General features: G+C 60.2%; 98 protein-coding genes and 1 pseudogene (1 of these 99 running past the window's edge). 35 read left to right on the top strand and 64 right to left on the bottom strand.

The genetic code is table 11. The annotated features are described in order from the left end of the window. Window positions 1–146: 146 nt before the first annotated feature. Entirely contained in the window at window positions 147–1,178 is a 1,032-nt protein-coding gene (locus AC0L18_RS08610) for a substrate-binding domain-containing protein (RefSeq protein WP_473491617.1), read from the bottom strand. 426 nt (window positions 1,179–1,604) lie between these two features. Beyond that, window positions 1,605–2,123, bottom strand: coding sequence for a hypothetical protein (locus AC0L18_RS08615; protein ID WP_473491859.1), 519 nt, complete (start codon window positions 2,121–2,123; stop codon window positions 1,605–1,607). A gap of 24 nt (window positions 2,124–2,147) precedes the next feature. Between AC0L18_RS08615 and AC0L18_RS08620 the strand changes: the two genes are divergently transcribed. From AC0L18_RS08620 to AC0L18_RS08650, 7 genes are all read left to right on the top strand, one after another. After that, window positions 2,148–3,440 carry an IucA/IucC family protein gene (locus tag AC0L18_RS08620; protein WP_473491834.1) on the top strand — a complete coding sequence of 431 codons (1,293 nt, stop codon included), beginning with the start codon at window positions 2,148–2,150 and terminating at the stop codon, window positions 3,438–3,440. Then, on the top strand, window positions 3,424–5,133 hold the full coding sequence (locus AC0L18_RS08625) for an IucA/IucC family protein (protein ID WP_473491619.1): 1,710 nt from the start codon (window positions 3,424–3,426) through the stop codon (window positions 5,131–5,133). Before AC0L18_RS08620 ends, AC0L18_RS08625 begins: the two co-directional genes overlap by 17 nt. Window positions 5,134–5,145: 12 nt before the next feature. Beyond that, on the top strand, window positions 5,146–6,375 hold the full coding sequence (locus AC0L18_RS08630; RefSeq protein WP_473491620.1) for an AMP-binding protein: 1,230 nt from the start codon (window positions 5,146–5,148) through the stop codon (window positions 6,373–6,375). Between the two features lie 42 nt (window positions 6,376–6,417). Beyond that, window positions 6,418–7,761 (top strand): DUF6005 family protein, encoded by a 1,344-nt coding sequence (locus AC0L18_RS08635; RefSeq protein WP_473491621.1) that lies wholly within the window; start codon window positions 6,418–6,420, stop codon window positions 7,759–7,761. After that, a complete protein-coding gene (locus tag AC0L18_RS08640) occupies window positions 7,758–8,603 on the top strand; it encodes a sugar phosphate isomerase/epimerase family protein (protein WP_473491623.1) in 846 nt (281 codons plus the stop codon). The genes AC0L18_RS08635 and AC0L18_RS08640 overlap by 4 nt, the downstream gene beginning before the upstream one ends. A gap of 159 nt (window positions 8,604–8,762) precedes the next feature. Continuing rightward, the gene (locus AC0L18_RS08645) at window positions 8,763–9,032 is read left to right on the top strand and encodes a type II toxin-antitoxin system prevent-host-death family antitoxin (protein WP_473491624.1); all 270 of its coding nucleotides are present in this window, start codon (window positions 8,763–8,765) and stop codon (window positions 9,030–9,032) included. Then, on the top strand, window positions 9,029–9,442 hold the full coding sequence (locus AC0L18_RS08650; RefSeq protein WP_473491626.1) for a hypothetical protein: 414 nt from the start codon (window positions 9,029–9,031) through the stop codon (window positions 9,440–9,442). The genes AC0L18_RS08645 and AC0L18_RS08650 overlap by 4 nt, the downstream gene beginning before the upstream one ends. A gap of 99 nt (window positions 9,443–9,541) precedes the next feature. On the opposite strand, the gene AC0L18_RS08655 is transcribed toward AC0L18_RS08650, so the two are convergent. From AC0L18_RS08655 to AC0L18_RS08680, 6 genes are all read right to left on the bottom strand, one after another. After that, window positions 9,542–11,623: a TonB-dependent receptor domain-containing protein gene (locus AC0L18_RS08655; protein ID WP_473491627.1), complete on the bottom strand. Its 2,082-nt coding sequence runs from the start codon at window positions 11,621–11,623 to the stop codon at window positions 9,542–9,544. Between the two features lie 168 nt (window positions 11,624–11,791). Beyond that, window positions 11,792–12,550 carry an iron ABC transporter ATP-binding protein gene (locus AC0L18_RS08660; protein ID WP_473491628.1) on the bottom strand — a complete coding sequence of 253 codons (759 nt, stop codon included), beginning with the start codon at window positions 12,548–12,550 and terminating at the stop codon, window positions 11,792–11,794. Then, window positions 12,547–13,521 carry an iron chelate uptake ABC transporter family permease subunit gene (locus tag AC0L18_RS08665; protein WP_473491630.1) on the bottom strand — a complete coding sequence of 325 codons (975 nt, stop codon included), beginning with the start codon at window positions 13,519–13,521 and terminating at the stop codon, window positions 12,547–12,549. Before AC0L18_RS08665 ends, AC0L18_RS08660 begins: the two co-directional genes overlap by 4 nt. Further along, complete coding sequence (locus AC0L18_RS08670) at window positions 13,514–14,494, bottom strand: ABC transporter permease (protein ID WP_473491631.1); 981 nt, start codon at window positions 14,492–14,494, stop codon at window positions 13,514–13,516. The genes AC0L18_RS08665 and AC0L18_RS08670 overlap by 8 nt, the downstream gene beginning before the upstream one ends. Beyond that, the gene (locus AC0L18_RS08675; RefSeq protein WP_473491632.1) at window positions 14,491–15,393 is read right to left on the bottom strand and encodes a siderophore ABC transporter substrate-binding protein; all 903 of its coding nucleotides are present in this window, start codon (window positions 15,391–15,393) and stop codon (window positions 14,491–14,493) included. The genes AC0L18_RS08670 and AC0L18_RS08675 overlap by 4 nt, the downstream gene beginning before the upstream one ends. A 28-nt stretch (window positions 15,394–15,421) precedes the next feature. Next, window positions 15,422–15,706 carry a DUF2218 domain-containing protein gene (locus AC0L18_RS08680; RefSeq protein WP_091589882.1) on the bottom strand — a complete coding sequence of 95 codons (285 nt, stop codon included), beginning with the start codon at window positions 15,704–15,706 and terminating at the stop codon, window positions 15,422–15,424. A gap of 160 nt (window positions 15,707–15,866) precedes the next feature. Here AC0L18_RS08680 and AC0L18_RS08685 point away from each other — a divergent pair, with 160 nt between their 5' ends. Beyond that, complete coding sequence (locus tag AC0L18_RS08685) at window positions 15,867–17,576, top strand: ABC transporter ATP-binding protein (RefSeq protein ID WP_473491634.1); 1,710 nt, start codon at window positions 15,867–15,869, stop codon at window positions 17,574–17,576. Between the two features lie 82 nt (window positions 17,577–17,658). On the opposite strand, the gene AC0L18_RS08690 is transcribed toward AC0L18_RS08685, so the two are convergent. The 3 genes and pseudogenes from AC0L18_RS08690 to AC0L18_RS08700 form a co-directional block, all read right to left on the bottom strand. Beyond that, window positions 17,659–17,928, bottom strand: coding sequence for a hypothetical protein (locus AC0L18_RS08690; protein ID WP_473491635.1), 270 nt, complete (start codon window positions 17,926–17,928; stop codon window positions 17,659–17,661). Window positions 17,929–18,639: 711 nt separating this feature from the next. After that, window positions 18,640–19,299: an FAD-binding oxidoreductase gene (locus tag AC0L18_RS08695; RefSeq protein WP_473491835.1), complete on the bottom strand. Its 660-nt coding sequence runs from the start codon at window positions 19,297–19,299 to the stop codon at window positions 18,640–18,642. A gap of 210 nt (window positions 19,300–19,509) precedes the next feature. Next, window positions 19,510–20,022: pseudogene (locus AC0L18_RS08700) on the bottom strand (FAD-binding oxidoreductase); the annotation flags it as partial. A 360-nt stretch (window positions 20,023–20,382) separates the two neighbouring features. Here AC0L18_RS08700 and AC0L18_RS08705 point away from each other — a divergent pair. Together AC0L18_RS08705 and AC0L18_RS08710 are read left to right on the top strand one after the other, a co-directional pair. After that, on the top strand, window positions 20,383–24,054 hold the full coding sequence (locus AC0L18_RS08705; protein ID WP_473491636.1) for a PAS-domain containing protein: 3,672 nt from the start codon (window positions 20,383–20,385) through the stop codon (window positions 24,052–24,054). A gap of 69 nt (window positions 24,055–24,123) precedes the next feature. Further along, on the top strand, window positions 24,124–24,834 hold the full coding sequence (locus AC0L18_RS08710) for a response regulator (RefSeq protein WP_473491637.1): 711 nt from the start codon (window positions 24,124–24,126) through the stop codon (window positions 24,832–24,834). Window positions 24,835–24,946: 112 nt separating this feature from the next. On the opposite strand, the gene AC0L18_RS08715 is transcribed toward AC0L18_RS08710, so the two are convergent. Beyond that, on the bottom strand, window positions 24,947–25,123 hold the full coding sequence (locus AC0L18_RS08715; RefSeq protein ID WP_084833736.1) for a DUF1127 domain-containing protein: 177 nt from the start codon (window positions 25,121–25,123) through the stop codon (window positions 24,947–24,949). 316 nt (window positions 25,124–25,439) lie between these two features. Between AC0L18_RS08715 and AC0L18_RS08720 the strand changes: the two genes are divergently transcribed. After that, window positions 25,440–25,868 carry a diacylglycerol kinase gene (locus AC0L18_RS08720; RefSeq protein WP_473491639.1) on the top strand — a complete coding sequence of 143 codons (429 nt, stop codon included), beginning with the start codon at window positions 25,440–25,442 and terminating at the stop codon, window positions 25,866–25,868. 65 nt (window positions 25,869–25,933) lie between these two features. Here the strand turns inward: AC0L18_RS08720 and AC0L18_RS08725 are convergent, their stop codons facing one another. Together AC0L18_RS08725 and AC0L18_RS08730 are read right to left on the bottom strand one after the other, a co-directional pair. Continuing rightward, window positions 25,934–27,304, bottom strand: a complete 1,371-nt coding sequence (locus AC0L18_RS08725; protein ID WP_473491641.1) for a DUF6600 domain-containing protein — start codon at window positions 27,302–27,304, stop codon at window positions 25,934–25,936. Between the two features lie 311 nt (window positions 27,305–27,615). Next, complete coding sequence (locus AC0L18_RS08730) at window positions 27,616–27,861, bottom strand: type II toxin-antitoxin system Phd/YefM family antitoxin (RefSeq protein ID WP_473491643.1); 246 nt, start codon at window positions 27,859–27,861, stop codon at window positions 27,616–27,618. Window positions 27,862–28,234: 373 nt separating this feature from the next. Between AC0L18_RS08730 and rnk the strand changes: the two genes are divergently transcribed. The 4 genes from rnk (at window position 28,235) to AC0L18_RS08750 (ending at window position 30,640) form a co-directional block, all read left to right on the top strand. Next, window positions 28,235–28,696, top strand: coding sequence for a nucleoside diphosphate kinase regulator (rnk, locus tag AC0L18_RS08735; RefSeq protein WP_473491644.1), 462 nt, complete (start codon window positions 28,235–28,237; stop codon window positions 28,694–28,696). Window positions 28,697–29,174: 478 nt separating this feature from the next. Then, entirely contained in the window at window positions 29,175–29,654 is a 480-nt protein-coding gene (locus AC0L18_RS08740) for a VOC family protein (protein ID WP_473491646.1), read from the top strand. Between the two features lie 50 nt (window positions 29,655–29,704). Beyond that, window positions 29,705–30,148, top strand: coding sequence for an SRPBCC family protein (locus tag AC0L18_RS08745; protein ID WP_287191723.1), 444 nt, complete (start codon window positions 29,705–29,707; stop codon window positions 30,146–30,148). Window positions 30,149–30,193: 45 nt separating this feature from the next. After that, the gene (locus AC0L18_RS08750; protein WP_473491647.1) at window positions 30,194–30,640 is read left to right on the top strand and encodes an SRPBCC family protein; all 447 of its coding nucleotides are present in this window, start codon (window positions 30,194–30,196) and stop codon (window positions 30,638–30,640) included. Between the two features lie 178 nt (window positions 30,641–30,818). Here AC0L18_RS08750 and AC0L18_RS08755 read toward each other — a convergent pair whose 3' ends face one another. From AC0L18_RS08755 to AC0L18_RS08770, 4 genes are all read right to left on the bottom strand, one after another. Next, window positions 30,819–32,438: an ABC transporter ATP-binding protein gene (locus tag AC0L18_RS08755; protein WP_287244921.1), complete on the bottom strand. Its 1,620-nt coding sequence runs from the start codon at window positions 32,436–32,438 to the stop codon at window positions 30,819–30,821. A gap of 1 nt (window position 32,439) precedes the next feature. Further along, window positions 32,440–33,561: an ABC transporter permease gene (locus AC0L18_RS08760; protein WP_027156356.1), complete on the bottom strand. Its 1,122-nt coding sequence runs from the start codon at window positions 33,559–33,561 to the stop codon at window positions 32,440–32,442. Further along, complete coding sequence (locus AC0L18_RS08765) at window positions 33,554–34,477, bottom strand: ABC transporter permease subunit (RefSeq protein ID WP_023799733.1); 924 nt, start codon at window positions 34,475–34,477, stop codon at window positions 33,554–33,556. Before AC0L18_RS08765 ends, AC0L18_RS08760 begins: the two co-directional genes overlap by 8 nt. Before the next feature lie 162 nt (window positions 34,478–34,639). Then, complete coding sequence (locus AC0L18_RS08770) at window positions 34,640–36,232, bottom strand: peptide ABC transporter substrate-binding protein (RefSeq protein WP_473491649.1); 1,593 nt, start codon at window positions 36,230–36,232, stop codon at window positions 34,640–34,642. Window positions 36,233–36,876: 644 nt separating this feature from the next. Between AC0L18_RS08770 and AC0L18_RS08775 the strand changes: the two genes are divergently transcribed. Further along, complete coding sequence (locus AC0L18_RS08775; protein ID WP_473491650.1) at window positions 36,877–37,356, top strand: TadE family protein; 480 nt, start codon at window positions 36,877–36,879, stop codon at window positions 37,354–37,356. After that, the gene (locus tag AC0L18_RS08780; protein WP_473491652.1) at window positions 37,357–39,141 is read left to right on the top strand and encodes a pilus assembly protein TadG-related protein; all 1,785 of its coding nucleotides are present in this window, start codon (window positions 37,357–37,359) and stop codon (window positions 39,139–39,141) included. Window positions 39,142–39,151: 10 nt separating this feature from the next. Here the strand turns inward: AC0L18_RS08780 and bglA are convergent, their stop codons facing one another. From bglA to AC0L18_RS08830, 10 genes are all read right to left on the bottom strand, one after another. Continuing rightward, window positions 39,152–40,777, bottom strand: a complete 1,626-nt coding sequence (bglA, locus tag AC0L18_RS08785) for a beta-galactosidase BglA (RefSeq protein ID WP_473491654.1) — start codon at window positions 40,775–40,777, stop codon at window positions 39,152–39,154. Continuing rightward, window positions 40,767–42,779 carry a glycogen debranching protein GlgX gene (gene glgX, locus AC0L18_RS08790; protein ID WP_473491655.1) on the bottom strand — a complete coding sequence of 671 codons (2,013 nt, stop codon included), beginning with the start codon at window positions 42,777–42,779 and terminating at the stop codon, window positions 40,767–40,769. Before glgX ends, bglA begins: the two co-directional genes overlap by 11 nt. Before the next feature lie 226 nt (window positions 42,780–43,005). Further along, the gene (locus tag AC0L18_RS08795; protein ID WP_473491656.1) at window positions 43,006–44,634 is read right to left on the bottom strand and encodes an alpha-D-glucose phosphate-specific phosphoglucomutase; all 1,629 of its coding nucleotides are present in this window, start codon (window positions 44,632–44,634) and stop codon (window positions 43,006–43,008) included. Between the two features lie 3 nt (window positions 44,635–44,637). Further along, window positions 44,638–46,080 (bottom strand): glycogen synthase GlgA, encoded by a 1,443-nt coding sequence (glgA, locus tag AC0L18_RS08800; RefSeq protein ID WP_473491658.1) that lies wholly within the window; start codon window positions 46,078–46,080, stop codon window positions 44,638–44,640. Continuing rightward, window positions 46,081–47,349 carry a glucose-1-phosphate adenylyltransferase gene (glgC, locus tag AC0L18_RS08805; protein ID WP_077381220.1) on the bottom strand — a complete coding sequence of 423 codons (1,269 nt, stop codon included), beginning with the start codon at window positions 47,347–47,349 and terminating at the stop codon, window positions 46,081–46,083. Between the two features lie 36 nt (window positions 47,350–47,385). Further along, window positions 47,386–49,599 carry a 1,4-alpha-glucan branching protein GlgB gene (glgB, locus tag AC0L18_RS08810; RefSeq protein WP_473491660.1) on the bottom strand — a complete coding sequence of 738 codons (2,214 nt, stop codon included), beginning with the start codon at window positions 49,597–49,599 and terminating at the stop codon, window positions 47,386–47,388. Between the two features lie 58 nt (window positions 49,600–49,657). Then, window positions 49,658–52,120 (bottom strand): glycogen/starch/alpha-glucan phosphorylase, encoded by a 2,463-nt coding sequence (locus AC0L18_RS08815; RefSeq protein ID WP_473491662.1) that lies wholly within the window; start codon window positions 52,118–52,120, stop codon window positions 49,658–49,660. A 258-nt stretch (window positions 52,121–52,378) separates the two neighbouring features. Continuing rightward, window positions 52,379–53,161 (bottom strand): ATP-binding cassette domain-containing protein, encoded by a 783-nt coding sequence (locus AC0L18_RS08820; RefSeq protein WP_023802796.1) that lies wholly within the window; start codon window positions 53,159–53,161, stop codon window positions 52,379–52,381. A gap of 2 nt (window positions 53,162–53,163) precedes the next feature. Next, window positions 53,164–54,228, bottom strand: a complete 1,065-nt coding sequence (locus AC0L18_RS08825; RefSeq protein WP_236388051.1) for an ABC transporter permease — start codon at window positions 54,226–54,228, stop codon at window positions 53,164–53,166. 158 nt (window positions 54,229–54,386) lie between these two features. Then, window positions 54,387–55,364 (bottom strand): substrate-binding domain-containing protein, encoded by a 978-nt coding sequence (locus AC0L18_RS08830; RefSeq protein WP_473491837.1) that lies wholly within the window; start codon window positions 55,362–55,364, stop codon window positions 54,387–54,389. Window positions 55,365–55,632: 268 nt separating this feature from the next. Here AC0L18_RS08830 and AC0L18_RS08835 point away from each other — a divergent pair, with 268 nt between their 5' ends. The 4 genes from AC0L18_RS08835 to AC0L18_RS08850 all read left to right on the top strand — a co-directional run bounded on the left by AC0L18_RS08835 (window position 55,633) and on the right by AC0L18_RS08850 (window position 59,624). Then, a complete protein-coding gene (locus AC0L18_RS08835) occupies window positions 55,633–56,859 on the top strand; it encodes an ROK family transcriptional regulator (protein ID WP_473491663.1) in 1,227 nt (408 codons plus the stop codon). Then, complete coding sequence (locus AC0L18_RS08840; protein WP_287061407.1) at window positions 56,860–57,306, top strand: RbsD/FucU family protein; 447 nt, start codon at window positions 56,860–56,862, stop codon at window positions 57,304–57,306. It abuts the gene before it with no gap. Next, a complete protein-coding gene (locus AC0L18_RS08845) occupies window positions 57,303–58,226 on the top strand; it encodes a carbohydrate kinase family protein (protein ID WP_091589850.1) in 924 nt (307 codons plus the stop codon). Before AC0L18_RS08840 ends, AC0L18_RS08845 begins: the two co-directional genes overlap by 4 nt. Before the next feature lie 255 nt (window positions 58,227–58,481). Then, on the top strand, window positions 58,482–59,624 hold the full coding sequence (locus AC0L18_RS08850) for a DegT/DnrJ/EryC1/StrS family aminotransferase (RefSeq protein WP_473491665.1): 1,143 nt from the start codon (window positions 58,482–58,484) through the stop codon (window positions 59,622–59,624). Between the two features lie 50 nt (window positions 59,625–59,674). Here the strand turns inward: AC0L18_RS08850 and AC0L18_RS08855 are convergent, their stop codons facing one another. From AC0L18_RS08855 to AC0L18_RS08905, 11 genes are all read right to left on the bottom strand, one after another. Next, complete coding sequence (locus AC0L18_RS08855; protein WP_473491667.1) at window positions 59,675–60,103, bottom strand: type II toxin-antitoxin system VapC family toxin; 429 nt, start codon at window positions 60,101–60,103, stop codon at window positions 59,675–59,677. After that, on the bottom strand, window positions 60,103–60,342 hold the full coding sequence (locus tag AC0L18_RS08860) for a type II toxin-antitoxin system VapB family antitoxin (protein WP_473491668.1): 240 nt from the start codon (window positions 60,340–60,342) through the stop codon (window positions 60,103–60,105). The genes AC0L18_RS08855 and AC0L18_RS08860 overlap by 1 nt, the downstream gene beginning before the upstream one ends. 96 nt (window positions 60,343–60,438) lie before the next feature. After that, window positions 60,439–61,254, bottom strand: a complete 816-nt coding sequence (cysQ, locus tag AC0L18_RS08865; protein ID WP_473491839.1) for a 3'(2'),5'-bisphosphate nucleotidase CysQ — start codon at window positions 61,252–61,254, stop codon at window positions 60,439–60,441. A 10-nt stretch (window positions 61,255–61,264) separates the two neighbouring features. Then, complete coding sequence (gene cysN, locus AC0L18_RS08870; protein WP_473491670.1) at window positions 61,265–63,202, bottom strand: sulfate adenylyltransferase subunit CysN; 1,938 nt, start codon at window positions 63,200–63,202, stop codon at window positions 61,265–61,267. 2 nt (window positions 63,203–63,204) lie between these two features. Next, the gene (gene cysD / locus AC0L18_RS08875) at window positions 63,205–64,110 is read right to left on the bottom strand and encodes a sulfate adenylyltransferase subunit CysD (RefSeq protein WP_473491840.1); all 906 of its coding nucleotides are present in this window, start codon (window positions 64,108–64,110) and stop codon (window positions 63,205–63,207) included. A 245-nt stretch (window positions 64,111–64,355) separates the two neighbouring features. Next, window positions 64,356–65,675, bottom strand: a complete 1,320-nt coding sequence (locus AC0L18_RS08880; RefSeq protein ID WP_473491672.1) for an O-antigen ligase family protein — start codon at window positions 65,673–65,675, stop codon at window positions 64,356–64,358. Further along, window positions 65,672–66,931 (bottom strand): tetratricopeptide repeat protein, encoded by a 1,260-nt coding sequence (locus AC0L18_RS08885; protein ID WP_473491673.1) that lies wholly within the window; start codon window positions 66,929–66,931, stop codon window positions 65,672–65,674. The genes AC0L18_RS08880 and AC0L18_RS08885 overlap by 4 nt, the downstream gene beginning before the upstream one ends. Continuing rightward, a complete protein-coding gene (locus AC0L18_RS08890) occupies window positions 66,819–69,197 on the bottom strand; it encodes a GumC family protein (RefSeq protein WP_473491675.1) in 2,379 nt (792 codons plus the stop codon). The genes AC0L18_RS08885 and AC0L18_RS08890 overlap by 113 nt, the downstream gene beginning before the upstream one ends. A gap of 52 nt (window positions 69,198–69,249) precedes the next feature. Further along, window positions 69,250–70,041, bottom strand: coding sequence for a polysaccharide biosynthesis/export family protein (locus AC0L18_RS08895; RefSeq protein WP_473491676.1), 792 nt, complete (start codon window positions 70,039–70,041; stop codon window positions 69,250–69,252). Further along, window positions 70,042–70,851 carry a tyrosine-protein phosphatase gene (locus tag AC0L18_RS08900; protein ID WP_473491678.1) on the bottom strand — a complete coding sequence of 270 codons (810 nt, stop codon included), beginning with the start codon at window positions 70,849–70,851 and terminating at the stop codon, window positions 70,042–70,044. Between the two features lie 263 nt (window positions 70,852–71,114). Then, a complete protein-coding gene (locus AC0L18_RS08905) occupies window positions 71,115–71,768 on the bottom strand; it encodes a hypothetical protein (RefSeq protein WP_473491680.1) in 654 nt (217 codons plus the stop codon). 146 nt (window positions 71,769–71,914) lie between these two features. Here AC0L18_RS08905 and AC0L18_RS08910 point away from each other — a divergent pair, with 146 nt between their 5' ends. From AC0L18_RS08910 to AC0L18_RS08920, 3 genes are all read left to right on the top strand, one after another. Further along, on the top strand, window positions 71,915–72,064 hold the full coding sequence (locus AC0L18_RS08910; protein ID WP_473491681.1) for a hypothetical protein: 150 nt from the start codon (window positions 71,915–71,917) through the stop codon (window positions 72,062–72,064). A 28-nt stretch (window positions 72,065–72,092) separates the two neighbouring features. Then, the gene (locus tag AC0L18_RS08915) at window positions 72,093–72,380 is read left to right on the top strand and encodes a hypothetical protein (protein WP_473491682.1); all 288 of its coding nucleotides are present in this window, start codon (window positions 72,093–72,095) and stop codon (window positions 72,378–72,380) included. Window positions 72,381–72,667: 287 nt separating this feature from the next. Then, entirely contained in the window at window positions 72,668–73,516 is an 849-nt protein-coding gene (locus AC0L18_RS08920; protein WP_473491683.1) for an FkbM family methyltransferase, read from the top strand. Between the two features lie 748 nt (window positions 73,517–74,264). Here the strand turns inward: AC0L18_RS08920 and AC0L18_RS08925 are convergent. From AC0L18_RS08925 to AC0L18_RS09015, 19 genes are all read right to left on the bottom strand, one after another. After that, window positions 74,265–76,541, bottom strand: a complete 2,277-nt coding sequence (locus AC0L18_RS08925; RefSeq protein WP_473491685.1) for a hypothetical protein — start codon at window positions 76,539–76,541, stop codon at window positions 74,265–74,267. 147 nt (window positions 76,542–76,688) lie between these two features. After that, window positions 76,689–77,048 (bottom strand): LbetaH domain-containing protein, encoded by a 360-nt coding sequence (locus AC0L18_RS08930; RefSeq protein ID WP_473491687.1) that lies wholly within the window; start codon window positions 77,046–77,048, stop codon window positions 76,689–76,691. A gap of 275 nt (window positions 77,049–77,323) precedes the next feature. Next, window positions 77,324–77,851: an acyltransferase gene (locus AC0L18_RS08935; RefSeq protein ID WP_473491688.1), complete on the bottom strand. Its 528-nt coding sequence runs from the start codon at window positions 77,849–77,851 to the stop codon at window positions 77,324–77,326. A 163-nt stretch (window positions 77,852–78,014) separates the two neighbouring features. Next, window positions 78,015–78,569, bottom strand: a complete 555-nt coding sequence (locus AC0L18_RS08940) for an acyltransferase (protein WP_473491689.1) — start codon at window positions 78,567–78,569, stop codon at window positions 78,015–78,017. Continuing rightward, window positions 78,566–79,822, bottom strand: coding sequence for a glycosyltransferase family 4 protein (locus tag AC0L18_RS08945; protein WP_473491691.1), 1,257 nt, complete (start codon window positions 79,820–79,822; stop codon window positions 78,566–78,568). Before AC0L18_RS08945 ends, AC0L18_RS08940 begins: the two co-directional genes overlap by 4 nt. After that, window positions 79,819–81,174, bottom strand: a complete 1,356-nt coding sequence (locus AC0L18_RS08950) for an O-antigen polymerase (protein ID WP_473491693.1) — start codon at window positions 81,172–81,174, stop codon at window positions 79,819–79,821. The genes AC0L18_RS08945 and AC0L18_RS08950 overlap by 4 nt, the downstream gene beginning before the upstream one ends. Continuing rightward, entirely contained in the window at window positions 81,168–82,235 is a 1,068-nt protein-coding gene (locus AC0L18_RS08955; RefSeq protein WP_473491841.1) for a glycosyltransferase family 4 protein, read from the bottom strand. Before AC0L18_RS08955 ends, AC0L18_RS08950 begins: the two co-directional genes overlap by 7 nt. After that, entirely contained in the window at window positions 82,235–83,224 is a 990-nt protein-coding gene (locus AC0L18_RS08960) for a glycosyltransferase family 2 protein (RefSeq protein WP_473491695.1), read from the bottom strand. The genes AC0L18_RS08955 and AC0L18_RS08960 overlap by 1 nt, the downstream gene beginning before the upstream one ends. Before the next feature lie 125 nt (window positions 83,225–83,349). Continuing rightward, window positions 83,350–84,321, bottom strand: coding sequence for a phosphoribosyltransferase (locus AC0L18_RS08965; protein ID WP_473491697.1), 972 nt, complete (start codon window positions 84,319–84,321; stop codon window positions 83,350–83,352). Next, a complete protein-coding gene (locus AC0L18_RS08970) occupies window positions 84,308–84,994 on the bottom strand; it encodes a class I SAM-dependent methyltransferase (protein ID WP_473491699.1) in 687 nt (228 codons plus the stop codon). Before AC0L18_RS08970 ends, AC0L18_RS08965 begins: the two co-directional genes overlap by 14 nt. A 3-nt stretch (window positions 84,995–84,997) precedes the next feature. Then, the gene (locus AC0L18_RS08975) at window positions 84,998–86,518 is read right to left on the bottom strand and encodes a lipopolysaccharide biosynthesis protein (RefSeq protein ID WP_473491701.1); all 1,521 of its coding nucleotides are present in this window, start codon (window positions 86,516–86,518) and stop codon (window positions 84,998–85,000) included. After that, complete coding sequence (locus AC0L18_RS08980; protein WP_473491702.1) at window positions 86,515–87,702, bottom strand: glycosyltransferase; 1,188 nt, start codon at window positions 87,700–87,702, stop codon at window positions 86,515–86,517. The genes AC0L18_RS08975 and AC0L18_RS08980 overlap by 4 nt, the downstream gene beginning before the upstream one ends. Before the next feature lie 243 nt (window positions 87,703–87,945). Beyond that, on the bottom strand, window positions 87,946–88,365 hold the full coding sequence (locus tag AC0L18_RS08985) for a hypothetical protein (RefSeq protein WP_473491703.1): 420 nt from the start codon (window positions 88,363–88,365) through the stop codon (window positions 87,946–87,948). After that, on the bottom strand, window positions 88,362–89,789 hold the full coding sequence (locus AC0L18_RS08990) for a GMC oxidoreductase (RefSeq protein ID WP_473491705.1): 1,428 nt from the start codon (window positions 89,787–89,789) through the stop codon (window positions 88,362–88,364). Before AC0L18_RS08990 ends, AC0L18_RS08985 begins: the two co-directional genes overlap by 4 nt. Before the next feature lie 466 nt (window positions 89,790–90,255). Then, on the bottom strand, window positions 90,256–90,816 hold the full coding sequence (gene nusG / locus AC0L18_RS08995; protein ID WP_473491706.1) for a transcription termination/antitermination protein NusG: 561 nt from the start codon (window positions 90,814–90,816) through the stop codon (window positions 90,256–90,258). A gap of 421 nt (window positions 90,817–91,237) precedes the next feature. Further along, window positions 91,238–91,702: a hypothetical protein gene (locus AC0L18_RS09000; protein WP_473491708.1), complete on the bottom strand. Its 465-nt coding sequence runs from the start codon at window positions 91,700–91,702 to the stop codon at window positions 91,238–91,240. Between the two features lie 115 nt (window positions 91,703–91,817). After that, entirely contained in the window at window positions 91,818–94,082 is a 2,265-nt protein-coding gene (locus tag AC0L18_RS09005; RefSeq protein ID WP_473491709.1) for a mannose-1-phosphate guanylyltransferase/mannose-6-phosphate isomerase, read from the bottom strand. Window positions 94,083–94,121: 39 nt separating this feature from the next. Then, window positions 94,122–95,441, bottom strand: a complete 1,320-nt coding sequence (locus AC0L18_RS09010) for a UDP-glucose dehydrogenase family protein (protein WP_473491843.1) — start codon at window positions 95,439–95,441, stop codon at window positions 94,122–94,124. A 125-nt stretch (window positions 95,442–95,566) separates the two neighbouring features. After that, entirely contained in the window at window positions 95,567–96,592 is a 1,026-nt protein-coding gene (locus tag AC0L18_RS09015; protein WP_473491711.1) for an NAD-dependent epimerase, read from the bottom strand. Between the two features lie 882 nt (window positions 96,593–97,474). Between AC0L18_RS09015 and AC0L18_RS09020 the strand changes: the two genes are divergently transcribed. From AC0L18_RS09020 to AC0L18_RS09055, 8 genes are all read left to right on the top strand, one after another. Then, window positions 97,475–98,086, top strand: coding sequence for a cupin domain-containing protein (locus AC0L18_RS09020; RefSeq protein WP_127205516.1), 612 nt, complete (start codon window positions 97,475–97,477; stop codon window positions 98,084–98,086). A 118-nt stretch (window positions 98,087–98,204) separates the two neighbouring features. Then, window positions 98,205–99,143, top strand: coding sequence for an ABC transporter substrate-binding protein (locus AC0L18_RS09025; protein ID WP_473491712.1), 939 nt, complete (start codon window positions 98,205–98,207; stop codon window positions 99,141–99,143). 74 nt (window positions 99,144–99,217) lie between these two features. Further along, a complete protein-coding gene (locus AC0L18_RS09030; RefSeq protein WP_473491713.1) occupies window positions 99,218–100,015 on the top strand; it encodes an ATP-binding cassette domain-containing protein in 798 nt (265 codons plus the stop codon). Continuing rightward, the gene (locus tag AC0L18_RS09035) at window positions 100,012–101,022 is read left to right on the top strand and encodes an ABC transporter permease (protein WP_473491714.1); all 1,011 of its coding nucleotides are present in this window, start codon (window positions 100,012–100,014) and stop codon (window positions 101,020–101,022) included. Before AC0L18_RS09030 ends, AC0L18_RS09035 begins: the two co-directional genes overlap by 4 nt. A gap of 20 nt (window positions 101,023–101,042) precedes the next feature. Beyond that, window positions 101,043–102,134: a phosphotriesterase family protein gene (locus AC0L18_RS09040; RefSeq protein ID WP_473491716.1), complete on the top strand. Its 1,092-nt coding sequence runs from the start codon at window positions 101,043–101,045 to the stop codon at window positions 102,132–102,134. Window positions 102,135–102,186: 52 nt separating this feature from the next. Continuing rightward, the gene (locus AC0L18_RS09045; RefSeq protein WP_473491718.1) at window positions 102,187–102,957 is read left to right on the top strand and encodes a glutamine amidotransferase; all 771 of its coding nucleotides are present in this window, start codon (window positions 102,187–102,189) and stop codon (window positions 102,955–102,957) included. A 3-nt stretch (window positions 102,958–102,960) separates the two neighbouring features. Beyond that, window positions 102,961–103,869, top strand: coding sequence for a PfkB family carbohydrate kinase (locus AC0L18_RS09050; protein ID WP_473491720.1), 909 nt, complete (start codon window positions 102,961–102,963; stop codon window positions 103,867–103,869). Continuing rightward, complete coding sequence (locus AC0L18_RS09055) at window positions 103,866–104,696, top strand: BtpA/SgcQ family protein (protein ID WP_473491721.1); 831 nt, start codon at window positions 103,866–103,868, stop codon at window positions 104,694–104,696. The genes AC0L18_RS09050 and AC0L18_RS09055 overlap by 4 nt, the downstream gene beginning before the upstream one ends. Before the next feature lie 78 nt (window positions 104,697–104,774). Here AC0L18_RS09055 and AC0L18_RS09060 read toward each other — a convergent pair whose 3' ends face one another. The 4 genes from AC0L18_RS09060 to AC0L18_RS09075 all read right to left on the bottom strand — a co-directional run bounded on the left by AC0L18_RS09060 (window position 104,775) and on the right by AC0L18_RS09075 (window position 110,863). Beyond that, window positions 104,775–105,761 carry an NAD-dependent epimerase/dehydratase family protein gene (locus AC0L18_RS09060; RefSeq protein WP_473491723.1) on the bottom strand — a complete coding sequence of 329 codons (987 nt, stop codon included), beginning with the start codon at window positions 105,759–105,761 and terminating at the stop codon, window positions 104,775–104,777. A 157-nt stretch (window positions 105,762–105,918) separates the two neighbouring features. Further along, window positions 105,919–109,377 carry a chromosome segregation protein SMC gene (gene smc / locus AC0L18_RS09065; protein ID WP_473491725.1) on the bottom strand — a complete coding sequence of 1,153 codons (3,459 nt, stop codon included), beginning with the start codon at window positions 109,375–109,377 and terminating at the stop codon, window positions 105,919–105,921. Window positions 109,378–109,494: 117 nt separating this feature from the next. After that, window positions 109,495–110,232 (bottom strand): DsbA family protein, encoded by a 738-nt coding sequence (locus tag AC0L18_RS09070; protein WP_473491727.1) that lies wholly within the window; start codon window positions 110,230–110,232, stop codon window positions 109,495–109,497. A gap of 130 nt (window positions 110,233–110,362) precedes the next feature. Next, window positions 110,363–110,863: a DUF721 domain-containing protein gene (locus AC0L18_RS09075; protein WP_023802726.1), complete on the bottom strand. Its 501-nt coding sequence runs from the start codon at window positions 110,861–110,863 to the stop codon at window positions 110,363–110,365. 55 nt (window positions 110,864–110,918) lie between these two features. On the opposite strand from AC0L18_RS09075, the gene mutY reads away from it, so the two are divergent. Both mutY and AC0L18_RS09085 read left to right on the top strand, forming a co-directional pair. Further along, window positions 110,919–112,055 (top strand): A/G-specific adenine glycosylase, encoded by a 1,137-nt coding sequence (gene mutY, locus AC0L18_RS09080; protein WP_473491729.1) that lies wholly within the window; start codon window positions 110,919–110,921, stop codon window positions 112,053–112,055. 45 nt (window positions 112,056–112,100) lie between these two features. Continuing rightward, entirely contained in the window at window positions 112,101–112,712 is a 612-nt protein-coding gene (locus AC0L18_RS09085) for an HAD family hydrolase (RefSeq protein WP_473491731.1), read from the top strand. Between the two features lie 73 nt (window positions 112,713–112,785). Here the strand turns inward: AC0L18_RS09085 and AC0L18_RS09090 are convergent, their stop codons facing one another. Beyond that, complete coding sequence (locus AC0L18_RS09090; protein ID WP_473491732.1) at window positions 112,786–113,577, bottom strand: transporter substrate-binding domain-containing protein; 792 nt, start codon at window positions 113,575–113,577, stop codon at window positions 112,786–112,788. Window positions 113,578–113,759: 182 nt separating this feature from the next. Here AC0L18_RS09090 and AC0L18_RS09095 point away from each other — a divergent pair, with 182 nt between their 5' ends. Further along, window positions 113,760–113,972, top strand: coding sequence for a type II toxin-antitoxin system VapB family antitoxin (locus AC0L18_RS09095; RefSeq protein ID WP_287217479.1), 213 nt, complete (start codon window positions 113,760–113,762; stop codon window positions 113,970–113,972). Window positions 113,973–114,210: 238 nt separating this feature from the next. On the opposite strand, the gene AC0L18_RS09100 is transcribed toward AC0L18_RS09095, so the two are convergent. Then, window positions 114,211–115,343, bottom strand: the 3' portion of a protein-coding gene (locus AC0L18_RS09100; RefSeq protein WP_023799298.1) for a site-specific DNA-methyltransferase. Its footprint extends 1 nt past the window's final position; only the last 1,133 of its 1,134 coding nucleotides appear in the window; its start codon straddles the right edge of the window (only 2 of its three bases are visible, at window positions 115,342–115,343); it ends in the stop codon at window positions 114,211–114,213.

The following is a 115,343-nucleotide window of genomic DNA, read 5'->3' on the forward strand; positions in this document are numbered from 1 at the left end:
CCCATTCGATTGCGCCGGCAACAGCGCGTGAAACATCAGCGGCAAACCAGGCTTGGATCGCCGGTTGAGCTGGGCGGGGGGGGGGGGGGGCCCCCCCCCCCCCCGTCCGGTCGAGCATTCCGAAGGAGCTCCGAGAGCGGCGGGCCTTATTCCTCGATGCCCTTGGTGCCGCGCCGCTTGAGGTAGGCGTCCCAATAGAAATCGTCGGCATTTTCCGCGGTGACGATGGAAAAGCCGTTGTCGACGAAGGGCACGCTCATGCCGTTGAAGCCCGACCGCCGGGCGTCGTTCATCGGATCGATCAGTTCAGGATGCTTGGCCAGCCACAGCAGCATGAACCCCATATAGCCCTGCATGCCCTGGTTCGGGTTGACAGAGCCAAAGATTTCGCCGGCCTTGATCATGTCGAGGATCTTGGCGTTGACGTCGGCCAGCATGACCCGGATCTTGCCGCCGCCTTCCTTGGCGGCCTGAGCTGCGCCGATTGCCGAGTTGGCTTCCGGCATGAACACCGCGCCCAGATCGGGATGCGCCTGAGCAAGGCTGAGCACGGCCTGATAGGCCTTCGTCGCATCCTGGTTCGACGCAGCGCGGCCGACGAGCTTCATATCCGGCCATTTGGCTTCCATGCGGGCGATGAACGCGGCAATGCGCTTGTCGTGATTGTCCTGTCCGGGGTTTTCGAGGATCGCGTATTCGCCCTTGCCATCCATCGCCTTGGCGACTGCATCGGCAGCATAGGTGCCTTCGGCGACGTTGTCGGAGGTGATGTAGGATACTCGTTTGGAGTTGGGCGAGTCTGCGGCGAATGTGACGACTGCCGTTCCCTGCTCAATGGCCCGATTGATTGGCTCGATGAAGGGATCGGAGTTCATCGGATGGACCAGGATGCCAGCCGGCTTCTGAGCCAGCGCCTGGTCGAACGTCGCTATCTGCTTGTTCACATCGTATTCGGGGGTCCCGGTATATTCGGTCTCGCAGCCGAACTGTTTTCCAGCCTGCTTGAACATCTCGTAGACCGGGAACCAATATTCGACGCCGGAAACCATGACGTTCATGACGTATTTTTCACCCGGCTCGCACTTGAACGGGTTAGCGGCCTGGGCAGCGGCGTGGCTTGCCCCCAACACTGTGGTGGCGGCTGCCGAAATGGCGAGCATGCTCAAAAATTTGCGCAAGAGTCCTCCCTCGGCCGAAGCCTGGTCAATTGGGCGGTCGGACACTTGCGTGCCGCCGCTTGTGGTTGATGAGGCCGAACCTCCTCCCGAGGCCCAGCGGTTGATCATTCGCAGCAGTTGGCCCGAGTGTCAATAAAATTCACATACAGAAATATATTTCACAACCCATCGCCACCGGCAGCTTCGCGCCCATTGCCGATCTTCGCGGCGCTTCTCCAAAGCCGCCCTTCGCTACGGCGCAAAGGATATATGCGACCAGTTCCTTGCGGCAGTGCCTGCTCGAACGGGCGTAGAGCATCCATTGCGGGCATTGCCCAGATGACCGCCTTCGGAGGTTGATCCGCGCAGCTGACTAGGATAACATGACAATCGTAGTTTAGTTTTAGCCGCGGCCGCAGCAAGGCTGGCCCTTCACGCGCGGCGCCATCAAAACCTTTGAAACTCAGCACAGAGCGCCTGCCCGGCGTCTGTGCGACATGGCGTCCGCAACGAATGATCGACAAGAATCAGATTGCAGCAGAACAGGCAATTTTTCGAGCCTTCGCAAACAGCTATTTGCGTGAGCTGAATTCCGGGATTCCGGTGTTCCACCGCATCGGAGAACGGAACTTCGATTGCGTGGAGATTTCCCTGCCGTCGCGGCATGCCGTGCTGCGCATCGAAATGAAATCCCGATCGCTTTGCGGAATGCACCTGTTTGGACAGATCTGGATTCGTCAGGATGCAGGTCCGAACTGGCACGAGATAGAACCGATCCTGGCCGTGCATCTGCTTGTGCTGGGAGCCAGAGAAGCCGGATCGGCCACGCACCGACAAGCCTATGTGGAGCTCCTCGAACGGATTCTTCAGAGCTGTCAGGCGACGAAGCGTTACCTCGACGCCGCCGATCGGGCGCCGCCATCGGTCGGCTTCATAGCCGCGGAGCAATCCCTGTATTTCGGACATCCGCTGCATCCGACGCCCAAGAGCCTGCAAGGCATGTCGAACTGGCAGCAGGAGGTCTATGCCCCCGAATTGCGCGGCGGTTTCCAGCTGGCCTATTTCGCCGCCGCTGCCCACCTTGTCCGCGAGGATTCCGCCGGCACCGCGGTGACCGCGATCGTCAGTTCACTGCTGGGGAATGACGCCGGCAACGTAGCCGCAGGTAACGGCGAGATGCTCTTGCCCATGCACCCGCTTCAGGCGCAAGCATTGATGCTCGACCCGGCAGTGCGCGCGCTCATGGACTCCGGGCAGATCCGGTATCTCGGTCCGGCAGGGCCGGTGTTCACGGCGACTTCTTCGGTGCGCACGGTTTACAGCGATGACGCCGCCTGGATGCCGAAATTCTCGCTGCCCGTCCGCATCACCAACTCCAGGCGCGTCAACAGGCGGCACGAGCTGGAAGCAGGCGTTGCGGTGGCGCGCCTGTTCGAACGCGCCGGGATCGACATGTTCGAGCCGCGCCTCGGCTTTCTCCATGACAGCGCATATGTGACGCTGGAGTTTTCCGGACAGGCCGAGAGCGGTTTCGAAGTCATCTTCCGCGAAAACCCGTTCCGGGGCCGCGCCGACGATCCCGTGATCACCGTTTCGGCACTGACGGCCGAACCACGTCCCGGACACAGCTCATTGTTCGAAACCATCGTCCGGCGCGTCGCGCAGGATCAGGATATCTCGGTGCGGAAGGCGTGCCGTCGCTGGTTCGAATGCTATCTCGACTGTGCGCTCGATCCGCTGGTCAAACTCTATGACCGGTTCGGCGTCGCGCTGGAAGCGCATCAGCAAAACAGCTTGCTTGACCTGTCGCAGCAGGGGCTGCCCAGCCGATATTTTTATCGCGACAGCCAGGGATTCTACCTCTCGAACAATTTCAGGGCCCGGTGGTATGGCCTGGTCCCCGAAGTTGTCCAGATCCGCAGTCTTTTCTTCGACGACCGCGAGATTCGCGAGCGGCTCTCCTACTATCTAATCGTCAACCAGATCTTCTCGGTCGTCGCGCGCGCCGGGCATGACGGCCTGGCAAGCGAGGCCGAACTGCTCGCCATACTGCGCGCGCGGCTCAAGAAGCTGGCGCAAGAGCTCACTGGCGCCGGCGGGGAATTCGCGACCAGCCTGCTGGACAAGCCGCACATCACCGCGAAGGCCAACCTGGCAATCCGACTCGGGGATGTCGATGAGCTGGCCGAGGGCGGCAGCGCCGTCTACACGCATTTTCCCAATCCACTCAGCCGTGTCGGGCTATTTGTTGCCGCGGAGCAGGCACATGCCATTGCCTCTTGATCTCCACGGCATCCCCGAGCTGCGTGTGATGCGCCAGCTCGCGGAAGCCCTGGTCTATGAGGGCCTGGTCGATTGCGCGGTGTCGCGAGACGGCGGGAAAGCCCGCTTTGAATGGCGCTGCGGCGGCACCTCGATACGCTGCGAGGGATCGATCGGCGCCTTCGGCCGGGTCAGGGTTGTCGCCGAGACGATCGAGCGGGGCTGCGCCGACCAATGGCGCCCGGCGACGCTCGGCGATCTGCTTGCGAGCATAGACACCTGCCCCGAACGGCGCGCGCAACTCACGTCCGAACTGGATCGGACGCTCGATTTCAGCGCCTGGAACCAGCTCAATCTCCGGCCCAGACCGCGCCGCGATCTGCCATTTGCGCAACTCGATAGCGCGATCGATGAGGGTCATCCCTATCATCCGTGTTTCAAGGCGCGCACCGGCTTCGACTACGCCGACCACGCGGCGTACGGCCCGGAAGCAGGCAACGCCTTCCAACTGCCCTGGCTGGCGGTCGCGCCCGAACGTCTGCACTCGGCGTTTCCCACGGACGAGCAGGCTTTCTGGATGCACGAACTCGGCACCGAAACCTACGCGCTGCTGGACGAGCGCCGTGCCCGGCTCGGCGACAATGCAAGGCGGTTCGGCCTGATGCCGCTGCATCCCTGGCAATGGAAAGCGTTACAGAACTCGGAGCTGTCGCGCTGGCTGGCGGAGGGCTCCGCCGGTTTCCTCGGCCATGCCGGCGATCGCTATTGCGCCAGCCAATCCGTGCGGACGCTGTTCAATCGCGATCACCCGCGACGCGCCAATCTCAAACTGCCGATGAATCTCGTCAACTCGTCGGCCAGGCGCATCATCGAGCCGCATTCGGTGTGCAGCGCGCCGTCGATCAGCCGCTGGCTCAAGGACATTGTCGCCAGCGATACGCTGTTCGAGGCGCGCTATCCGCTCACGATCCTCGCCGAATATGCCGGCACGATCGCAGATCGGGAAGGACCGCTGGCAGGACAGATCGCCGCGATCTGGCGGGAGGACATTACGAGCAGCCTCCAGCCCGGCGAAACCGCGGTGCCGCTCAACGCGCTGATGGTTTTGGAGAGCGACGGCCAGCCGTTCGTCGCGGACTGGGTCGAGCAGTACGGACTGGACGCCTGGCTCGACAGGCTTGTGGCTACGGTGGTGATGCCGGTGTTTCACCTGCTCGTCGGCCATGGCATCGCGACGGAAGCGCATGGCCAGAACCTGATCCTGATCCATCGCGATGGCTGGCCCGTCAGACTGGCGATGCGCGACTTCCACGACAGCGTCGAATATGTGCCGGGCTTCCTGCGCGATCCCTCCACTGTTCCCGACTTCCTCGCCTTGAACCCCGCCTATCGTGACGCCGCGCCCAACCAGTACTACTGGATGGAGAGCGCCGATTTGCTCGGCGAGCTCTGCCTGGACGCGCTGTTCGTCTACAACCTCGCCGAGATCTCGCATCTGCTGCGGCATTGTTACGGTCTCGACGAAGACAGCTTCTGGTCAGGCGTCGGCAGGCGGTTGCAGGACCATTGCCGGCAGTTCGGACTGACACACCGGCAGGCCGCGCTTGGCCTGTTCCAGCCACGCATCCGCACGGAATCGCTGCTGCGACGCAAGCTCGCGCCACCGCGCACCGAATGCGCTCACGAAATCCCAAACAGCCTTGCAGTCGCGTAAGGAGACAGAAAAATGATCACCATCAACGACACGGTCTTTGATCGAACCTATTTCCGCGACGCGGCGGATCGCATTGCGGCCGCGGTGCAACTCGACAAGCGCGCAGGCGACCGTTTTGCGGTCTGTTTCTCCGAGGCGCAGGATTGGCTGGCGTTCTTCTTTGCCGCGCGCGCAGCCGGCGCCAGCGTGCTGCCGCTGCATCCCTCGACGCCATATGCCGCGGCGCGCCGGCAGGCGGAGACGGCGAAGTGCAACTGGCTTTTCTACAACCGGCTGGATGGCGAGCCGATCTGCGAGGAGCGCGCCAGCGAAGCTGGACAGCTGCTGCAGATGAGTTCTGGCACGACCGGCGAGCCGAAATGCATCGCGCGCGCCTGGAGCGACATAGACGACGAGATCGAAAGCTACACCTCGGCGTTTGTCGAACCACAGGACATGACGCCGTTGATCGCCGGTCCAACCACCCATTCCTATGGCTTGATCTGCGGCGTAATGGTGGCGCTGAAGCGCGGCCAGTCGCCCGCCATACTGGACACCGGGAACCCCAAATTCCTGCTGCGCAAGCTGCGCGAAACGGAGCGCCCCTATCTGATCTCGTCGCCGGCCATCCTTCACACGCTCGCGAGGCTCTTGCCGGCCGGCGAGCAGATCCACGCAACGATGACATCCGGTACCCTCTTGCCCGACCCCTGGTTCGGGCGGATCAGGGCCAAGTCCAGGCACATGTTCCAGCAGTACGGGTGCTCGGAAGCCGGCTGCATCGCGATCAACCCTGATGTGCAGTCGGCTAATGAAATCGGCTCTGTGCTGCCGCGCTTCGCGTTGCGCGACGCCGGCACGGCCAGTGAGCCGAAGGAAATTGCCGTCGAGCGCAAAGGCGTGGTCGTCGAGACGCGCGACCTGGGCTACCGCCGCGACGACGGCATGCTGGTCTTCCTGTCGCGTCTCGACGACCTGATCAACGTCTCGGGCCTCAACGTCTATCCGAAGGAAGTCGAGGACGTGGTCATGACGTTCGCCGGCATTGGCGACGCGGTCGTGTTCCGCAAGCAGGATGCATTCGCGGGCGAGCGCGTCGCGCTTCTGTTCAGCGCCGAACATGCGGTCGACCGGGCGCAGCTTCGGCAATGGTGCGCCGAGCGGCTTGCAGCACACCAGATGCCGACCGAGATCGTTCAGGTGGAGCGGATCCCGCGTCAAGCGAACGGCAAGATCAGCAGGCGCGACGTGGCTGCGCGCTAACGGCACGGGCGAATTCGCGCCGGCACGGACGGAGGCAGCCTGATGACCTACGATCAGATAGTCGACGCGATCGGGACGGTCCTGCGCGACAGGCTCGACAACCAGCACATGGATGGCTTCGCGCCGCAAGCCAGGCTGAACGAGGATCTGTATCTCGATTCCGTGCTCATTCTCGAACTCATGCTGGCGCTTGAACTCGACCACGGTGTCGCGCTTCCCGAGGAGGTGGTCAGCCGTCAGGATCTGGACACGGTGGACGATCTGGCGCGGCTGTTCGTCAACGCCTCGGTGCCGAATGGAACACTGATTAAGCCGGCTAAGGAACTTGTTATCGCTCGCGCGGAACAAGAAGCGGCTGAGCGGATCGGCGTGCATGGCGAGGACTTCGTCGACATCAAGGTTCATTGCTTCGTCAGCAATGTCTGCCACGCGGTGAAGCAAAGGCAGCTTGATCATCGACCTTTCTTCTTCGGCGTCTGGGATGCGGGTTTCGCCGTCGATAAAAGCTGGCGGCTGGCGTATCACGCGCCTGAAATCAACCACGACTTCTTCCGCGATTGGTTCGAGCGCCTGTACGGCGCCAAGGTCCGCCAATGGTATCGGCCGGACGCAGCCAAGGGAGAGAACCTGGCGACGATGCTGGAGCTCCTGGAGCGCAAGAAGCAGAGCGAGTACCTGATGGTCATGCTCGATCTCTTCCACCTGCCGGAGCGCGAGAACAAGTTCAACCAGAATCCGTTCCCGCACTATCTGATGTTGGAACACACCGAGGATCCGACGGTGTGGATGGTTCTGGACCCCGATTTCCGCTGGGAAGGCAGGATCGAGAAGCAGAAAGTCATCAATGCGATCATGCAGCCGACCGTTGCCGGCGGCTTCATCTTCGACGCTGCCGACATCAGGAAACCGTCCGCCGTCGATCTGCGCGACTATTTCCTTGCCTGTTTCCATGAAGACGACAATCTGCTGACGCGCGCAGCGCGCGAAGTCGTTCGGGCGCATCTGGAAGGCCGCGACGGCGTGAAACTGCCCGAGTTGTCGATGGCGCTCCGCGAGCTGCCGGTCCTCTCGATCCGCAAATACGCGCTGGAGCACGGCTTCGCCTTTTTCTGGCGATCGCTGCAGCTTTCCAACGCCGGGTTCGACACGATCTGCGACGACATCGAATCTCTGATCCAGGAATTCAAGGCGCTTCACTACGCCGTCATGAAACTCAGCCAGACAGGCGACGAAGCCCTGGCGTCGCCGGTGTTCGAGAAACTCGATATGCTGGACGCGATGGAGCGCTCGCTGAAGCGCCGTCTTGCCCAGACCTATCGGGTATGGTGCGACACGCGCGGCCTCCTGCACGCGCCGCGCCACGATGTCGAGGATGCCGTCGCATGAGGCTGTCGCTCTGCACGATCACCTTCCGCCATCACCTGCTGTCGCTGGAGGACATCGCGCGATGGGCGGCGGCGAACGATTTCCAGGGTATCGAGCTCTGGGGCGCACACGCGCGCAACATGCAGCATATGACCGACCGCAACGCCGACTGGATGGCGGCGGTCGGGCTTTCGGTGCCGATGCTCAGCGACTATCTGCCTCTCGATGACGATCTGGCGTCGCTGCGCCACGCCACGTCGAACCTCTGCCGTCTGGCCGGCCGCTGGGGCGCCCGCAAGGTGCGCACGTTCGCCGGCAAGTCGGCAAGCCGGGACACCTCGCCCGAAGCGCGCTGGCGACTGTCGGCGCGGCTCAAGGACGCCTGCATGATGGCGCAGGACCAGGGCTGCGAGATCCTGGTGGAGACACATCCGGGAACGCTTGCCGATACGCTGTCGTCGACGCAGCGCCTGCTCGAGGAGGTCGACCATCCGGCGCTGGGCATCAATTTCGACACCTTGCACGTCTGGGAAGGCGGCGCCGATCCGGTCGCCGCGCATCGCGCCCTGTTGCCGCATATCCGGCACTATCATCTGAAGAATGTCCGCTCGCGTGCCGACCTCGCCGTGTTCGAGCCGGCAAACGTCTATGCCGCGTCCGGAAAGCGGACGGGCATGACCGCGCTTTTCGACGGCGCGGTGGATTATTTGCAATTCCTCGACGAGTTGTTCGAGCGCGAGCAGGTGGATGCCTCGCTGGAATGGTTCGGCGGCGACTGCTTCAACATACTCGCCAACGACGCCCGCAACATGCGTCTGCTGCGGGCGGACCGCGAAGCACCGGTTCGCGCCGGCGTAGCGTAAGCGACCGCGAACAATGAGATGACAGGCGCAAGGCGGTATCGCCCGAAGCTCCATCGCTCAAACCCGGTATTGCTGCAAGGCGGGGGGACATTCAGCTCCTTGAGATTCTACCGCAGTGCTGTATTATACAGCAATGTCAGCAAATGCAGGAGACGGGTGATGCCGAAATCCAGTGGCACGTACTCGACCAGCGACCTGTCACGCAAATCCGGCGATATCATCGCTGAGGCCATGCGCCATCCCGTCACCATAACGCAGCGCAACAAGCCGCGCCTGGTGCTTCTCAACATCGAAGACTATCGACGCCTGCGCGACAGCGCGGACAAGCGCGCTGTCGGCACAATCGATACCATGCCCGATAGCCTGCTGGGGGAATTCGAGGACGCCATCGAAGCCTACGCAGATTCAGATGAGACAGTTCAGCGTTGAGCTTCGAAGACATTCAGACAGCCAGCGTTATCCGCTATCCCTATCTTTGGGCTCGGGAAGCCGTGAGCGGTGAAACAGAGGGCCGCAAAAGTCGTCCGGTTGTCGTTGGTGTCCGCCTCGTCCGCGCCGGTGGCGATCTGATCCTGTTTTTCCCGATCACCGCCAAACAACCCGAACCGGGCCGCTTTGCTGTGGAGGTGCCTGATATCGAGAAGCGACGGGGCGGCCTTGATGCCGCGCTGCGACTGTGGATCATTTTCGACGAGTACAACACCGACATCGTCGGCCAATCGTTCTATCTTGAACCCGATCCGCCGATCGGGCGATTCAGCAAGGCATTCTTCCTGCCCTTGGCTCGCGAGTTCGTGGCCCGCCGGAAATCCCTCAAGGCAGTAAACCGAACACGGTAGCCATGTTCGGCGCTATCGGCCTCACAGCCGTTGAGTACGTCCGCTCCGTTGCCGGCGCGCCGGTCGGCTTTCGAGGCCGCGATCTTGATGGACCAGCCTTCAGAAGCGCGCGGTGGCGCTCAGCCGGAACGAGCGGCCAGGATCGTAGTGCGGCGCCACCCCGACGAAATCCTGCCCGTAGGCCGCGCGATCGGTGTAGGCTTCGTCAAAAATGTTGAGGGCGTCGGCGCGCAGCGTGAAGTTCGGCTTCGAAGGCGGCGTCCACTCGACATAGGCATTCACCACCTCATAGCCCGGCAGTTCCTTCTTCTCGCTTGTCGGATCGGTTGGATGCCGCACCAGCGTCCTGTCGGTCTTCAAGGCGATTTCGATATCGCCACCGACTTTGACGCCCCAATCGTCGAATGTGTAGCCGGCGCCGATCATCACGATCTGGCCGAGAGGCGTCGTCAAATAGCGGCCGATCTCCGTATCGGCCGGCACGCCGTCGACGTCGGCATTGATATCGGCGTATTTCAGGCTGACGAAGCCGGCGTCCCAATCATAGCGGCCGCCGATTTCCCAGCCCTTGGAAACGAGATCGAGCGTTCGAATCGAGGTCAGCTCCGGGACCGGCGCGCCACGTCCGAACACCGGCAGGCGCGCGTCATCGATGTCGGTGCGAAACACGTTCGCCTCGAAGGTGAAGCCGTTGTAGCGTGCCTCCAGCCCGGCCGTATAGTTGTTCGACGTCACCGGCTCGGGGCCGTCGCCATACGTCCACAGCGGGTTCTGCAGATAGTTTTCCGCCAGCGGAACGCCGCCCCAGACATGCGAGGTCCCGGCCTTTACGGTCAGGAACTCCGGCATAAGGTCATACTCGCCGGAAATGTTGCCGCTGATACCGGCGTTGTTCCAGTCTGAGTCGTCGACGCCGGTGAACCATTGGTGATCGGCGCGCCCGCCGAACGAAATCCTGGCGCGGTCGAATGGCTCCAGCCGCGCCTGGGCATAGGCGCCGATATTGGTGGCGCGCTCGTCTGTAAAGAACGGCTCCGTCGGGTTGAGATAATCCAGGTCCGCCCTATCGTTGTAGAAGTCGAAGCCGGCAGTGACGCTGCCGATGTCGAGCGCGAATCGGTTCTCCACTTTGCCGTTGAAGCTGCTGGTTGCGCCTTCCGTCGGCGAAACAACGTCGCCGAAATATTCTGGCGCCGCGATCTGTGTCTTGCTATAGGCGAGCACGATCTTGGGGTCCCACCAGCCTTCCGGCGATGTATCCGTATAGGTAAAGACCGTGTTCTGGCGGCGCAGATCGTAGTTCCGCAATTCGGGCTCCCGGCCCGGCCGATTGATATAGACATTGGCGCGATAGGGGCGCCGTTCGTCGTCGCGGACCTGCTCGTGGCTGAGCTCGAAACGATGGCCCTCGACGCTCTCGTAGGCGATCTTGGCCAGCCCGCTGATCAGATCGGTGCCGGTCCCCGGCATCTCCTGGCCGTTGCCGGCGGTGAAGTTGCCGCCACGGCCGTAGTTGATGTAGGCGAGATACTCGAAGCCGTCCTGCTGGCCGAAGCCGCTCACCCCGGAGGTGAACGTCTCGCTGTTGGTGTCCCATATGCCGGTGACGAAACCGCCAAAATTGCGGCCGGGTTCGAGCAGATCGGCGGCATCCTTGGTCTCGAATCCAAGCGAGCCCGCAAGCGCGCCAGGACCGGCGTCGGCCGGCGCGACGCCAGCCTGCACCGACGCGGCCTTTAGAAGTGCCGGGTCGAGCAGATAGGTGCCATTGTGGTGGAACACCTTGTTGTTCTGTCGCGACCCGTCGACGGTCACGGCCAGATTGTTCTCATCGACGCCGTTGACGTAGATCTTCTGCGTGCTGGGGATCGCGCCGCCAACGGCGATCTGCGGTTCACCGGAGAACACCTCCCGCAAATCCTGCGGTTTCTTGCGGTCGATCTCCTGCTGGTCGATGGTGATCAGGTTGGCGCCGGCCGTCGCGTCAGCGCCCGCGCCCACGTCGACGACGAGAATGGTGTCGAGTTGCGTGCCTCCGGCGGGAGCCTGGGCTTCTTCATTTTCTTCGGTGGTCCCGGCTTCCGTTTCCGGAGCGGGAGCAGACTGCGCCAGCGCTTCGGGACAGAAGAAAATGGACATCGCGGTGCTGACGGTCAGCGCTCGCAACAGTTCTGGCGACATCGGCTAAATCCCCTCGAATGCGGTAGCCCCGGGCTGGCGCGAACCGCGCCTGTTGGGACTGCCTTAGCCCATCGGTTGCGCTGCGGCAATAAACTTGATAATAAAAATCCAGTTATACAAGCCGTTGTAACTGCTGCGCTCTTCGAGCGCTGCAGCCGCGGAGCTTACTCAGGGGTGGTGCAGGACGGTCAGCCGACCGGCGATGTTTTCGACCTGCATCGAGAAGCCAAAAATGCTCTCCAGTATATCCGGCCGGATGATGTCGCCGGTTTCGCCCGATGCGATAACGGCGCCGTCCTTCATCGCGACGATGCGGTCGGCGTACGAGGCTGCATGATTGATGTCGTGGAGCACGATGAGCACCGTCTTGCCGTGCTCGTCGGCGATGCGTCTCAGCGTCCGCATCAGGTTTCTTGCATGAAACATGTCGAGGTTATTCAGCGGCTCGTCGAGAAGGATGTAATCCGTCCCCTGGCAGAAGGTCATGGCGACGAGGGCGCGCTGCCGTTGCCCGCCTGACAAGGTGTCGATGAAGCGCAGCGCCAGGTCGCTGAGATCGAACTGTTCGAGCGATGCCGCGATGATTTCGCGGTCTTTCGCGGTCAGCCGCCCGCGGTTGTGCGGGAAACGACCGAACCCTACCAGTTCGGCGACACGCAGGCGGCTTGCGACGCCGGGATCCTGTCGCAGGATGGCCATGATCGTGGCCAACTGCCGGCTCGGCGTCGTATCGACCGGCAGCCCGTCGACGGTGATGCGGCCGCCTTGCAGGGGTCGCAGGCGGGCGATCAACGACAACAGGCTGGACTTGCCGGCGCCATTCGGTCCGACAAGCGCCGTGACGCCGCCCTTCGGCAAGGTCAGGCTGACATTATCCAGAATGCGGCTGCCGCCAAGAGCCAGGGAGACGCCTGCAATCTCGATCATCGCCGGCCCCCGGCAAACAGAATGACGAGGAACACGATGCCGCCGACGAATTCCACGACGATGCCGAGGCTGCCTTCCCCGCCCAGAGCATGCTGGAGGATTGTCTGGCCGCCGACGAGCACGATTATCGCCGTGAGCGCGGCTGCCGGCAGAAGGATGGCGTGCCGGTTGGTGCCGACGATGCGCTCAGCGAGCGAAACCACCAGCAGCCCCAGAAACGCCATCGGTCCAACCAGCGCCGTCGACGCCGACACCAACGCGGCGACAACAACCAGCAGCCCGGCAGCCGTGCCGCGCCACGCCACGCCGAGCCCAATGGCTGTGTCGGTGCCCAGCGCGAGCACATCGAGAACATGTCGCGCCCGCCAGGCGATGGCGACACCCGCCACGGTGATCGCGCCGGCCAACAGCAGGAGATCGGGTTCCACCGCATTGAAGCTGGCGAAGACCGTACCCTGCAGTACGGCGAAATCGTTCGGATCCAGCAGCCGCGCCAGCAACGTCGTCAGCGATCGGAACAGCACGCCCAGCACGACGCCGGTCAGCAGCATCAGCGTCAGGTCGAAACGCTGGCGAAGCATCGGCAGGAACAGCGCCAGTGCGAGGCTGGTCATTGCCGTGAAATTGCCGAGGAAGTGCAGGCGCGGATCGATGCCGGCAACGCCGAAACCACTCAGCGCAAATACCAGCGCCGTCTGGCAGAAGACGTAAAGCGCATCCAGGCCCATGATCGATGGCGTGATGATGCGGTTGGCGCAAACGGTCTGGAACACGACCGTCGAAACCGCCACCGCCACGCCGACCAGAACCATCGCAGCCAGCCGCGCTGCGCGCAGTTCGACCACGAAGGCGAGATCGCCGCGCAGGCCGATCGTCATGAAGGCTACGCCGACCAGCACTGCGATCGCCGCCATTATCACGAGGCGGCCCTCGTGCCGCACCAGGCCGCGTTGCATCAAAACTTCAGTCATTGCTGCTTCGGCCAAGCAGCAGGACCAGGAAAAGCACCGCCCCGACGACGCCGAGGATCGTGCCGACCGGAACCTCGTAAGGGAAACGGATGAGCCTGCCCATGATATCGCAGGCAAGCACCAGCGCCGCGCCACCGCCGGCGACCCACGGCAAGGTGTGGCGCAGGTTTTCGCCGGCGAAGCGCGATACGATGTTGGGCGCGACAAGGCCGACGAACGGGATCGTACCGACGACGACCACGGTCAGCGCGGTGATGGCCGAGACGATGACAAGGCCGAGCCGAAGCATAGCGGCATAATTCAGGCCGAGCCCTACGCTGACGTCCCTGCCCAGCGAAAGCATCGTCAGGCGGTCGGCCGTCCACCAGGCCAATACGACCAGTGCGCCCGCAACCCACAACAGTTCATAGCGCCCGCGCAGAATGCCGGAAAACTCGCCCGTCATCCACACTTCGAGATACTGCAGGAGGTCCAGGTGCCAAGCGGCAAAGATCGCGGCGGCGCCAATGACGCCGCCATAGACCAATCCGAACAGCGGAACGAGAAAAGGTTGTGTCGGCGGCAACCTATGCGCGAGCATGAGGAAAACGGATGTCCCGGCGAGAGCGGTCACCGCCGCGCCGGCTGCCTTCCATCCAAGCGATGCATCGGGCCAAACCAGCGTCACCACCAGTATGCCGAGTGCCGCCGATTGCGCGGTTCCAGCCGTCGAAGGCTCGACGAAACGGTTGCGGGCAAGCGTCTGCATCACAAGCCCTGCGATGGCCAGGGCGCTGCCGGCCAGAAGTGCCGCCAACGTCCTCGGCAAGCGGCTGATCATGATCAGCCGCAAGGCTTCCGGGTCGGAGGCCAGACTGCCTATGGCGAGTTCGCTGACGCCGACGAACAGACTGGCCACAAACAGCGCCAGCAGGGTTGCGGCGCCGATTGCCTGATAGGCGAAGCCTTGAGAGCCAAGCGATCCGGCGGTCATTGGGTCCGCGAGAAAGCGTCTCGAATTGTCTCAAGCACGCGCTTCGTCGACTGGACGCCGCCTGCAGCGATGTAGAAATCGGCAGCCGGGATGTAGACCACCTGCCCTTTCTTCCAGGCCGTGGTTTCGGCCACCAGTTCATTGTCGAGCGTCGCTTTGGCGTTCTGCTCCCCCGAGCCGATCGCCGCGGCGCGATCGAGCACGATGAGCCAGTCCGGATTGGCGTCGCGGAGGAACTCGAAGGAGATCGCTTCGCCGTGGGTGGCGGCCTCGACATCCTCAACCGCCGGCGTGAGTTGGAGCGCCGAATGCAGCCAACCGAAGCGGGACTCCTTGCCGTAGGCGGTCACCTTCGGGCCGCTGGTCATCAGGATCAGCGCCGTGCCCTTGCCCTTGACGGCGGCACGCGTCGACGAAAGCGCGTCATCGAGTTCCGAAGCAAGCGCCGCCGCCTCGGCCGGCTTGCCGACGAGAGCGCCGTAGGCCGTCAGGCGCTGCTTCGCCTGCGCGAACAGATCATCGCCATTCATCGTCATATCGATGCTCTGCGCAATCCGGCCGGTCGCCGCCAGTTGCGGCGAGGAGCGCCCGCCGACAATGATGAGGTCCGGCGCCAGCGCGCTCAGCGCCTCCAGATCGGGCTCGAAGATGGTACCGACGATTTCCGCGCCGTCCTTCAACTCGGCGAGTTCGGGCACGTAAAGCTTATCGGGCAAGCCGGCGATCCTCACGCCCAGGCTGTTCAATGTATCGACCGCCGCAATGTCGAACACCGCGAGCGTTTGCGGCGTCTTTCCGACCGTTACCGGGCCCTTCGCGGTTTCGATCTCGGTTGCGAACGCCTGAACGAGGAAAAGCACCAATGCCGGCAAGGCCAGGACCGACTTGAGCCATCTCATGAGCATGCTCCGTGTCGCAAACGACGCTTCAATCGCGCCAGGCCAGCGGCTGGAGATTTTCGCGGAAGGCGAACCGGACGAGATGCGACTCGATGACCTGCTTGGTCTCGGTCAACGCCTTGGTGTCGGCCGCTTCCACCACTATGTCCAGCCGTTCGAGACCGGCATTCATGGTAGCCGTGCCGCAGGAGAACCGGCACTGCCCATGCCCATCGCCATAGGCGACCTCGACCTTGTGCGCGAAATGCTTGCAAAGCTGCTGGAGATATTTGCCCGCATTCGGCGTTTCGCAGCGCGTGATCGCAGTCAGCATGGAGACCTCATAATATGATGTTTACACTCCACTTATCGTAAGCTATCCGTTCGGACAAGTCGGCGGCGCTGAGCAGTCGCCGCAAGAAATGCCTGTAGCGACAGCCCTCGCATAGCCATGCTCCTGGCAGGCCAGACCTTCGAACAGAAAAAGCGTCCCCATGCTGCGCAGATTTTTCGCCTACTACCGCCCCTGGAGAGGTCTGTTCATCCTGGATTTCTGCTGCGCGGTTATGTCTGGCCTGCTGGAACTCGGGTTTCCGATGGCCGTCAAGCTGTTTGTCGACGAGCTGTTGCCGACTCAGCAGTGGCTGCTGATCCTTGCTGCGTCGGCCGGCCTGCTTGCCATATACGTGGTGAACACCGGACTGATGGCGGTCGTGGTCTACTGGGGCCATATGCTCGGTATCAACATCGAGACCGAGATGCGCCGGAAGAGCTTCGATCACCTGCAGAAGCTCTCGTTCCGCTTCTATGACAATCACAAGACCGGCCACCTCATCGCCCGGGTCACCAAGGACCTGGAGGAAATCGGCGAGGTTGCCCATCATGGCCCGGAAGACCTGTTCATCGCGATCATGACGTTCATCGGCGCCTTCGCGCTGATGTTCCTGGTCAATCCGCAGCTTGCGCTGATTACGGCGGCAATTGTGCCGCTGGTCGCCTGGGTGACAAGCCGCTATGGCGCGCGCATGACGCGCAACTGGCAGGCGCTTTACGGGCGGGTCGGCGATTTCAACGTTCGCATCGAGGAGAATGTCGGCGGTATGCGGGTGGTGCAGGCTTTCGCCAATGAAGACCACGAGCGCAACCTGTTCGCGCGCGACAACGCCAGCTACCGCAAAACCAAGCTCGATGCCTATCGCATCATGGCCGCAAGCACGTCGCTGAGCTACATGAGCATGCGGTTGATCCAACTGGTGGTGATGATCGCCGGAAGCTATCTCGTGCTGCGTGGCGAACTTTCCAGTGGCGGCTTCGTTGGCTTCCTGCTCCTGGTCAATGTGTTCTTCCGGCCGATCGACAAGATCAATTCGGTGATTGAAACCTATCCGAAAGGCATCGCCGGATTTCGCCGCTATGCAGCCCTCCTCGACACTGAGCCGGACATCGCAGATCTGCCCGGTGCATTTGACGCACCGATGCTCCGGGGTGACATCAGCTACCGGGACGTCAGCTTCGGCTATAGCGGCGAACGGCCGGTTTTGAAGAGCATCAATCTCGACATCGCAGCAGGACAGACCATCGCCTTCGTCGGGCCATCCGGCGCCGGCAAGACGACCCTGTGCTCGCTGCTGCCGCGTTTTTACGAGGTCGACAGCGGCGCCATCACCATCGACGGTCTGGATATCCGCGATATGACGCTGGCCTCGTTGCGCGGGCAGATCGGTATCGTGCAGCAGGACGTGTTCCTGTTCGGCGGCACGATCCGCGAGAACATCGCCTATGGCCGGCTGGACGCGGTCGAGAGCGAGATCGTCGAGGCCGCGCGCCGCGCGCGCCTCGACGAACTCATCGCCTCGCTGCCGGAAGGGCTCGATACGATCATCGGCGAGCGCGGCGTAAAGCTTTCGGGCGGTCAGAAGCAGCGCCTGGCAATCGCGCGCATGTTCCTGAAGAACCCGACCATCCTCATCCTGGACGAGGCGACTTCGGCACTCGACACGCAGACCGAGCGGGAGATCCAGCAGTCGCTGGCAGACCTTGCGCAGGGCCGAACGACGCTGGTGATCGCGCACCGGCTGGCGACGATCCGCAATGCCGATCGCATCGTGGTGGTCGCCGATACAGGCATCGTCGAACAAGGCCCGCATGATGAATTGGTGGCGCGCGGCGGCGCTTACTCACGACTGGGCGCGGCTTCAGATTAAATCCGCCGGGCGTGAGGTGAATCCAGGCGGCGGGCGAACCCGCCGCCTGGAAGTCTAACTTCGACCGTGTGGCCGAACGCTGTTATCGGCTCCCCCAAATCCCCTGTCCGTAACCCGGTGCGGGCTTATCGAAGGTCGAATTTCCAGCCGAGGTCGGTACGCTGTCGCCCGTGTCGACACTCGCTGTGCCGCTCGGGTCGAGCGCGTAGCCGTTGTCGGACGCCATCGAATGGTCACCGGTCTTCGGATAGAAGGAGCCATGGCTGTAGTCGGAGCCATAGTGGTCGCTGCCGGCAAAAGCCATGCCGGAGGCAAACAGCAAGGTGGCAGTGGCAAGAACGATCTTGAGCATTTCAATTCTCCATTTTTGAGGGTTAGCGTTTGGCCTCGACGCGCCGTGCCCCGCACCGCATCGATGAGGCCGTCTTTTCATGCCCTTTGGGCAAACCGACCAACCGCTATCCTTAGGGATGTGCGGCGGCAGGTTGTTCAGCGCACGGTCTCTTGTTGCGTTCGTGCGCTGTTCGGTGGGCTGCCCAATGGCAGCCGAGATCATCACCAATCGGCAGTGTCAGCGCGGCCGTACGAATGGCGGCTGTTCCCGATCAGCCGTCGCGTAGCGGGGTTGACGTCTGCCCCTTGTCGATCATGGCGTTGCAAGAGCCGGCGAGCCCCTTCATGGGCCGGGTGGTTCTCGCCAACAAGGCTCGCGCGGAGCCGGTCGGGGAAATCGTATGAAGCAACTGGCCTGTGCATTTTGAACCTCAGGTTTCGGAGCAAAAATGTCGACCCTCGCTAAGACTAGATTTTCTGTCTTAGGCTCTATATATTTTCGTTTCGTTCGTTTATTCTTCCACGTCTTCGGATCTTACTGTCATACACCGCTTTCGTTTCAGGCGTTTTTCTGCATCGCGGTGGGAGTGTTTCGTTTGTTTCAGAGGCACGCGCGACGGGGCGGGACGCATTTTGTGGATGGTCGTCCTCGATGGCGCGACACCGGCTTGCGCATGCCACAGGCCTGTCCGCCTCGCTCGACCCAAGGACGGACAGGCTCAGCCTCGGCTTACGGCCGGATGTTGTGGTTGACGCGGAAGAGGTTCGCCGGATCGTATTTGCGCTTGACCGTGACGAGCCGCTCATAGTTGGCGCCGTAGGCGGCGCGTACACGCGCCTCGCCTTCATCATCCATCATGAAGTTGATATAGGCGCCACCGTGCGGGTTGTGCTTGTGCACCGCAGCCCAATACTCGCTCGCCCAGCGCCTCAGCTCCAGCGCCTTCGTCGGGTCGGGGTCGATGCCGGCGATAACCATGGACCAACGCGCTCGCCGCGCTCCCCAGGCGGTAGCGTCCGGAGCCACTTCCTGGGCCGCTCCGTCGATGGGGTAGAGATGCATCAGCGACAGTTCGCTCGGCGTCTTCGAGCCGTGCTCGGCATGGGCTGCGATGGCCGCATCGGACAGCTCGTCGACATAATCGCCCTTCCAGTACCATTGCAAGCCCTTCGGCAGCAGCGGATCAAACAGCGCCTGCAGATCGACGAAGGGCATCTGCATCATACCGTCCATCAGTGGCCCGGGAAGCGCGTCGCGCACGGGCTGCATCGCCCGGATGCCGTCCTCCTCCGCGCCGTTGTAGCAGCTGATCAGCGCGCAGACGCGCCTTCCCCAGATCTCGCGCGGGAAAGGGTCGCAGGAGGGCACCGTCTTGATGCCGAAGAACATCCCGAGCTCTCGCGGCGCTCCGGGCAGGAAGTCGCGGTACCAGCGCATGATCTCTGCGGCATGTGCGATGTCGAAGAAGATCGGCCCGGCATAGACATCCTTCGCCGGATGCGCCTGAAATGTGAAGCGCGTCACGACGCCGAAGTTGCCGCCGCCGCCGCGCAGCGCCCAGAACAGCTCCGGGTGTTCGTTCTCACTTGCCGTCACGACGCTGCCGTCGGCCAGCACGACCTCGGCCGCAAGCAGATTGTCGATGGTGAGGCCGTGTTTGCGCGTTAGATGGCCAGTGCCGCCGCCCAGCGTCAGTCCGGCGATGCCTGTGGACGAGACGAGGCCAGCCGGCACCGCCATCCCATGAGCGCTGGTGGCGCGGTCGACATCGCCTTGGGTGCAGCCGGCCTCGACGCGGACCGTGCTGGTCCCGAGATCAATATCGACCCGATTCATCGGCGACATGTCGATGACAATTCCGCCGTCGCAACTGCCGAAGCCCGGACCGCTGTGGCCGCCGCCGCGAATGGCAAGAAGCAACTGCTTCTCCCGGGCATGATTGACTGCCGCGACGACATCGGCGACCTCGGCGCAGGGGATGATCCAGCGCGGCCGCTTGTCGATCATGGCGTTGTAGAGCCCGCGAGCCTCTTCATAGGCCGGATGGTTTTGGTCAATAAGGCTCGCGAGGAGCCGGTCGGGGAGATCGTGGGAAGTAACTGGCTTATCCATATTGAACCCTCAGGTTTCAGAGCAAGACGCGTCGACACTCGCCAAGACTAGATTGTTCATCCTGGGCGCTGGACATTTGCGCTTCGCCGGTTGAATCTGCCGCATCTGCGGCTCTTCTTGTCCTACACCGCCTTCGTTTCAGGCGTTTTTCTGTGGTGTGGTGGGAGTGTTTCGTTTGTTTCAGCGCGCGCCCCACGGGGATGACAGGCGACACGTCAGCGCCGGCGATGTCTCCCACGCGCCGAAACAGTTGAAACAAATCACGCGTCGCCCGAACGCGTGCTGAAACAAAGAGGGGCTATTATCCGCCCTCGCGGGATCACGCGAACAAAGGGAACGACCATGCGGCCTGAAAATCCGGTGCCATCCACACACACAGGCTATGCCCTTTTTGACGCCAACCATGTTCTCGTCGACAGCAATCCGCAGATATTTGGAAGCCGGCGGCTCGACCGCGGCGAGATGCAGCCGACGGACGCCATTGCCGCAGTCGCCGAAGCCCTCTCACGTCTAAAGAGTTTCGACGGCCGCCCCATCGAGCCGGGCAACGCATTTGTTGAAAGCGCCGCGGCGCGATGGACGCAAATCGACGACGCTCCAGTTGAAGCCGAGACATTGGATGGCCGGTGGAAGTTGCTCACCGCACATCCTCGGCCGGATGGCGGCATGGCCCTGGTAAGCGTCGACATTACCGAGATGAAGCGAGCGCAGATCGCGCACCAGGAGAACGCCGAGATATTCCGCTGCATCACGGACAGTCACCCGCTGCCGGTTTGGGTGGTGGACGCCGAAAGCGGGCAGATCCTCTACGAAAGCCTCGATGCTTCTAACCTGCTTGGCCGAAAATGGACGCCGAACGAGCCGCAATTCCTGACGGATCATTTCGTGAATACTGGCGAATTCGATGAAATCAGTTCCCTTGCCAGCAACAGCGAGATCGTCCGGGATCACGAAATCCAGCTCAGAAACACAAACGGATCGGCCGTCTGGTGCTCGACCAACTGCCGTCGCGGCGTTTACGGCGGGCGTCCCTCGCTCATCATCGGGGTATTGGACATCACGGAACGCAAGCAGCGCGAGGATCTGTTCGGTTTCCTGATCAAGCATCACCCGTTGCCGGTATGGATGAACGACGCAAGTTCGGGGGAACTCATCTACCAGAGCAATGCTGCCGAACGGCTGCTTGGATGGAGCAGAAAGGCGCAACGCGAGACGGTGCGGCTCGGCGATTACTTTGTCGATCCCGAGAAGCACCGGGAAATCAATCGCGAGCTCATGCAAAAGGGCGTCGTCGAAAATTGCGAGGTGCTGCTTAAAAGACCCGACGGCCAGGAGTTCTGGGCCACGGGCAATCTAAGGATTGTCGAGTTCCAGGGCCGGCGAGTGGTTCTCGCCGGCATCGCCGATGTGACCAAGCAGAAGAAGCGTGACGGCGAAGTCGCCGCGGCGCGGGAGATGCTCGCAGACGCAGTTGAATCACTCTCCGAGGGATTCGCGCTGTACGACGAAGACCACCGCCTGGTCATGTGCAACAGCCTTTACCGCGAACTGAACCACCCGGTGCGGGATCTCGTCGAACCGGGTGTGGAATGGAACGAACTCCTCCGCGAATCCGCCAGGCGCGGCGTGTACCGCAATGCGGTTGGGCGCGAAGATGAGTGGCTCGACGAGCGGCTTCAAAGCCGGATCGAGTTCCACTCCCATTTCGAGGTCCCCCTCTCCGACGGCAAATGGCACTCGGTATCGATACATCCCACCGACCTTGGCGGCTTCGTCGTAACGCGCGCCGACATCAGCGAGCGCAAGAAGGCCGAGGCTTTCGAGCGCGACGCCACGACACTGCTGCAAAAGGTGCTCGATGCCTGCCCTTCACCGATACGCATGACCACGTTCGAGGGAGAAACGCTCTACCGCAATCCTGCCACCAGAGATCTCTACGCCGACCGTCCTCGGATAACTGACCACTATGTCGATCCAGACGATAGCGCGATAGTGGAGCGCACCCTGATCGAAAAGGGCAGGATCGATGATTTTCGGGTCCAGCAGTACGACACCGAGAACAAGGCCTTCTGGGCTTCGATTTCCGCTCGCCTGATCGATTTCCAGGGAAGGCAGGTGATCGTGTCGAACACGACTGATATCACCGACATGATCGCCGCTCAGCAAGAAACGCGCAAGGCCAACGAACGGCTGATCGACGCGATCGAATCTCTGGCCGAAGGGTTTGCCCTCTACGACAGGAACGATTGCCTGGTGCTGGCCAACAGCAGGTATCGCCAGATGCACGCGATAAGCGCGGATGTGCTCGTTCCCGGGGTGAACTGGTTCGATTTCCTCCGCGTGACCGCGGAGCGCAACCAGTTTCCGGTTCCACGCGACAAGATCGACGACTGGCTTGCCGAGAGGGCAAGGGACCGCCGCGAATTCCGGCAACAGGAATTCCGTCATACGGACGGGCGTTGGTTTTTCGTCTCGAACTGTCCGACCCGCGAAGGCGGGTTCGTGGTCACCCGTGTCGACATTACAGAGCGCAAGCGGGCCGAGGAGGCCGCCAAGGAAGCGGACGAACTGGTCCGTAAAGTCCTCGAAGCCTGCCCCGTCAACATCCAGATGACCCGCGCGCATGATGGGAAGCTGCTTTATCGCAGCCCCGCCACCGTTGAACTGCTCGGCGACGTCACCAGCGCCGTCGACTACTATGTCGATCCTTCAGAGCGGAGACGATACGTTGAGCGGCTGCTCGCGACGGGATTGGTCGACGATTTCGAAACCCGGCTCAAGCGCAAGGACGGTGGAACCTGCTGGTGCTCGGTTTCGTCTCGACTGATCGATTACCACGGTGAGAAGGTGATTGTTTCCCACGCCTACGATCTCACCGACCGGATAAAAATGCAGCAGGAATTGGAGCGGCAGCGCGAGACGCTGCACCAGAACGAGAAAATGTCGGCGCTCGGCGGATTGCTGGCCGGGGTGGCGCATGAGCTCAACAATCCGCTCTCGGTGGTGCTTGGCCTGTCATCGCTGTTGAAGGAAACCGCTACCGACGCCAAGGTCGTCGAACGCGCCGACAAGATGAGCAAGGCAGCCGAACGCTGCGCCAGGATCGTCAAAACTTTCCTGGCTATGGCCAGACAGCAGCCGACGCGAACCTCAAACGTTGCGATCGATGACATCATTTCCGAAGCGGTCGAAGTGGCGAGCTATTCGATTCGATCGTCGGACATCGGCCTTTCAGTTCATCTTGAACCTGGTCTTCCCCCGATCTGGGCGGATCCCGATCAGCTTGGCCAGGTGCTGATCAACTTGCTTGTCAATGCAGAACAGGCGTTGCACGGCTGGGAAGGACGACGGACAATCACGGTTTCAACGCGGCTTCACCCTAAAACCGGCAACATAGTCGTCAGCGTTGCCGACACGGGTCCGGGAATTCCCAAAGAGATACGTCCCCGCATTTTCGAGCCGTTCTTCACGACCAAGGAGATTGGGGCAGGGACTGGGATCGGGCTGTCCTTCTGTCATCGGATCGTTCAATCCCATGGCGGAACCATCGAGGTCGAATCCCCAGAGGGGGGTGGCTCGATCTTCATACTTTCGCTGCCTGCTTCGGACCGTCTCGACGAAGGAACCGAAACGGCTGAAGACGAGCTCCCGAATTCGACCGGCATTGCCTGTCTGGTGGTGGACGACGAAGAGGAAGTGGGTGAGCTGGTTGCTGAGGTGCTCAGGCGAGATGGTTTCAACGTCACCATTGCCAGATCCGGCAAAGAAGCGCTGCTGCACCTCAAGAACCGCAGTTTCGCGGTGATCCTGAGCGATCTGAAAATGCCTGATATGGACGGGCGGGGATTGTTCAACCAGATTGCCAAGCTCCATCCGGCTGAACTCGACAGGTTAGCCTTCCTGACGGGGGACACAATCAGTCCGGACGCGCAGATGTTCCTGCGCGCCGCGAAACGGCCCTATCTCGAGAAACCGATCAAACCGAACGAGCTCCGTTCGTTTGTCTCTAATCTGGTCAACAACAATGCTTGACAGACCCGTTGATTTGCACGTCACTTTAGAGGCAACTTATCTATTGGACTGGTTGTTCGGTGGTCGATTTTGACGACGCACGCACACATAGTGGTCTGCGATGACGAACCGGATATCCGCGACACGGTGGCGGAATATCTGGAGCTCCATGGCTATGCCGTGACGCCCGCCAACGCGGGGCCTGCCCTGCGTGACCTTATTGAGAGCCAGCACGTCGATGTGGTCATATTGGATATCCGAATGCCAGGTGAGGATGGCCTCTCCCTGGCGCGATATCTACGAGAGCACTCAGACGTTGCCATTATCATGCTGACCGGATCGGCGGAAATCGTCGACCGCGTTGTCGGATTGGAGATCGGCGCCGACGACTATGTCGTCAAGCCCGTCGACCTGCGGGAGCTGCTGGCGCGGGTCAAGGCCGTGCTGCGCAGGACATCGGCGAGCGAACGCGCTGCGGGGAAAGCGAGTACTCCGGGCCCTCACCAGTTCCAGTTCGGCAAGTGCCGCTTCGACCCGGACGCACACAAATTATACAACGCCGAGGGAATCGAAATAGCGATCACCCCGATGGAGTTCCGGCTTCTGAAAGTATTCAGCGAACATCGCGGACGCGTACTCAACCGCGATCAACTGCTCGAACTCGCCCATGACCGCGGGTGGGATCCCTTCGATCGCAGCATCGACATTCGCGTTTCGCGCCTGCGGAAGAAAATCGAGGTCGATCCCTCCAAGCCGGAGGTGATCAGGACGATCCGCGGCATGGGTTACCTCTACTCCTGAGCGCGCCGCCGCCTTGGCCTGGCAAGGCGGATCGCCCGTCTCATGGGCATTGGCGGCGGAGGCCGCCAGATGGAGCGTTGGCGGCGGACGCCGCCAGAAGGCGGCCATGGTTTCAGCCCGCCTTGTCTTCTTGGCCGCGCTGCAAGCCGCGGACCACCAAGCCAATCTCGGACCGGCTGATCCCGATGTCCTTCAGGAGGGCATCGTCCATTGCCGCAAGGGTCCGTTCCGCCATGCGGTGAATCCGGTAATTCCGAAATGAGCGGTAAGCTGTTCGCATTCTCGACATCGCAATACTCCATTGATTGGCGCCGCGGGGTGCAGCGGTGCCGTTGGATTTAAACCATCGCTGTTTCAGGGGTTTTTCCGCGCCGAACTCGAAGTGTTTCGTTTGTTTCAGTGCCGGGATGGACTTTTGAGAAGGAGTTCCATAGTCCGGCCGACGACACTCAAAACCACCTCCTCAACGAGGCAGTGGACCAGCCAGCCGCAGCGGAGTAAGGCTGCACGTTCGAGGCTGTTTGGGTCTCATACAAAAAGCGCGTGGCGCAGCATGACGTGCAAGCGTTGCGAATGCGACCAGACCGGCTATCGGTGGAGTACGCATGAAGAAGACTGTCGTTAGAGTCGTCTGTGCCATCGGCCAAGCGGGGCAGCTCGGCCTCAAAGGGCGCCTTCCCTGGGAAGGCAACCGGTCGCCGGAGTTCGTCGCCGACGTTGCACGATTTTTCGACCTCACCAGAGGACATGTCTTGCTCGCCGGCCCCAAGACGGTCGCGAGCGTTCCGGATTTTGCTCGCGCGGATCGGGAACTTGTCGTCGTTCGCTCCAGCATGGATCCCGAGGCCACACTCCAGCGCTTCGTCGGCCGCGTCGTCTTCATCGGCGGGGGTCCACCAGTGTGGGACGCCTACGCGCGCTTCGTCAGCCATTGGGATATTACGCGGCTGCCCTATGACGGACCGGCGGACCGCTGGTTCGATGCAAGATGGCTTACGGCGGGTGGCGGGGTTGCCAAAAACCGCGACCAATGAAGGCTCGGCTCACAGCAGGCACCGCGGTGGAACGATTGCGGTGCCTGTAGTCTGTACCCACCCACCTAGCAGTTCGCCCCAGTCTGCGGATCGCACGCCTTGTTTTCTTGCTGCTGTGGTTTGGGCTCGGCCTGTTCCGGCTCGATCTGCTGCTGCTCGGCGGCGGGCTGCTCCTCGGCCTTCGGCTTCTCAGGCTTGGCCGCCTGTTCGGGCTCGGCCTGCTGCTGTTCGGCGGCGGGCTGCTCCTCGGCCTTCTGCTTCTCAGGCTTGGCCGTCTTTTCCGGCTCCGCCTGCTGCTGCTCGGCGGCCGGTTGCTCCTCGGCCTTCTGCTTCTCAGGCTTGCCCGTCTCTTCCGGCTCGGCCTGCTGCTGCTCGGCGGCCGGTTGCTCCTCGGTCGTCGGCTTCTCAGGCTTGCCCGCCTGTTCGGGTTCGGCCTGCTCCTGCTCGGCGGCGGGTTGCTCGTCGGTCGTCGGCTTCTCAGGCTCGGCGGTCTCTTCCGGCTTGACCTCTTCATCCGGCGCCTGTTCGGTCGTTGCTGCGCCTTCGGTCGGCTTCGACTTCCGGGCTGCCTGAACCTGCTTCACCTCCTCAATGTCTTTGAGCTCAGCTGGTTTGGCCTCGGGATCGGCTTTCACTTCAGCTTCAAAGACCGTGACCGTATTGTTTTCCACTTTGCCGGCCTGCTCGGGCGTCTCGGTCTCGCTGACCTCGACGACGGTCACCTGCTGGTTCGTCTCCTTCTCGATCACATCAACATCAATGACTTTGTTGATCACAACCTCGTTCTGGATCGTCACCTCACCGGCCGGCTCGGCCGCCTCGACAATGCGCACAAACTCCGGCTCATCACGGATAACGACGACGGAAATGTCGTCAGCAAGGAATTCGCGGGTGGGAACCACGACCCAGTAAAAATCCGGCGTGGTGTCGACGGTCACCTCGATTGAAATCAGATCGGGATCGCGGCGCGGCGGCAGCGGAGCCCAGATGACGTGCTCCCTTTCGCGCCGCCAGCTCACCCATGCCGGCGCCCAACGAGTGCCGGGAACCCAGTACCAGCCGATGTCGTCGGCATAGCCCCAGCGGCCGTAATGATAGGTCGCCCAGCCGAACGGCTCGTCGGACACCCAGAGCCAGCCATGCTGCTCGGTATAGACCCAATGCCCAATTGTATACGGACGCCAATCGTCAGGCACATCAACCGGGACGAAAACGGTCGCTCCCCGGTACGAAACCCAATCACCGTGGGCAGACAGTTCATCGTAGAATGTGCTGATTGAAATGGAAACGTCGGTGGCAGCCCTCGCCTCGGACACAAGCGACGATTGCGCCACCGGGGGCGCCATCGGGTTGGGTATCTCGACGATCGTGAACAAGCCGGCGGTTACGCCGCCCAGCATCAGCCGTACAGCGTTTTGGGCAAGGACGCGTTTCATCGCAATTTCCTCCGAAACAGATCGCCCTTCATCCTGAAAACTCGCCGGCTGTCGAATTGTTCCGGCTTGGCACCACCACGATGGTACCGGGAACAACATCAGAGTTGCTTCATGAGGTCGGCGAACCAGATCACGACCGCCGTGCGCAGCGGGGTCCCGACGCAAAAATCGCACATCGACTGTAAAGCCTGCCCCGGCCCAGCCCGGCGATCGGCAGCGAACGTGGCGTCAGTGGCGAATCGCAAGACTTGCAGCGCTGTTGTCGGGCTCGCCCGCCGCCCAGAGCAGAAGATGGCTATAGAGCAGAACTTTCACGCGTCGCCGCCAAACAGCTTCTCGATTTCCTCACCGGCCATGCGATCAAAATCGTCCGGAACGGAAAACTGCCCGGCCATAAACCCGACGCGACGCGTTTCGCCGGCCGCAGGAGCGTCAATGGCGATGACCTTCACCATCGGCTTTCCGGATTTGGCGATGATGAAGGACTCGCCCTTGGCTGCCCTGTCGACAAGGCGGGACAGATGCGTCTTGGCCTCGTGGATGTTGACGATGCGCATTACGAACTCCGTGCCTTAGTCCACGAAATTTAGTCTACCCGAACTTAGGGCATCTGCCGAAGAGGGCTGAAGGCCGCGCCTTGCTGCAGGGTCGTCTTGACTTCCCCGATCTCGGCACCAACTACGATTACATGAACGCCACAAAAAAGATCCGTCGCGATTTTCTTTTCCGGGTTTGCCCCATCGCGGGATCGTAACCCCCGGCTCGGCTGCCAGTGCGCCCCGGGCCGCGGGGCAAGAATACTAAAAATCGACATCGACCGTATGCAGGCCAGCACCGGCTCTGGGGCATTGGCTTTGAGCAATATCTGTCTCGAACTGGCCGGTTCACCATAAGGCAGCCCGCTTTAACAGAGAATACGAGTATTCGAAAATGCAAGATAACATGAAGGCTCGGCGCAAACCGACCATCCGCATCTCGAAATCCGACCACGCGCGTTTATCGGCGCTTGCCAGCGCCGTGGCCGCACGAAATCCGCAGGCTTCCGATGACCTGCTCGCCGAACTCGAGCGAGCGCGCATCGTTTCCGATGGTTTGATCTCCGCGGGCGCCGTCCAGATGGGTTCGACGGTGACGTTCAAGCCCGATACCGGTGACGCGAAAACGGTTACGCTGGTCTTTCCTGGCGATGCGGACATCTCCGAAGGCAAGGTTTCAATCCTTACGCCGATCGGCACGGCCCTGATCGGCCTCTCGGCCGGACAGTCGATCATGTGGACCGCGCGAGATGGGCGCCGGCATGAATTGTCGGTGCTTGCCGTGAACCGGCCTGCCCGCGATGGCGATGCATCCGATCAGCGTGCACCAGCACCTTCGACGACGGCGGGCGACTAAAGCGCGTCGCGTTTGACCGGCCTCAGGCGGCGCGCTTTAGGTTGTTGTTTGTTTCCGCGAAAACGGCGGGCATCAACGCGCCGAGGATCTCAAGCGCCTTCTCCACGAACGCCTCGTGATATGGACAACCGGTGCTGAAGCAAACGGCCCGACCCTACGCCGACCCGCTCTTACCAGCCGGCGGTTGGATGGATCGACTCGGGTTAGGTGGGCCTTGCCGCGTGGCAAAAAATAACAGGTTGGCTGTCGGGAGGCGCACCACTTGTTCGTCCTTTGGACAGGAAGCAACGAGACCAGGTGAAAAAACCGTGAGAGAGCTTAGATCATCGGACACATCTGCGGACGATGTGATCAAGGCCGACCTTATAATGGTGTTCATCGGTCCCGTTCTGGCTGGCGAGGCGCCCAAGGGCCGGTTCGACTGAGATCTGGCAGTCGCGGCGCGAACAAATACCCCCAAGAACCGAGGAGATTAGATATGACGAAACTGGTGACCTGCCTGTGGTTCGACCACGGCGAAGCACGCAAGGCGGCAGAGTTCTATGCCGCCACCTTTCCCGACAGCCATGTGGATCGGCTGAATGCGGCCGCGTCGGACTATCCCGGCGGCAAGGAAGGCAATGAACTGACGGTCGAGTTCACAGTGCTCGGCCAGTCTTTTATAGGCCTGAACGGCGGCCCGAATTTCAAGGCGAACGAATCCGTCAGCCTGATGGTGCTGACCGAAGATCAGGAAGAGACCGACCGCTACTGGAAGGCGATCGTTGGAAACGGCGGCAGCGAGAGCGCCTGCGGATGGTGCAAGGACCGGTGGGGCTTCTCCTGGCAGATCACGCCGAAGCGGCAGATGGAACTGACGACCAGTCCCGACCGCGCCAAGGCCAAGCGCGCGATGGAGGCGATGATGACGATGAAGAAAATCGATATCGCGGCGCTGGAAGCCGCAGCTGCAGGCTAACCCGATCCAAAGCAACGACGCCCTGGTGAACTCAACGAATGGAGATGATCATGCCCAACACAGTTAAACTGCACCGGGTTCTCGCCACCAAACCCGAAAAGGTCTACCGCGCATTTCTGGAACCTGACGCGGTCGCGAGTTGGCTCCCGCCCTTCGGTTTTACCTGTACTGTGCATGAGCTTGAGGCGAAGGAAGGCGGCAAGCACAGAATGTCGTTTCGAAACTTCACGACCGGGCAAAGCCATTCCTTCGGCGGCACCTATCTGAAACTCGTCCCCGGCGAGACGCTCGTCTACAGCGACGTGTTCGATGATCCGAACCTTCCGGGCGAGATGAAAGTGACCGTCACGCTGACGGCCGTTTCAGTCGGAACGGAGATGACGGTGGTTCAGGAGAACGTGCCCGATCTGATCCCGGTCGAGGCATGTTATCTCGGTTGGCAAGAGTCGCTGCGCAAGCTTGCTCACCTCGTCGAGCCCGAAATCACGCAATAAACCGTCTGCGTGATCTCATCCGGCTGCGACAACAAGGAAACCAAAATGACCAACCAGCAGATCACCATTGCCACCATGATCGCCGCGCCGATCGAACGCGTCTGGGAGGCCTACACGACGCCCGGCGATATCACACAGTGGAACTTCGCTTCCGAGGACTGGTGCTGCCCAAGCGCGGAAGCCGACCTAAAGGTGGGCGGCGGCTACAAGGCGCGCATGGAAGCCAAGGACGGCAGCTTCGGCTTCGATTTCGAGGCGGTGTACGAAGAGGTCGAGCCGTACAAGGCGATCGCATTCGCCATGAGCGACGGGCGCAAGGCGCGTACGACCTTCGAAGCTGTAGGCAACGGTACGAAGGTGACGACCATATTCGATGCCGAGACGCAGAACTCCATCGACATGCAGCGTGACGGCTGGCAGGCGATCCTGGACAATTTCGGGCGCTATGTTGAATCCAGCGCAGGACATGAGCAAGTTCAAGGAGGTCGCTGAACTCCGCCGGAAGCAGTTTTTTCAAGCCCTGTCGGCGGAGACGATCGTCGAGATGATAGCGCTCTAAACGCCCGAGGCGATGATCGAAATCGAAGCCATAGCAGCGATGGCTGCAGACGACGGTCTATTCGCCTCGGGACCTTTCAATCACTATCCGCTGCAGTCCTGACCGGCCGCGCTATGCGCTCAAGCGAAACCGTGTGACGTCGATGGCCGCGGCCATCAGTGTCTGCGTGTAGGATGCCTGCGGATTGCTGAAGATCGCCTCGGTCGGCCCTTCCTCGACGATCTTGCCCTGCTTCATGACGATGATGTAGTCGGCCATGGCACGCACGACGGCGAGATCGTGGCTGATGAACAGGTAGGACAGTTCATGGTCGGCCTGCAGCTTGCGCAGCAATTCGACGATCTGCTTCTGGACGGACCGATCGAGCGCCGACGTCGGCTCGTCGAGGACGACCACCTTGGGCTTGAGGATCATCGCCCGCGCGATGGCGATGCGTTGGCGCTGGCCGCCGGAGAATTCGTGCGGGTAGCGATTGCGCGCATTCGGGTCGAGCCCGACCTCACGCAAGGCCTCGACGGCGCGAAGGTCGCGTTGCCTGCCCGACAGGGTCGGCTCATGCACCAGAAGCCCTTCGGTGATGACTTGGCCGACGGTCATGCGCGGCGACAGCGAACCGAACGGGTCCTGAAAGACCAGCTGCAATTCGCGCCGCAGCGGCCGCATGGCCTGGCGGTCGGCGGCAGAAATATCGCGATCGCCAAAGCGGATGAGCCCATCGCTTGGCAGGAGCCGCAGCAGGGCTCGGCCGAGCGTCGATTTTCCCGAACCGGATTCGCCGACGATGCCGATGGTCTGGTTGCGTTTGAGCCGGATCGAAATGTGGTCGACCGCGCGCAGGATCAGCGGCTCTCCGGCAAGAAACCCGCCGCCGATCTTGAATGTCACCTCGACATTCCTGCCTTCGAGCAGGACGGGCGCATTTGGCGGTGGCGGCGCCTTGGTTCCGGTCGGCTCGGCGGCCAACAGCATCTTGGTATAGGCATGCTGCGGATTGACGAAGATCGCTTCCGCCTCGCCCTCCTCGACGACTTCGCCGTAGCGCATGACATAGACCCGGTCGGCAAAGCGCCGGACAATGCCGAGATCGTGGGTGATGAAGACGATCGCCATGCCAAGCTTGCGCTGCAGTTCGGCGAGCAGCATGAGGATCTGCGCCTGGATGGTCACGTCGAGCGCGGTCGTCGGTTCGTCTGCGATCAGTATGTCGGGATCGTTGGCCAGCGCCATGGCGATCATGACCCGCTGTCGCTGGCCACCCGACAATTCGTGCGGATAGGATTTCATCCGCCGCTCGGGATCGGGAATATGGACCAGCCGCAAGAGCTTGAGCGCCTCTTCGCGTGCCTGCGCCGCGCCAAGCCCACGATGCCGGCGGATCGGTTCGATCAGCTGGTTGCCGATCGAATAGAGCGGATCGAGCGAGGTCATCGGCTCCTGGAAGATCATGCTGATCTTGCGGCCGCGGACTTGGTTGAGCTCGGACTTGTGCAGGGCCAAAAGGTTGCGGCCGCGATAGTCGACGACGCCCGTCGCCTCGCCGTTCGAGGCCAGCAGGCTCATCGCCGCCATCATCGTCTGGCTTTTGCCGGAACCGGATTCGCCGACCACGGCAACGGTTTCGCCTGCATTGACGTGGATGTTGATGCCCTTGACCGCCTCGACCACACCGTCAAGCGTGCGGAAGCGGACGCGAAGGTCCTTGACGCTGAGGATGGTTTCGGAGGTGTCCATCTCAACGATCCCTCGGATCGAGCGCGTCGCGCAGGCCGTCGCCGACGAAATTCAGCGCGAACAGCGTCGAGACAAGGAAAAATGCTGGGAACAAAAGCAGCCAGTTGGCGGTGCCGATGTTCTTGGCGCCGGTCGAGATCAGCACGCCCCAGCTGGTCATCGGCTCCTGCACGCCGAGCCCGAGGAATGACAGGAAACTCTCCAGGATGATGACTTGCGGCACCAGCAGCGTCATATAGATGACCACTGGGCCAAGCAGGTTGGGAATGACGTGGCGGATCAGAATGCCGCGCTGGCCTATGCCCATCGCCTCCGCCGCCTGGACATATTCCTGCCGCCGGATCGACAGCGCCTGGCCGCGCACGATGCGCGCCATGTCGAGCCATAGCACGGCGCCGACCGCCAGGAACATCAGCACGAAGTTCCGACCAAAGAACACCACCAGCATAATGACGAAGAAAATGAACGGCAGCGAATAGAGCACATCGACAATGCGCATCATCACCTCGTCTATCCTGCCGCCGGCAAGGCCGGCCGCAGCGCCGTAGAGCACGCCGATGACGCCCGCAACGACCCCGGCGAGCAGGCCGATGGCCAGCGAGATGCGCCCGGCCATCAGCGTCCGCGACAGGAGATCGCGGCCGGTATTGTCGGTGCCGAACAGGAAATACTGCTGCCTGATTGAAGCGCTCATCACCGCTTCAAGGCCGTCAGCCGATTTGCTCTCTATCTTGGTGTTGTCGAAGGCATCGGAACGATCGAGGTAGCGGACATTGCGGTCGTCGATCGGCTTGCGCGATGTGACGGTGACGAAGATGCGATTGTCTTCCTGCCGCCACTGCTTGATGTCGACACGCATGCGCTTGATCGCCTCGTTGAGCGCGGTTTCTATCTTGTCAGGCTTCGGATAGGCCGACAAGCTCGGCGGCATGCGCACATAGTCGGCGTAGATGGTGGTGTATCGATGCGGCACCAAAGAGGGTCCGAACACGCTGAGGATCGCGATGAAGGCAAGATAATACAGGCTGAACATGGCGGCGCGGTTGGCCTTGAGGCGCGCCCAGGCATCGCCCCACAGGGAACGGCCGACGATGGCCGGAGCGGTGGCTGCGATGTCAGTCATAGCGCACCCTCGGATCGACGAAGGCATACATGACGTCGACGATCAGGTTGAAGACGATGGTGAACAGCGCGATGACCACCACGGTGCCCATGACCAGCGTGTAGTCACGGTTGAGCGCGGCCTCGACGAAATAGCGGCCGATGCCGGGAATGGAAAAGATCGTCTCGACGATGATCGAGCCGGTGAGCAGTGCCGCCGCCGCCGGGCCGGTGAAGGAGACGATCGGCAATATGGCACCGCGCAGCGCATGTTTGACGACCACCGACCAGTCCGACAGGCCGAGCGCACGTGCGGTGCGAATGTGGTGCGAGCGCAATGATTCGATCATCGAGCCGCGCATCAGGCGGGCGACGATGGCGATCTGCGGCAGGGCGAGGGTCAGCACAGGGCCGATCTTGTTGAGCAGGGCGCCATCGCCCCAGCCGCCGATCGGCAGCAGTTTCCAGGTCAGACCGAACAGAAGCTGGATAACCGGCGCGATGACGAAGGTCGGAATGGTGCTGCCGGCGGTCGCCAGAGCGATCACCGAATAGTCGGCAAGCTTGTTCTGGTTGAGCGCGGCAATGGTGCCGAGGAGGCCGCCGAGCAGCAGCGCCAGGATCAGGGCCGAGGCGCCGATCTGGATCGAAACGGGCAGGCCCCTGGCAAACAATTCGCCGACAGTGAAATCCGGCATGTTGTAGCTCGGACCGAAATTGCCGCGCAGCAGATTGCCGAGATAGTGGACATATTGCAGCCAGAGCGGGTCGTTGAGACCGAACTGCGCTTCGAGATTGGCCTTGATCTCGGGGCTCAGGCCCCGCTCCTGATTGAACGGGCCGCCAGGCGCGACGCGTATCAGGAAGAACGCCATGGTCACGATGACCAACAGCGTCGGAATGGCGGTCAGAAGCCGCCGGAATACGTAACGCAGCATCGGTTCCCCGCTTTGCTAGCAAACCGGGACCGCCGCCCCTAACGCATGACCCGAGCCGAAGGTCCGGAGAGGATCACGTGTAAAATCAAGGCGTTACAGCGCCCTGTGCGGGCCCCAAAGGACGCGCGGCGCTGTAAAGGAGCGACAGTCCGGCCAAGGAGATCAGTCCTTGGAGATGAAGCGGGACGGATGCACATCCATGACGTTGTCCTCGAAGCCATGAAGCTTCGGAGAAACGATATCCTTGTAACTATAGTAGAGAAGCGGGATGTTGCCGACGTCATCGACGAGGATGCGCTCGGCCCCGGCGAGTTCTTTCATCCGCTCTTCAGGCTTGCCGCCGGCGGCGGCCGCCTGGTCCATGGCCTTCTCGAATTCCGGGCTGTTGTAGCTCGAATAGTTGTTGCCGCTTGCCTTGCGGGAGATGCCGAGGAAGGTTTCCGGATCCTTGTAATCCGCAATCCAGCCGGCACGCGCCACGTCGTAGTCGCCCTTCTGCTCAAGGAAGGAGTAGTGGGTCTTGGTGTCGGTGTTGAGCAGCGTGATTTCGACGCCGAGCGGCTTCAACTGCTCCTGGATGGCGACTGCAGTGTTCTTGTGGTTTTCCGACGTGTTGTAGCGGATTTCCATCTTCAGCGGTTTCTCGGGCGTATAGCCAAGCTTCTCGAGTATCTTCTTGGCCTCATCCTCGCGGTCGATCTGCGACATGTCCGCGTATTTGGCCATTGCCGGCGTATAGCCCTCAATGCCCGGAGGCACCATCGAATAGCCGGGCAGCATTGAGTTCTGCCAGACCTTTTCGGCAAGGAAATCGCGGTCGACTGCCATGGAGATGGCATTGCGCAGTTCGACGTTGTCCCACGGAGCCTTGTCGGTCTTGATCGAAAAATAGTAGGTGCCGAGGTAAGGTCCAACGCGAATCTGATCGCCAAACTTGGCCTTGAGATCGGCGAGCTGCTCGGTCGGGAGATCGTCGTAGCTGTCGAGTTCGCCCGCCTCGAAGCGCTTTATCGCCGACGAACGATCTTCGGTCGGGATGTAGTTGACGACGTCGAGCTTGACGCTCGCAGCATCCCAGAATTTCGGATTCTTGACCAGTTTGATGTGGTCGTTGGGAACCCACTCCGCCAGGGTAAAGGGGCCGTTGGAGACCAGATTGCCCGGCTTGATCCAATCGGCGCCGAGCTTGTCAATGGACGCCTTGCTGACCGGATAAGTCGCCTGGTGGGTCAGCATTTCAAGGAAATAGGGCGTGGGCGCCTTCAGCGTCACTTCCAGAGTATTTGCGTCGATTGCCTTGACGCCCATCTCCTCCGGCTTCGCCTTCTTGGTGTTCACCTCCTCGGCGTTCTTCACGGGATAGAGCATCGAAGCATATTCGGCGCCGGTGGCCGGATCTTCCAGCCGATGGAACGCGTAGACGAAGTCATCTGCCGTGACCGGGCTACCATCCGACCAGACACCGTCCTTGCGCAGCTTGAAGGTGTAGACGGTGCCGTCGTCCGATACAGTCCAGCTTTCGGCGGCGCCCGGAATGACGTTCGCCTTCTGGTCTTGCATGACCAGCCCCTGGAACAGGTCACGCAATACAGCGGCTTCGTATATTGTCGAGGTCTTGTGCGGGTCGAGCGACTCCGATTCGGCGGCGGTGCCGCGGTTGTAGACGACCTCGGCGAAGGCTGGCGTGTAGAACGTGCCGGCGGCCAAAGCCATGGTTGTGACGAACACCGTCGCCTTCAGCATGTTTTTCAGCATGAAGTTCTCCCTGTCGAGGCGGCCGTTCAGCTGCGCCTCTTGAGTGTTGACGCCCCGAAGCCGATTAGCTGGCCCCTTTGAGCGCGCCGCCGGTTCCCTTTCCGGCGGCTGGTGGGCAAACAGTAACGTGGTGATTTTTTATTTCAACAGACTCGTGAGGTCACCCAAAGTAAGGCGCAGCGACAGCCACTGCGCGATCGGCAAAATAGCAGTCGAGCCCGTGGACCGTGCCTCAGCGCCGACGTGACCGGTTCCGCGTCAATCTCACAAGGCCTCTTGAGAAAGCCCCTCCCCGTTACGCGCGGGAAGCTGGGACGGGCAATAGCCTGCAGCGGATCGCATGATATTGATGCAAGTCAATGGGGTCCCTTACTAACTAAACCTTAGGTTGTGGTCGATGGGATCGACGGCGCTTTCTCTGCAACGAGCAGGTTGCGCCGCTTTTGTTGAAGAAGTCGGGCGTCGAAGCGGGGCGCTGCGTCGGCTGATGAATTCCACGACTTGGCGGAGGAACCGCTTCAAGCATTCGCTTCCGGCAGGAAATCTTTCGTCGATTCCACTTTGCCACAATGTCTTAATCCGCCTTTAAGCAACCACGCGTTACATCTTTTGCGAGCTTCGGTATGTCTTGATAGGCGACGGACATGAACAGCGCGGAAACTGGGACAATAGCTAAAAAGCGGCGCAATACGCGTCAGCTGAAACGCAAATTACACCAGTTTCGAGAACCGTCCGGAACGTCCGCTATCGAATTTGCACTGCTTGCGCCCATATTCATCTTGCTTCTGCTCGGCATGGTTGCATATGGCATCTATTTTGGCGCCAGTCACTCCGTGCAGCAGATCGCAGCGGACGCCGCACGCACGGCGATTGCCGGGCTGAACGAAAATGAGCGCCAGGCGCTGGTGACCAGTTTCGTCACCACCAATGCCGCGGGATATCCATTCGTCGATTCCGACAAGCTGACCTACCATGCCAAGGACAGCACGGCCGACGGAAGCCAGTTCGTCGTGTCCATCCAATATGATGCCCGCAACCTGCCGGTCTGGAATCTGTTCCCGGCACTGCCAATGCCTGGCACCACGATCTCACGCCAGTCGACAATCCGGGTTGGAGGCATCTGAATGTGGCAAACTTTGGCGGGCAGGATCGGCCGGGGCGCCCGCTCGATGCTTGGCGACCAGACGGCGAACTTCGCCGTCATGACGGCGCTGTGCGCACCGTTCGCGCTGGCGCTGGCCGCCTTCGCCATCGATGAAGGCTCGATCTATGTGGAGCGCCGGGAGGCTCAGTCGCTGGTCGATCTGGCGGCAATCACCGCCGCCTCCAACATCAACAACATTGACGCCGCGGTGGTGACCACGCTCGGCGACAACGGAATGCCGGGTATCGTTGTTCAGAAGGCAGGGCAGACGATCACCCCTGCCCTCGGAAAGACTGTCGTGTCGGTCACCCCCGGCCGATATTCAGCAGAGTCGTCGCTCGGCGTCGACAAGCGCTTCGAGGCCGGCAAAACGCCCTACAACGCCGTCCATGTCACGTTGAAAAAGGTTCCTGCCCGCTATTTCGCGAGTTCGCTTATCCCTACGCCGGTGATCGGCACCCAAGCCGTGGCCAGCATAGCGCCGCAGGCGATGTTCTCGGTCGGGTCCAGGCTTCTCAGCGTCAATGGCGGCATCCTCAACGCTCTTCTCAGCAAGTTCCTGGGCGGCAACATCGCGCTCAGCGTCATGGACTACAACGCTCTGATCGCTGCCGACGTGAACCTGCTTTCGTTCATCGATGCCCTTGCCGTTGAGATGCAGCTGACGGGTGTCAGCTATTCGGAGGTGCTGGCTTCCAAAGCGACGGTGGGCGAGATAGCGACCGCCATGGCTAATGTTTCACCCGTTGGCAGCACCAGCAAGCTGGCTTTGCAGACAATCGCGTCAAGGACCACCAACACGGTCAAGATACCGCTCAATCATCTTGTCGATCTTGGATCAATGGGCCAGTTGGGCCTCGGGCAAAAGTCGCCCGGCTTTTCGGTCGACGCCAGCGCCATGGGCATGCTGACCACCGCTGCTGCACTGGCCAACGGCTCGAAGCAGGTCGAGCTCAATCTCGGAGCCGCCATTCCGGGGCTTGCCTCCACCACGCTTGCGATTGCAATCGGCGAACCTGCACAATTCTCGCCATGGCTGACAATCGGCGAGAAGGCTGCTGTGGTGCGTACGGCGCAGACGCGGATCAAGCTGGTGGCGTCCGTCGGCGGCAGCAATGCGACTCTCAGTGGCGGCATCAGCCTGCTGGCCGTCAAACTGCCGTTGCATGTCGAGGTGGCCTCTGCCGAAGCCAAGCTGACCGACATCAGCTGCCCGACGGGGCACCCCGACAGTTTGAAAGTTACCATTGCCGCACGTCCGGGCCTTGCCTCGCTGCACCTTGGCGCCAGCGATGCCGATAACAGCCCCTCCGCCTTCGCCGATTTCAGCAACCCACAGTCGTTTCAGAATGCCGAAATTGCGCAGGTCAGCGTGAAGCTTCTGTTTCTCACCCTCAATCTGATCGGCGTGAATGGTTCTGCGGCCGTTGAGATCGCCAACAACGATCCGACGATCTTGACCTTCAACAGCACCGACATCGCAAGCAAGACGATAAAGAACGCCTCGACGAAGAACCTGACGCAATCTCTCACCACGTCGCTGGTCAACAATTTGTCGCTTTCGGTCAGTGCGCTGGGCCTCGGGCTTGATGTAACCGCCTTGCTCGGAACCGTGAAGCCGGCAGTGGTGGCGCTGCTGAACGGCGTGACGGCGCCGGTCGACGAATTGGTTTACAACGTGCTTGGGACGCTGGGCGTGCGCGTCGGCGAGGCCGATGTCCGGGTCATGGGCGCGACTTGCGGGCGCTCTGTGCTTGTTCAGTGAGCTGGAGAGATCAGCCGGCCCGTCCGAGAAAGCAGCCCAACGGCGGCAGCGACAGAATCTTTTCCTGCAAGGCGGCACCAGCGCCAAGGTCGATCGTCTCTGCGACATCGATACCCTGCGGCAACGGCCAGTTGGCCGGCTCCTCGGCGAAGTTGAAAACGCACAGCACCTTCTCGCCGCCGCCTTCGCGAATGAAGGCAAGCACTTCGCCCTCGGCATCGAGAAAACGGATCGAACCTTGTACCAGCGCCGCATGCCGCTTGCGCAACGCCAGCATCGCCCGATAGCTGGCCAGAACTGACTTTTCCTCGCCGTTCTGGATATCGACCGCGCGGGCGCGATGGCTTTCCGGGATTGGAAGCCACGGCTTGCCGATTGAAAAGCCGGCATTGTTGGCGCCCTTCTCCCACACCATCGGCGTGCGGCAGCCATCCCTGCCCTTGAACCCCGGCCAGAAGCGGATGCCGTAAGGATCGCGCAGATCCTCGAACGCCAATTCCGCCTCCTCCAGCCCGAGTTCCTCACCCTGATAGAGGCAGATCGATCCACGCAGGCATGACAGCAGCGCGATGGAGAACTTCGCCGTCCTTTCCGGGTCGCCGCCGGGCCTTGTCCATCGCGTCACATGGCGAACGACATCGTGGTTGGAAAACGCCCAGCAGACCCAGCCATCGGAGACAGCACTCTCGAACGCTTCGACGCAGCCACGCACATGCGCCGCCGAGAATTGCGGACCGAGCAGGTCGAATGTGTAGCACATGTCGAGCTTGTCGCCGCCGCCGGTGTAGGCCGCGAGCGTCTGCAACGAACGGGCTTCGTCGCCGACCTCGCCGACAGCGACGCGGCCCTCATATTCGTCGAGCAGCGCCCGAAACCGCTTGAGGAAAGCCAGGTTTTCGGGCTGCGTCTTGTCAAACAAATGCTCCTGATAGAGGTACGGATTGGTTTCGGTGTTGGTGCCTGCGACGCTTGACGCCAGGGGCGGGTTGCTGCGCAGCCAGCGGTCATGGACATAGTAGTTAACGGTATCGAGGCGAAACCCGTCGACGCCGCGCTCCAGCCAAAACCGCACCGTTTCCAGCAGGGCGTCCTGAACCTCCGGATTGTGGAAATTGAGGTCCGGCTGCGAGGCGAGGAAATTGTGCATGTAATATTGCCTGCGGGTCGCGTCCCACTCCCAGGCTGGGCCGCCGAAGACCGACAGCCAGTTGTTGGGCGCGGTGCCATCTGGCTTCGGATCGGACCAGACATACCAGTCCGCCCTGGGATTATCGCGGCTCGCGCGGCTTTCGACGAACCATTCGTGCCGGTCGGACGAATGCGACAGAACCTGGTCGATAATGACTTTCAGGCCGAGACTGTGCGCCTCGGCGACCACTGCGTCGAAATCCTCTGATGTGCCGAACATCGGATCGACGGATGTATAGTCGGATACGTCGTAGCCCATATCGGCCATCGGCGACTTGAAGAAGGGCGACAGCCAGACGGCGTCAGCGCTAAGCGATGCGACATGCGCCAGCCTCGATGTGATACCACGCAGATCGCCACTGCCGTCCCCCGTCGTGTCCTGGAAGGAGCGCGGGTAGATCTGGTAGATGACGCAGCCGCGCCACCACTCGGCGTGGTCACTTGCCACTCGGGTTCTCCTTTATCTGAGCCTGCGCGGCTTCGTGTTCGATCATGAAAATCACCGTTCGCCCCGGCACCGGCCGTGAAATTCCGGCTGCGCCGTCCGATGCTTCGATGGCTGGCTGCCAGCGAAATCCGTCGTGCTCCGGCAGCGTGAACATACACGCCCGGCGATCGCCATTGATGACCGCGGCAAGGCGGCAATCATCGCTGCCGAGCATCATGACCAGGCGGTGCCGCGCCGGATCGTGCCAGCCTGCCTCGTCGAGCGGCGTGCCGGTTTCAGTGAGCCAGACCGCGTCCGGTTGCTCTGATCCGGGCGGCGGCTCTCCTGTCAGGAAGCGCGTGTCGGAAAGCGCCGGCACGCAACGACGCGTCGCGGCGAGCAAAACGGCGTATTGTTCCAGCGCCCGATCGCGCCCGGACCAGTCGAGCCAGGTGATCTCGTTGTCCTGCGCATAGGCGTTGTTGTTGCCCTTCTGGGTGCGGCCGAATTCGTCTCCGGCGGTCAGCATGATCGTGCCGCGTGAGGCAAACAGCGTGGCCAGCAGCGCACATCGGTCATGGAAACGTGCCGTAACGATCGCCCGGTCGCCGGTCTCGCCCTCGACGCCATTGTTCCAGGACAGATTGTCGTCGTGGCCATCGCGGTTCTGCTCGCCATTGGCCTCATTGTGCTTGTGCTCGTAGGCAACAATGTCGGCCAGCGTCATGCCGTCATGCGCGGCGATGAAATTGACGCTGCGGCTCGTCTGCTGGCCTGGCTTGGCAAACACGTCGGACGAGCCGGCAAGCCGGGTGGCGAGCGCGCCGACCATCCCGCTGTCGCCGCGCCAGAACCGGCGGATGTCGTCGCGATATCTGTCGTTCCATTCGAGGAAGGGCGGCGGAAAATTGCCAAGCTGATAGCCGTCCGGGCCGATATCCCATGGCTCGGCGATGAGCACCCGGTCGCCAAGGAGCGGATTATCCCGAATAGCCATGAGCAGTGGCGCAGCGGCGTCGAACGCGCCATCGACCCGCCCCAGAATGGGCGCCAGATCGAAGCGGAAACCATCGACGCCGGCATGGCGGACAAAGTGACGAAGCGTGTCGAGGACCATTTCCCTGACGACCGGATGATCACAAGCGACGGTGTTGCCGGTGCCGGTGTCGTTGATCAAGCTGCCGTCCGGCCGATGCCGGTAGTAGGCGCGGCTGTCGAGACCGCGCAGCGACAGCGTCGGCCCAAGCCTGTCGCTTTCGCCGGTGTGGTTGAAGACAAGATCGAGGATGACGCCGATACCGGCCTCACGCAGCGTGGCAACCGTCTGCCGCAATTCAGCGAGACCGCCGGGCGCCAGGCGCGGGTCGAGCGCCATGAAGGTCACGGGATTGTAGCCCCAGGCATTGCGCAGCCCGAGCGGCGGCAAATGCCGCTCGTCGATCGATGCCGTCACCGGCATCAGTTCGACCGCCCCGACCCCGAGCTTTTTCAGGTGCTCGACGATAGCCGGATGGGCAAGGGCTGCAACCGTCCCGCGCTGGTGCTTCGGGATGTCCGGATGCAGCATGGTGAAGGCGCGCACCGGCACTTCATAGATCAGGCCACCGGGCTGGAACAGCGGCGGCAAGACGGGCACCGGCCGCGGCAGGGTGGCGGTAATCGCCTTCGGCAGCAGCGGCGCAGTGTCCGTGCCCTCGCCCCGGCGCGCGGCGAGCCTGACGTCATAGACATAAGACCTGTCGATTTCGACGGCATAGGGGTCGACCAGCAGCTTGTCGGGATCGAACCAAAGCCCGTTCTCGGGCGTATAATCGCCATCGGCGCGAAATCCGTATCGGGTGCCGGCGGCGAGGCCGGTAACGAAAAGCGCGTGAACGCCCTCGCCTTCCGGCTGGAGTTCGAGCCGGTCGATCTCCCTCTCTCCCTGCTCGTCGAAGATCGAGACCCAGAGCCGGCTGGCCGCGGACGACCATGCGGCAAAGCGGATGCCGCCGCGGGTGACGGTGGCACCGAGTGAGTTCATACGGCGACCCCTTCTCCCCTTGTGGGAGAAGGTGGATTGGCGCGCAGCGCCGAGACGGATGAGGGGTGCTGGAAGAAACGAGGCATGGGCGATTTGAGCAAAGGTGTGCGCCAAGCTGGAACACCCCTCATCCGACCGAGCTTCGCTCGGCCACCTTCCCCCCCAAGGGGAGAAGGGGGAGCCTCGCAACGCAGGCCGAACTCAGACGGCCGGCTGTCAACCAAACTCACGTAATCACGCTCGGCTCGGCGCGGCCGGTATGGCTGCGTATCCCGGCAATATCATCGGCTGCCGCAATCAGGTCGGCAAGCGCCTCCTGCGTGTCGAGATCGTGCCTGGACTTGTCCGGCTCGTAGCGCTCGATATAGACGCGCAGCGTCGCCCCCGAGGTACCGGTGCCGGAGAGACGGAAGACGACGCGCGATCCGCCTTCGAACAGCACCCTGATGCCCTGGTTCCTGGCTATCGAGCCGTCGACCGGGTCGTGATAGGCGAAATCGTCGGCGCTGGCGATCTTCATGCCGCGCACGCTGGTGCCGGGCAAGGAAGCGAGCCTGGCCCGCAATTCGTCGACCAGCGCATTGGCGCGGTCGGTCTCGACCTCCTCATAGTCATGGCGTGAGTAGTAATTGCGGCCATAGGCGGCCCAGTGCTCGGTGACGATCTGCTTGGCGCTTTCGCCGCGGGCAGCGAGGATATTGAGCCACAAAAGCACGGCCCACAGCCCGTCCTTTTCGCGGACATGGTTGGAGCCGGTTCCGGCACTTTCCTCGCCGCAGATCGTCGCCATGTCGGCATCGAGCAGATTGCCAAAGAATTTCCAGCCGGTCGGCGTTTCATAGATGCCGATGCCGAGCTTTTCCGCGACGCGGTCGGCTGCACCGCTGGTCGGCATCGAGCGGGCGATGCCTTTCAGGCCAGCCTTGTAGCCCGGCGCCAGATGAGCATTGGCGGCAAGCATAGCCACCGAATCCGACGGGGTGACGAAAATGCCCTTGCCGATGATCAGGTTGCGGTCGCCGTCGCCGTCGGAAGCGGCGCCGAAATCCGGCGCATCCGGTCCCATCATCTCGTCATAGAGGTGCTTTGCGTGGACCAGGTTCGGGTCTGGGTGGTGGCCGCCGAAATCCGGCAGGGGAACGAAGTTGCGGGCGGTGCCTTTCGGCGCGCCGAGCCGGTTTTCCAGGATCTCCTTGGCATAGGGACCGGTCACGGCATGCATGGCGTCGAAGCGCATGCGGAAGCCTGACTTGAACAGCCCACGCAACGCATCGAAATCGAACAGATTTTCCATCAGCTCGGCATAGTCGGCGACCGGGTCGATCACCTCGACGGTCATGCCGCCCGCCTCGACGGTACCGATCGTGTCGAGGTCGACCGTGCCGATATCGGCGGTCTTGAAGCTCGAAATCATCTTGGTCTTGGCGAAGATCGCGTCGGTCAGCTTTTCCGGTGCCGGGCCGCCATTGCCGGCATTGTATTTGATGCCGAAATCCTCGTGCGGGCCGCCCGGATTGTGGCTGGCCGACAGGATTATGCCGCCGAAGGTGTTGTATTTGCGAATGATGTTGGAAGCGGCCGGCGTCGACAGGATGCCGCCCTGCCCGACCATCACCTTGCCGAAACCGTTTGCCGCCGCCATGGCGATGGCCTTCTGGATGACCTCGCGGTTGTAGAAGCGGCCGTCGCCGCCGATCACCAGCGTCTTGCCCTTGAACCCGTCCAGCGCATCGAAAATCGACTGGATGAAGTTCTCGGCATAGTGCTCCTGCTGGAACACCGGCACTTTCTTGCGCAGCCCGGATGTGCCGGGCTTCTGGTCGAGATAAGGTTTGGTGGCGACGGTGCGTATCATGCGTCAAGCCCTTTTCGAAAGCAGCCAGCGATAGAGTTCGAGGTATTTTTCTGCGCTTTTATCCCACGACACATCCGCCTTCATGCCTTGCCGCTGCATCGACGTCCAGATCGCAGGGTTGGCGTGCGCCGCGACCAGCCGGCGGATAGCGTGCAGCAAGGCGCCGGCATCGGCGGGTGCGAACTGGAAGCCGGTCGCCACACCTGCCGAAATCGCAGCTTCATTGGCGTCGATGATCGTGTCGGCAAGACCGCCGGTGCGTGCGACGACCGGCACGCAGCCATAGCGCAGGCCGTAAAGCTGCGTCAGTCCGCAAGGCTCGAAGCGCGACGGGATGATGATTGCGTCACAGCCGCCCTGCATGGTGTGGGAAAGCGCCTCGTCATAACCGACGACGACGCCGATGCGACCGCGATGGCGGGCGGCGGCGGCCAGCAGCGCGCCTTCCAGGCCGGCGTCGCCGGACCCCAGGATCGCCAGGCGGGCACCCCTCGCAACAATCCCGTCGACGACCGTTGCCAGTATGTCCATTCCCTTCTGCCAGGTGAGCCGGCTGATCACGCAGACGATCGGACTGTCGTCGCGGTCAAGGTTGAAACGATCCTCGACGGCGGTCCGGTTGGGGTGCCGCGCCTTCAACGTCCTGGCCGTGTAGCTGGAGACCAGATGCTTGTCGGTTTCAGGGTTCCATATCTCGGTGTCGATGCCGTTGACGATGCCATAGAGATCGACGGACCGCATGTTGATGAGGCCATCGAGCCCCATGCCGAATTCCGGCGAGCGGATCTCCTGCGCATAGGTCGGGCTGACTGTGGTGATGGCCCAGGCGGCCTGCAGGCCAGCCTTGAGGAAACCGACGCCGCCGTAATATTCGACGCCGTCGAGCGCCATGGCCGCCGCCGGCAAGCCGAGTTCGCCAAAGATGCCGGCGCCGAACTGGCCCTGGAAAGCGAGATTGTGGACGGTGATCATTGACGGCGTGCCGACCGCCTTGCCGTAGCGCATATAGGCCAGCGACATCGCCGATTGCCAGTCATGGGCATGGACGATGTCAGGCTGGTAACCCGAGACGGCGCCGCCGGCGATGTCGCCGCCAACCTGGCTCAGGGCCGCGAAACGCCGCCAATTGTCCGGCCAGTCGGCGCCGGTGGCATTGCCATAGGGGCCGCCGGGGCGATCGAACAGATGCGGCGCGTCGAGCACGAACAGGTCGAGCCCGGCGATCTGGACGGCATGGACCGAAGCCTTGCCGCCTTGCAGCAGCGGATAGTGGTGAACGGGTTTTTTCTTCTTGAAGGCATCGATGATCTGGGGATAGCCGGGAACAAGCGTGCGCATCGCCACGCCCTTGCCGGCGAGCGCGATGGGCAACGCGCCGGTCACGTCGGCAAGCCCGCCAGTCTTGATCAGAGGGAATATTTCGGGCGTGACCGACAGGACCTGCATTCACGACAGTCCCAGTTTGTCGATCATGGCCTGCGTGACGAGGCAGATGCCCTTTTCGGAAACGCGGAAGCGCTTGGCGTCGAGGACGGGATCCTCGCCGACCACGAGCCCTTCGGGAATCCTGACGCCATGATCGATCACCACGCGCTTCAATCTCGCGCTGCGGCCGACCTGGCAGTCGGGCAGCATGACGACGTCCTCGAGCGTCGAATAGGAGTTGATGCGCGCGCCGGTGAAGATCAGGCTTCGCTTCAGCGACGCGCCTGAGACGATGCAATCGCCCGAGACCAGCGAGGATACCGCCGAGCCACGGCGACCATCCTCGTCATGCACGAACTTCGCCGGCGGCTTCAGCTCGGCATAGGTCCAGATCGGCCAGTCGCGGTCGTAGAGATCGAGCTCGGGCGTGATGTCGGTGAGGTCGATATTGGCTTCCCAATAGGCGTCGACGGTCCCGACATCGCGCCAGTAGGCTTCGTTCTCGGCGGTCGAGCGCACGCAGGATTTGGCGAAGCGATGGGCGATCGCCTTGCCGTGCTCGACGACATAGGGGATGATGTCCTTGCCGAAGTCACGGCTTGAGCCCGGTTCGGCCGCGTCGCGGCGCAGCTGCTCCATCAGGAACTTGGTCTTGAATACGTAGATGCCCATCGAGGCCAGGGCAAAATCCGGCTTGTCGGGAATGCCGGGCGGATCGGCGGGCTTCTCGATGAAGGAGATGATGGTGTCCTTCTTGTCGACATGCATGACGCCGAAGCCGGTCGCCTCCATGCGCGGCACTTCGAGGCAGCCGACGGTGACGTCGGCGCCGGCGTCGACATGCTGGCGAAGCATCAGCTCATAGTCCATCTTGTAGACGTGATCGCCGGCCAGGATGACCATGTATTCGGGCCCGTAGGCCTCGATGATGTCGATGTTCTGGTAGACGGCATCGGCCGTGCCCTCATACCATTGCGTTTCCGATACGCGCTGACTGGCCGGCAGGATGTCGAAGCTCTCGTTGCGCTCGGGCCGAAGGAAGTTCCAGCCGCGCTGCAGGTGGCGGATCAGCGAGTGCGCCTTGTACTGGGTGGCCACGCCGAGGCGGCGAATACCGGAATTGAGCGCATTGGAGAGCGCAAAATCGATGATGCGCGTCTTGCCGCCGAAATAGACCGCCGGTTTGGCGCGCCGGTCGGTCAATTCCTTGAGGCGGCTGCCACGGCCGCCGGCCAGAACATAGGCCATGGCATCGCGCGCCAGCGGCTGGGTCCGTTTTATCTCTGCCATTCTTATCCTCCCAAGTTACGCGCTGCGAGACATCGCCTAGTCCGGAGCAAATTCGAGCATGATCGTCGACAGCGGCGGCAACAGCATCGTCGCCGAGATGCCTCCTGCTTCCTTCCGAGCCTCGACGGCACCGTCATTGCCCTTGCCGGAACCGCCATAGTCGGAGGCGTCCGTGTTGATGATCTCGCGCCATCTTCCAGCCATTGGCAACGGCACGCGGTAATTGTCGCGCGGCACCGGCGTAAAATTGGAGATGACGGCGACCGGGGCTCCGCCCGGTGCACTGCGCAGCCATGCAAAGACCGAGTTGGCGCTGTCGTCGACGATCAGCCAGGAAAAGCCCTCCGGTTCGCAATCGCGCGCATGCAACGCCGGCCGTGAGCGGTAGAGATAGTTGAGATCGCGCACCGTCTGCCAGACGCCGCGGTGGGCCCGGAAATCGAGCAGGTTCCAGTCGAGTGCGCGCGCCTCGCTCCACTCGCGGCGCTGGGCGAATTCCTGCCCCATGAACAACAGCTTCTTGCCGGGGTAGCCCCACATGAAGGCGTAGTAGGCGCGCAGCGTCGCGAATTTCTGCCAGTCGTCGCCGGCCATCTTGCCAAGCAGCGTCCCCTTGCCGTGCACGACCTCGTCATGGGAGAGCGGCAGCACGAAATTCTCTGAGAAGGCGTAGACCAGACCGAAGGTGATGTCGCCGTGGTGATGCTTGCGGAAAATCGGCTCTTTGGAGAAATACTCCAGCGTGTCGTGCATGAAGCCCATGTTCCACTTGAAGCCGAAACCCAGCCCGCCCTCATGTACCGGCTGCGAAACTTTTGGCCATGAGGTCGATTCCTCGGCGATCGTCATCACACCCGGATGATGGCCATAGACTTCCTTGTTCATCCTCTGGAGGAAGCTGACCGCCTCGAGGTTTTCGCGCCCGCCTTTTTCGTTGGGAATCCATTCGCCGGCCTTGCGCGAATAGTCGAGGTAGAGCATCGAGGCGACGGCATCGACGCGCAAACCGTCGACATGGTATTTTTCGGCCCAGAACAGCGCATTGTTGACCAGGAACGAGACCACCTCGCGCCGGCCGAAATTGTAGATCGCGGTGTTCCAGTCGGGATGGAAGCCCTTGCGCGGGTCGGCATGCTCATAGAGCGCGGTGCCGTCGAAATTGGCCAGGCCATGCGCGTCCACCGGAAAATGCGCCGGCACCCAGTCCAGGATGACGCCGATGCCGGCGCGGTGGGCGCCGTCGACGAACCGGGCAAAACCGTCCGGATCGCCGAAGCGGGCCGACGGCGCGTAGAGGCCCGTCGTCTGATAGCCCCAGGACGGATCATAGGGATGTTCGGAGATCGGCATGAGTTCGATATGGGTGAAACCCGTGTCGACAACATACGGGATCAGCCGGTAGGCAAGCTCGTCCCATGACAGGAAGCTGCCGTCGTCGTGAAGCTGCCAGGAGCCGGCATGGACCTCATAGATCGACACCGCCTCGCGGCGGGCGTCGGCGTTGCGCCAGAAATCGCGGTGCGCCTCGTCACCCCATTGATGCGCCGGCGGAAGCGCCGTCACCGAAGCGGTGGCCGGTCGCAGTTCGGACTTGAAAGCGAACGGATCGGCCTTCAGCGGCAGCCTCACGCCATCGGGCCCGATGATCTCGTATTTGTATGGCCGTCCGGCACCGATGTCGGGGATGAACAACTCCCAGATGCCGGTGTCGCGGCGGACGCGCATCGTATGCCTGCGGCCGTCCCATTCGTTGAAGTCGCCGACCACCGAAACGCGCCTTGCATTGGGCGCCCAGACGGCGAAATGCACGCCGGATGCACCCTCGTGATCGATGAGATGCGCCCCGAGCTTGTCGAACAGCCTGAGGTGCGAACCTTCGGCGATGTAATAGTCGTCCAGCGGACCCAGTACCGGACCGAACGAATAGGGATCGGTCAGCCACCAGTCACCGCCGGCATTGCGCGCGTGATAGCGCAGCGGCTGACGCTTTCTGAGCGACAGGCTGCCCTCGAAGAAGCCGCCTTCGTCGCGCCTGGAGAGTTCGCCGGCGTTCTTGCCGGTCAGCGTATAGGCAGTGACGAACTCGGCATGAGGGACAAAGCAGCGGGCGACAAAGCCCTTGTCGACCTCGTGCACACCGAGGACAGCGAAAGGATCACCATGCGTGCCGGCGACAATTGCCGCGACATCACCGGCTGACGCCAGTCCATCCGGCCCGCTTGTCGCAGCGGTCGCGCGCGGCTTCCTCATCAGGCAGTGACCCTCCCCGGCACCCGGACCACGTTGTTCGTGGCCTCATGCAATCATATCAAACGGGCACGTTCCAGATTTCTTTCGCATATTGGCGGATCGTGCGATCGGACGAGAACCAGCCGACGCGGGCGACATTGCGAATTGCCCTGGCGTACCAATCCGGGCTGTCGCGCCAGACGGCGTCGACATCGCGCTGGGTTGAGGCGTAGGCATCGAAATCCGCGGCGACCATGAACCAGTCGCTCTGATAGAGGCCGTTCATCAGGTCGCGATAGCGTTCCGGATCGTCAGGCGAAAAGACGCCCGTCGAAACGGCAGCCACGGCCTGCGCCAGTTCGGGAGAGGCTTCGATCACCGATCGCGGATCGTAGCCGTTGCTGCGCCGCTCGGCGACCTCTTCGGTGGTCAGGCCGAAAACGAAGATGTTGTCGTCGCCGACGCATTCCTTGATCTCGACATTGGCGCCGTCGAGCGTGCCGATGGTCAGCGCACCGTTCAGCGCAAATTTCATGTTGCCGGTGCCGGAGGCTTCCATCCCGGCGGTCGATATCTGCTCCGAAAGATCGGCGGCCGGGATCATGATCTCGGCCAGGCTGACATTGTAGTTCGGCACGAACACCACTTTGAGCAAGCCGCGAACGGCCGGGTCGCGGTTGATGACTTTGGCGACGTCGTTGGCGAGTTTGATGATCAGCTTGGCATTGTGATAGCTGGGCGCCGCCTTGCCGCCGAAGAACTTGACGCGTGGCATCCAGTTGCGCTCGGGATGGGAGCGGATCTGGTCGTAGAGCGCGACTGTTTCGAGGATGTTCAGGAGCTGGCGTTTGTATTCGTGGATGCGCTTGATCTGGATGTCGAACAGCGCCGAGGGATCGATCCTGATGCCGAGGCGGTCGGCGACGAGATTGGCGAGCTTGGCCTTGTTCGCCCGCTTGACTGCCGCGAACTTGTCGCGGAAGGCGGCGTCGTCGGCAAAGGCATCGAGCTCCTTGATCGCGTCTATATCGTCGAGGAAGCGGTCGCCGATCGCCTCGCGGGTGAGCGCGGTGAGACCGGGATTGCACTGGATCAGCCAGCGCCGCGGCGTGATGCCGTTGGTCTTGTTGTTGATGCGGTCGGGGTAGAGTCGGTGGAGCTCGGCAAACACCGTTTCCTTCATCAGCTCGGTGTGAAGGGCAGAGACGCCGTTGATCGAGTGCGAGCCGACAAACGCCAGATTGCCCATGCGCACCCGGCGCTCGCCGTTTTCCTGTATCAGCGAGATCTGGCTGATCTGCTCGTCAGAAAACTGATCGGAGGCGCGCGCCTCCAGCAGCACTTCGGCGTTGATGGCGTAGACGATCTGCATATGGCGCGGCAACAGCCGCTCGAACAGCGGCACCGGCCAGCTTTCGAGCGCCTCTGGAAGCAGTGTGTGGTTGGTGTAGCCGAAAGTGCGCTTGGTGATGCTCCAGGCCTGATCGAAATCCATGCCGTGGACATCCATCAACAGGCGCATCAGCTCGGGCACGGCGATGGCCGGATGGGTGTCGTTCAGATGGATCGCCGCCTTGTCGGGCAGCGACTGCAGGTCGCCATACTGGCTGAGATGACGCTGAATGATATCCTGCAACGATGCGGTGGAAAAGAAATACTCTTGCCTGAGGCGCAGCTCCTGACCGGCCTTGTGGGAATCGGCAGGGTAAAGGACGCGCGACAAGGCATCGGCCTTGTTGCTTTCGGCGAGCGCACCGATGTGGTCGCCGGCGTTGAACTTGTCGAGCAGGATCGGATCGATCGGCATGCCGGACCAGAGCCGCAGCGTGTTGACGCGGTTGGCCCGCCAGCCAACCACCGGCGTATCGTAGGCAACCGCCAGAACATGTTCGATCGGCTTCCAGACGTGGCGCTCAAGCCTGCCGTCCTTCGAGGTGATCGATTCCACCGAGCCGCCGAAACCGACCTCGAATGAGCGTTCGCGCCGCTCGAACTCCCAGGGGTTGCCGTGATCGAGCCAGGTCTCGGGCAGCTCAACCTGCCAGCCGCCATGGATTTCCTGCCGGAACATGCCATTGGCGTAGCGAATGCCATAGCCATGCGCGGGAATGTCGACGGTTGCCATGCTTTCCATGAAGCAGGCGGCGAGCCGGCCGAGACCGCCATTGCCAAGCGCTGCATCTGGTTCGAGGGCCGCGATGAGGTCGAGGTCGACGCCGAGAGACCGCAGCGCTTCGCGCATATTGTCCATCAGGCCGAGATTGGAGAAGGCGTCGCGCATCAGGCGACCGATGAGGAATTCCAGTGACAGGTAATAGACGCGCTTTTCCTGATGGGCGTAGGCCTCTTGCGTTGCCTGCATCCAATGATCGACGATATGGTCGCGCACGACCTTTATCGAGGCGGTGAGCCAGTCGTATTGCGTCGCGACACTGGTCCCCTTGCCGAGCCTGTATTTGAGGGCCTTCAAGACTTCGTCGGCAAGCGCCTTGGGATCGGAGTTTTCGAGAATGGGGGTTTTGGATGTCATCGCGCGCGTCATGCTGCCTCTCGTGCGGTTGCCATGATCATACCGGCTTTCACCATTCCTCCCAGCCCATGCTAGCGCATATTGTTATGCGTTCAATCGAGTTAGATTGCCGCGGGGAAGCTTACCCAGCGGCGGTTTTAGCAACTTGAAGTGCGTCGCGTTTGGGCGGCGTCTGCGACGCATCTTAGAGTCTTAGTTATGTGCATATCGTCCCAAAACCGCAGCGCACCCTCGGTTCGCGCCCGAGGGCATGCTTTTGGGCGACATGCATCAGGCCGCCAGTGCCGCCTCCGGCGGAAGCTTCGCTCCGGTCATGAAGGCGACGGCGTCCGACATCGTATATTGCTTGGGATCGATGACACAGAGGCGACGGCCCAGCCGATGGATGTGAATGCGGTCGGCCACCTCGAAGACATGCGGCATGTTGTGGGAGATCAGCACGATCGGCAGGCCGCGCTTCTTCACGTCGAGGATCAGTTCGAGCACGCGGCGGCTCTCCTTGACGCCTAACGCCGCCGTCGGCTCATCCATGATGACCATCTTCGAGCCGAAGGCGGCGGCGCGCGCCACCGCCACGCCCTGGCGTTGGCCGCCCGAGAGCGTTTCCACGGCCTGGCTGATGTTCTGGATGGTCATCAGGCCAAGTTCGGTGAGCTTGTCGCGGGCGCGCTTTTCCATTGCCGGGCGGTCGAGCATGCGCAGCCAGTCGCCCAGAAAACCCGGTTTGCGGATCTCGCGACCGAGGAACATGTTGTCGGCGATCGACAGCGCCGGCGACAGCGCCAGGTTCTGGTAGACGGTTTCGATGCCGGCTTCGCGGGCTTCGATGGGCGACTTGAAGAGCACCTGCTTGCCGTCCAACTCGATGATCCCCTCGTCCGGGACAACGGCGCCCGAGATCGCCTTGATCAGCGTCGACTTGCCGGCTCCATTGTCGCCGATCACGGCCAGGATCTCTCCCGGATAGAGATCGAAGTCGCAGCTGTTCAGTGCGGTGACGCGGCCGTAGCGCTTGACGAGGCCGCGCGCGGTGAGGATGGGCTCCTGGGTCATGGTTACACCGAAACCTTTCTGATCCACTGGTCGATCGCCACGGCGCCGATGATCAGCACACCGGTGAGCAGCACTTTCCATTGCGGATCGGCGCCCAGCATGTTGAGGCCCATCGAAACGACGCCGACGATCATCGCGCCGAACAGCGTGCCCAGAATAGAGCCGCGCCCGCCGAAGAGGGAAATGCCGCCGATCACCGTCGCGGTGATCGCCTGCAAATTGTAGTCGGTGACGGCAGCGGACGGCGAGATCGAGCCGTTGCGGCCGATGGAGACCCAGGCAGCGAAAGCGGCGATCAGCCCGGCAAGCGTGTAGACCGAGATCAGCACCTTCTTGGTCTGGATGCCCGACAGCTTCGCTGCCTCCGGATCGTCGCCGACAGCGTAGACATGACGGCCCCATGCCGTGTGATTGAGCACATACCACAAGAACAGCACCAGCACGACCATGGCAATGACGCCGAACGTCAGCACCGCCGTGCCGACCTTGAAGTTCAGGCCAAACAGATGCAGCAGCGGGGCTTGGACGTCGACGTCGGCGTCACGGATCGTCTCATTGGCCGAATAGATGAAGTTCGTGGCCATGACGATGTTCCAGGTGCCGAGCGTGACGATGAAGGGCGGCAGCTTCATGTAGGCGACCAGCAGCCCGTTGAGCAGCCCGCAGGCCCCGCCGGCGGCAAGCCCGATCACCACGGCAAGCAAGGTCGGCAGGCCATAGGTGACCGCGCAATTGCCCATGATCACGGCCGAAATCACCATGATCACGCCGATTGACAGGTCGATGCCGGCTGTCAGGATGACCAGCGTCTGCGCGGCGCCGAGAATACCGACGATGGCGATCTGCTGCAGGATCAGCGTCAGCGTGTAGGACGAAAAGAACCGTCCTCCGATCGTGACGCCAAAGACAGCGATCGACAGGACCAGCACGATCAGCGGCACCGCAGCCGGAGTGGAATGCAGGAAATGCTGGATGCGCTTGACGAGCGACGTACCATGCTCGTCAAAAGCAGCAACGCTTGTCTCGCTGTTCGCGAGAGCCTTTTCGAATTCCTGAACCTGAGACATGTTTCCTCCCATGAGGCTTCAGCTACGCGCCGACGCCCGTCCAACCGTTCCCGATCTGCCGCCGGAATTGCTCGCGCTTGCGATTTCCGCATCGTCCACCCGAAGCGGCCGGGGATCAAGCCCCTGGCCGCTTCGGTCTGTTGCCTGTCAGACCGGCATCAGCCCCAGCACTTGGCGAGGCCTTCCTTGGTGTCGATGGACTTCACGCCCTCCGCGGGCTTGTCGGTCACGAGGTTGACGCCGGTGTCGAAGAAATCCTTGCCTTCGGTCGGCTTGGGCTTCGTCCCGTCCTTGGCGTAAGCGGCGATCGCTTCGATGCCGAGTGCCGCCATCTGCAGCGGATATTGCTGTGAGGTCGCACCGATCACGCCCTCGGCGACCGACTTCACGCCGGGGCAGCCGCCATCGACCGACACGATCAGCACATTGCCTTCGAGACCCACGGCCTTGAGCGCCTGGTAGGCGCCGACGGCTGCCGGCTCGTTGATGGTGTGGATGACGTTGATGCCAGGATCCTTCTGGAGGAGGTTCTCCATCGCCTTGCGGCCGCCTTCCTCGTTGCCGTTGGTGACGTCGTGGCCGACGATACGCGGATCATCCTCATCGCCGATCTTGTTGGGGTCCTTCACGTCGATACCGTAGCCCATCATGAAGCCCTGGTCGCGCAGGACGTCGACCGTCGGCTGCGAGGGCGTCAGGTCGAGGAAGCCAATCCTGGCATCCTTCGCCTTGTCGCCGAGCGTCGCTGCGGCCCAGGCACCAATCAGCCTGCCGGCCTCCAGATTGTCGGTCGCAAAGGTCGCGTCGGCGGCGTCGAGCGGATCAAGCGGCGTGTCCAGCGCGATCACCAGCAGACCGGCGTCACGTGCCTTCTTCACCGCCGGGACGATGCCCTTGGTATCCGACGCGGTGATCAGGATGCCCTTGGCGCCGTCGGCGATGCAGCTTTCGATCGCCGCCACCTGGCTCTCGCTGTCGCCATCGATCTTGCCGGCGTAGGCTTTGAGTTCGACGCCGAGTTCCTTGGCCTTGGCGCTCGCGCCTTCCTTCATCTTGACGAAGAACGGGTTGGTGTCGGTCTTGGTGATCAGGCAGGCGCCGACATCGGCGGCGGACGCAGCCGAGGTGAATGCCATCAAACCCAGTCCGGCCGCGGCAAAAACGGTGGATCTTAGCAGTGCTGTCTTGGTCACGATTTTCCTCCCAGTGGGACCAGTTCGGATGCCGGCCAACCGGCATCGCATGAGCATCCAGCGACTTCTCCCAGCGTGGACGCTTGCCACAAGAGAATACCAGACTGAGGGTCCTGTCAATAATTAAATCACTCTTATTTATTATTGACAGCGTGGCGTCGGTCACTCATTCTGGCCAAAAGCATTAAGGGAAACGACGGGAGGAGAAGGGGTGGAGACCGGCATACCAAGGCACGGTTCGCCCGAGGCAGCCAAAAGCCGCATTCACCGCGGCACCAACCAGAGCGGCATGCGGGACCACAATGAGCGGCTGGTGCTGTCGCTGGTGCGTCAGCACGGCAGCCTGGCGAAGTCCGACATTGCGCGCATGACCGGACTTTCGGCCCAGACCGTTTCGGTCATCATGCGCGAGCTCGAGGAGGACAACCTTCTTGTCCGCCAAGCGCCGCTGCGCGGCAAGATCGGCCAACCTTCCATTCCGATGGCGCTCAATCCCGATGGCGCCTATTTCATCGGCCTGAAGATCGGCCGCCGCAGCGCCGAACTCGTGCTGATCGATTTTCTCGGCAATGTGCGCTCGATGCTGCAGCATTCCTACCGCTATCCGGCACCGCGCGAGACGGTCGAGTTCGTCACCTCCGGCATGAAGACGATGCGCGGCGAACTCATCCCGGCGCAGGAAAAGCGCATTGCCGGACTTGGCATTGCCATGCCGTTCGAATTGTGGAGCTGGGCCGATACGGCAGGTGCGCCGCGCGACGTCATGGACGAATGGCGCCACCGAGACATCCGCGCCGACATCCAGGCACAGTGCGAATTCCCCGTCTACCTGCAAAATGACGCTACCTCTGCCTGCGGCGCCGAACTGGTGTTCGGCAAAGCGGGCACGGCACGCGACTTCGTCTATTTCTACATCGGTGCCTTCGCCGGCGGCGGCATCGTGCTGAACGGTCACCTTTTCGGCGGACCGACCGGCAATGCCGGCGCGCTGGGTTCGATGCCGGTGCCTGGACCGGACGGCAAGCCGACCCAATTGATCGGCGTGGCGTCGATCGCCATGCTGGAAAAGGCACTCAACGCGCGCGGCGTCGAAGCCTCACATCTGTGGACGTCACCGGAGGATTGGGGCGAAATCGGCGTCGAGCTCGACGATTGGATCGCCTGCGCCTCGCATGCGCTCGCCTATGCCATTGTGGCGGCGTCATCGGTTATCGATTTCGAGGCGGCGGTGATCGACGGATGGATGCCGAAGGCCGTGCGGCGCCGGCTCGTCGATGCCGTTATCGATGCTATCGGCAAGATCGACGGTGAAGGCCTGAAGCTTCCAGCCGTGCGCGAGGGGACTGTCGGCATTCATGCACGTGCCCTGGGCGGTGCCAGTCTGCCGCTTTCCGAGCGCTTCCTCATCGGTTCGACCACGATTTCCAGGAGCACCTGAATGCTGATCGGAATCCCGGCCCTGCTCGGCCCGGAGCTTCTGGCGATGCTGCGTGCAATGGGCCATGGCGACGAGATCGCCCTTGTCGACGGAAACTACCCGGCGAAGGAACAGGCACACCGGCTCATCCGCGCCGACGGTCATCATCTTGCTCCGATGCTCGACGCCATCCTCAGCGTATTGCCCGTCGATGACGCAGTGCCGGAGGCGCTGTTTCGCGCCTCGGTCAAAGGTGATCCCCTGATTGCCGATCCCGTTCATCACGAGATGGAGGCGATCTGCGCCAGGCGTGCTCCGGGCCGCAAGGTGGTTGCGCTTGCCGGCGCCGACTTCTATCAACGGGTCAGGTCCGCGCACGCGATCGTGGCGACAAGCGAGCCGCGGCTCTACGCCAACATCATCATCCGCAAGGGTGTGATCTATCCGCCGGAGACCAGAAAATCATGATCCTCTGTTGCGGCGAAGCCCTGATCGACATGCTGCCACGCACCACGACTGAGGGCGAGCCGGCCTTTGCCCCCTATGTCGGCGGCGCGGTGTTCAACACGGCAATAGCGCTCGGCCGGCTGGGAGCGCCCGCCGGTTTCTTTTCCGGCCTGTCGACGGATCTGTTCGGCAGCCAGTTCAAGGACGCGCTTGACGCAAGCCAAGTCAGTTCCACCTATGCGCACACATCGCCCCGGCCGACCACGCTCGCCTTCGTGCGGCTGGACAACGGCCAGGCGACCTACACGTTCTACGATGAAAACACAGCCGGACGGATGCTGACCATCGACGATCTGCCGAAACTCGGCAGCGAGATCGAAGCCATGCTGTTCGGCGCCATCAGCCTGATCTCAGAGCCGGCCGGATCCGCCTACGAGGAATTCATGCGGCGCGAGCACAGCCGCCGCGTCATGATGCTCGATCCCAACATCCGGCCGAATTTCATAGCGGACAAGGCCAAGCATCTCAGGCGCATCCGCTCGATGATGGCCATGGCCGACATCGTGAAACTGTCGGACGAGGACCTCAACTGGTTCGGCGAAGCCGGCTCGCACGAGGACGTCGTCCGCAACTGGCTGGAGCGCGGCCCGACGCTGATCGTCGTCACCCATGGCAGCGAAGGCGCCATCGGCTACACCAGGGATCACAAGGTCACGGTCGTGCCGGACAAGGTCGAGGTGGTCGATACGGTCGGCGCCGGCGACACGTTCAACGCCGGCATCCTGGCCTCGCTGCACGAGCAAGGCCTGCTGTCGAAGGAGGCGATCGCCAATCTATCGGACGACGCCATCCACAAGGCGCTGGCGCTCGGCGCCAAGGCTGCGGCGGTAACCGTGTCGCGGGCCGGCGCCAATCCGCCCTGGCGGCATGAAATCGCCTGATTGGACGGCGATGCGCTGAGGATGCGCAGGACGTCGATCACTTTATGTTTCGCCCAGCCGAGCGCGTGCGACACGAAGGCCGTGTCGTGCGCTACAAAGCCCCGGATTTCCGGCGTCTGATGCGGACCTGTCGGACTAAGAGGTAACAGGCTGCGACATTTGAGCAATTGTGGTTTGGTCCGTGCAGCTTTCTCGGCCGCGCCAAGTCTGATACCAGCGGCCGGTTATCTGGCTAGTCCCCGTTTTGAGGCCGACATGCAGTTCATCGATCTAGGCGCGCAGCGCGAACGAATCCGCGACAGGCTGAAAGCCGCCATCGACCGCGTCGTCGACGAGGGTCGCTACATTCTCGGACCTGAGGTCACCGAATTCGAAAACAAGCTCGCCGCCTATGTCGGCACCAAGCATGTCGTAGCCTGCGCCAACGGGACCGACGCGCTGCTGCTGCCGCTGTTTGCGGCCGGCATCGGTCCAGGTGACGCGGTGTTCGTGCCGAGCTTCACCTTCGCCGCGACGGCGGAAGTGGTGGCGCTGGCCAGGGCCGAGCCGGTTTTCGTCGATGTCGATCCGCAGACCTACAATATCGACATCGCCAGCCTCGAAGCCGCCATCGCCATGATCAAGGCGGAAGGCCGGCTGAAGCCAAGGGCGATCATTCCCGTCGACCTGTTCGGGCTCGCCGCCGATTACGAGGCGATTATTGCCATCGCCAACCGCGAAGGGCTGATGGTGATCGAAGATGCCGCCCAAGCGATCGGCGGCTCGAGCGACGGCAAGATGCTGGGTTCGTTCGGCGCGGTCGGCTCGACCAGCTTCTACCCGGCAAAACCGCTCGGCTGCTATGGCGACGGCGGCGCGATGTTCACCAATGACGATGCGCTGGCCGAGCAACTTCGCTCGTTCGCCTTCCACGGCAAAGGCGAAACCCAATATGACAATGTCCGCGTCGGCATCAATTCGCGGCTCGACACTCTGCAGGCGGCGATCCTGATCGAGAAGCTGGCCATTCTTGAAGACGAAATGGTTGCCCGGCAAGCGGTCGCCAAACGGTATGCCGAAGGCCTCGGCGACATCGTCAAGGCAGCGCGCAACCTGGACGGCGGCCGTTCGGCCTGGGCGCAATATGCCATCGAGACGCCGAAGCGGGACGGGCTGAAGGCGCATCTCGGGGAAAAAGGCGTTCCGTCGGTGATCTATTATGTGAAGCCGCTGCACAGCCAGATCGCCTACCGCGACTATCCGCGCACGCCGACAGGTCTTGCCGTTTCTGAGGAGCTGCCGAAGCGTATCCTGTGCCTGCCCATGCATCCCTATCTGAGCGAGGCCGACCAGGACCGGATCATCGAGACGATCCGCAATTATATCGGCTCGAATTCGGCGCAAATCGCCGCCGCGTAGAGTCTCACGCGCACGACTACGATCTAGCCGGTAGCGCTCCCGCGTAAATATCAGGTTTTGATACCCACAGTCGTGACATCGGTAAGCGCAAATCCCGCATCGATGGTCAGGATCGGCGCCTGGTAGGATTTCGCCGTGGCATAGTGGAAGCAGTCGGCAAGATTGAGCGCACTATTCCGTTCAGCGTCCGGATAGCGGTGCCGTCCATAGCGATCGAAGGCTTGCAGCGCGACGGTCAACTCACGGCTCGAAATCGCCATAAGCTGGACCCCGGCCGCTTCAAGGAACTCCTGCACGCGCGCTTCAGCTTCTGCCATGGGAATGCGCTTTTTGCGAAACAGCCCAACTGTCGCCTCCCATGCAGCCACGACCGATGTGATCGGCCGTGGAGAGCGTGCGGCATCCAGCGCGGCCGCAAGGTTCTCGGCGTCAGGCTCTTCCGTCATAATGGCGATGATTGCAGACGCATCGACGAACATCAGTAGTCGCCGCTGAGGTCATCGAAAAACGCCCTGTCCGCCGCAAGGCCGGTGTCCGGATAGGCCGCAATCTTCGCGCGCAAAGGCTTCAGCCGCTCCCACAGTGGGATCGCCTCTTCGGCGCGGCGCAACTCGTTCTCCAGGGCCAGCTTCACGGCAGCCGTCTTGTTCAAGCGCGTGCGTGCTGCCAGTTTTTCGGCAAGCACGTTTACCTCTTCACTGCGAATGTTGAGCGGCATTAGCCAATTTCCCCGTGTAGACGTAAATATAACAACGCCAACACGCGATGGCAACCGTCCGTCAGGAGAGCATAAGGTTTTGTGGGAGCGCTTCCGTCAATTTCGAGGACGCGCTCGCACGGCGTCAGGTTGGCCCGCGCTCTTCCCGCTGGCGATGAAATGCGGATTGGCAAAATCCACGTCATCGCTCTGGTTGCGCTTGCCGTAGGCCAGCGGCTGACCATCGAGCGAGCGCGTCATCCCGCCTGCGGCGCGCAGCACCGCGTCACCCGCCGCGGTGTCCCATTCCATGGTGCGGCCGAAGCGCGGATAGACGTCGGCCTCGGCGCTGGCGACAAGACAGAATTTCAGCGACGAGCCGACCGAGACGATCTCGGCAGCGCCCACCGTGCGGATATAGGCTTCGGTCTCGGGCGTATTGTGGGACCGGCTGGCGACGACGGTCAGTGGCGCCACGCCCGTTCTGGCCGAAATCGGCCGACGGCCGATGATCTGGTAATCGCCATTGACATCGATTGCTTCCGCCCTGCCCGGCCGGCCGGAAAAGAAGCGTCCGGTGCATGGCGCAAAGACCACACCGATCTCCGGCACGCCGTGGCGAACGAGCGCGATGTTGACGGTGAAGTCGGTCCTGCGGTTGACGAATTCCTTGGTGCCGTCGAGTGGGTCCACCAGGAAGAAGGCATCATCGAGGTCGGGCGGCACGATGCCGGCCGATGCCTCTTCCTCAGCCACGCAAGGGATATCGGGGAAGGCGGCGCGCAGCCCGGCGAGAATGATCTTTTCGCTCTCGCGATCGGCTTCGGTCACCGGCGAGGCGTCTGATTTCTGATCGACCGCGCAGCCGGCATCAAAAACACGCATCACCTCTCGCCCCGCCGCCAGGGCAAGGCGCTCGAACACCCCGAGCATCGCTTCGTCGTCAGATGCCGCCGCCGCTATCGTATTGGTTTTCGGCAATGTCGCGCTCGTTCAGCCAGAGTTCCAGGGCCTCTACCATCTCCTCGGCCGACTTGCCGAGTGTCTTGAGATGGATTTCGGGATTTTCCGGGGCTTCATACGGCGAATCGACGCCGGTGAAATTCTTGATTTCGCCATTCAACGCCCGCGCATAGAGGCCCTTCGGATCGCGTCTGGCGCATTCCTCAAAGGGTGTGTCGACAAACACCTCTACGAATTCACCGCTGGCCATCAATTCCCTGGCCATGCGCCTTTCGGCGCTGAATGGCGAAATGAAGGAAACAATGACGATCAGCCCGGCATCGGCCATCAGGCGCGCCACTTCGGCCACGCGGCGAATGTTTTCGACGCGGTCGGCGTCGGTGAAGCCAAGATCACGATTGAGCCCGTGGCGGACATTGTCGCCATCCAGGATGTAGGTGTGGCGGCCGGTGGCGAACAGCTTCTTCTCGAAAAGGTTGGCGATGGTCGACTTGCCCGAGCCAGAGAGCCCGGTGAACCAGAACACTGCGGGCCGCTGGTTCTTCAGATCGGCGCGGCCGTGCTTGCCGACATCGAGCGATTGCCAGTGGATGTTCTCGGCGCGGCGCAGCGAATGCAGGATCATGCCGGCGCCGACCGTGGCGTTGGTGATGCGGTCGATCAGGATGAAGGCGCCGGTCGTGCGGTTCTCGGCGAAAATATCGAAGGCAATCGGTGCCCGCGTCGAGATGTTGCAAATGCCGACCTCGTTCATTTCGAGCGACTTGGCCGCCTCATGGGCAAAATCGTTGACGTTGACGCGGTATTTCAGGTCGGTGACGGTGGCGCTGGTCTGATCGGTCTCGGTCCGCAGGATATAGGAGCGGCCCGGCAGCAGCGCGTGCTCGTCGAACCAGACGATGTTGGCGGCGAACTGGTCGGCGACCTGCGGCCGCGCCGCCGGCGACACCAGCATGTTACCGCGCGAGACCTCGACCTCGTCGTCAAGGACGAGGGTGATGGCCTGGCCCGCCACCGCCTGGCTCAGATCGCCGCCATGCGAGACGATCCGCCTGACATGAGCGGACTTGCCGGATTTGGCGACAACGACCTCGTCGCCTGGTGAGACGGAGCCGGACGCAATCGTGCCGGCAAAACCGCGAAAATCGAGATTGGGGCGATTCACATACTGCACCGGAAAACGGAACGGCAGTTCGACAACGGCTTCATTGACCGACACGGTTTCCAGATGTTCGATCAGCGTCGGCCCGGAATACCATTCTGTTCTATCGGAACGGCCCGTAACGTTGTCGCCATAGCGGGCCGACATCGGAATGGACACGATCGACTGGAAACCGAGTTCACGTGAGAACTGCGCGTAGTCTGCGATGATCCGTTCGAACACCGCCTTGTCGAAGCCGACGAGATCGATCTTGTTGACGGCGAGCACGATGTGCCGGATGCCCAGGAGCGAGGCAATGATCGAGTGGCGCCTTGTCTGGCGCAGCACGCCTTGCCGGGCGTCGATCAGAACGATGGCCAGATCGGCGGTCGACGCGCCCGTCGCCATGTTGCGCGTGTATTGTTCGTGGCCAGGCGTATCGGCAACGATGAATTTGCGTTTTGGCGTGGCGAAAAAGCGATAGGCGACATCGATGGTGATGCCCTGCTCGCGCTCGGCCTCGAGGCCATCGACCAGCAGCGCGAAATCGACGTCGTCGCCCGTCGTCCCGTGCTTGCGGGAATCACGCTCGAGCGCAGCAAGCTGGTCCTCGAAAATCTGCTTGGTGTCCGAAAGCAGGCGCCCGATCAGCGTCGACTTGCCGTCGTCCACCGAACCGCAGGTCAGGAAGCGCAGCAGCGATTTTTGTTCCTGCACCGCCAGATAATCGCGAATGCCGTCGGTGGGGGCGAGGCTCTCGGCCGTGCTGTGGCGCATGCTCAGAAATACCCCTCGCGCTTCTTCTTTTCCATCGAGCCGGCTTCATCACGGTCGATCAGGCGGCCCTGCCGTTCGGAGGTGCGCGCCGTGAGCATTTCGCCGACAATGGCCTCCAGCGTGTCGGCGGCCGATTCGATCGCGCCGGTCAGCGGATAGCAGCCGAGGGTGCGGAACCGTACCAGCCGGTTCTCCACCGTCTCGCCGGGACGCAACTGCATGCGGTCGTCGTCCCTCAGAATGAGCATGCCGTCACGTTCGACGACCGGCCGCTCCTTGGCGAAATAGAGCGGCACGATCGGGATGTCTTCCTGGAGAATGTACTGCCAGATATCGAGTTCTGTCCAGTTCGACAACGGAAAGACCCGGATCGATTCACCGGTCGCGATGCGGGTGTTGAATATCTTCCACATCTCCGGCCGCTGGTTCTTCGGATCCCAGACGTGCTGGGCGTTGCGGAAGGAGAAGATCCGCTCCTTGGCGCGCGATTTCTCCTCGTCGCGCCGCGCCCCGCCGAAGGCTGCATCGAAGCCGTATTTGTCGAGCGCCTGGCGCAGCGCTACGGTCTTCATCACATGCGTATGGGTGTTGGAGCCATGGTCGAAGGGATTGATATTATCGCGCACGCCATCGCCGTTGACATGGACCAGGAGATCGAAGCCGAGTTTTTGCGCCATCTGATCGCGAAAGGCGATCATCTCGCGGAATTTCCAGGTCGTGTCGACGTGGAGAAAGGGAAAGGGCGGCTTGGCCGGATAAAACGCCTTCATCGCAAGATGCATCAGCACGGAGGAATCCTTGCCGACCGAATAGAGCATGACCGGCTTGGCGAAGGTCGCCGCCACCTCGCGAAAGATATGGATGGATTCGGCTTCAAGCCGCTGCAGGTGCGTTTGCGCGATGTTCATGGACTTCAAGCGTTCTCTCGTGCCACCCGGATCTTGCATCGATGCATCAGGCGCATTTTTTCAGCGGCCCGGTTCAAGCTTCACTTCTGGGCGATGTTCTTTTGGTGCAGGCGTTCTAGCAGATCGCCATTATCTATAACAATGCAAGACACGCCTGCGCTGGAGTGGTTCGAGAATGAATTTTCCACGCAGGGACCAGAACTCGGAAATTCCTGCCCTGATCGCAAAGCCGTCGCCAGGAGGCGCTAGGACGGCGTTCCGATGGGAACAAGTAATCTGTTACCGTTGTGGTCGATCTCGATCAATTCACTCTTCCGGGCCGAACGGGCTGCAAATCCTTTGTGGAAGATAATGGCGTTCATAAAGGCAAACGTCATTGCAAGCGCCTCGGTCCGCAAGGGATAATCGACGAGTGAATGAATGAGAAGAAACGACACGGAGAGAAACGCCGCCTTTTGAAGGGGGTCGCGGCGAACTCCAGTAAGCGCCATAAAAAGCATCACGAAATAAAGCGCCATCAATAGAACAGCAAGAACTCCGCCTTCGAAAGCTATTTCAAGATATTCGTTGTGAGCATGATTTACATATTGCTTAAAAATCATCTCTTCCTTTTCATAGATCTGGTAGGCCTTTTGAAAATTTCCAAACCCAACGCCGGTGGCCCAATTTTCTTTGATTCCCTCAATGGTGGTGCGAGCAAACTCTCCTCGCCCGAAATCTCGGTCAATCACTTCGGCCTCGATCTTCGACCATGCGCCTATCGTAAACACTGAAAGTGCTATGAAAACGGCAACGATGCCAATCCCACTCACCCGGGAACGCGTTGAAAGAGAGATTATGGAGAGCACGGTGATCGCCAACCCGATCAGAACGCCAGCACGCGAACCAGCGGCCAATAGGAGCAGCAAAAGCGTGGCCAGCCCGAGCGATCCCGACAACAGATGCCCGCGAAACAATCCATAATAAACGACGAAGGGAATGGATACAAAAAGTAGCGCCGCGAAATGATTCTCATTGGCAAAGAGCCCGGCATTTATCGTAAAAGGCAACAATCCTTCTATGGCGACGTCGTCCGAAAGCGAATACTGAATCGCGCCTGCCAAGCCGTTGCAGATAACACCCACAAAAAAGAACGGCAGAAGGGCCTGAACCTGCTCGGCACGCAGACGCAAAACGCTTAGAAAAAACGCTGCCAACGCCACCAGATACAACAGACATTCGATCGTCCGTCCAACGCCGACACTGACAAAACGAAATCGGGGTTCTCCAACCAGCCCGGAATCTGCGAGCAACAGCTCCGGACGCAATCCGTTGAATATCACCGCAGGCAGCGGAACGATTTGCAATACCACCAGCGCCACAGCGAAGATAAGCAGCCAGAGAACAGAATGGGGGATTCTTTGGCCGGAGGCCTGTGAAAAGACCAAAGCTGCCGAGACAATTGCCGCGACCTCGATCAGCGTGTCCGTGTAAAGCCCGCTCGCAGTGCCACCGCCGATCAGCAGCGACATAAACAGAATCGATCCGAGGAGATATTTATCCCATTCCGATGGCCGGTCGCTCAAGATGAAAGTCTCTCGATGGACAGTTTGTGCATTACCAACGTGCCGACGTAGCGAAAGCGCCAGCTCTCGGCAATGGCGGCAGTTTCCAGCCTCAATAATTGCATGGGGCACCCGGCCGATCCCACCGAAAACTCCTGACCGAGAGCCTGGCGATTGTATGTACCCTCCGGAACACTGAACCGCGTTGTTTCGCGGTCTGCACCCACGCACCAGATCGACCAGAACAATTCCTTTGGAAGCTTCAGGTTTCTTGCAGAAGCAAGCAAGGAAATCTTGTACGAACCAGGAGGCAATTCAATATACTGCGAAAGCACTGCATGCTTGACCGGCGTATTCAAGAACCGCACCGTCGCCCCACCCTCGCCTTCGACGGAATCGTTCGATGTTGAAAACGCAATTTCCAGGCCCGACTGATCGTGGACTTGCCAATCAAAAGGCTTGCCGCTCCGCACCGGTTCAAAGGTACTGTTGAAAATATACCCGCCCAATTTCCGTTCCTGATCTGACAGACTGAAAAGGAACAACCGATACGCCCGTTCATATTCCTTTTGACCAATGTACCCTTTGATCACAGCAGACACTTCGTTCGCGTTTGGTGGCGCACTCGACCCAGTCAAATCGAGCAGCAGCCGATTTGCCAAATCGAGCCCGGCGGGGGTTCTGCCCAGCGCGACCAGCAGATCGGCTCTCCAGGGCGCCGCGGCCTTTATGGCTGCCAGCACGGCCTGATATCCATCGGGGTTCGAGAGGATTGTCGGCAGCCCCTCGGCGATCGCCGGAAATTGATTTGGCCATCGCCGCAGCAAGATATCGATCTCGCCGACGGCCCCAGACAGATCGCCTGTTTCGATCGAGCGACCTATTGACCTCTGGAGCGCATGGATTTCTGTCTTGGACAGTTTTCGGGCTTGGTCGAAAAATTCATGGGCCCGGTCTTTTTCACCCGTTCGATACTTGATCTCGCCGATCAGGCTATAGAGACGCGCGTCCGCAAGATCAAAGCGAAGCGCCGTTTCGGCCTTGGCAAGCAACACTTCGAAATCGGGGGCGTTGCTTGCGTCGTTCAGGTCATTGGTGATTTCGCCTATCAAGGCATTGACGTTCAACGGATCCAGCGCGAGGGAAACGGTTGGCGTTTCGGTTTCAAGAAACCGACTTAGCCCGATCGACGAAGCCGCCAACGCTAGAACGGATGCGACGAACCAAACGCCTGAACGCCGGAGATTTCGCATAAGCGGGCTGGTCTGCTCCATCATCGACTTTGCCCTCAATTTTCGGGGTACTCGTGCCGTAGTCGTAATACTGATAGTTCATGTATTTGTAGGCGTAGTTGTAGTCGAACTTGTTCACTGCAAACTTCGACATCGCGGCTCCGACCACGTTCGCGCCGGCTGCTCGCAGGCGCTTCAACGCTGTCTTCGCCGACTTGCGTGTGACCTGATTGGTGGAAATGACCATCAATGTGCCCTCGGCAAGACGGCTGAGGATGGGCGCATCTGAAAGGCCAACGATCGGTGGGGCATCGATTACGACAAGATCGAAGCGCTTGCCGAGATTGGTGACAATCAGCGCCATCTTTGGCGAAGAGAGCAGATCCGCAGGGTTCGGCGGGATCGTTCCGGAAGTCAGGACGGTCACATTAGGATATTTCGTCGCCCTGAAAATGCTGGCCAGATCCTCCTTGCGAACGGTGTTCGTCAAGAGATTGCTCAGTCCGATTGTGTTGTCGAGACCAAAGAGCCGGTGAAGATTGGGCTTTCGAAGATCGCCGTCGACGATCAGAACCCTGGCGCCGAGCGCTGCAAAATCCTGCCCGAGCTTGAACGAGGTGGTCGACTTGCCTTCCGAGGGTTCCGAACTCGTGACCAACAGCGATCGCGGCGCACCTTCGGCGCCGGAGAACTGCAATGACGTTCGAAGCGAACGGTAGGCTTCGGACAGTCCTGATTTCTGATCGGCGATGCTGGCAATCAATTCCCGGTCATCGACAAGCGGCAGGATGCCGAGCATCGCCAATCCCAATTCCTTTTCGATCTGCTCGGGATTGGTGAAGGTGTTGTTCAACAGCTCGATCACGTAAATAATTGACGCGCTCAGAGCCATGAAGAGGCCAAGCGCGATCGCAAGATTGATGCTCAGTCGCGGAGAATAAGGGCTACCAGGCTGCGTCGCGAAATCAACGATTGCGGCGTTTTGAGACTTGAGCTCGGAGCCGACGCCGACTTCGTTCAGCTTGGCAATCAAATTGTCATATTGCGAGCGGTTCGAATCAACTTCCCGTTTCAAGATGGTGTATTTAATGTTCTTATCGTTGAAGATGACTTGCTGCATCTCCATCTCGGCAAGTTTTGACTTAAGGTCGGCTTCCTTGTTCTGAGCCTCCTGGTATTTCTGCCGCAGTGAATCGGTAATATTCAAAACGCCGTTGTCATAAAGCCGCTGCAGTTCCTTGATCTGCGCCTGAAGCTGCTGCATCTCTGGAAAACCGGGCTTCAATATGCCCAGCTTCTGCTGATACTGGCTGGTCAAATCCGACAGCTTCTCGGTGATTTTCTGCAGACCCTCGCTTTCCAGGACTGGACCGAGGCTCGACCCCCGACCTTTGTCTATCTGGTCTACCATGCGCCCGGCATCGAGACGTTCCTGGATTGCTGTCGCGAGAGCGGTGTTGAGAGTCTCGATGTTCGACCCTATCAGCGATTTTTCTTCGCCCGTTATCGTGATGCCGGCATCCTTTGCATAGGCGACGAGTTCCTCTTCGGATTTCTGAAGCTTTTGCTTTACCTGCAAAACCTGTTCCTGGATGAATTGCCGTGCCAGGTCTGACGTTTCGCTGGTCTGATCGAGGCGTTGATCGATAAAACTTTGCGCGACCTGGTTGGCTATATCACTTGCATATTTCGGTTTCTGGTCGGCAAATGTGATCGACAAGAGGCTCGTGTTGGTGACCAAACTTACAGTGAGGTCATTTAAAACACGACTGATCGCAATCTTCTCACGCTCCTCCGGGGTTTTCTCTTCTATGGAAGGCGATTTGGAAATTCCGAACGCACGATAGAAGATATTGCTGGGCGAGAAGCTCGGCGTCGGAAACAGGAAATCCGGCTTTTCGCTGAGCCCCAGTTGGAACACCACCCGTTGCGCCAAAGCCCGGCTTTTCAGCTTTTCACGGGCGGTTTGAAAGGCGCGCAGGTCGCTGTTTTCAGAAACCACCTCGATGTCCTGGAAGACCTTGGCGGAAGGAACCAGCACTTCCAATTGAGCAGTTGCCCGATATTTTGGCGTTTGCATCATGGTGACGACGACGCCGGCGACAAGCCCGGCAGCCGCCATCATGACGATCAGCCAGCGATACTGAACAGCGTAAAACAAAAGCTTGAGTGGATTGAAGCCCTCGTCCTGCTCGGAGGAATCGCGACCGTAAGGGCTATAGTTTTGCGCACCGTCATAATACAGGTCGGCAGACAAGGCTTGGCCATGTCCTGGGCCTGCAATTTGATGCTGTCTATTGCGATCGAGCATGGTGCGTAGCAATCCTAGGGTTGTCTGCGTCCTGAATTCTGACGGGCAATGATTATATGCCCGGGACCACCGCAATTCGGGCTGCACTCGAGGCGACGCCAAGGGCGTCCTTGAGGTTGTTCATGGCAATTTTCGATTTCGAGGCGAAGACGACAATCTTGTCGCCGCCATAGATGCGTGGGTTGCGGCTCTTGCCGGCGCGAATTGCCTCCACATTGTAATTTGCAACCAGAGTATTTTGTCCGATATTGCGATAGACAAAGACTTTTTTCGCATCGCCAACGGAACTGAACCCTCCAGCAAGGGCGATCGCATCGATAAGAGAAGAATTGCTCGATACCGGAAAAATACCGGCCCTGGTGACTTCGCCGTCGACAGTAATACGCTGTCCGATCGATTCCTTGACATAGACCGACACGTCGGGCGACTGCAGATAGTTGGCGCCGTAGGCGGTTTCGATTTCCTGCTCCAACTGACGGACGGTCTTTCCTGCCGCGGTGACGGTTCCGATAAGTGGAAGCGAAATTTGCCCGCCGGCGTCGATTTGAACGGTTCTGTTCAGATTGTCGACCTGGAACACATTCACCTCGATCACATCGTTAGGCGACAGGGGCTGCTCGTTGCCGTTCTGGCTGTTTTGTGGCCCAGGCAGTTCCTTTACGACCTGCAGGGCGCCGCCGCCGGAGAGCGGCGCCGACGATGACGTCAGTTGCAGCGCATCAACCGCTGTCGGCGAAGACGATGATGTCGTCGACGAGGTGCTTGTGCAGGCAGACATCGAGAGCGAAGCGAGCAACGCACATATCGCGCCCGCATAATTTTTTGCGAAATGAAACCCGCCCATTTACGCTGCCCCACCCTTCAACATGCGCCCCAATCCTGCAAAGCGACCGACGGTGCCGGGGCTTGGCTTCTTCGAGCGCGCCTTTCCGACCGGCTCGAGGGGCCGGTTCGCCAATATTTCGCCTGGACGTTTCAACACCATATTGCGGGCCTCATCTTCCCCACATCGCTTCGCGGCAACGGCAACCGCCTGCGAAAGCCCAGGGCGCCGGCGGGTGGCGCCATGGGTGTCCGAAGCGATAATATCTACTCTACCCTCGTCAATAAGCTTTTCCGAATAGTAAAGCGCCGTGCGTCCGAAAGCACCGACAATCGAGTCTGCGGTAAGTTGAATTAGGCAACCCACTGCATTCAATTTCTCAACAACGTCGTAGTTTGACTTGATCCAAGTCAGTCGCTCAGGATGGGTAAGAATAGGAATGAACCCGGCGTTTATGAGGCGCAGAGCCAGATCTTCCAGCCTTGGCGGCAGGACGTGGTGCGGCGGTTCGAATAGAAAATAACGCGACCTGTTCAAGGTCGGCACGCTACCTAGCGCCAACTGCGCCGGAAGATCCGGCGCTATATGCACGTCGGCGCCGACGTAAAGAGCAAGCGGTATCGCCGCACGGCGCAGCGCCTGCTCCAACTCTTGAACCGCTGGGGCAATATTTGCCGATCCGTTTTCATACATGCCTGGCACGATATGCGGTGTACACGCCATATGGGTCGTTCCGTCGGCCACTGCCAGCCGCGCCATTTCCAGCGATTCAGCAAGGCTGCGCGAGCCGTCGTCGAGACCGGGCAGGATATGGGAATGCAGGTCGATCATTGACTTTTGTGACGGCACTGAAGCAACGTGACGACTTCTCCCGAATAAAAGGTAAAGGCGCCACCCGCACGATAGCGAATGACGCATTCGTCAAGTCCATGCAATGCGGTAAATGCCAAATTCAAGCTATTCGCTGACAGCGAGCAGTATGGTGCATGAATTCCATAAACACCTCCGGCTCCAGCCAGTGCGCGAAGGCACTGCGGCACCAGCAATACAGCAGAGGCGGTCACACGCCCCTGCTATATGGTCTACTGGGCGACTTAACGGCTGACAGCGCCGCCGTCGTCATCATCCTGCGTTGCAGCAAGAATACCGGCCGCACCAACCATGCCCCCAAAAATAAAGAGCGGGGTGTTGGACCGGTTGCCGCCTGGGGGAATCTGACCCGTTTGCTCATTGCTAACGGCGCCAGCCGTCTGCTCGGAACCCACAACCCTCAGGCAGATATTGTTCTCGACACGGGAAATGTCGAGGCTTGAATTCGCAGGCACATCCAGGTTGCAGCCACCGACATTAACAGAGGCCGCCCCGTTGGCGCCGACCACTATGCGGCTGCCGAAATCCAGCGCATTTCCCGCTTTGGCCGGGCCATAGCCCGCGGCTTGCGAAACCATTACGTCGCCATTGGCGCGCCCGATGGAACCAATCGAATTCGCCGCTCCCTGATAGGGTGTCGTACAGGTGCAAGGCGCATCCTGAGCGAAAGACGGAACCGGGCCGAAACCGATCGAGGCGACAATTCCGGCCAACGCAACTTTTACAGTGAGGTTCATTCGTTTCGATCCTTTTTGTCCCGCCGCACCTCGGCCCCACCCGGGCACCAAGGTAATGAACAAGCGCGTAACAGCTTTTAACGGTGATTCCAACATGCTTCGCAATTGCGAGATGATTTTTTGGTTTCTCATGTGTTTCATTGGACACACTCGCTTGCGTATTATTTCGTGGGCGTCTGAGGGCCATCGCGCCGATGCTTTGGCACAGGGATTTGGTCGACTCTGTTTAACGTGGGGCGTTATCGCACATTCTGTCTTTCGTTTTATGACAGGCAGTTGGCGAAGCCGTGAACTACGAACCCTTATTGGCAAGATTTGTAGGTCGAACCTGCCTGCACGGGCTGCCCGCACAAGATCCCATTCTCGGCAAGTTTGGCGGCCAAATCCGTGCCATCGGACGTGAGGCATTGCACAACGATGGCACCACCAAACTTTGAGGCGACATTGCCGTCGCAAGGCGTCCCCTTGCCGACCTGGCTTGCAGGTCAGGGCGAGCCCTTGATCGTCCCGGCGAGCCGCCTCCGTTACGATGGCACGCAGGTATTGAGGCTTGGTAAACGCCACGCCACAAAGCAAAACCTTGCCTCCCCCCCGAAGCGGAGATATTCGATCAGAAAGCTTTCCATCAAATGGCTCGAGAGCCGCGGCTGGCTTTGGCGCCAGCGCATTGAGTCTACTTCTCTGTGCGATAATGAAGCCAAGAAAGCGGCAGCAAACGCCACCGCCATCAGCGAATCAATTCCGTTTTCTTGAATAACAAATACTTCATCAGCTGGATGCGGATGCTCTATTAATCAACTTATGCTCTGTCCGGCCAAATATCAGGCGATGCGACAGCGGCGTGAATGCAAGGATCCCGAATTGGACTAGCTGCCGTCCCTATTAGGCAATTTCACGGCCCGTACCGTACGGGGTGTCTTCTGGCGTACCAACGAACTCGATTCCCGCTAACTCAAGTGTCTCGGGGCGGCATGAGGATTGTTCCGTGGGGGCAGCTAGGTTAGAGAGATATTCGTCAACCATACTGGAGCAAGTACCAAATGCCGTCATTCATGCAGCGAGTTGCAGGCAAAGCCGCGCGGCAAACCGGGCTGGCAAAGTACGTGAACTGGACCGCGTCGGTAGGATTGGGAGGGAAGAGCTTTCGTGTTCCTGTGGTAGATGGATACAGAGTTCCAATAAATAACGATTGGCTGCATAGAGCTATTTTCAAGCTCTTCACTCTCAAGTCAGGAGGAATAGTTGACGTTGGAGCAAATATAGGTCAAACTTTACTGAAAGCAGTTTCTGCAGACGAAAGTCGGGAATACGTCGGTTTCGAGCCGAACCCGTCATGCGTTACATATATTGATAAGGTTATACTGATAAATAGTCTTCATAATTGCAGAATCATTCCGGCAGGGCTATCGAACAAGTCGAGCATAGCCACGCTTAGATTGTTCTCGGGCAATCAAATAGATGCTGCCGCCAGCATTATCCCGGATTTTAGGGACGAGGAGCGCGTGCGCACTAAGAAGAGCGTCGCAATTTTAGGCTTTGCGGATTTGCCGGATAACTTGATTCCCACCCCCACGGCAGTGGTCAAGATTGATGTGGAAGGCGCAGAACTGGAGGTTATGAAAGGTATTCAACCACTTCTCACAAGAGACCGCCCTTTTGTAATTATTGAAATACTTCCTTGCTACTCCGAAGAATATTTAGACCGCATACATCGTCAAACTGAGATAGAGAAGATCGTGTTAGAGAATAAGTATTTCATATTTCGTGTAATAAAGAACAATTCCGGTGGAGAAATTCTGCGTCGCATAGATAAAATAGGCGTTCACAGTGACGTAGACCATAGCGATTATATTCTTGCCCCGCAGGAGCTAGCTAAAAATCTGATCTAATGGGATTACGCTGGAATTGACCGCGCAGTTTTTTGAGCCATTAAACCTCCCCAGCCACCACGAGCACGCGATTCGCTATGGCCTTCGGTTGTCGAGGCAGCATTTCGACTAAGACGGGTGGTTGCCCAGCGCTGGTGGCAATCGTGTCCTGGAGAAATTAGAAATGCGCCAGCCACGTTTTCAAATGAAACTGGCCGCTAGAGTCCCGATTCTGAAGTTCGAGCGATTTTGGGCTGCGCTCGATCGAAGCGAGAATGTCGTAGCGGACTTGTCCATCTGAATGGCTTCGGGTCGGCGTTGACAGCATCGATGTAGATCTCGATGGCAGCTTCGAGTTCTCTGGCTGAGCGTGAACGTGCCGTGGCGCTTGTAATCATGGCTGCACAGCTCGATAGGCACTGTCGAGCGGCGTCCACTGCCTGTGACCACCTTGCCAAATTCTGTTGGACGAGTATCAATCCCCGGACCTTGTTATGCTTTGTTCCAGAAGCATTTGCCGCGCCCCCGGATCACTCGAGCTTCGTTACAATGGCGGGGAATATTCATTCGGGCTGAATGTGGTCAGAGCCGCGGCTTTCTGCTCTTCTCCTATTTCGAACCGCCGTTGCTCACGGTGTTAAGTGGACGGGCGGGTAAGCGTTGTTGATCCCTTTCTGTCGGGGACTAAAGACCCCGAACCTCTCGGCAGCGTGGCAGATTGTGGGCCGTGGCCATAGCGGCATATGAAGCGAAAACGAAGCCGTGGACTTTAATCCACAATATGCACCCCTTCGAGAACGACGCTCCAGACTGCCGCCTCCCTTCTCGATGCATAAGCCAAGGCTGACGAAGTCCGCACCTCAAGGATAGATACCCGATCAGAGCGAAGGCCCTTCAGCGTGTCGTCTGTGGTCGCTCCGTATACGCCTAATGCGTCCATCACGCGCTGGCCGCGGGCCCTCAGGTCGACGGACGCAAGGACGGTTTCATCGGGTAGGCGAACCTCGAGCAGGGCCGTAGTCGTTGCGCCTGTGTAGGGGCGCGTCACGGCAATCGTGACCCGGGTCGCCTCAACGAGATAACCTGCCCTCATCCTAATTGCGGTCGTGGAAATCTCAGGCATGAGATCGCTGCTCAAAACCCACCTTCCCTCGGTAGCGTACTTGTCACGCCGCTTAGAAAACAGTGGCATCACGTTCGACGTGGATGTGGCAGCAGGCACCCATCGTACGTCGTCACGGCCCACCAGTTCATTGCCCCACGCCTCGACTTCAGGAAACATCGGGCAATAGAGCGTGTCGCCATCCGTGTAGGAGCCGCGAAGCATCACCCCGTCGAAGAATGTGCGATCGGAGTCTTCCCTGGCCGGAGCGGCGCAACGGAACACGGCTTCGCCATCGGCGTTGTAGAGGATGGAGTTCGGGCGCATCACGCGGACCAGATTGCTACTGATGAACAGCGCTGTCTCCATGTCCAGTCGTGTCGAACTCACTTGGTCGAAAGCCGCCCCCTTCGGATCGGAGTACCGGTACGTCAGGAGCGAACTATGCGATTTGATGCGGTTGTTGGTCACTATGGTCCTCGGCGTCCCGAATGTCCCGCCCAGGATCCGGTTGTTCGCTTTCGTGTACCCGGCAATTACTGAATCGCGCATTTCAACCGTCTCCAGCGCGTCAATAGAGTTCATCTCGCGAATGCTACTGTTGCCCGATAATACGACCCGGCGGCAGCCGGTGCCCTGAGAGAATGCCCCGTAATTGACGCCCTTGAACTCAGCAATATCGATAAACTTGTCCACCTCGGTCTCGCCGGCGAAATTGCTAGCGTTATCGATGAAATGCTGGCCTTGCATGACGTACAGCCCGCCCTCCCCTCTGCAGTCGTTGAGGACAGCTTTCTTGTAGTTGCCTATCCATGGCCGCCCGTTGCGGTTGATCGTACCGCCGTCACGCTCCGACCAGCCGGGATCCGCCATGAAACGGAGGCCGTTGAACTCCATGGAGGCGGTTTCTTCGAATTTGCTTGTTCCTCGACTACACGAAAGAATGCGCGGCGGCCCGAGATAGGTGCCGCTCGAAACGACCACAGGGAAATCGGAGTAGTAGCTGAATCGAAGCGGCTCTGCGATGGTCAGATCCAGGTTATCGATCCGAGTGATAGTCACATACTCGAAGAAGAGCGTGGTAATGGGGAACCCAGCAACCTGCATCGCATAGCCGTAGATCAGGGCCCTTTTGCCGACAACGAAATCCGCATTGCTCCCGCCCGACGACAGCCTGACCTTCGTGCCGCCCGCCGGGACCGTCTGGATGAGCGGTCCGTATTCTAACTGCGGCGAGACCGTCCCCCATAAGTTCTGTCCAGCGTTGTAAAAAATCGAAGGGAAGACAAGGCATTGGAAATTCGCGGCGTTACCAGAAACCCCCATCACGGTTGCCCTGATGTTCTGGAACGCCGCCCCAAGCCCGTCAATGATCAGACTGTCGGGGATGCCGGCCAGGAAAAACGGGTTGGTGTAGGAGTATTTCTTTCCCGGCGTCAGCCGCAGATGAAGGCTGCCTCTGCCCCTTCCCCAGTTGGCCATCGCCATCGCCGCAGTTGTCTCATCGACTGCAGTCGCCGCTATTGTGGTGCCCATGAAACCGAACATTTCTGGCCTAACAACGTCTTCCGAAATCTCCCACCATGAGCCGTCAGCGGACTGGAACTTGCCTCCGTAGATTGGCTCAGAACCAGCCTTCCTGTAGAGTGCTGCTCCGCCATCGCCTGCCGAAGCATAGCCGTTGACACGAAGAACGTCGACGCCACGTGGAACTGAAGTCGCTACCATACCCGTGGCTGTATCGTAGATCGGGGGATGCAAACCTGACGACGCGGTGGCATCGAAATGCTCCGAAGCACGGTGCCGGTCTGCCTTCACAGACCTCACCGTCGAAAGCGCGGTCATGCCGGCGAGAACAGCGCGTCTGGTAATGAAAGGCATTTGATCCCGATGGCCTGTTTTCTGATTGCCGATCGTGCGAGCGGTTTCTCGAGGTTGGCCCATTGGGCTCTGAATCCTCGGGTCTGGCTTAGAGTCCTTGACGCGGCTGAAATGTCCTACGACCGCCTAGCTGTGGGCTGAGTTGCCGCGACGGTTGTTCAGCGCTCTCCAAGATGATTCGCCTGATATCGAGCGCTTAGCCTGTCGTTCTCAGGAACCGCCACTCGGATAACCCGCTCCGTCGCTGATTAAATTGCGGGTCCCGACCGGTTTCGCAGGATTTCCTGCAACGACCTCCCACGGCATGACGTTCTTAGTCACCACAGCGCGAGCCGCGACTACCGCTCCCTCTTCCACCGTGACACCTGGGCCGACAAACGCCTCGGCGGCAACCCATGCACCTCTGCCGATTCGAATCGGCGCCGTGACCAGCGGAAAGGACGGCTGGTTATAATCGTGACTGGCCGAACATAGATAGGCACGCTGACTGACGATTGCCCCTTCGTCGATATGGATGGGTGCGACGCAGTAGCAGTCCACGCCGTCACCCATAACGCTTCGATCACCCATAGTGAGATTCCAAGGGGCCCACACCACTGCCTGGCGATACGGCCTTGCGCCATTGCCGATCACTGCCCCAAAGCGGCGGAGCAGAAAGCGACGCCAGCCATGGAAAGTCCTCGGCGACGGCTTGAATAGCAGAACGTAGATGATGCCCCAAAGGACTCGACCGGTCTTGTTGGCTAAGCCGGGAGGCGGACTTTCCTCCAAAGGAAAGCGAGATGTCGGCCGACGCCCAGAATCCTTTACCGAGGTACCTAAGACCGGAGAGCTTTCGTCCTGCATCACCGCACTGGGCCTGTCGTGCGTACAAAATAGCCGGACTGAGGATCAAGTGACTTAACTGCGATTGCCGGGATGCCGGACATGAGCTGGTATTCCTTTTTGGGAGCGCCCCTGAATACCGATCCGGCTGCCAATATCGTGCCATTCGGCATGTCGGCCCCCTTAAGGATCGTCGAGCCGCTTCCGACCAAGCAATAGTCGCCGATGTTCACTGGGCTGCATGCCTGTGCGTTAGACGCGATATCAATCGAATGCGTAAGGATCTGAGAGCGAAATCCGGCAATAGTCGTGAATCGGCCAATGGATACGCAATCCGTACAATCGACGATATGGCGCGACGTCAGCGAACTCCCTTCCTTCATGACCAGAGCGGAAAAACGGCTCGGATTGCTCAGGAAGTGTGTCCGGTTGCCGCTCTCTAAGCCGAATATCCAATTGAAGGTTCCGAGTTTGGCTCCACTGGCGATCTCAAGCCTCTGCAGGTTCCGGATGATAGTGAAATGGCCGATGCTGCTACCGTCGCCCATGGCGCACTGTCTCACGGCGACCAAGGCTATTCCTATACGGGAGGAGGGATGCAAGTCGTACCCTAGCCAACGGCGATACGCCCAGCGACGAGCGGCCCATGGGGTAAAGGGCGCCAGCAGAAGAAGGAGGATGGAGACAATTTTTCGAGAGCGCATGTGACGTTTACAGCTGTTTCTTGATAACAGCAGGCACGCCTGCAATCAAGACATTGGGCGGAAAGGTGCCGTGTACGACGCTGTTCGCGCCGACAATGGAGTTCGCTCCTATCGTCGTTCCCGGACCAATGAATACCCCACGTCCGATCCAGACGTTTTCGCCGATTTGGACGGGTGCCGACTTGAAACCGAGTCCGCGCGTGCCGAGCCCAGGTTCGAAGCGATGCGCCTGGTCTCTGATGGATACATACTCAGCAATAGAGGTGCGCGCGCCAATCGCGATGCGCTCAACAGCCACGAGCACGCAGCCTAGATTTATGTTCACATCCTCAGCAATGACAATCTCGGCGGACCTGGCAGTCGCCAGATAAAGATCGTTACCAAGCCGGCAGTTCTTTCCGAGCGTGATCCTAATCGGCATATGCAGGCGGTTTATCCGGCCGTAGATGGTGGTCGACCATGGCGCGGTCTTGTACCACCCGAACAGCGTCAGATTGTAGTAGGCAAGGCGTAATTTGTAGGAGAGATGATCGAGCGCGCGTAACACCTTCACCACAGTCATGATGCAATGGCCTTGATAAGCCTCTCGCCATAGAGTTCCGCCGAAACGCGACCGGCAGCCTCCACCGACCGCTCGGAAATATTTTGCAGCTTACGGGGATCTGCGACTATCTGCTCTAGGATACGCTGAATAGCGTCCGTATCCCCGGCCTCAACGATGAACCCGTCGATACCGTGAGTGACAATGGTTCCCGTTTCCCTCGTTACCAGACAAGGCAGACCGAAGCTCATCGCCTCATACACAACCATTGCCGAGCCTTCGAGATAAGAGGGGAGGATCAGCAGGTCGGCGTTCTGATAAGCCGACTGCACTGCGCTGAACGTCTGCGGGCCCATCAGCCTGATCGACTTTCCGAGTTTCGCTGCGGTGTGCCTGTCCACCATTATTTTGCCCAAGGCCTCTACCTCAACGCGATCGCCGAGTCTTGCCGCGACAACTGCTACGTCGTGAATGCCCTTGCGATAGTCGACGGCCCCCACGAACAGCACTCTTAGAGGCGGACGGCGGACGGCGTAGTCGCGCTTTCTGGGAAGCGTCTTCGGCGTATAGCCATAGGGTACGAAGCGAATCTTAGCGGCAGGGCAGCCGGCCTTCACAAGCTCCTCCGTCACGTAGCCAGAAGGCGAAATCACGAGGTCGGATAAGCGCCACTCCTCCTCCTCACGCAGCTTTAGTTGCAAAACGTTCGCCTTCCGCTGCCGCACCATCTCCGTCGGCATCGCATCGGAGAGTTTCTCAAGCATCCGGTACTGGCTCGCGCGTGGTGCCACGCATTGCTCAAGTACAAGTTTAGGTCTCGGCTTGACCGAGTCGAAGGAACGGAATAGCTCAAGCGCTCCGGTGTCAAGCCCAAACACGACGTTAGGCTTTGTTCTCGCCAATCGGGCGAAGGTCGCGCTGGTCAGCTTTTTTGTCGCCCAAATATGAGGGATAGCGGAAAACGGTCCCATGATCCGCATGCGGGCACGGTAAAACAACCCCACCAAGGGTGCGCCGAACACTTTCTCGGGCGGAAGCTCGGGAATGACGTAGCGGCCGAGACGCCCCTTGCCGAACGCGCCCGCCCAATTTGGTAGATGGAAGTCTGTCGCCATACAGGCCAGCGCGCCGTGGCGATAGAGGGAGCGAGCAACCTCGTAGTCGCGGCGAGCCGTCGTCTGCAACACAGCCACCCGGAAATCGTTATCCGCCGGGCGGCCCTCCATCTGCTTGACGGAGGCGGCGCAACGGTCTGCCTTATGTTCAACACTCACCTGTAGAACCTCGCAAGGTAGGCAGGACTATAAAAATCCATCCATTCGCGCGTGCGCTTCAGAGAATTCAAATATCCACTGAGCGCGAGAAAAACGAACAGTGCGCAATATGTGGCAAATCGAACCACTGGCGCCTGGATGTCATTCGAGACTGCCAGTACTACAGGGCCTAACATCAGAACATACATCATCTCGCCAATAAAGGATCGAACGCGCCAATGCTCCAGTTTTCCCACAAAGGCGCCAAGGGCAGCGAATATCAGGCAGCCCAGATAGCCAAACTGGACGTACGCCTGGGCGAAGCCCATAGGCGCAAGATAGAAGTACTGGTCACGGTTCCAGTCATTGAAGTCGAAATCGTTGGCGTCAGCGCGTCCGACGTAGAAGGACTGCTTCAAATCGCGGCCGACCAGGCCGGCCGGTATGAACTGGTTGATCAAGGCGTTGACGAAAATCGCTCCATACTCAAGCTCTCCCGTCTGGCTGGTCCGATGCACAAGGTAAGCGGCCGCCGCCATCTCGTTGTTGTTTTCAAAATTAATGAATTGGCTAAAGCGCTGTTCAACGAAGCCTTCCTCGAGAGCTTCGCCACGAAACTTCGACGTCCGGATCTCAGGAAAGAGAACCACCGCCGCCAGCATCACGAACACAACCGACATCACGTACAATCGTCTTGGTCGAATTTTATAGTACATCAACAGGATAAATCCAAATATAGATCCACATTGGAGGAGCTCAGAGCGCCTTAACAGCAAGAATATATTAGCCAGCGGATACAGCGAGGCAATAATTAAGATAAATAACACAAAAGGTTTCGGATTAAACCAATACAGAATCAATAGTAATAGAATCGGTACATATATAAATCTTGATATGAAAAGGTAATATACCTCACTGCCGCGCCAATCCAACCCATAACCATCCATATCCAGGAAGAACTGGGAAAAGCCGCCCGCCTCCTTTGCCAAGCCGACGACGCCAATAAAGGAAACGATTAAGAGGAACACCGAGATATTGCGAATCCTCGCGTAGCGCAAGGGAGGAATCACCGGCAGTATGGACGGAAACCGCGCGCTGGGTCGTGCGTAATAATAACCGGCCAGGCACGCGAAGTAGCACAGGCCTACCATTGCTGTCACGCGGTCCGACGTTTGAGCATAGCGGTAGATTTCCGCTAGCGAAGAATCGGACACCAGAAGCCCAGCCAACTTGGGAAAGATATAAGCAATGTAGACGCTCGACAGAAGAAACGGAAGCCGGATCATCTGGACGCCGCCCGACTGGCTGAAAAACATCCATACGCACGTGGCGACCGTACAGATCAACATCACCGGTGCGAAAATGGTCAGCATGACGTCTTGCTCCCCACCGGCCTTGCCTCGCTCGGTCCTCGTGCGATTCTGCTAAGGACCTTGAGGTAATCTTGTGCCACGAGGTGGGGCGCATGAAACGCAGTGAAGCGACTACCGGCCCGACTGTAACGCTCGTACTCGCCCCTGTCATTCAGCAGCAATTTCAGGGCGGCGGCAATTGCCGACGGCTCACGTGGCGGTACGATCATGCCGCAGGGACCGATCGCCTCTGGCAGCCCTCCTCCATTCGTGCCCACCACGACGCAGCCGCTGGCGATTGCCTCGAGCGCAACGATGCCGAAAGGCTCCGGCCAGCGGGACGGAACCACCGAGATCCTGTGCCGCGCGACCATTTGCGCAAGCACTTCGCCGGTCAGCACGCCTGTAAAGGTTACGGTGTCCTGCATACCAGCGCTCTTGACTCGGCGTTCCAGGAGCTGGCGTTCGGACCCGTCGCCGACAAGCGTGACGGTGGGCTCTATCTCCTGTGCCTTCAGGATGGCCAGTGCCTCGACAAGATCGGAGCAGCCCTTTTCCGGTATCATGCGGCCAACGAAAACGAGGTCCCGATCCTTCTCCAGCGCAGGCCTGAAACGCCCAATGTCGAAAGGATTTCTGATCACGATTCCGCTGCCTTGATCGGCCCGCATAAAGCCGCTGCTCGTATAGATGTTGTGCACTCTTGACGAAAGCCATCGCTTCAGCCCGAGCGCTATCGAAGAGTGCAGCGGGCGACGGACCTTTTGAGGAGACCACCGTTCAAGATAGATGTGGTGGGATATTACGAATGGCCGCCGCGCCAAGAGCATCGCCGGAGCCGCCCTGAGACTCACGCCAATCAACACGGCGACCTCGCTTTCGCGCCCCAACCGGAGGAGATTGATGAAACTCGGTCGGCGCACGACGCGATATGGCGCTCCCGCGATGTCATTACCTGATGTGCGGGTTGCCACCACTACCTCGTGACCGGCACGGCAAAACTCCTCGACCAACAGTCGGACAACTTCTTCCGTCCCACCAACGCTTGGCAGAAACACATGCGAGTAAACTAGGATCTTCATCAAGCCTTGCGCATCATTGAACCGCCATTGTAACGGCGATAGCGTGCCAATTTCATTGCTATGATTTCCTTGGGGCCTAAACCAATTAAAGATGAGAAGAGAACGTGCAACCAGGAGCCCGTCTGGCCGCGAAAGCCAAGAGACCTCGATAAGCTGAGTGCGCTAGCGCCGGGTCCAAGATGACCGGCACGGTAGGCCTCCCTCGCGATGTAATAAGCAAGAACACCAATCTCACGCCTCAAAGCAGGGGTGGAAGCCATCTGAGAAAGGTTCTGGGTGAACTCAATTTTGTTTATAACGCGCCCACTGCTCAGATTCATGCTCATGCGATCTTGTCCGGTGTGGTTGACGTAAACTGCCGCACCTGCATCTACAGTTTCCGCTTTCGCCCCCCGAAGGAGAGCTCTGACCATGAGTTCAATATCCTGGCTGCCTGTCACTTGGACATTCCAACCGCCAATCTTTCTTAAAAATGACGTTCTCCACGCAATGGCTCCTGTCTGAACGTACCTGTTCCTCACCCATCCTGCCAGCAGGTCCCCGCTCGACGCACCGGCAGGATAATGATAGACAGGGCGGGACTCTCCCGTTTCTCTCGCCACCTCATGAAAGCCGACAGCCAGATCGAGATCCTTGCGCCAGAGATAGTTGCTAAGATCCCTCAAGATCGAACCTTTGTAATAGTCGTCCGAATCCAGGAAAAAAGTGACATCCGCGTCAGCTATCTCCATGCCGACGTTCCGCGCGTAGCACGCACCGCGGTTTGGTCCCGTTTCCCACCTTATCCGGCTGCCAAATCCCTTTATGACATTGAGGCTGCCATCCTTGGACCCGTCATCAACAACGACCACCGAGATGCAGGGGCAATTCGGCTCCAGCGCGCTCTCAATCGCTCGTGCAACTCTCGTCTCGTTGTTATAGCATGGTATAATGACACCGATACGCGGGCCGTTCTTTGGATTCGGCAGGCTTTGATTAACTATAGACATAGACGACTCGACCTATGGGAATGTCAAGGTGATACCTCACCTAGCAAATATGCCGAATTGGCATGCGAAACCCAACTAAATTGAAACAACAAAGGCGAGAGTCCTCCTTGTTAAACTTAGCCAGATCAACCGTTCAGAAATCGTCCAAAACGCCGCCGCAACTGGTAAAGGATTTTTTTTCTCATTGTTCCGATGCTACTGACTGTTCGGCGGTATTGATATTCAATGTCATTGCGATCTGGAGAAGCAATGACTTTGTTCTTGTAGTCCAGAACGGCCTTCCCGGACTGCCGCGCGATCTCCATAGCCTGCTGGGGCTCGCTTTCGATGAATAGCAGTGCGCCGGAATCGCGGCGATATATATCCGCCTTGAAGCTGGAGTGAAGCCGGAGTCTCCTACGTTCATCCGCGGTAGGCACGTCGAGCATGATCAATTTCTCGAACGACACGCCATTCGAAACCAACCAAGTTTCCGTCTCTGCGCGATATCGCTCAAGGCGGCTTGTAACCACGGCCCTGACGGAGACGCTTGGCAGAGCCAGCCGGCGAGCGTTCTTCATGAAAAGCTTATAGTTTTCACCATCATCGTTTTCCTCATCGTTGGGATCGACGCAAAGCACTCCGTCCATATCTAGAAGTGATTTCTGCATGACCCATGAGTGTAGCAAGTTCCATTCGAAGGCCCGCGGGAACGGGCACTCCTCGAAAATAAAATCGACATGCTTGGACCAGCCTTTCGATCCATAAATCGCAAGGAACCTCACCCTGAGATCTGGGACTTTGCCCTGCAGCTTTATTCGAGCCTTTGCAGTGGCGGCGCCGAGATGGACACTGTCGTCGACGACAAGCGCGCTCTTGTAGTCTGTTGCTGATGGGGACCAATTGGGCAATTTGCGGCTGTCGCCGTGGCCCATGATATGGCCGAGAAGAAAACCGTCTAGATCGGCAACAGGCTTGTTGAATAGCGCCGAAAGAACCAAAGCCGGATACATCCCGCTGCGCGGAACTCCAATAATTATATCAAAATCGTCTCTTTCAAAAAGAAAAATACTACGATGAATAAGATCGTTGAGATCTTGGAAGCTACGAAACTGCATTCGCTTTCGTTCCCCCAATTCCCAAGTTAATCCATCCATGATCGTAGCCACGAACCTCTTCTCGCGATAGCCTACGGCAGTCTGTGAACCCTACACGTTCAAAAATCTTAATGAGATATCGTTCGGAAAACAGGGCCAGATGCCAGTTGAAGTGGCCAGGCGTGCCTAGGCCGTCACCGTACGAAAAAGTCCTTCCTGCTGCCCATTTGGCAGGATCGCGATCCTCGTTAAATCGGTGCCAGCCGTCCTCATTTATTTGATTGGGCTGGTTGTCCTCGGCGAGTACGAAGGCTCGGCTGACCTCAAGGCCGTTGGGCACCCAGACCTCCAGACGGCCCCCAGGCTTAAGGACACGTCGCCACTCGGCAAGAACATTCTCGGTCTTGTACCAGGGAATGTGCTCAAGCACGTGGCTCGCATAAAGGATATCAAAAGTGTTGTCCGCGAACGGAAGCTGTTTTGCCGCGTCCGCAACGTAGTCCACATTGGGCCACCAAACCACGTTGAGAGATTCGAAATCTTCTATACGATTTAGGCCAGGGCCAATTTCTAGGAAGCGCTTTGGGCGACCGCGATAGCGGAACTTACTAACTTCATTCAGCCCTAATTTATAGAACACCCCGACGACGGGCGGCACCCATCTCTTTGCTAACCGCTTTACGAACGCAGACATTCCTTATTCACCTCCTTTTGGGTCAACCAAAAAACTCCTGACCGAACCGACTAACCTGCGGCGCTGAACCGGATAAAAGACGCTCGCTAACGATGCAGTGAGAATAAAAACGGTGCCGAACAAACCCGCCTTAAACACGATCGCAATTAAATTGGAGCGCTCCGAAATAAGTTCGAATTGAGAGCAAGTCGCCAAGGCAATCAATGCTCCCAAAATCGGCCAAGAAACCGTATAGTAAACTTCTGAGACATTTATGGAAAGGCGTCTCGCAGCAAATATAGTGCAAAGTGGTGTAAGAACGCTGAACGTTAACGAGTACGATAAAGCAACGCCGGTCGATCCCCACAAAAGCCCGACTAACATAGAGAGAATCAAAAGAGGGACAGCGAAAGCTGCCCATAGTGCCATATCTCTCGTGTTCCCCGTCGATATCCAAAGCCAGCCCGTCGAACTCATGATAGGTTGCGAAAATATTCCGATTGAAAGGGCCTTGAAGATCGGTATCGATTCGACAAAGTTTGGCCCAAGGACGACAGTAATCAGTTCCGGCGCGCTGTATATCAGAAACGCCGCCGCCGGGGCGGTGATGAAGGTTATAATAAGAAGTGAATCCAAATAGAGTCGGCGCCACTCAGCCTCGCGCGATTGCAACCGGCTCAATGCAGAGATGACAGCCGTTCCAGCGGGACCGTTCACGACTTGCAGGGGCATCGACATGATCGCATAAGCTCTCGAGTAGTAGCCCAGTTCGGTAGTTCCAAGGCGCCATCCAATTAAGAAATTATCGGCATATCTGTGGGCATAGTTGATTATTCCGAATAGCGTCAGGTAAAGGCCGAACCGAAGCGATGGCAATGCAGAACGCCAATCCGTTATGAGTTTCGGCCGCCAAGAAGAGGCGAACCAGCACATAATAGACTGAAGGCCAGCGGACATCAGTGCCTGTATTGCTAGCGCCCAGTAGCCAATCTCCGTTGAAAGGACCAGAACGATAGAAACGACCGCGCCTACCAATGACGAGACGACGCTAATTCCCTGAAGAGAATTCCACCTCATCCACCGCTGAAGAAGAGAACGATGGAGGTTACCCACTGCAGTTAACGGCAGAGTCAAAGAAGTCACGATGAGAAGGGCTGTTATTCTGTGATCAGCAAAAACGGTAGAAAACATGGGGGAAATTAGCGCGATCAACAAGAAAATGAGTAGCGCAAACAGGTTGCCAACAATCCACAAGACGCTAAGCGTGTCGTCGTTTATGTTGTCGGGCTGCACGACGGCCGCAGATAAACCCATGTCCTGAAGTAGCATTGCAAACGCGGTGATCGTCGTGGCGATGGCGACCAGTCCGAAGTCCGCCGGCTGTAGAACGCGCGCCATAACTGCGATGCTGACCAGCGAAATTCCGATGCGCGTCAGTTGCGACACGAGTGCAAGAATGCCCCCATAGGCGGTTCTCCGACCCATACCTTTTGTTGGATCGAGATATTTGAGTTCAGCACTGGCAGTGCCTTTTACGGAACTCATCGGACAGAACCTCTAGTATCTTGGATATCGATCCATTCCGGACGCCCTACACTGCCCTGAAGCCATGAGTACAGATCGATATGCTTTTGCGCTATACTCTCCCAAGAGAATGATTTTTCGACCATCGTCCTGCCATTCCGGCCGTAAATGGCGAGGTTGCCGTTTGCCAAGTGTTGCGCGAGGGTCGTAGCAAGGCTTTCAGAATCGGTAGACACCTCGATTGCGGCCTTTTGTGCGAATGCTTCGGGCAAATTACAGGCGCGGGTCATGAAGACTGGCAGTTGGTAGGCACACGCCTCAAGCACTCCCATCGGAAGTCCCTCCGAATGCGAGGCCAGGATGAAGGCGCTTGAATGCCGAAGCGTCTCGGTTTTGGCTGGACCGTAAAGGGGTCCAAGAAATTCCACATCCTGCTGCAATGCCATTCTCTCAACGAGATTGCGCAACCCAAGGAGGTGCCCTCCATCGTCCCATCCGGCTATTACAATTCGCCAGTTCACGGCAATCGACGGCGAGAGCGCCTTCAATTTCGCCCACGCCTCGATCGTTTCCTTCACCCCCTTCTTGGGATGAATTCTACCGAGAAATAGCAAGACCTTGCGCTGGTCTGCTCCTAGCCAAGGTAGACGTGGAGCAGCCCTCGCCAGGTCAGGAATATCGATGCCGTTCGCAATTATTGCTATTGGGTTTTTCAAGCCGACTTGACGTATGGCACCGGCCTCCGCATGGGCGAGAGCGTGAAGGCACGCGGCGCATTGCAGGTTGCGATCCTCAAACAGAAGGCGAGCCAACTGTTTGCGCCTAGCGCTATTCCGCAATGCCCAAGGGTCGAGCATTCCCCGAGGAGAGATCACCACAGGTCGCCCGGTGCTTTGACCCCAGCGCATAGCAGCAATCGACGGAAACTTCCAAATGCCGTGAAGATGCAGCAGGTCATGGCCGGCCTTGCAAATTTCTCGCGACATGCCTGGCGAATATCCGAAAGCTGCTGGTCCGACATGAGAAAACGCGCGCACCGAAAGCGGTGCCCATGCGCCAATGTCTTCGGCTGAGTGCTCGTCCTCCAATCCGTAGACGGTGATACTGTGGCCGAGTCGCTGCATGCCTAGCGCTCCGGCACGCACCGACTCGAACAAACCGCCGGCCAACCGGGAGATGCTGGAAGTTATGATCCCAATGTCCATGATCTTGTGAAGCAGGAGTTTACAGAAGTGCGGCCAAGTTCAGTTACCCTTTTGACAGAAGTACGTCTGCGAGATAAGCGCCATCTTGCCCAGTAATGCGAGCGATCAAAGCTGTTTTCGACACATTAAACCTCCCAGATTGAGTAATTATGAAACAGATCGTCAAGAGTATTACCCCTAAAATTTCTGTAAATCATTCTAATCAGAGCGAACTGACGAACTCTCTCTGCCAAAAAAACCACCTTAAAGAAATTGTGCAAATGGGTTCGATGTTGAACATATTCGCTCGGACATACCGATATATTTAATTGTCTTATTTGATCCATAGAGCGCCTTTAAGTCATCGGTATTGACAAGGTATTTAGTTATTATATCTCTCTTAATATCATCAATTCTTCTTTGATAGTCGCCCGGCAGGGGCAGAATGCCGCCCATCATAAACTCTGCCAGCGTAATAATCCGTATACCGAACAAACTTCTTTGGTTTTTTATGTAATCGGAAGCGAATTCGTCCAGCTTTAACCCCACCACGTTTCCCTTGGCCAAATGATCAGCAACAACCCCGCTGATCCAAGTTTCCATTGGCTTGGCGGCAAACCAACCTACTCCGGCTATGCTGGCAAGCCCCATCCCACCGAAAATTACTGATCGCCTGCTCATCATACGTGTTTCTCCACCCACAATTCAGCCGCCCTCAGCGCCATTGCTGCAACCGTGAGGCTGGGATTGGCTGGGGGGCACGTCGTAAACGTCGAACTACCCACAATTATGAGATTCCGCACCGCATGGTGGATCGAACGACCGTCGACGACCGAATTTTCAGGATCCGATCCGGACCGCAGCGTACATTGAATATGCGATTCTGTTGGGCGAAGACCGCGAGGGATTATGCGCTCCACAGGTAGCGGAGAAAGCACATTGGGCAGCTCTTTTTCGGCTCGTCGCAGGCCGGCAATCGCGTAGTCAGACACCGCCGGATGATTGACCAGCGCCTTGCCCTCGTCCGTCAGCGTTACACGATTAGTTGCCTGAGGAGCATCCTCGACGTTGACCACGAGAGGTAGATATTGGCGCCATCGACCAAATTCAGGTCGCAGTCCATACTTCAGGCGGTTTTCGAAGAACAGTAAAGCCGCACCCTCGATCGTCCGATGGTGCCCATCATACAGTGAATAGTTCAGGCTGGTCGTGGCTGTGCCCCCCCCGAAACTATCCACACCGTCAAGCAATACCTCAAACTCGGCACCGAGTTGCTCGCACAACCCAATGCCGGTTGTCGGGTGATCAAGGCCTGAGCGAAGCAAAATGGCGGGACTATGAATGGCGTTTGCCCCGAGAACAATTACATCGCCGTTTAAGTGATATTCCCGCTCGTCACGACGGTAGACTACGCCTACCGCTCTTCCTTTCTCGTGAACGATACGCCGGACTTCGGAATTCAGGAAATAGGCTATAGATTTGCTTTCGAGCACCTCCTTCATACCGTTAAATGCCGTGAACTTCGCATCCACCGGGCACAGGTGGCAGCGAGCAGAGGCACAGCAGGCATTGCGGGTCTCTGTCGACTTGGGTGCACGGGCTGTTGCAATTGGAAAATGGAAATCGGGACTGGCCGCAATCATACGCACATCGACGTCGTTCTGCCGATGATGCGGAAGCGGAAAGGGACCGGAGCGAGGCGAAACTCGGGACATTGCGTCGGATCCCGATATCTGCATGATCTTTTCCGCTTCCATATAGAAGGGCTCAAGATCATTATATGTAAAGGGCCAGTCGGTCATAACTCCATATTTCGATCTCATCTGGAAATCGGATGGCAATAGTCGCATGGACTGCCCCCACCAGCAGTTCGTCCCGCCGCCAAGGCCAATCGTATAGTTCCAAGGCTTCTGGTCCTCAGGCTGTGCGTGCGCATCTAATACGGCAAGCGGCGAATTGCGCATGTTTTCGAGTTGCCATTCGTGATCGTACCCCCCTCCCCATTCGACCACCGCCACGCGAGCGCCAGGCTGCAAGATCAACAGGCGCTTGAGGAAGAACAAGGAACCAAAACCGGAGCCAATCACTAAATAGTCAAACTTGTCCATTTCTTCCGGCCAGGTTCTGCTGCGATCTCAGATCAAATAAATTAAACACTCAATACTGCCTTACGAATTTAGGGGAATATCTTGTAGCCGCACTACTAGTGGCAAGCATCCTTAACAACTGGCGCAGCGGCGTGGAATATTATCTGCAGCATGATATCCTAACGTCTGGGGCATATGCTGCTACAATCTACTGTCAGTAATCTGCTCATCGAGCGGGCTGGTATGGAACGACAATTCCCATTCCTACCGCCAATTCCCGGCAATTCCTACCTTTTCCCAGCTAAGAGCACCCAAACCGCGAAAAACCGGATAAACCCGCTTGTGTGGGGCAACGCTCCGTATCGCCATGGCTTGACCAATCAGCAAGAGCATGTTTTGTCACGACAACGGCTACCGCACTCCCGGGTGAAATCCGAGAGCCGACTTTGCAACAGCTTACACCGCATAATCGAGCGCCAGCGCTTTCCTATTGTGCGATTGCGACCAGATCCCTTGCATCCAGGTCCACAGGGATCTCGCCGTTCATAATGGCAACCAGAACCCGGGCCCTTCCAGCCGGGTCGAGCCGGTCAAGATGACCGATCATCTCCGCGAAAGGACCCGAAAGAGTCGGAACCGAAGCGACCGCAGCAAGGCTTTCAGTGAAATCAAGCAAGCCGCCCTTGCCGGTCAGGGCAATGAACCGCTCCACCAGTCCCGAGGGGACCGGCAATGGCCGCTCGCCCTGCATGATGAGGGAGCGCACGCCGAACGTTCCGTTGATCGAGCGCCACCGCTGCAGCGCGACATCGAGGGCGATGAACATGTAACCTGGAAAATAGGCTGCCGGTCGCGTCTCGACGCGCCGGGCATGACGAATGGTCTTCTCGTAGCGAGGTACAAACGGGTGAAACCCCTGTAACCGGAGATGCCGTTCGGCGACGTCTTCCTTTCCCGGAAAAACGCTGGCGGCATACCAGCGCGCTGCGGCGCCAGTTGAGGGCCGTTGCAACGCTGCCTTAACAGTTGTTTTTTTCGGGCTAATCACGTGTCTCGCTCTCGGCGGTCTTCGGCATGGTTGATGTCAAGGGTTACGACAGCGCAACGATACCATTCGAGCAGCTATGTCGCGGGGATCAAGTCGGTTCGTCGAAAAATTTTTGCTATTTGTCCATTAATTTCAGCTATGCCTGAAAAGCTATCAAGCCGCATTATTTTTTTAGCCACCCAACCAGCGGTATCGAACGATTGCGCCGATGTGTAGCCGCTTGGTTACACTGGCTCGCGACGAATCGCTGGCTGTTGTGGTCCTTAATCCGTCGACTTGACCATAGTGTGACGGTATCGTTAGCAAAGCGTTGTGGAGCAGATACCGGCCAATTGGCGGTGGCGACCAGTTCGGCAAGAAAGTCGACGTTGCGGGCCGAATTGTCGCCAAGGCCGTAGGTTCATCCCCATGAGTAGCGAGCCTATAGGCAAGATTTGTAGGCCGAACCTGCCTGCGCGGGCTGTCCGCACAAGATGCCATTCTCGGCAAGTTTGGCGGCCAAATCCGCGCCATCGGACGTGAGGCATTGCACAACGATGGCACCACCAAACTTTGAGGCGACATTGCCGTCGCAAGGCGTCCCCATGCCGACCGGCTTGCAAGTCAGGGCGAGCCCCTGGTAGTCCCGGCGCGCCGCGTCCGTTACGATGGCACGCAGGGATTGGGGCTTGGTAAACGCCACGCCGCATAGCACAATTTTGCGGTTGCCGACGCGAAGATCATCGACCGCCTGGATGAATAGCTTGCCATCAAACGGCTCGATCGCCGCTTGCGGCTTTGGCGGCGGGGGACGACGAGGCGTCCCTTTTTCCACGATGATGGCAAAGAAGCCAACCGCAAACGCCAGGGCAAGGAGCGCCAGCAAGCTTAGTTTCTTGAGCGACAAAAATCCTCACTCCTGCTGCGGCCAAGCGCGTGCCTCTATCACCTCTGGCGGCGACGCGCGGAAGACTCACCGTCGCCTGGCATCCATTTCAATCGAAGAAATTCCGTCAACTGATCTATTGAGATTCAGCGACGGTGCTGTCGAGATACTGGGTCAGCGCGCAAACCAGATGATAAAAGATGCTTGCCGGTACATCGGTCGCCAGCGAGCGGCCACGCTCATCGATCCGGTCTATCCACAGGCCGAGCGGTGCCGGATTGATGTGCCAACGGAACAGGCGGCCGACACGCGCTTCGATCTCGGGCTTGAGGTCGGGGCCGCCCGAACCGTCCAGTGCAATCGCCGCCTTGATTGCTTCGGCCTGCGGCCAACTGCGCGAGACACGATCGAGCGGCAGGCCTTGCCGCGAGACGGCGCTATAGGCGAGGCCGGTGGCGCGATTGAGGCCGCTGGCAATGGCCGAGGCATAGAGCTTTCTGGCAAAGCCGGTCAGGTCACTCTGGCCGCTGCGCCCGGCGAAGTCGACCAGCAGCGAGGCCCATTCGAAATGGTGACCGGGTTCCGTCCAGGCACCTTTCTCGCCCTCCGCCGGCCTCCACTCGGCATCGAAATATTCGCCCAGCGTCCAGCTTTCCGGATCGAAGAAATGGCTGCGAAACAGATCGACGATGCGGGCGGCGCGGCGAAGATAGGCGAGCTCGCCGGTCGCCTGATGCCAGGCCAGAAAAGCCTCGAGCAGATGCATGTGCGGGTTGGAACGGCGTTCGCCCACGCCGATCGACGTTTCGAGAAAGCCGGTCATGCGGTGATCCTCGAGATGCGCATCGAGAAACGCAAACGTTTCTTCGGCAAGCCGCAATGCATCAGGATTGCCGACCATATGGGCATGCGCCAGCGCCAGCAGCACGCAGGCATGATCGTAGGCATCCTCGGCTGCGTCGGCGACGGTGCCGTCGACATTGAGCGTGCGCACCCAGCCGCCATTGTCGGTGCGGCCGTTCCTGGCCATGAATTCTAGGCCGTGGCCGATCAGCCGGTCAGCAGGCCCGTCCCAGCCGCGCGCCCTGGCGACAGCGAAGGCGTAGACTTGCCTGGCCATGGTGCGCATGCGCTTGGGCTTCTTGAGCGGTGTGGCGTCAAAGCCGAGCGCCTCGTGAAAACCGCCATGGCGCTCATCGACCCCAACTGTCGACCACAGCGGCACCGTCTCTTCGAACAGCCAGTGATGTACACGGCGCCGCCAGGCGCCGCTTTCGATCACACGATCACCGGCGGGCGTGAACCTGGTTTCCAGTCGGCCGCTCTTTTCGAGCTGCTCGACGATCTTCTTGACGTTCTGGCTGCGGCTGACCGGGGCGACGAAGGTGGCATCGGCGGTCGAGACGATGGCAACATCCTTCAAGCCGATGGCAGAGAGCAGGCGACTGTCGCTGCGGATGTAGGAGTTCTCGCAGTCGATGGCGACGACATCGCCAACGATGACATTGCCGTCATTGTCGGAGGGACCGACATCGAGCAGTGATTGCCAGGAGCCGAGATCGTTCCAGCGGAAGCCGGCCGGCACCATGGCGATGTCGCTGGCGCGCTCCATGATGGCATAGTCGATCGACGTCGAGGGAATCGCGGCGTAAAGCTCCAGAGGCATATAGAGGCCGGAAAGATCCGATGTCGCCGCCTGGTAGGCAATTTCAGTGGCGTTCCAGATGTCAGGCGCAAAAGCCGTGAAGGCGTCGCGCATGGCGCTGGCGCGAAACAGGAAGATGCCGGTGTTCCAGTAGAAGTTGCCGGCCGCCAGGTAGTTCTGCGCGGTCGCGAGGTCCGGTTTTTCGACGAAACGCGAGACATCGCAGATGCCATCCTTCTCGCCGGCGATCTCGATATAGCCGTAACCGGTTTCGGGGTGGCCGGGCTTGATGCCGAATACCACCAGCCGGCCCGCACGCGCCGCGCCGGCGCCATTTTCCACGCTCTGCCAGAATTGCCGTGCGGTCGTGATCTCATGATCGGATGGCACAACCAGCACCAGGCTGTCGCCAAATTCGGAGAGGGTGCGCAGCGTCGCCAAGGCGACGGCGGCGGCGGTGTTGCGTCCGGTCGGCTCGAACAAGGGACCGCCGCCGGAAAGGTCGATCCCGGCGAGATCGGCGTGAACGCGGTCGGCGTGCCGCTCCGAGGCAATCAGGAAGACCGGTGTTTCGCCATCCGGCCGCGCCGTCAGCCGGTGCAGAGTCTTGACCAGCATCGAGCCATCGCCGGAAAAATCATGGAACTGCTTGGGATTGTCCTCGCGCGACAGCGGCCATAGTCGTGAGCCAATACCGCCACTCATAACAAAACTGACGATCCGCTCGTTGGGCAGTTGGATGGTGGTGGTGTTCAAATTGCCACTCGCGAACCGGGTCCCACGAAAACCTGACGCTCACTTAACAAGATGCCGCTCTCGGCCAACGCTTGAATAGGCTATGCCTTCCTTCATGACATCCTCACCCCGGTAGACGTTTCGAAGGTCAACCATCACTGGCATCGCCATGAGCGCACGGAGCCGCTTGAGATCCAATGACCGAAAGGCATTCCACTCGGTGACGATCACTATCGCATGGGAGCCGTCGGCTACCGCGTAGGCGCTGTCCCCGAATTCAATGCCCTCGATCAACTTGCGCGCCTGCTCCATGCCGACCGGATCATACGCCTTGATCGAAGCGCCCGCATCCTTGAGCGCCTGAATGATGGCTAATGAGGGGGCGTCGCGCATATCGTCGGTGTTTGGCTTGAACGTAAGGCCGAGGACACCAATGGTCTTGCCGCGAACCGAGCCCCCGCAGGCATCGACCACTTTGCGCGCCATTGCCCGTTTACGCTGGTCGTTTATCGAGACCGTCGTTTCAATAAGCCGGATGGGACTTGCCGCGTCCTGCGCGGTCTTGACCAGCGCCAGCGTATCTTTCGGGAAACAGGAGCCGCCGTAGCCCGGCCCGGCGTGAAGAAACTTTGCGCCGATGCGATTGTCCATGCCGATGCCCCGCGCGACGTCCTGCACATCGGCTCCCAACCGCTCGCAGAGATCGGCAATTTCGTTGATGAAGGTGATCTTCATCGCCAGGAATGCGTTCCCTGCATATTTGGTAAGTTCCGCCGTACGTCGGCTCGTATAGAAAATCGGCGCGGCATTCAGCGAGAGCGGACGGTAGACCTCGCCCATCACTGCCTTGGCCCCTGTGGAGTCGGTCCCGACAACGATGCGATCAGGCCGCTTGAAATCGTCGATCGCCGATCCCTCGCGAAGAAATTCCGGATTGGAGACCACCGCAAAATCGGCCGTTGGATTCTGCTCACGGATAATTCGCTCGACCTCGTCACCAGTACCGACAGGCACGGTCGATTTCGTCACAACGACCGTAAATCCCTTCAGCGCCCGGCCTACTTCGGCCGCCGCGTCATAAACAAAGGATAGATCGGCAAAACCGTCGCCACGTCGCGACGGCGTGCCCACGGCGATGAAGACGACATCCGATTGAGAAACCGCGTCCGCCAGATCGTCGTCGAATCGCAAGCGACCTTGCAAGGTGTTGGTCGCAACGAGTTCGTCGAGCCCTGGCTCATAGATTGGTATCTTGCCGCCCTTGAGCATGGCAAGTTTTTCTGGATCGCGATCAATGCAGCAGACCTGATGGCCAAAGTCGGCGAAACAGGCGCCCGAGACAAGCCCAACATAGCCGGCACCAATCATTGTTATTCGCATGCAATGACTCCCAATCAGCGCCGATGAAACGATCTCGCAGAGACGCAAGTCTTAACAACCGACGGCTACCGCACTCCAGGGTGAATTCCGAGAGCGGATACCACAACTATTAGACGGTAAGCGTCTCATCTCAAGTTATTATAAGTGCGAAACCAAGCTACAAATGCCGCCACACCGTCCCGCACAGGCGTCACCGGCTTATAGCCGACGGCGGCCTGCAAGGCCAAGGTGTCTGCGAAGGTGTCCGGCACGTCGCCCGGCTGTAGCGGCAGCAGTTCCACGATCGCCTTCCGGCCCAGTTCCTCTTCCAGCGCCTCGACATATTCGGTCAGTTTCACAGGGTTGTTGTTGCCGATGTTGAAAATGCGCCAGGGCGCGTTGCTCGTCGCGGGGTCCGGGTCGCCTGAGTCCCAGCCGGCGTTTGGCGCTGTCGGCTGGTCGCTCGCCCGGATCACGCCTTGGGCGATGTCCTCGACATAGGTGAAGTCGCGCGTATGGTTGCCGTTGTTGAAGAGCTTGATCGGCTCTCCGGCGAGTATGTTTCTCGTGAACAGGAACAATGCCATATCGGGCCGGCCCCACGGACCGTAGACGGTGAAGAAGCGCAGGCCCGTTGTCGGCAGTCTGAACAGATGGCTGTAGCTATGCGCCATCAGCTCGTTGGCACGCTTGGTGGCAGCGTAGAATTGCAGCGGATGATCAGCGGGCCGATGCTCTGAAAACGGCATATAGGTGTTAGCGCCATAGACGCTCGACGTGCTGGCATAGGTCAAATGTGCGATGTCGGCGTGGCGGCAGGCCTCCAGTATGTTAGTGAACGCGACTATGTTGCTCTCGACGTAGGCATGCGGATTTTCGACGCTGTAACGAACGCCGGCCTGCGCAGCGAGATGGACTACGCGATCGAATTTGTGATCGGCAAAGCATGTTTCGACAGCAGCGCGATCGGCGAGATTGGCTCGGATGAAGTGATAGCCGGAATTGGTGCGTCTGTTCGTTTCCTCTAGGAGACGAAGTCGCGCCTCTTTCAGCTTGGGATCATAGTAGTCGTTGACGACGTCGAATCCAACGACTTCGTCGCCGCGCTCTAGCAATGCTTTAGCAATGTGGAACCCGATAAAGCCAGCATTGCCCGTGACCAGCACTTTCATCAGAAACGATCGTCCGTCGCCGGATTAGGAATGGCGATTCTACCGGCGTCACTCACGGTACTAACGGAGCGAAACGGTTGCCGATCGATAGCACAAAATATCGCCGGTTTCTCACCTGCTCCCGGCATTTTCCACCCAAACGTGCGATATTGACCCATATTACTATCCAATTATTTCTCTGCCCCAACGGCTACCGCACTCCAGGGTGAAACCCGAGAGCCGACTTTGCAGCAGTTCACATCGCATAATCGAAAGTCAATTATGCGATCGCGACGAGTTCCCTTGAATCCAAGTCAACAGGGATCTCGCCATTCATGATGGCAACCAGAACCCGGGCCCTTCCGGCCGGATCGAGCCGGTCAAGTCGGCCGATCATCTCCGCGAAAGGCCCGAGAGAATCCGAACCGAAGCGCCCGAAGTAAGGCCTCCACTGAAATCAAGCAAGCCGTTCTTTTTAGCGAACTGCTACGCTACCGTCTGTTGCCTCGTCAAGTTCAGATCACGAGAATTCGAACCGCGCGAATTTCGTCCGCGCAAAACGCTCTTGCACCCCTTGCCTGCATTGAGTTTCCGCCGAGCGCCTGCCGCAAGGATTGCCTCTGGCCGGCGTATAAACCAGCGCCTGCGAACATCGGGATGGAGAACAACGCAGGAACGCTTTTTGTTCCAGTCGGCGCCAGGTGCGATCGAGGGACGGCCGATTTCGCTGTGGACGGCGAGTGTTTGACACTGGGTTGCTTTATCGGTGCTATCAAAAACCGGTCGAGGCCCGGCCAGGTCGAAATTGACAGATCACCACTTGCAAATCGGTCGCGGCTGTCTTTTGCTCGCGCGACAGTTGTCACCATGGTGTCCCATGACTGTTGAATGGTTGGCGAACGGATGAACAAAATCGATCGGCGACGGCCGGAGTCCGAAATGGACGCCACCGTAAATGCCGCGCGGCTTGGAACGCGGTTGCGCCTCGCCCGCCAGACGCGGGGCATGACGCTGAAGACGCTGGCGACAGCTGCGAACTGCTCTGAAAGCCTTTTGTCCAAGATCGAGAACGGCAAGGCTTCACCATCCCTGCCCATGCTTCACCGCCTGGTCGAAGTTTTGGAGACCAACATCGGCTGGATGTTCGAACAGGTCGACGACGACGAGGCGATCGTGTTCCGCGCAGGCGCGCGGCCGTTGATCTCGCTCGACGCGCTGAGGCGCGGCGAGGGCATCTCGCTCGAACGCATCATTCCATATTCGCCCGGACACCTGTTGCAGTGCAACATCCATCATATCGAGGCGGACGGCGAGAGCGAAGGTCCCATCCAGCATGTCGGCGAGGAAGTCGGCTACGTGCTCGCCGGCCGGATCAAGCTGATCGTCGATGGCAAGAGCCATGATCTCGCCACCGGCGATGCGTTCGTATTCAGGTCGGAGCTGCCGCACCATTACCGCAACATCGGCAAGGAGAGAGCCAGCATTTTTTGGGTCAACACGCCGGCGACCTTCTGACGGTGTTCAGAGATTCAAAGACGTTGACAAGTATTCAAGTCTCTTGAATGTTTGCTCGTGCCTGTAGCACCAATGGGCCAGCCTGACAGGTTTGGCCCGCAAGCAAGGGGAACCGTAAATGCGTCCGTTCAAACTTCTCTTCCGTTGCGCCGCCGTCATCGCCATTTGCTCGACAGCAATGGGATCGGCGTTCGCCGACACGTTCGCTCTCGTCAACATCAACCAGCAGGCCCTGTTCTTCAACCAGATCAACGAGGGCGCGCAGAAGGCGGCCGACGCCGCCGGCGCCAAGCTGGTCATCTTCAATGCCAACAACGTGCCGAGCGCGCAAAATGACGCGATCGAGAACTACATCACGCAAAAAGTCGACGGCATCATTCTGGTCGCCATCGACGTCAATGGCGTCAAGCCTGCAATCACCGCCGCGAAGGCGGCCGGCATCCCGGTGATCGCCATCGACGCGCAGATCCCCGACGGCGACAACGTTGCGTTCATTGGCGTCGACAACGCCAAGGCCGGCGAGGATATCGGCAAATTCTACGCCGACTATGTCAAGTCGGAGATGGGCGGCACCGCCAAGATCGGCATTGTCGGCGCGCTCAATTCGTTCATCCAGAACCAGCGGCTCGACGGCTTCAGGAAGGCGGTCACCGACAGCGGCCTTGATATCACCTTCCTCGACACGGTCGACGGCCAGAATGTCCAGGAGACCGCGATGAGCGCTTCGGAGAATTTGATGACCGCCAATCCGGACATGACGACGCTATACGCGACCGGCGAGCCGGCTCTGCTCGGGGCTGTTTCGGCCGTGACCAGCCAAGGCCGCACCGGCGACGTCAAGGTGTTCGGCTGGGACCTGACCAAGCAGGTCATCCAGGGCATTGACGATGGTTGGGTGGTGGCGGTCGTCCAGCAGGACCCGGCCGGCGAAGGCAAGGCCGCCGTCGAAGCATTGGTCAAGCTCAAGAAGGGCGAAACGGTCGAGCCGATCATCAATATTCCGGTGACGATCGTGACCAAGGACAACGTCGACAAATATCGCGCTATGTTCCAGTAAACTGCGTCGATGACCGGCCCGCGGCGCCGCCTGAGGCTACGCCGCGGACGCTTCGCAAAGCCCGTGGATCGAAGATGAGCAGTGGCGAGACCTATCGGGTGCGGATGAGCGGCATCTCAAAGCGCTACAACGCCATTCAGACGCTCGATGACGTGTCGCTGGTGCTGAGGCCGGGCGAGGTTCTCGGGCTTGTCGGCGACAATGGCGCGGGGAAGTCGACGTTGAGCAAGGTGCTGTCGGGAGCCGTGGTTCCCGATGCCGGCACGATCGAGATCGATGGAACGCCGGTGACCTTCAACTCGCCGGCGGACGCGCGTGCAGCGCGCGTCGAGATGGTCTATCAGGATCTGTCGCTCTGCGACACGGTCGATGTCGCCGGCAATCTCTTTCTCGGCCGCGAGCCGCGCCGCCGCATCGCCGGCATTTCCTTTCTCGACAAGAAGCGCATGCACGAGCAAACGCGCCAGATGCTCGACCGTCTCGGCATCGTCATCGCCGATACGTGGCTCAAGGTCGAAAACCTGTCCGGCGGACAGCGACAGTCGATCGCGATCGGCCGCGCCGCTTCGTTCGAGCCGTCCGTGCTGATCATGGATGAGCCGACGGCAGCGCTTGCCGTCGCCGAGGTCGAGGCGGTGCTGGATCTGATCCGCACCGTCAGCGCCCGCGGCGTCAGTGTCATCCTGATCACCCACCGCCTTCAGGATCTGTTCCTCGTATGCGACCGCATCCAGGTCATGTACGAAGGACGCAACGTCGCCGAGCGGCTGATCGGCGAAACCAATATCGAAGATGTCGTCAACCTGATCGTGGGCCGCAAGTTCAACGCTCGTTCGGCCACCAGCGCCTATCGCGATGGAGCGCCAGCATGAGCGAAGTGACTTCGACCCACTCCGCCCAGTCTCAAAGGGTCCGCGCAGGCACGTGGCGAGATGCGGTGCTTGCCAATGGCAGTGTCGTGTCGATCGCGCTGTTCTTTCTTATCGTTAGCGTCATCTTTTCGGTGGCGACGGACGCCTTTCTGACGTCCCCCAATCTACTGAACATCCTGCGGCAGTCGGCACCATTGCTGATCGTCGCCGCAGCGATGACCTTCGTCATCACCACCGGCGGCATCGACCTTTCGGTCGGCTCGGTGCTGGCGCTGGTGGCGACGCTGTCGGCGACGCTGCTGCAACTGGGTTTGCCATGGCCGGTGGTCATCCTCGCCATGCTTGCGCTGGGCTCCCTGCTTGGCGCGGTGCAGGGCTATTTCGTCGCTTATGAGGGCATCCCGGCCTTCATCGTCACGCTTGCCGGGCTTTCGGTGATCCGTGGCGTGGCGCTGCTGATCACCGGCGGCTACTCGATCCCCATCGAGCCGGGAAGCCCCTTCACGGTGCTGGGCCGCGCCTGGTTGGTTGGCGTGCCGGCGCCGGCGCTGATCGCGCTGGCGATCCTCGCGATCGCCTACATCGCCTTCAACGAGACGCCATTCGGCCGCTACGTGACCGGCATCGGCGCCAACGCCGAAGCGGTCAGGCGCGCCGGCGTCAACACGCGGCTGACGACGCTTTTCGTCTACGTCATTTCCGCCGCCGCCGCAGCACTTGCGGGGATCATCATTGCGGCCCGGCTCGGATCCGGATCGTCGAATGCCGGGCAAGGTTTTGAGCTCGAAGTGATCGCTGCCGTCGTGCTTGGCGGCACCAGCCTGTTCGGCGGCCGCGGAACGATCGTCGGCACGGTGCTCGGCGCGCTTACCGTGGCCGTCATCGGCAATGGTCTGATCCTGGCGCATCTGTCGCCATTCCTGACGCCGATCGTGACCGGAACAATCATCCTGATCGCCATCTGGCTCAACTTCCGCCTGTTCCGCGGCGCCGTGCGGAGCCGTTGAGCCCATGAGTGATCTCTTCCATGAGTGATCTCTTCGATGACGCGGCTCCCACGCAGCGGCTGGCGATCGGAGTCGAAACCGGCCATGTGATGACCGTGCTCGGCCCGGTTCCGGTCGAAGAAATGGGCATTACGCTGATGCACGAGCACATCTTGCTCGACGGCGCGCGCAGCTGGAAATGTCCCTGTCATCCCGACGACATGGCGCTCGCCGAGCAGCCGGTGAACATCGGGATCATCGGCGAATTGCGCATGAACCCTTACGTCAACCGCGACAATGTTTCGCTCGACGACAGTGACCTGGCGCTGTCTGAGCTGCAACGCTATCGCGCGCTGGGCGGCCATACCGTCGTCGACGCGACCAATATCGGCATCGGCCGCGAGCCGGAAAAGCTCGCCCGCATCAGCCGCATGTCCGGCCTGAAGATCGTCATGGGCACCGGCTTTTATCTGGAACACACCCATCCCGAATGGCTGAAAGCGATGGATGTCGACGCAGTGACCGAGTTCATCGTCAACGACGTCGGCGGCGGCGAGACGCAGCCGCCGATCCTGGCCGGCCTGATCGGCGAGATTGGCGTCAGCAAGGATTTTACGTCAGAGGAACGAAAGTCGCTGCGAGCTTCGGCGCGGGCCTCGCGCATCACCGGCGTGCCGCTGTCGATCCATTTGCCCGGCTGGGAGCGGCTGGCGCATGAGGTGCTCGATGTGGTGGAGGAAGAGGGCGCCGATCTTCGCCACACTGTGCTCTGTCACATGAACCCCAGCCACAATGATCTCGACTACCAGACAAGCCTCGCCCGGCGCGGCGCGTTCCTGGAATACGACATGATCGGCATGGACTATTATTATGCCGATCAGGACGCGCAATCGCCCTCCGACGAAGAGAACGCGCGAGCAATCGCGGCACTTGTCGAGGCCGGCTTCGGCGACCGCCTGCTCTTGTCGCAGGATGTGTTCCTCAAGATCATGCTGACCCGCTTCGGCGGTTTCGGCTACGGCTACATCCTCAAGCATTTCATACCGCGCCTGAAACGGCATGGCGTCGAGCAGCCAGCCATCGACCGCATGCTGATCGCCAATCCGAAAGCCGTGTTCTCGCGGCAGAATTAAGCCCAGGCTCGCGGCTGAGACTTTTGCGGCTGAGACTTACGACGGAGTTCAAATGTCCAAGAAAAAAATCCTGCTTGCCGGTGAATCCTGGGTGTCGACCGCGACCCATATCAAGGGCTTCGACCAGTTTCCCACGGTCACCTACCACACCGGCGCCGACGAATTGCTGACGGCGCTGAAGGCGACCGACTTCGACGTGACCTTCATGCCGGCACATGAGGCGCAGCGCAGCTTTCCGCAAACAATGGAGGCGCTTTTGGCCTATGACGCGGTGGTGCTCTCCGACATCGGCGCCAACACGCTGCTTCTGCATCCCGACACCTGGGTTCACTCCAAGCCGACGCCGAACCGCCTGCGGCTGCTGCGCGATTATGTGCGCGACGGTGGCGGGCTTTTGATGTTCGGCGGCTACTACAGCTTTCAGGGCATCAATGGCGGCGCGCGCTATCGCAAGACGCCGGTCGAAGAGGTGCTGCCGGTGAGCTGCCTCGCGTTCGACGACCGTGTCGAGGTGCCGGAAGGGTTTTCGCCTGTCCTGAAAGGCTCCTCGGACCATCCGATCCTCAGGGGTCTCGGTTCGGATTGGCCAATCCTGCTCGGCTTCAACGAAGTGACGCCGAAAGACGGGGCGGAAGTGCTGGCAACCGTGTCGTCGGATTATGGCTCGCTGCCGCTGCTCGTCACCGGCCACTACGGCAAGGGCCGCACTGTGGCCTGGACATCCGATGTCGGGCCGCATTGGCTGCCACCGGAGTTCATCGCCTGGAAAGGCTACAAAACCCTGTTCGAGCAGATGCTGAGCTGGGCGACCGGTGAGAGCTGAGCTATGCATGTCCATGTCGTCGGCAATGCCTGCGTCGACACGATTTTTCGCGTCGGCCGCTTCCCTGCCGCCGGCGAGACTTTGAACGCCAGCAACTACGCCGACGGCCTCGGCGGCAAGGGAGCAAACCAGGCTGTTGCGGCCGCGCGCACGGGTGCTGCGGTAACGTTCTGGACGGCGCTCGGCAAGGACCGCGCAGGCGCATGGATCAGGAGCCGCCTCGACAGCGAGTTGTCTGACCTCGAGGCGATTGAATTCGACCTGCCAAGCGACCGCTCGACCATCGTCATTGAGGCCGGCGGCGAGAACTTCATCGTCAGCGGCGTCGCCTGCAGCGAGGCGTTCGATCCGATCGCGCAGACCGCACTTGCGCGCCGGATCGCTTCTGGCGACATCGTTGTCTGCCAAGGAAATTTGCGAGGCGCCGCGATAGACGCCTGCCTGCGGGCAGCACAGGAAAATGGCGCGCGCACCGTCCTGAATGCCAGCCCTATCGATGCGGCGGCTCTGCCTGATTTCGGCCTGGCGCAGCTGTTGGTGGTGAATCAATCCGAGGCGAAAGCGCTGACCGGCCAGGATGACATGTCAGCCGCCGCCGACGCGCTGGCGGCCAAAGGCGCCGGGACAGTCGTGATCACCCTTGGTGCGGAAGGCTGTCTCGCCCTTGGCCCGGACCGGGGAGGATCGTTTCGTTTGCCGGCACCACAGGTCGAGGCGCTCGATACCAGCGGCGCCGGCGATGTGTTTTGCGGCTGTCTGGCCGGCGGGTTTGCCAAGGGCATGTCGGTTGCCCCAGCGCTGAAGTTCGCGCTCGCGGCCGCGGCAATTGCGGTGACACGGCTCGGCACACTGATATCCTGTCCTTCCGCGTCTGAAATGGCGGCGCTCATCGATCAAACGGAGTTCTCATGACCCAGCTCGGTCAATCAGGCGGCGACGCGCTCGTAGAACTTTTCGGCCGCACCAAGGTGGTGATCGGCGTCGTTCATCTTGCGCCGCTTCCCGGCGCGCCGCGCTTTGACGGCGAGGCGGTCGAGGCGATCTATCAGCGCGGTCTGGACGATGCGAGATCCTATCTCGATGGCGGATGCGACGGCGTGATCGTCGAGAATCATGGCGACATCCCGTTTGCCAAACCTGACGATATCGGACCGGAGACAGCGGCCTATATGGCTGTTATTTCCGACCGTATCCGCCGCGAGTTCGGCAAGCCGGTCGGCATCAATGTGCTCGCTAACGCCGCGATCCCTGCCCTTGCGATCGCCAGCGCCTCCGGCGCCGGCTTTATCCGCGTCAATCAATGGGCGAATGCCTATGTCGCCAATGAGGGTTTTGTCGAGGGGGAGTCGGGTCGCGCGGCCCGCTATCGCGCCAGGCTGCGCGCCAACGGCATCCGCGTTTTCGCCGATGCTCATGTCAAGCACGGCGCGCACGCGATCGTTGCCGACCGCCCGCTGGACGAACTGGTCAAGGATCTGGTCTTCTTCGACGCCGACGCCATCATTGCGACCGGTCAACGCACCGGGCACGCTGCGGATCTGAGCTATATCAGCATGATCAAAGAGGCCGCCGGCCTGCCGACGCTGGTCGGCAGCGGCGTGACGCCCGACAATGCCAACGATATCCTTGCCATCGTCGACGGCGTCATCATCGCCAGCGCGCTGAAGCATGACGGCGTCTGGTGGAACCAGGTCGACCCTGCCCGAGTAAAAACGTTCATGAGCGGGCTGAGGCGATGATCGAGCGGCGACTGGAGCGAAGCTGCGGCCTTGGGCCGCAAACGCGGAGAACCGCAGGCGACGACCCGCAGGCCGCAGTCACGTTGTCGGCGGTCTCTTAGCCCATTCGGACCGGTACCAGTCGACGAATTTCTTCAGCCCGTCTTCTGTCGCAACGCTCGGCTTGAAGCCGAAATCGCGCTCCAGTGCCGTCATGTCGGCATAGGTCCGCTCGACATCGCTGCTTTGCATCGGCTCGCTGTGGCGGATCGCTTTTACACCGAGCAGTTTTTCCAGAGTGTCAATGAAATCGCCTAGCCGCACCGGCCGGTTGTTGCCGACATTGTAAAGCCTGCTCGGCGGAACTTCAGCCGATGGCGGCTTGTCGAGCACGGCAACGACAGCTCTCACCACGTCGTCGACATAAGTGAAATCCCGCCACATCTCGCCATTGTTGAACACCCGGATCGGCTTGCCTTCGAGCATCGCCTTGGTGAAGATCCAATAGGCCATGTCGGGCCGGCCCCAAGGACCGTAGACGGTGAAAAATCGCAAGCCGGTCTGCGGCACCCCGAAGAGATGGGCGTAGGTATGGCTCATCAATTCATCAGACTTCTTGGTGGCAGCGTAGAGCGAGACGGGCCTGTCGACCTGATCGGCCTCGCTGAACGGCACCTTGCGGTTGCCGCCATAGACCGAGCTCGAAGAGGCATAGACCAGATGCTCGAATGCGGGCTGCGCGCGACAGAATTCGAGCACTTCGAGATGGCCGACGACATTGGAACGGACATAGAGCCTCGGATTGTCGAGTGAATGGCGCACACCGGCCTGAGCGGCGAGGTGGACGATCCTGACTATGCCTTGCCCGGCCAAAGCGTCGGCAAGAGCGCCCTGTTCGGCGATATCGATCTGATGGAATGAAAAATCCTTGTGAGGCTGCAAGCGGGCGAGGCGCCCCTTTTTGAGCGCCAGGTCGTAATAGTCGTTCATATTGTCGACGCCGACGACCGCTTCCCCCCTGCTCAGGAGATGATGGCAAACATGGCTGCCGATGAATCCCGCGGCTCCGGTGACAAGTACAGGCACAAGGTTCTCCATGCATATGCTGGCACATGATCGCAGAATCGAGATCGATTGCGGAAAGGATCATGCGCAATGTCAAAACGCTACATCCGAATGAAACAACCGTCTCAGTCAGTGCTATAGCCAATAGGCGCTACCGACAAGCTGTGCGGTCGACGCGTCAGCTCGCCTCGCGCAGGGCCTCGGCCGCCTGCAGGTCGACCGACACCAGCTGGCTGACGCCTTGCTCGGCCATGGTGACCCCGAACAGCCGGTTCATGCGGGCCATGGTGATCGGGTTGTGCGTGATGATGACGAAGCGCGTCTCGGTGGTGGCCGCCATTTCGTCCATCAGATTGCAGAAACGCTCGACATTGTGATCGTCGAGCGGTGCATCGACCTCGTCGAGCACGCAGATCGGCGCGGGATTGGTCAGGAACACGGCAAAAATCAGCGACATCGCCGTCAACGCCTGTTCGCCGCCGGAAAGCAGCGTCATCGTCTGTGGTTTCTTGCCAGGTGGCCGCGCAAGGATTTCGAGACCGGCCTCGAGCGGATCGTCGGACTCGATCAGTTGCAGTTCCGCCGTGCCGCCGCCGAACAGATGCGAAAACAGCCGCTGGAAATGGCCATTGACCACGTCGAAGGCAGCCAGCAGGCGTTCGCGGCCTTCGCGGTTCAGGCTCTGAATCGCCTGCCGCAGCTTGCGGATAGCCTCGATGATGTCCTCACGTTCGGAAACGATGGTCTCCAGCCGGTCGGACAGTTCCTTCGTTTCTTCCTCGGCGCGCAGATTGACGGCGCCGAGCCGCTCGCGCTCGACCTTCAGCCGGTCGAGCTGACGCTCGATCTCAGTCATCTCCGGCATCGGGCTGTCGGCCTCCAGGCCGGTGTGACGGATGACCAGATGCGGCGGCGTGTTCAGTGTTTCCTGGATGCGCGCCTCGACCTCGAGCCGTCTTTCATCGGCAGCGGTCAGCCGCTCTTCGGCGCGGACGCGGGTTTCGCGCGCCTCGGCCAGCGACTGGATCGCTGATGTCGCGGCCTTGTCCAGTTCGGACTGCTTGTTTTCCGCTTCCTGCAACCGGTCGCCGGCAGCCTGGCGCAGGCTTTCGGCCTCGGCAAGCTGCGACAGCAAGGCGCGCCGCTTGGCGTCGATCTCGTCGGGTGCGTCGGCCAGCCTTTCGCGTTCGGCTTCGGCCTCGGCCTTGCGTTCGCCGAGTGCGGCGATCTGTGTCGAGGCATTTTCGGCGCGCTCCAGCCAGTTGCGGCGTTCCGCGCCGATGGCGTCGAGGCGGCGCGTGCGCGCTTCGGCTTCCCGCCTCAATCCCTCATGGACGGCGCGGGCATCGGCAAGGGTGGCGCGGTCGCGAGCGACGTTGGCGGCCGACTGATCGAGTTGCAACTGCAGATCACCGAGATCGGGAGCGCTTTGCAGCAGCATCTCGGCCTCGACAAAAGCCGCCGCCGTCTCTTCATGGCTGTCGACGATGCGCGCGCGCGCCTCGTCAAGCGCGGCGCGCCGGCTCGACAGCTCACCGCCGGCCTTCTCGGCCTCGGCCAGCGCGTTGCGGGCGGCGTCCAGCCCATGCTGGGCATCACGCCCGGCTTGACGGGCGTTGCGCTCGGCCTCGCTCGCCTGGGCAAGCGCCTGCTCGGCATGGGCAAGAGCTTCTTCGGCCTGGCGCAGGATGCGCGTCGCGTGGACCGCCTCGGCATCGAGTTCGGCCAGCCGGTTCTTCTGCGCCAGCCGCTGCGCGGCGGCGGTCGGCGCATCGGCGCTGGCGGTGAGCCCATCCCAGCGCCAGAGCGCCCCTTCGCGGCTGACCAGCCGCTGCCCGGGAGCAAGCTGCGCCTGCAACCGCTTTCCGTCGCCGGCCTCGACGATGCCGATCTGCGCCAACCGGCGGGCGAGTTGCGCCGGCGCGCGGACGACGCTGGCAAGGTTCTTGATGCCTTCGGGAAGAGCGGCGTCGCCGGGCTGAACCTCGCTTTGGCCCCAATGCACCGGCGCGCTGCGGTCGAGAGGCACGTCGAGATCTTCGCCAAGGGCGGCGCCCAGCGCCGTCTCGTAGCCGCGCTCGACGCTGATCTGCTCCAGCACGGACGGGAAGAGGTCGCCGCTCGCGGCATTCAGGATTTTTGCCAGCGTGCGGGCCTCGGTTTCGATTCGCGCCAGCTCGGCCTTTGCATCCTGAACCGGCGGGCGGGCGGCGCTCTCCGCCGCGCGCGCGTCGGCGACAGCCTGTTCGGCGGCAATCGCCGCGGCTTCGGTTTCCTCGAGCAGCGCCAGCGCCTGTTCAACCAGAAGTTGCTTCTCGGCGGGATCGGCCAGGCCGGCGACCCTGGAGGCGATATCGGACAATTCCCGGTCGACATCGGCGAGCTGGCGGGCGAAACGGTCGCGGCGCTCCGCGGTGTCGCGCAGCGTTCGTTCGATCTGGTTGCGGGAAGCGGCGGCCTCCGCCCGTTCGGCGGTCAGCCCGGCGAGTTTGGCTTCACTGGCGGCAAGCGTCGACGCAGCCTGTTCGACCGCCGCGCGGGTGCTGGCCTCGCGATCGGCGGCGCCGGCGTTCTCGGTGTTGAGCGCAGTTTCTTCGGCGGCGAGACGCTCAAGAATATCCGCATTGTCGCGGACCATCCGCTCCTCGCGGACGATGTCGCCGTCGAGCTGCTGGAGCCGGCGGTCGAGCTCCAGTTGGCGGGCGCGGATGCGGCCCGCTTCTTCCTCGATCTGCGTCTTGGCGATCGACAGGCGCTGGAAGGCGGCAGCGGCGGCGGCTTCGGCGTCGCGCAGGTCCGGCAACCGATGGGCGCCGATCCCTTGCTCTCTGGCGGCAGCCATCTGGGCGGCGGCGCGGTCGCCGACCAGTGCCGTGGCGATCGCCAGCGCCGAGCGCGCCTCGCCTTCCTGCGTCTTGGCCAGCGTCCAGCGCAGATGCAGCAGCGTCGCTTCAGCCTTGCGGATATCGGCCGACAGGTTCTTGAAGCGCGAGGCCTGGCGAGCCTGGCGCTTCAGGCTTTCGATCTGGCTTTCCAGCTCGCCGACGACATCGTCCAGCCGTTCCAGATTCTGTTCGGCCGCTTTCAGACGCAGTTCCGCCTCGTGGCGACGTGTGTGCAGACCCGAAATGCCAGCCGCCTCTTCCAGCAGCGCGCGACGCGCCTGCGGCTTGGCCTGGATCAGCTCGCCGATGCGGCCCTGCCCGACCATCGAGGGCGAACGGGCGCCGGTCGACTGGTCGGCGAAAAGCAGCTGCACGTCCTTGGCGCGGGCTTCCTTGCCGTTGATGCGGTAGAGCGAACCCGCCTCGCGCTCGATGCGACGCGAAACCTGCAACTCGTCCGCGTCGTTGAAGGCCGAGGGCGCGCTACGGTCGCTGTTGTCGAGGAAAAGCGTGACTTCGGCGGTGTTGCGGGCCGGACGCGTTCCGGAACCGGAAAAGATGACGTCGTCCATGCCGGACGCGCGCATGTTCTTGTACGAGCTTTCGCCCATCACCCAGCGCAGCGCCTCGACAAGGTTCGACTTGCCGCAGCCGTTGGGGCCGACGATGCCAGTCAGGCCGCGTTCGATGACGAACTCACCGGGTTCGACGAACGACTTGAAACCGAGCAGGCGAAGGCGCGAGAATTTCATTCGCGCCGCCCCAAAAGCGGGTTCTGCAAAAGTGTTCCGCGGTTTGGCGACAAGAACTCGCGGCGCAACAAAAAGTTGCGCACGCCGAAGCGCAGCCGCTTCGGCGCTGCCGAAACGTCAAAGCAGAGGGTCGATAATGGCCGAGATTTCCTCAATCGACAGCGCCCCCTTGTAGGTTTTCCCGTTGATAAAGAAGGTCGGCGTCGAGTCGACCTTGAATTCATCGGCGCCGCGCTTCTGGACCGACCTCACATCGTCCAGAAGTTTCTGGTCCGTCAAGCAGGCCTCGAACGACTCCTGTGTAAAACCGGCCATCTTGGAGATTTGCAGCAGGGCGTCCTTGGTATTGGCGACACCTGCCCAGTTCGCCTGCTGCTTGAACAGAACGTCCACCATTGGGAAATAATTGTCCTTGGAGCAGCGCGCCAGCATGAAACCGGCCTCGGCGCTGGGATCGAAGGGGAACTCGCGCAGGATAAGGCGGGCCTTGCCGGTATCGATGTATTTCGTCTTCAGCGCCGGGAGGGTGGTTTCATGGAAATGCGCGCAGTGCGGGCAGGTCATCGAGGCATATTCGACGATGGCGACCTTCGCGTCGTCCTTGCCGAGCTGCATGTCGGGCAGTGCGCCGGGCTTCAGCAAGGCAGCCATGTCCACCGTGCCCTGGGCCTCAGGCGCCTTGGCCGCGGCCGGCTTCGCCGGATCGGCCGGCTTCATCGCATCGGCGGGGGCCGCAGGCTTCACATCCTCCGCCACGGCTTTCTCGCCCGAGTCGCTGCAGGCGGCGAGCAGAGCCACCGCCGGAATGGCGGCCAGTGACGACAGGAGGTTTCTGCGGGACAAAAGACGGGGCATACGAATCACCTGACAATGGTTGGATTTTGCAATGCAAAGGCTAGAAAAGGCGAGAGTTGGCGCGAATTAAGGCATCGCCGTCCCCATTCCAATCGCCAAATCCTGGCTACGCGATCACGAAAGCGCGAGATTATGTTTTCTTTTGACCGAGAATGGTGGCGCCGAGCCGCTCCAGCGAGGCGCGCAGCCCATCATCCTCGATCATTCCGACAGTGCCCGACAGCTTCACCTTCTCGGCCGCGGTCAGCGGCCGGATGCTTGGTTTAAGCCGGCCTTTGTCAACCGTGACCGGCTTTTGCACGATTCTGATCCGGCCGATAGCGTTGAAGCCGAGGAAAGCGTTGACCCGGTTGATGATCTCGCCGGTCTCGTGCTGCAGATGGAGCGCCGCCATGCCTTCGCAGGCGATGACCAGCACCGCCGGCTCGAACGGATCATCTTCATGCATTCGGCGCGGCCACTGGATCTTTTCAGGGCGCGAACGGCTGGCAAGCCGCGGCCCGGCAATCTCCTCCCATGACTGGACGAGCCCGATCGACATGCCGGCTCGCTTGCGCAGCACCGGATCGAGGATCTGGGTTGCGAGATCACTCACCGGAACGGGATTGCCGAAGGGCCTTTTCCCTGCCATGTGCGTTCTCCAGTCACGACCTTCACCATACATCGGTTAGGCCAGTCCTCGATCAATGGCACTGCACGACCAGACCCGCAAGACCGCATCCTGCGACAGCGGCAAAGCCGCATCCGGAGACAGCGGCGAGATCGCGTCCCGCCTGCTCGCTTGGTACGACGGGCATCACCGCGACTTGCCGTGGCGCATTGCGCCGCGCGAGTTGGCACGCGGCATACGACCCGATCCCTACCGGGTCTGGCTTTCCGAAGTCATGCTGCAGCAGACCACGGTCGAAGCCGTAAAATCCTATTTCCGGGCCTTTGTCGAGAAATGGCCCGATATCGAGGCGTTGGCCGCTTCACCGACAGAAGACGTCATGAAGGCCTGGGCCGGACTCGGCTATTATTCCCGCGCGCGCAATCTCAAGGCCTGCGCCGACCTCGTCGCGCGGCAAGGCGGCAGGTTTCCGGATACGCAAGCTGACTTGAGAGAGCTGCCCGGCATCGGCGCCTACACGGCGGCGGCGATCGCCGCGATCGCCTTCGACCAGCCCGCCGCGGTCGTCGACGGCAATGTCGAGCGGGTGGTTTCCCGGCTGTTTTCGATCGTCACGCCGCTGAGCGAGGCCAAGAGCGACATACGCACCTATGTCGAGCGCATGGTTCCAGCGACCAGACCGGGCGATTTCGCCCAGGCGATGATGGATCTCGGCGCGACGATCTGCACGCCGCGGCGGCCGCGCTGCGGGCTCTGCCCGCTGCGTGAGGATTGCAGCGCCATTATTTCCGGCGATGCCGAACGCTTCCCTGTCCGCCTGCCGAAGGGCGAGAAACCATTGCGGCGCGGGGCCGCTTTCGTTGCCGTACGCGGCGATGGCGCCATCCTTTTGCGCAAACGTGGGGATAAGGGCCTGCTCGGCGGCATGACCGAAGTGCCGACGACCGGCTGGACCGCGCGGATCGACGGCGGCACCACAGCGGCGGCGGCGCCCTTCCCCGGCAACTGGCGGCCAGCCGGGAAGATTGGCCATGTCTTCACCCATTTTGCGCTCGAACTCGAAATCTTCAAAGCGATGGCCGATGTCGCCGCCCCAGCGGGTCATTTCTGGTCGCTGGCCGACGAAATTTCCGGCGAAGCACTGCCCACCGTCATGAAAAAGGTAATCGAAGCAGCGATACCGGGCGCGACGAAGAAGCAGCGCGCACATTGAATCGCCCACGTCGCCCCATATGAACTGCGTTGAACGAGGACAAGAATGACCGAAATCCGCCACATCGTTTTCGACATCGGCAGAGTGCTGATCCACTACGATCCGAACCTGCCATTCAGCCGTATCATTCCGGATGCCGAGGAGAGAAAGTGGTTTTTCGACAATGTCTGCACGCATGACTGGAACATCGAGCAGGACCGCGGCCGCACCTGGGAAGAGGCCGAGGCGTTGCTGATCGCCGAACACCCGGACCACGCCGAAAACATCCGCAACTTCCGCCGCCTCTGGCACGAGATGGTGCCGCACGCTTACGACGACAGCGTCCAGCTCATGGACAAGCTGATCGAGAGCGGCCACGACGTCACCATGCTGACCAATTTTGCGTCAGACACGCTTGCAGAAGCCCGGCAGCGTTTCGACTTTCTCAACCGCCCGCGCGGTGTGACCATTTCGGGCGAGATCGGCATGATCAAGCCGGATCGCGGCATTTACGACCATCACGTCGCCGCGTTCGGCCTCGAGCCCGCGGCCACGCTGTTTATCGACGACAGCCAAAAGAATGTCGCCGGCGCCAAGGCGGCCGGCTGGCAGTCGGTGCTGTTCACCGACGCAAAGACGCTCGAGGCGGACCTCGATCGCCTGGGGGTCAGAGTGTGATCACTGTGATGGGCCTGACCGCAGTCGCTGAGACGTGCGGTCCACGGCGCTGCCATTGGATCCGTCTCGCGCGCTACTTGACGTGTGAGGCGTAGATGCGATCGAACTCACCCGTCGCCTTGGCAAGATGCAACCATTGGTCGACATAGGCCTTGAAGACAACGGCACCCTCAGGAAGCATATAACCCATTTCGCCATATTGGAGCGGCTTCTCGGGGTTGATCGCGCAAAGGCCGGGGTGAAGTTTCTCCTGCAACTCGGTTTCGACCGATTCGGCGATCATGATATCGGCTTTGCCGTCAAGGATTTGGCGGAAGATCGTGACGTTGTCCGGGTAGATCTCAATTTTAGCGTCACTGAGTTTTTCACGCACGAATTTCTCATTGGTCCCGCCGGGATTAACAATCACAGTCACATCCGGCTTGTTGATGTCGGCAATCGATTGGAATTTCGCCTCGTCCTCGCAGCGCGCAATCGGTGCCTTGCCGTTGACGAGATAGGGCTCGCTGAAGAACACCTGCTTCTGGCGTTCCAGGGTCACCGAAACACCGCCCATCGCGATGTCGCACTTGCCGGTTGTAAAATCGGCAAGCAATTTTTTCCAGGTAGTCGCCACGAAGTCCGCCTCGACCCCTAGTGAACTTGCCAGAGATTTTGCGAGATCGATATCGATGCCCTGGTAGTTGTTCGCGGGCTTGTCATGAAAGGTGAAGGGCTTGTAGTCGCCGGTCGTACAGACGCGCAGCTTGCCGTTCTTGATAACCGCATCAAGCTGGTTTTCTGCGCCGGTGTTTTGGGCAATCGCCGGAGAGGCCAACAAACCCATGACGAGGGCGGCGACAAACGGCGAGGCAAGAGCTTTCATGGATCTGGTCTCCATTGGATAAGAGAATCGAGCATTCGAGAAACGGTGGGCAAAGGTCAATAACTCTTCCTGGGGAATCACTCACGTGATCCCTCCGAGGGCGGCTTTCGTTTGTGACGGCTTTGTGGGTCAGGAGCAGAATGTATATATCTTAGTCCAGTTCATACACATCGAGCGCAGCCATGCGAACCAACATTGAACTCGACGACAAACTGATCGCGGAGGCCATGGCCGCCTCCGGTCTCAAGACCAAGAAAGCGACGATTGAGGCGGCACTGCGCGCTCTGGTGCGCCAGCACCGGCAGGATACGGCTATCGCGGCCCTTGCCGGCGCCGGCTGGGATGGCGATCTTGAGGCCATGCGGGAAGGCCGTTCGCCCGATCAGCAGCGATGAACGCGACAGTCCCGTGTGAATCGGTCATCTCCGCAATACGGCCAGACCCGATGGTTCGTTACCTCGGTCTGTGGTCTGCGACTTGCATGATCGTGAGATTCCAACCGACGAGCGCTGGTCTTCTCAGCACAGGTGTGTGTGTGCGGCATCAAGGAGCAACCCGGCGAAAGGACAGGCCAAGCGCGGTCCTGCTTCCCCCCGGAGACGATGTGCAACGAGATCGCTGTAGCGGTTATCGTCAGGCCCCTGCCCGCTCCATGCCGAGGCGGGCGATGCGGCGAAGCTCGTCGATCGGGGTCAGGCCGCCACTGCGCTCATAGTGCCAGAAGGTCCAGCCGTTGCAGGCATCCAGCCCCTGCACTTCCGCGCCGATCTTGTGGATCGATCCGGCGCTGCCGCCGACCGCCACAGTGCCGTCGGCGCGCACCCTGGCCGCCCAGCGCTTCTTGGCGTCGTAGAGCGTGGCGCCCGGCAGCATCAGCCCGGTGTCGATGAGGCTGACGAAAGCGACGCGCGGCTCGGCGCGCTTGCCGGTAAGCACGGTAAGCGCAGCGCCGTCCAGCGGCCGGACTGCATCGATGCGCTCGTTGGCGGCGTCGATATAGGCCTGCTCGCGCTCGATGCCGACGAAATGGCGGCCGAGGCGCTTGGCCACGGCGCCGGTGGTGCCGGAGCCGAAAAAGGGATCGAGCACGATATCACCGGGCTTCGTCGAGGCCATCATGATGCGGGCGAGCAGCGCTTCGGGCTTCTGCGTCGGATGCAGCTTGTCGCCATTTTCGTTCTTGAGGCGCTCAGCGCCGGTGCAGATCGGAAACAGCCAGTCGGACCGCATCTGGATGTCGTCGTTCGACGCCTTCAGCGCTTCGTAGTTGAAGGTGTAACCCTTCCCCTTCTGATCGCGCGAGGCCCAGATCATCGTCTCATGGGCGTTCTGGAAGCGGCGGCCGCGGAAATTCGGCATCGGATTGGTCTTGCGCCAGACGACATCGTTGAGGATCCAGTACCCCAGATCCTGCATCTTGGCGCCGACCCTGAAAATGTTGTGGTAGGAGCCAATGACCCAGATGGTGCCGTTGGGCTTCAACACGCGGCGCGCCGCCAGCAGCCAGGCCCGGGTGAAGGCGTCGTAGACCTCAAAACTTGCGAACTGGTCCCAGTCGTCGTCGACGGCATCGACCTTGGACTGGTCGGGCCGGTGCAGATCGCCGTCGAGCTGCAGATTGTAGGGCGGATCGGCAAAGATCACGTCGATGGATTTTTCGGGCAGCCGGTCGAGCGCGGCGACGCAATCGCCCTTCAGGATCGTATCGAGCCATTCAGATTGCTGGGGAGCATGGGAAAGCTCGTCGAGAAGACGCACGGCAGACA

The sequence above is a fragment of the Mesorhizobium sp. WSM4819 genome (assembly GCF_055811215.1).

Excerpts from the sequence above, each read along its gene's own strand:
- AC0L18_RS08615 (WP_473491859.1), bottom strand. The coding sequence starts at position 2,123 with ATGTCCGAAATACAGGGATTGCTCCGCGGCTATGAAGCCGACCGATGG.
- AC0L18_RS08625 (WP_473491619.1), top strand. The coding sequence starts at position 3,424 with ATGCCATTGCCTCTTGATCTCCACGGCATCCCCGAGCTGCGTGTGATG.
- AC0L18_RS08630 (WP_473491620.1), top strand. The coding sequence starts at position 5,146 with ATGATCACCATCAACGACACGGTCTTTGATCGAACCTATTTCCGCGAC.
- AC0L18_RS08635 (WP_473491621.1), top strand. The coding sequence starts at position 6,418 with ATGACCTACGATCAGATAGTCGACGCGATCGGGACGGTCCTGCGCGAC.
- AC0L18_RS08640 (WP_473491623.1), top strand. The coding sequence starts at position 7,758 with ATGAGGCTGTCGCTCTGCACGATCACCTTCCGCCATCACCTGCTGTCG.
- AC0L18_RS08645 (WP_473491624.1), top strand. The coding sequence starts at position 8,763 with ATGCCGAAATCCAGTGGCACGTACTCGACCAGCGACCTGTCACGCAAA.
- AC0L18_RS08655 (WP_473491627.1), bottom strand. The coding sequence starts at position 11,623 with ATGTCGCCAGAACTGTTGCGAGCGCTGACCGTCAGCACCGCGATGTCC.
- AC0L18_RS08660 (WP_473491628.1), bottom strand. The coding sequence starts at position 12,550 with ATGATCGAGATTGCAGGCGTCTCCCTGGCTCTTGGCGGCAGCCGCATT.
- AC0L18_RS08665 (WP_473491630.1), bottom strand. The coding sequence starts at position 13,521 with ATGACTGAAGTTTTGATGCAACGCGGCCTGGTGCGGCACGAGGGCCGC.
- AC0L18_RS08670 (WP_473491631.1), bottom strand. The coding sequence starts at position 14,494 with ATGACCGCCGGATCGCTTGGCTCTCAAGGCTTCGCCTATCAGGCAATC.
- AC0L18_RS08675 (WP_473491632.1), bottom strand. The coding sequence starts at position 15,393 with ATGAGATGGCTCAAGTCGGTCCTGGCCTTGCCGGCATTGGTGCTTTTC.
- AC0L18_RS08680 (WP_091589882.1), bottom strand. The coding sequence starts at position 15,706 with ATGCTGACTGCGATCACGCGCTGCGAAACGCCGAATGCGGGCAAATAT.
- AC0L18_RS08685 (WP_473491634.1), top strand. The coding sequence starts at position 15,867 with ATGCTGCGCAGATTTTTCGCCTACTACCGCCCCTGGAGAGGTCTGTTC.
- AC0L18_RS08690 (WP_473491635.1), bottom strand. The coding sequence starts at position 17,928 with ATGCTCAAGATCGTTCTTGCCACTGCCACCTTGCTGTTTGCCTCCGGC.
- AC0L18_RS08695 (WP_473491835.1), bottom strand. The coding sequence starts at position 19,299 with ATGTTCTTCGGCATCAAGACGGTGCCCTCCTGCGACCCTTTCCCGCGC.
- AC0L18_RS08715 (WP_084833736.1), bottom strand. The coding sequence starts at position 25,123 with ATGTCGAGAATGCGAACAGCTTACCGCTCATTTCGGAATTACCGGATT.
- AC0L18_RS08720 (WP_473491639.1), top strand. The coding sequence starts at position 25,440 with ATGAAGAAGACTGTCGTTAGAGTCGTCTGTGCCATCGGCCAAGCGGGG.
- AC0L18_RS08725 (WP_473491641.1), bottom strand. The coding sequence starts at position 27,304 with ATGAAACGCGTCCTTGCCCAAAACGCTGTACGGCTGATGCTGGGCGGC.
- AC0L18_RS08730 (WP_473491643.1), bottom strand. The coding sequence starts at position 27,861 with ATGCGCATCGTCAACATCCACGAGGCCAAGACGCATCTGTCCCGCCTT.
- rnk (WP_473491644.1), top strand. The coding sequence starts at position 28,235 with ATGCAAGATAACATGAAGGCTCGGCGCAAACCGACCATCCGCATCTCG.
- AC0L18_RS08740 (WP_473491646.1), top strand. The coding sequence starts at position 29,175 with ATGACGAAACTGGTGACCTGCCTGTGGTTCGACCACGGCGAAGCACGC.
- AC0L18_RS08745 (WP_287191723.1), top strand. The coding sequence starts at position 29,705 with ATGCCCAACACAGTTAAACTGCACCGGGTTCTCGCCACCAAACCCGAA.
- AC0L18_RS08750 (WP_473491647.1), top strand. The coding sequence starts at position 30,194 with ATGACCAACCAGCAGATCACCATTGCCACCATGATCGCCGCGCCGATC.
- AC0L18_RS08755 (WP_287244921.1), bottom strand. The coding sequence starts at position 32,438 with ATGGACACCTCCGAAACCATCCTCAGCGTCAAGGACCTTCGCGTCCGC.
- AC0L18_RS08760 (WP_027156356.1), bottom strand. The coding sequence starts at position 33,561 with ATGACTGACATCGCAGCCACCGCTCCGGCCATCGTCGGCCGTTCCCTG.
- AC0L18_RS08765 (WP_023799733.1), bottom strand. The coding sequence starts at position 34,477 with ATGCTGCGTTACGTATTCCGGCGGCTTCTGACCGCCATTCCGACGCTG.
- AC0L18_RS08770 (WP_473491649.1), bottom strand. The coding sequence starts at position 36,232 with ATGCTGAAAAACATGCTGAAGGCGACGGTGTTCGTCACAACCATGGCT.
- AC0L18_RS08775 (WP_473491650.1), top strand. The coding sequence starts at position 36,877 with ATGAACAGCGCGGAAACTGGGACAATAGCTAAAAAGCGGCGCAATACG.
- AC0L18_RS08780 (WP_473491652.1), top strand. The coding sequence starts at position 37,357 with ATGTGGCAAACTTTGGCGGGCAGGATCGGCCGGGGCGCCCGCTCGATG.
- glgX (WP_473491655.1), bottom strand. The coding sequence starts at position 42,779 with ATGAACTCACTCGGTGCCACCGTCACCCGCGGCGGCATCCGCTTTGCC.
- AC0L18_RS08795 (WP_473491656.1), bottom strand. The coding sequence starts at position 44,634 with ATGATACGCACCGTCGCCACCAAACCTTATCTCGACCAGAAGCCCGGC.
- glgA (WP_473491658.1), bottom strand. The coding sequence starts at position 46,080 with ATGCAGGTCCTGTCGGTCACGCCCGAAATATTCCCTCTGATCAAGACT.
- glgC (WP_077381220.1), bottom strand. The coding sequence starts at position 47,349 with ATGGCAGAGATAAAACGGACCCAGCCGCTGGCGCGCGATGCCATGGCC.
- glgB (WP_473491660.1), bottom strand. The coding sequence starts at position 49,599 with ATGAGGAAGCCGCGCGCGACCGCTGCGACAAGCGGGCCGGATGGACTG.
- AC0L18_RS08815 (WP_473491662.1), bottom strand. The coding sequence starts at position 52,120 with ATGACGCGCGCGATGACATCCAAAACCCCCATTCTCGAAAACTCCGAT.
- AC0L18_RS08820 (WP_023802796.1), bottom strand. The coding sequence starts at position 53,161 with ATGACCCAGGAGCCCATCCTCACCGCGCGCGGCCTCGTCAAGCGCTAC.
- AC0L18_RS08825 (WP_236388051.1), bottom strand. The coding sequence starts at position 54,228 with ATGTCTCAGGTTCAGGAATTCGAAAAGGCTCTCGCGAACAGCGAGACA.
- AC0L18_RS08830 (WP_473491837.1), bottom strand. The coding sequence starts at position 55,364 with ATGGCATTCACCTCGGCTGCGTCCGCCGCCGATGTCGGCGCCTGCCTG.
- AC0L18_RS08840 (WP_287061407.1), top strand. The coding sequence starts at position 56,860 with ATGCTGATCGGAATCCCGGCCCTGCTCGGCCCGGAGCTTCTGGCGATG.
- AC0L18_RS08845 (WP_091589850.1), top strand. The coding sequence starts at position 57,303 with ATGATCCTCTGTTGCGGCGAAGCCCTGATCGACATGCTGCCACGCACC.
- AC0L18_RS08850 (WP_473491665.1), top strand. The coding sequence starts at position 58,482 with ATGCAGTTCATCGATCTAGGCGCGCAGCGCGAACGAATCCGCGACAGG.
- AC0L18_RS08855 (WP_473491667.1), bottom strand. The coding sequence starts at position 60,103 with ATGTTCGTCGATGCGTCTGCAATCATCGCCATTATGACGGAAGAGCCT.
- AC0L18_RS08860 (WP_473491668.1), bottom strand. The coding sequence starts at position 60,342 with ATGCCGCTCAACATTCGCAGTGAAGAGGTAAACGTGCTTGCCGAAAAA.
- cysQ (WP_473491839.1), bottom strand. The coding sequence starts at position 61,254 with ATGCTCGGGGTGTTCGAGCGCCTTGCCCTGGCGGCGGGGCGAGAGGTG.
- cysN (WP_473491670.1), bottom strand. The coding sequence starts at position 63,202 with ATGCGCCACAGCACGGCCGAGAGCCTCGCCCCCACCGACGGCATTCGC.
- cysD (WP_473491840.1), bottom strand. The coding sequence starts at position 64,110 with ATGAACATCGCGCAAACGCACCTGCAGCGGCTTGAAGCCGAATCCATC.
- AC0L18_RS08885 (WP_473491673.1), bottom strand. The coding sequence starts at position 66,931 with ATGATGGAGCAGACCAGCCCGCTTATGCGAAATCTCCGGCGTTCAGGC.
- AC0L18_RS08890 (WP_473491675.1), bottom strand. The coding sequence starts at position 69,197 with ATGCTCGATCGCAATAGACAGCATCAAATTGCAGGCCCAGGACATGGC.
- AC0L18_RS08895 (WP_473491676.1), bottom strand. The coding sequence starts at position 70,041 with ATGGGCGGGTTTCATTTCGCAAAAAATTATGCGGGCGCGATATGTGCG.
- AC0L18_RS08900 (WP_473491678.1), bottom strand. The coding sequence starts at position 70,851 with ATGATCGACCTGCATTCCCATATCCTGCCCGGTCTCGACGACGGCTCG.
- AC0L18_RS08905 (WP_473491680.1), bottom strand. The coding sequence starts at position 71,768 with ATGAAACACATGAGAAACCAAAAAATCATCTCGCAATTGCGAAGCATG.
- AC0L18_RS08920 (WP_473491683.1), top strand. The coding sequence starts at position 72,668 with ATGCCGTCATTCATGCAGCGAGTTGCAGGCAAAGCCGCGCGGCAAACC.
- AC0L18_RS08925 (WP_473491685.1), bottom strand. The coding sequence starts at position 76,541 with ATGGGCCAACCTCGAGAAACCGCTCGCACGATCGGCAATCAGAAAACA.
- AC0L18_RS08930 (WP_473491687.1), bottom strand. The coding sequence starts at position 77,048 with ATGGGTGATCGAAGCGTTATGGGTGACGGCGTGGACTGCTACTGCGTC.
- AC0L18_RS08935 (WP_473491688.1), bottom strand. The coding sequence starts at position 77,851 with ATGGGCGACGGTAGCAGCATCGGCCATTTCACTATCATCCGGAACCTG.
- AC0L18_RS08940 (WP_473491689.1), bottom strand. The coding sequence starts at position 78,569 with ATGACTGTGGTGAAGGTGTTACGCGCGCTCGATCATCTCTCCTACAAA.
- AC0L18_RS08950 (WP_473491693.1), bottom strand. The coding sequence starts at position 81,174 with ATGCTGACCATTTTCGCACCGGTGATGTTGATCTGTACGGTCGCCACG.
- AC0L18_RS08955 (WP_473491841.1), bottom strand. The coding sequence starts at position 82,235 with ATGAAGATCCTAGTTTACTCGCATGTGTTTCTGCCAAGCGTTGGTGGG.
- AC0L18_RS08960 (WP_473491695.1), bottom strand. The coding sequence starts at position 83,224 with ATGTCTATAGTTAATCAAAGCCTGCCGAATCCAAAGAACGGCCCGCGT.
- AC0L18_RS08965 (WP_473491697.1), bottom strand. The coding sequence starts at position 84,321 with ATGCAGTTTCGTAGCTTCCAAGATCTCAACGATCTTATTCATCGTAGT.
- AC0L18_RS08970 (WP_473491699.1), bottom strand. The coding sequence starts at position 84,994 with ATGTCTGCGTTCGTAAAGCGGTTAGCAAAGAGATGGGTGCCGCCCGTC.
- AC0L18_RS08975 (WP_473491701.1), bottom strand. The coding sequence starts at position 86,518 with ATGAGTTCCGTAAAAGGCACTGCCAGTGCTGAACTCAAATATCTCGAT.
- AC0L18_RS08980 (WP_473491702.1), bottom strand. The coding sequence starts at position 87,702 with ATGGACATTGGGATCATAACTTCCAGCATCTCCCGGTTGGCCGGCGGT.
- AC0L18_RS08985 (WP_473491703.1), bottom strand. The coding sequence starts at position 88,365 with ATGATGAGCAGGCGATCAGTAATTTTCGGTGGGATGGGGCTTGCCAGC.
- AC0L18_RS08990 (WP_473491705.1), bottom strand. The coding sequence starts at position 89,789 with ATGGACAAGTTTGACTATTTAGTGATTGGCTCCGGTTTTGGTTCCTTG.
- AC0L18_RS09010 (WP_473491843.1), bottom strand. The coding sequence starts at position 95,441 with ATGCGAATAACAATGATTGGTGCCGGCTATGTTGGGCTTGTCTCGGGC.
- AC0L18_RS09015 (WP_473491711.1), bottom strand. The coding sequence starts at position 96,592 with ATGAAAGTGCTGGTCACGGGCAATGCTGGCTTTATCGGGTTCCACATT.
- AC0L18_RS09020 (WP_127205516.1), top strand. The coding sequence starts at position 97,475 with ATGAACAAAATCGATCGGCGACGGCCGGAGTCCGAAATGGACGCCACC.
- AC0L18_RS09025 (WP_473491712.1), top strand. The coding sequence starts at position 98,205 with ATGCGTCCGTTCAAACTTCTCTTCCGTTGCGCCGCCGTCATCGCCATT.
- AC0L18_RS09030 (WP_473491713.1), top strand. The coding sequence starts at position 99,218 with ATGAGCAGTGGCGAGACCTATCGGGTGCGGATGAGCGGCATCTCAAAG.
- AC0L18_RS09035 (WP_473491714.1), top strand. The coding sequence starts at position 100,012 with ATGAGCGAAGTGACTTCGACCCACTCCGCCCAGTCTCAAAGGGTCCGC.
- AC0L18_RS09040 (WP_473491716.1), top strand. The coding sequence starts at position 101,043 with ATGAGTGATCTCTTCGATGACGCGGCTCCCACGCAGCGGCTGGCGATC.
- AC0L18_RS09045 (WP_473491718.1), top strand. The coding sequence starts at position 102,187 with ATGTCCAAGAAAAAAATCCTGCTTGCCGGTGAATCCTGGGTGTCGACC.
- AC0L18_RS09050 (WP_473491720.1), top strand. The coding sequence starts at position 102,961 with ATGCATGTCCATGTCGTCGGCAATGCCTGCGTCGACACGATTTTTCGC.
- AC0L18_RS09055 (WP_473491721.1), top strand. The coding sequence starts at position 103,866 with ATGACCCAGCTCGGTCAATCAGGCGGCGACGCGCTCGTAGAACTTTTC.
- smc (WP_473491725.1), bottom strand. The coding sequence starts at position 109,377 with ATGAAATTCTCGCGCCTTCGCCTGCTCGGTTTCAAGTCGTTCGTCGAA.
- AC0L18_RS09070 (WP_473491727.1), bottom strand. The coding sequence starts at position 110,232 with ATGCCCCGTCTTTTGTCCCGCAGAAACCTCCTGTCGTCACTGGCCGCC.
- AC0L18_RS09075 (WP_023802726.1), bottom strand. The coding sequence starts at position 110,863 with ATGGCAGGGAAAAGGCCCTTCGGCAATCCCGTTCCGGTGAGTGATCTC.
- mutY (WP_473491729.1), top strand. The coding sequence starts at position 110,919 with ATGGCACTGCACGACCAGACCCGCAAGACCGCATCCTGCGACAGCGGC.
- AC0L18_RS09085 (WP_473491731.1), top strand. The coding sequence starts at position 112,101 with ATGACCGAAATCCGCCACATCGTTTTCGACATCGGCAGAGTGCTGATC.
- AC0L18_RS09090 (WP_473491732.1), bottom strand. The coding sequence starts at position 113,577 with ATGAAAGCTCTTGCCTCGCCGTTTGTCGCCGCCCTCGTCATGGGTTTG.
- AC0L18_RS09095 (WP_287217479.1), top strand. The coding sequence starts at position 113,760 with ATGCGAACCAACATTGAACTCGACGACAAACTGATCGCGGAGGCCATG.